Raw genomic sequence first — 113385 nt, 5'->3', positions numbered from 1 at the left:
CGCGACCTTTTGCATTCAAGGCATCGAGAAGCAGCGACATGCGAGTTCGCCATGTGCCGGTCTCCGCCAGACCGCCCGTAAGGGAAACCTCGACAACCGGCGTCTTCACCTTGACGCCGTCCACATGAGGCAGCTTCTGGACGGCAAGCATGGTTTGCTCAATCACCTGCTGGAGCATGTCAGGGCCAGTGGTGACGCTGGCCACCGCCCAGTCGAGCTCCTGGGCCCAGCGCAGCGAAAGGTTGAGAAGAGCGGTCTTGCCCGTGCCCCGCGGGCCAACTAAGAGCGTGCAGAGATTCGGGTCGTCCCTGCCGACCTCGAGCGCCTGGCGCAGGTCCGCTTGAATCGCCGCACGGCCCGCAATACGAGCCGGCACATGGCCAAAACCCGGGTTAAAGGGATTGCTCGCCACGAGATGCTCCTCTCGTTTACTGGTTGATGCCATTTTTACGGTTTGCTGTGGTTTTTACAAGTTGCTGCAGTTTTTAGTTTTTGCTGGGACGACCTAGCGGAGAGTTCGCAGCGGTTCTTCCGGTAGCGGGTTCGGCTCAATTCGCCACGCAGTGCATAGCAAAATGGAACACACTGAGTTCCGTTTTGGGAGTCGTCAAAAAACGTGACGCACTGCGTCACCAATTCAGTGGCGCTCAAGCGCCTCACGCCGCTCCACGACCGTATGGGCGCCCGTGGACATCGTCGCGCCCTGGTCCGGCTTGCCGCACCGCACGCGCCAGAGCTTCCACACCGCCAGCCCCGCCAACGTGAGCGCTACCGTCCAGATGCCCGTCGAGCGCAGTAGCGCCACCAAGATGGCGGCGTCGGCCAGCTCTGCCCAGAGCCACGGCTGGGATCCAACGAGTAGACGATGAACGCAACTGAGCTGGTGAGCACGCAGACCATCATCGCGAAGAGCGGGTGACGCACGTCAGCGGCCGTCAACACGCCCCAGATTGGCGACAGGCACAAAAAGGAGGATGGAACCGACGATAAGCCAGACCGGCGCGTAGAGCCGGATCATCGTGCGGAGCGCCAGCGAGTGGCTGATCACGCACACGAACAGCTGGAACGCCATGAGCAACCAGTAGCCCATCGTGAGCAGTGCCAGCGGCGAGCCGCGTGGATTGGAGCCGTGAGCACGAGGCCTCCCTTCTCGGCGAGGGACGCATCCGCACGAATGGTCCTCGCGGACGGCTAGCCTTCCGCGAGGACCATGGCGACGGCCAGGCCGGCCTCGTTGGTGATGGAGAGGTGCAGGGCCGTGACACCGGCGGCCGCGAGAACGGGCTCCAGCGGGCCGGTTGTCTCGATATACGGGGCACCGGTGTCCGCGCGGGGAACCTCGACTAGGCGCAGGTCAAAGGGCTGCGCGACGGCCTTGAACGTGGCTTCTTTCGCCGCAAAGGTCCCAGCGAGCCGGGAGGCGCAGGCATCGGTGACAGCATCGGGGCCGGCCCAGCCGGCCTGCTCGCGTTCGCGCTCGGTGAACGTTCGGCGCGCGAAGGCGCCCGACGGCTCCTCGAGCAGCCGCTTGATCTCCGAGATGCTCACCATGTCCGCGCCGATGCCGAGTATCACGCTCCGGGCCCTTCTCTTCAGTGTGGCTCCAGTCTAAGGGGAACCGGTACTCGGGATGTGTTTTGAGCCGCAGGGCCGGTCGTGATATGGTATGCATACTTACAGTAAGAATACTAACAGTATTGGGAGGCGCCATGGCACCGGACTCGCTCCACGAGCTGCTGATGCGCGCGCAGACCCTGATGCACCGCCGGGTGACCGCCGGCGCGTCGGAGCTGGGCCTAACCCCCGGACAGCCCAAGGTGCTCGAGTTCCTCGCCCGCCACGGGGAGGCCGACCAGGCCACCATCGCCGCAGGCTGCCTGATCGAGCGCGCCACGACGGGCGCGCTGCTCGACCGCATGGAGAAGCAGGGGCTCATCTCGCGCGGGCGGCACGAGGGCAACAAGAGGTCGGTCTTTGTGACCCTGACCCCGGCGGGCGCGCGGGCGGCCGCAGACCTCGGGCCGGTGTTTGCTCGGGCCGAGCAGCCCGTGGCGGACGCGCTCACAGCCGCTGAGCTGCAAGAACTGAAGCGCTTGCTGGCCGCCACGTGTACCGCCCTGGAAACCACAGACCCCGTTGGGAAGGAGTGAGGCTCTACGTCCTCGTTGTCCGAATCGGTAAGGTCGGGTCACCCGCTGCTGCGCTGCCTGCTCTTGGCGTGCAGCCTGCTGCTGATGGGCCTTGGGGTGAGCCTGCAAATCAAAGCGAGCCTCGGCACGTCGCCCATCAGCTCCATCCCCTACGTGACGGCGCAGATCAGCGGCCTCACGGTGGGAACCACCACCATCATCGTGAACGCGTTCTTCGTGCTGGCGCAGTTCGCAATCCTGCGGCGCGAGGTATCCTGGACCACGTTGCTGCAGCTCCTGATGGCCGCGGGCATGGGCGGCGCCATCGACCTCTGGAACGCGCTGCTCCCCTTTGACACCCCCGACAGCTACGTGGCCCAGTGGCTCCTGTGCGCTGCAGGCATCGTGACGCTGGCGCTCGGCGTGAGCCTGGAGATCCGGAGCGACCTGACCGTGGCGGCCGGCGAGGGTATCGTGCAGGCCGTGGCGCACAAGACCGGCGCGGTGTTCGGCAACGTGAAGGTGGCCTTCGATGTGAGTTGCGTCGTGGTCGCGCTCGTCTGCGCGGTCGTGTGTCTGGGCGCCCCGGCGGGCGTGCGCGAGGGCACCGTTGCCGCGGCGCTCTGCGTGGGCGTGTGCACCAAGGGCTTCTCGAAGGTCATCCGCCGGCTTGACGAGAGGCGCTGGGCAAGGCGTCCCGCACGAGCGTAGCGACCAGCATAGGGGCCAAGGCCAGGTGAGATCCCGCCGACGCCCCGTTCTCGCGAGAACCTGGCGGCATTTTTCTGCCGCTCTTGACACCGGCATAATTATGCCGATATGCTTCTCTTACTGGATTTCCTCGCAACCCTGGGGAGGATCTATGGCTACTGACGACACCTTTGTGCTCGCTCGGACGTTGGGCGCCTGCGTGCGCGAGACGCGACGTGCACAAGGCCTGACCCAGGAAGAATTGGCGGAGGGCGCGGATGTTTCCGAGCGCCTGGTGCGACAGATCGAAAAGGGAACTGCCACAGGCATTTCTCTCGACCGCCTGGTGCGCGTGCTGTCGTTTCTCGGGCTCGGTCTCCAGCTGAAGAGCGGACCCATCCCGGTGGCCCGCTCCCAGGGCGAGGAGTACACCGCCACGCTCCAGAGCGTCCTCTTGAGGTGGGATGACTATGAGTAGGCAGCTCACCGTGGCCATAGCCGGTCTCGAGGCAGGCGCGCTCACGCAGTCCGGCAACGGCTCGCTGTCTTTCTCCTACGCGCCTGATTACATGGGCGTGCCGCTCTCCCTCTCGATGCCGGTGTCCCAGAGCACCTATGGCGACAACAAGGTGCGCCCCTACCTAGAGGGTCTGCTTCCCGAAGACAGCGAGGTTCGGCGCCGCGCGGGCCTCGAGTTCGACGTCTCCGGGCGCAACCCGTTCGCGCTCCTGTCGGTCATGGGCCTCGACTGTCCCGGCGCCGTGCAGGTCTTTGCTCCAGGCCAGGACCAGTCACGCGAAGATCGCCTCGTCCCCCTGACGAACCGCGACATCGCCGAACGCCTGCGCCAAGGCCGAGAGCGCATTGCCGACGGATGGCTCCGCGCGCGAGAGCGGTGGTCGCTGGGAGGCGCACAGGCAAAGTTCGCACTGCGCCGCGAGGACGGGCGCTGGTTCCAGTGCGAGGGCGGGGCCGCCACGACGCACATCCTCAAGCCTGGCATTCCCGGGCTCAAGCTGCAGGCGCTCAACGAGTATGTGTGCCTTAAGACAGCTCGGGCAGTCGGGCTGCGAGCCGCGGAAACCCAGTATCTCCTGTTCGAGGATGAGCCCGCCATCGTGTCGACCCGCTACGACCGGGCTCGCGATGCAGCCGGACAGGTTGTCCGCATCCACCAAGAGGACCTCTGTCAGGCGTTCTCCGTCATGCCTGGCAACAAGTATCCCCAGGACGGCGGGCCTGCCGCCAACGAGATTGTCGGCCTCCTCTTGAAGACGGGCGCGCCGGCTCAGAAGAACGTGCGCGGGTTCCTCCAGATGCTCTTCTTCAACTACTTGACCGGCGCCACCGACGCGCACGCCAAGAACTATTCGGTCCTGCTCGACCGCGATGCCGCGTACCTGGCCCCTCTCTACGACGTGGCCTCTGTACTCCCCTACACGAGACCGAAGGAGACCATCAAGCTCGCAATGGGCATTGCCGGAGAGGCTCGCGCCGGGCGAGTGAGCGCCCGGCGATTGCAGAAGTTCGCCGATGACAACGGGCTTGAGGAGGCAGAGATCTCGGGGGGCGACCTGGCCGAAATGATGGCGGCCCTGGCCACCGAGATTCCTGCGGCCATGGCTCACGTTCTGAACGAGGAGAGCCAGATTCCCGGTATGGATGAGCTTGAGGAGCGCCTTCTCAAGCCGGTGACGAAGCTCTGCCAAACATCGCTCGTGGCCTTGTAACCTTTCGCTCCCCTCGTGCGTGTTGCTAATGAAGGGCCCTTCAGACCGGAAAGCAGACGAGAGCGCTTAGATGAGAGCAGACACACAGGAGCTGATCGAGGAGCACAAGGATCACCTGTTTGCGGTGGCATTCAACGTGTGCAGGAACGCGGCCGACGCCGAGGACGTGGTGCAGGACGCGTTCATCGCCTACCACACGTCGAGCAAGGACTTCGAGGACGAGGAGCACATCAAGGCTTGGCTCCTGCGCGTCACGGTGAACAAGGCCGTGAGCGTGACGCGCCAGCTCTGGCGCAGGAAGTCCGTGCCCCTGGACGACTACATGGACACGCTGGCCTTTGAGGACCCCCAGGCGGAGTCGTTGTTCGCCGAGGTGATGCGCCTGCCACAAAAGCAGCGGGTGGCGGTGCACCTGTTCTACTACGAGGACCTGTCCGTTCGCGAGGTGGCCCAGGTGCTGAAGATCAGCGAAGGCGCGGTGAAGACGCGGCTGTCACGCGGCCGCAAGCAGCTCAAACGGGCGCTCAAGGAGGAGTGGAGCGATGAGTCGTAACTCGGACAACTACAAGAAGGCGTTCGGCGCGCTCCATGCCCCCGACCACATCTCTCTGGAGGTAGACACGGTGGAGCGCAAAGCGAACAAGCACGTGGCGCTGGGGCCGGCCCTGGCATTGGTGGCGGCCCTGACACTGGGCGGCGCCGGCACAGCCTACGCGACGGACCTGGGGGGCTTTAGGACCACCGTGAACGCGTGGCTCGGAGGCGAGCAGCGCACGATGGTGGCGGAGCCCATCGATGACGGCAGCTACGAGTTCACCGTGCTCGACGGCGAGGGCAATCCCACCGGCGAGGTCGTGGGAGGCGGCGGCGTGGAGTACGACGGCAACGGAAATGAGCGAGCGCTCTCGGCGCAGGAGGTGGCCGATACCATGGGCGTGGACATCGTCACCGGTGACGACGGGCGCACGTGGCTGCACTACTACGACCGGAGCTTCGACATCACCGACCTGGTGAAGAACGGCTCGGCCAAGCTCTGCCTCACCGGCCAGGCTGGGACCACCACCTACTTCGACCTCCAGGACAACGGCAGCGACAACTTCCAGTGGTCCGAGACCGCCGAGCCCGAGGGGCCGGCCGACGCCTACGCCAAGGTCGACTAGGCCGCGAACGGCCATCCAGAGCACGTCGCGGGGAGCTGGCGCCCCCGTCAAAGCCATTTGTCCACGCTCCAGCCGATCGGAGCGTGGACAAATGGCTCTCTCCGAAGCGTCCAGGCGTGGACAAATGGCTCTCTCCGAAGCGTCCAGGCGTGGACAAATGGCTCTCTCCGAAGCGTCCAGATTCGCGGGAGGGATGGCGGACTAGGCGGACAGGTCGCCAGCCCAACCGTCGGAAGGGCCGCAGGCTCGGACGCCGCGGTAGTCCTCGCCCCGGCCGCGCTTGGACACCACGCGCACCACCTCGCCGAGCGCCACGAGCCCAATCGTGGCAAACAGCATCGGCAGCTTGGCCAGCTCGTCCGCCGTGCCGTTGAGGGGCACGATGGTGGCGACGATGGACAGCACCAGCTCGACGGCCGGAATCACCAGCACCACGGCGAGCAGGCCGCCCTCAAAGGGCGCGCGGAACACGCGCGGGCGGTCGTCATGCTTGCGCAGCTGCCAGAACGCCGGGAACATCGGCAGATAGCTGAGCAACAGGAACACGACGTTGGTGGAGAAGAGCACCCAGAAGATGTTCTCGGTCACCTCGGCCGGGAGCACCAGCTGCAGGCAGAGCACCACGGACGCCACGACGGCCGTCATGACCGCAGAGCCGTTGGGCATGCCCGTCTTCTTGGAAAGAATCCCCCACGGCGCGAGCATGTTCCCGTGCCTGGCCGCGTAGCTGGCCACCGAGTTGATGCCGAACGACCAGCTCGTCATGTTCGCGAAGAGCGTGACGAGAAACACGACGCCCACGGCAAGCGTGAGAGGGTGGCTCGCGCCGAGCATCGCGATGACGGCGTCCACGATGCCGGAGTCCAGCGACAGCTCCTCCACGGGCACGGCGGCGCCGATGCCGATGCCACACAGAATGTAGATGGCCGCGATCACGATGCCGCCCACCACGATGGCCTTGGGGATGTCACGCTGGGGGTTCTCCATGGAGCTGGTGAAGGTGGCGACGACCTCGAAGCCCATGAAGTTGAAGAGGATGACCGAGAGGTACGTGAGGGAGTCCGCGCTGGCAAGGTTCGGCAGGAACGTCTCGAAGGCGAGGTCGTTTGCGAACCCATTTGTCGCGGCGAACCAGATGCCCGCTCCGGCCACAACAGCCGTGATGAACACCTTGATCACAGCACCGCCGTTCATGATCCACTCGGCATCGGACACCGGCGAGAAGGCGAGCGCGGTGACGCCCCACACGAAGGCCAGCTCGATGAGGATCCGCACCGGCATCGACAGCTCGATGCCCCAGAGCGAGTTCATGATGCTCGGGAACAGGCAGGCCAGACTGGCCATCCACATCGGGAAGTTGACCCAGTAGTACCACGAGCAGCGAGCGGCCCAGGCATCGCCGAGCCCCTCGCGAACCCAATCGTACAAACCGCCGTCTGAGTCGTACGTGGTGCCGAGCTCGACGACCACGAGGCCATAGGGAACCAGGAACGTGACGATCAGCAGGATCCGCCAGAAGAACTGCACGTTGCCCATGGCGCTCGCGGGCGCGGCGGCCTCGATGGTGAAGACCACGCAGATGACGGACAGGACCACGTCTATAGGAGAGAACTTCTTGCGAGCCATGACGGCCCCCTCTCGAGGGGAGCAGGGCGGACGTGCCGACGGGTAGGCGTCTCACCCTGAGGTTGTGTGGGTGATATCAGCCCTTTCGGGGGTTGGGAACGCGTGCGGAATCGAAGCGCCCGGGGCGCGCGGCCCCGGGCGCCGAGAGCCTTAGGCGCGCGGCTCCTGCTGCGTGATGCAGTGGATGTTGCCGCCGCCGTACACCACCTGCTCGCTGGGGACGCCCACCACGGTGTAGGCACCGGCGCCCCACTCCTCGTCGTAGATGCGCTGCAGCGTCTCGATGGCGAGCGCGTCGTTCTCGTCGCCGTACTGCGGGGTGATGACGCCGCCGTTGGTCACGAGGAAGTTCATGTAGCTCGCGATGAGCGGCTCGTCCGGCACACGGGGCTCGGCGTTCTCGTCCACGTCGATGGACGCGCAGGAGGCCTCGTCCATGTAGACCGGCTTCACGGGCATCGGCAGCTTGTGCACCCTGAGCGTGCGACCCTGGGCGTCGACGGCGTTGGACAGCGTCTCGTAGGCCTCGTGGCACTGACGGTAGAACGGGTAGTCGGGGTCGTCGGTCCAGATGCAGGCCACGGCGCCGGGGGCAATGAACGTGGCGACGTCGTCGATGTGGCCGTTCGTCTCGCAGGGGTCGATGCCCTCCTTGACCCAGATGACCTTCTCGACGCCGAGATAGTCCTTGAGGTGCTCGGTCATGTAGGCGCGGAGCGGCTCGGACCAGGGCTGGAAGGTGTTGGCGTAGGTGGGCCAGATGTCGTCCTCGTCGGGCTCCTCGCGCACAGCGGAGGCGGTGCGGCCGGGGCTCAACAGGCACTGGTCGGTCACGATGACGGTGCCCTCGCCGTCCACCGTGATGGAGCCGCCCTCGAGGATCATGTCGTCCGGGCGGTAGCAGTCGGCGTGGGCCAGCTCGGCCATCTTGACGGCGATCTGCTCGTCGAAGTCCCAGGGCGCGTAGAGGCCGTCGATGGCGCCGCCGTAGGCGTTGAAGTGCCAGTGCACGGCGCGCTTGCCGCCCTCGCCGTTGGTGACGAACGTGGCGCCGGTGTCGCGGAACCACGCGTCGTTGGTGGACATCTCGACCACGGTCACATTGGGGTCGTCCTCGAAGACGGCCTTGCAGTTGGCGTAGTCGCACTCGTTGGCGCACATGTAGACGGGAGTGAACTGCGCGATGGCGCGCGCGACGTTGGCATACTGGGCCTGGGCCGGCTTGGCGCCGTGGGCCCAGGTGTCGGTGCGGTGGGGCCAGCCCATCCACACGCGGTCCTGCGGGGCGAACTCGGCGGGCATCGCGTAGCCGTCGGCCGCAGGCGTGGACTCGGACTCGGTGATGGTGCGCATGGCGGTTCCTTTCTAGTCCTGAAGAAGGGGACGGAGCATTCCTGCAAATAGCTCTTCTAACCACCTGCAAAAGTGCTCCGTCCCCTTTTGCAGGTGGTCTGTGCGAGTTACAGGTGATCCAGACCGTGGGTCCGCTCGTCGGCGAGGCGCATCTCGGCCTCCTCGGCGGTGAGGCCCTTGAACTCCTCGGTGCGACCCTTGGCGGACAGCACGCGTATGACCTCGCCCACCAGGAGCAGCACGATGAAGATGGCGATCATCGGGAGCTTCTCGGGCACTTCCTCGGCCGAGAACGGCACCAGGGTCGCGACGATGGCGAGCACAAGCTCGATCACCGGAATGGCCAGCGTGACCTTCATCGCGGTGCCCCTGAAGGGGTACGTGAACACGCGCGGCCGCTTGGCGTCCACCTTGCGGAGCTTGATGAACGCGGGGAACATCGGGATGTAGGTCAAGAGCAGGAACACGACGCTCGTGGCGAAGAGCATCCAGAAGAGGCCGTTGGCGATCGCGTCCACCGGGATGAGCTGAATCATGAGGACGAGCGAGGCCACGATGCCGTTGATCACATTGGCGCCGTTGGGCATCTCGGTCTTGGGCGACTCGATGCCGAAGGGCTTGGGCATGTTGCCGTGCTTGGCGGCGTAGTCGGCCACGAAGTTGACGCCGAAGGACCAGCTGGCCATGTTCGCGAACAGCGTGATCAGGAACACGATGGAGATGATCGCGAAGAGCGGCGAGTCCCCCACCATGGTCTGCACGGCCACGATCATGCCGAAGTCCGGGTCGATCTGGTCGGCCGGGATGGCCGCGCCGATGCCGAACGAGCAGAAGAGGTAGATGGCCGCGATGGCAAGGCCGCCGACGATGATGGCCTTGGGGATGTCGCGCTCGGGGTTCTCCATGTCCTTGGCAAAGGTGCAGATGACCTCGAAGCCCATGAAGTTGAAGATGATGATCGAGAGGTAGCCGAGGGCGCTCGTGGAGGTGAAGTCCGGCAGGAACGTGGCCGGGCTCATGTCGCTCGCGAAGCCGTTGTTCATCGCGTACCAGATGCCGAGCGCGCCCACGGTCACGGCGATGGCGACCTTCAGGATGGCGCCGCCGTTGAGCACCCACGCGGAGTCGGAGACCTTGGACGTGGCCATGAGCACGACGATCCAGGTGAACGCGAGCTCGATGCCCACGGTCGCCACCAGGTTGAACTCCACGCCGAACACCATGCCGATGATGTCCGGGAACAGCGTGGCCAGAGACGCGATCCAGAGCGGGAAGTTGATCCAGTAGTAGTAGGCCACGCGGGCGCCCCATTTGTCGCCGAGGGCGTCGCGGACCCAATCGTAGATGCCGCCGTCGGAGTCGTAGGTGGTGCCCAGCTCGGCGACCACCATGCCGTAGGGCAGCAGGAACGTGATGATGAGGAAGATCCACCAGAAGAACTGCTGGTTTCCGATGGCGGCCGCAGGGGCGGCGGCCTCGGCGACGAAGACCACGCAGATCACCGAGAGGATCACGCTCATGAAGGAGAACTTCTTGCCAGCCATGAGGGGCCTTTCGTAGAGGACGAGTTCGAAACGTGTCGGACGCCCCGGACCGGGGCCCGGGGCGCCCGCCGGCGGGGCGGCGTGCTACTCGACGACGTCCGTGGGGAAGGACATCGCGGCGAGGGCCTTGACCAGCTCGTCCTTGGCCTCGCCCACCTGGTCGGTCTCGACGTTCCAGGGGCAGAAGGTCGCGAGCAGGCCCCGGATGGAGTGCTTGCGGTTCTCGGCCTCGTCCCAGCAGAGCGAGCGGTGCTCGTCGTCCATGACGGCGTCCACGACCTCCTCGCCGCGCGTGGCGGGCAGGCAGTGCATGAACTTGGAGTCGGGGCCCGCGTAGTCCATCATCTCGGGCGTCACCTGGTACTTGGGATAGAAGACCTGCAGGTAGTCCTCGCCGGACTCCTGCTCGTCGTAGAGGCCGTACCAAACGTCGGTGTAGATGAAGTCCGCGCCCTTGATGCAGTCGATGTCATCGCTGATCGTGATGGTGCCGCCGGACTCCTTGCAGTTGGCCTCGCCGATGGCGAGCAGGTCCACGGAGTCGTCCTTCATCAGGGCGCCGTCGGTGATCTGGTGGCCCTTGGGCCCGAACTGCACGAAGTGCATGCCGATCTTGGAGCAGACGAACATCAGGGACACGCAGACCTGCGTCGCGTCGCCGATGAAGGCGAGCGTGCAGTCCTCGATCCTCTTGCCCTCGGGGAGGTTCTCGATCATCGTCATCAGGTCGCCGATCTCCTGAGTCGGGTGATTGAAGTCGCTCATGCCGTTGAGCACAGGGGCCTGGGAGTGCTTCGCGAGCTGCACGACGTCCGCGTGGGTGTCGACGCGGGCCATCAGGACGTCGACGAGCGACCCCATGACGCGGGCGGTGTCCTCGATGGACTCGTGGCCGCCCAGCTGGATGGTGCCCGGGCCGTAGAACTGCGCGTGGCCGCCGAGGTCCGTCATCGCCGTCTCAAAGGAGATGCGGGTGCGGGTGGAGACCTGCTGGAAGATCATGCCGAGCGTGCGGTTCTTCAGCAGGGGCGGATAGTAGCCGTTCTTGATGCAGCGCTTCATCGCGATGGACAGGTCGACGATCTGGAGGATCTGCTCCTTCGTGAGCTCGTTGGTGTCGATGAAGTCCTTCGGGAAACCCTTTGCCATGTCCGTCTCCTTTGCGCTCTGCGGCCGCCCCGCCGGCGACCGGTGGCTTGGGGGCCTTGCGGGCCCGCTTGTCGAGAACCACCGTGGCGCCGATGTTTTCTGTAGGCAAGTTGAACTGGGTTTATTGGCCGCTCATGGATTTGATCCAAGAATCAACCCGCAGCTCAACAGGGGGTTGATGGGGTTGAGAGGGGGTTTACGCCCGCCGAATAGACGGATGTGGCCCCAGCGATTGCCCGTAATGTAGGGACACCATGGAAGGGACGGCGAGAGGGGCCGGCGTGAACGGCTTTTTCTTCTTCTACACGCTCGTGATTCTGGTGGTGTGCATTGGCGCGGGGCTGCTGCAGTTTGCGGCGGCAGGCGCCACGCGGTCGCGCGCCCACGTGGCGCTCGGGTCGTTCTTCTTGTTGTATTTCTGCGAGCTGGGCGCGATCTTCCTCGAGGAGTTCCTGAGCCAGAACATCGCGTTCCCAGAGGCCGCGTACTACGAGATCATCAATCCCGTCGCCCGCACCGCTCTCTCCACGTTGCTGCTGGGGGCACTCTGGGCGGCGGCGCTGTGCTGGCTCGAGCGGTTCGACGTCAAGCGGTGGCTCCTGCCGACGGGCGCGTTCCTCGCCGCGCACGTGGCCTGCGTGGCGCTGCTCCCCTATGGGGCGGTGCGGCAGTTCCTGTATTACACGTGCCGCCAGGTCTTTTTGGCCTTCATGCTGGTGTACGCATGGCGGTCGCTCGCCAGCGAGCCGAAGGACCGGCCCTGGCTCATCGGGGCCAAGAAATGGCTGACCTGGATGGCCGTGGGCCTCGTGGCCATCACGGCCGAGGACTTGCTCGTGATCATCGTGCTCGACCCGCTGTACGTGGCGTCGCTGCCGCTGTACCTGGCCGAGCGCAACTTTGCCGAGAACGTCATGCTCCTTGCGCTCGCATGGGTCTCCTGCGCGCAGGCGCTCGACGTGCTGCAGTTCCGGCTGCGACAGCCGCCCGCACCGGCCCCGGCAAAGGACGGCGCGGACGAGACGTTCACCCACCACCGCGACGAGCGCCTCCCCCGCTTCGCCGAGCAGCACGGCCTCACCGCCCGCGAGCGCGAGGTGCTGGCGCTCGTGCTGGAGAACAAGAGCAACACCGAGATGGCGGACGAGCTCTTCCTCTCGGTGGGCACGGTGAAGACGCATGTGCACAACATCGTGAAGAAAGCCGGGGCAAAGAGTCGCGACGACCTGCGCCGCAACTTCTGGGAGACGGCCTAACGGCACCTGGACGCTTCGGAGAGAGCGAAGTGTCCACGGTTGGACGCTCCGGTCAAAGCCGTTTGTCCACGGTTGGACGCTCCGGTCAAAGCCATTTGTCCACGCTCCAGCGGGCCGGAGCGTGGACAAATGGCTCTCTCCCAAGCGTCCAGGCGCGGCATCGACGGGCGGCCCAGGGCCGGGCTAGATGGGCGCAGCCCCTTTACCAGCGCCGGGCACGCCCGTCAAAGCGAAACGTCCACGCTCCAACCGATCGAAGCGTGGACAAACGGCTCTCTCCCAAGCGTCCAGCGTGGACAAATGGCTCTCTCCGAAGCGTCCAGGTGTGGACAAACGGCTCTCTCCCAAGCGTCCGCGGCGCGGTTATCGCCGGGCCAGCCGGATGTCGCGCGCGATGGTGCTCCACGACAGCCCGTAGCACACGAGCAGATAGCCGCCGTACACCACGCCAAAGATCGCGAAGGCCAGCCACACCGTGCCGAGGATGTCGACGGCCGTCAAGACCGCCACGACATCGATGACCTGCTTCAACGCCACCGCCGAGTGGCACAGCGCGACCACGAGCGGCGCACAGAAGTAGAACAGCACCTGCGCCAGGATGGACCGGCCGATCAGTCGGCTCGGCGCGCCCAGGTCGGACAGCAGCTTGCAGCGGTGCCGCGAGTCCACCACGCCGGACAGCTGCTGGATCGCGAGGATGCTCGCGCAGCTCACCACCAGCACGAAGCCGATGTACACGGCCATGTAACCCACGAGCCCCGTCATCGTGAAGCTGCCCGCGACGGCATCCGTGTGCCCGACGATCTGCGACACGAAGCCCACGAGGTACCCGTTCTCATAGCCGGCACGCTTGTCGTCGTCCGGCCACGCATGGCTCACGGCGTCCTCCAGCGCCTGTTCCTGCCCCGGTTTGGCCATCGCCGCGAGGTAGCTGTTCGCAAGCGGCAGGCCGCGCACCAGCTCATCCGGCACGACCACACTCCCGGTGTTCCAGCCCGTCGCCGAGTTGAGGAACGCGGCGCTCTTGTCGGTGACGCAGGTGCTCTGCGCCGGGCGCAGCGTCACGCCGTTCAACTGGAACGCGAGGCCGTCGGCCAGCGCGGGGTCGTACAGGTCCTTCGTGACCTTGTCGCCGACGTTGGACGTGAGCAGGTACTCGTCGCCGGCCAGCGTCATCGGCTCCATGCCGAGCAGCTCGCGGAGCGCGTTGTACGAGGAGAGCGGCACCACCGGCAGGTAGTTCTCGTCGGCGGTCGACCCGAGCACCGCTGCGGTGGCGGCATCCTTCGCATAGGGCACGAACCTCGCAACAGAGAGCGGCTCAGAGGACGCCGGTGCGGTGGCACCGTACTGCGCCGTGGAGCCCCCGACCTGGCTGTACACATTGGCCTGCGCCACGCCCGACGCCAGCGCGTCCCAATCCACCCCCTGCGACGCCAGGAGCGCCTTGAGGTCCACCGGCTCCGTCGCGCGGGCAATCCTTGCCTCGGTGTCCGACGTGGCGTTGCTCAGGCCGTCCTCCGGGTCCTGGCCTGCGGCGGTCCAGCCCTGGGCCCAGTTCTGCTCGGAGACGTCCGCCGACACCGGCGCGTCGTAGTAATAGAAGGAGGCCGACGTGTCGAACGGCGCGCTGGTCTCGAGCCCCGCGTTGATGCCAGAGCTGATGGACATGCCCGCCGAGACCGACGTCATCGCGAGGAACAGCACCATCGCCGTGACGGCCATCGTGACGGACGCGGAGTTCACGCGGCTCGCGATCTGACGGTCCGTGAACATGTGCAGGTCGCGCAGATAGAGGGCCGGAATATGGCGCTGCACGGCGATCAGCACCGTCGGGAGGCTCCAGAAGAGACCGAACGTGCCCACCGTGACGATGGCCGTCGTGATCCAGAAGCGGGTCATCTCGCTGTCGGAGTCCAGCATCACCGGCAGGCCGTCGTGGGTGAGCCGCACGTAGGCCCACACGATCAGGCCCACCGACACCGCCAGCAGCACGATGCAGAGCGGCAGCGGGCGCAGCCGCTGGCTCTCGTTCTCGCGCCCAGAGCTCATGAGCTCCACCAGCCGCACGGACCGCACCGTGCGCAGGTTGAACAGCAGCATCACGAGGAACGTGATCGCGAAGCAGACCGTCACCGTGAGCAGCGCCTCGGGCGAGAAGATGAACTTGAACTGCTTGACCGTGTCGTTGAAGAGCGCGGCCGAGACGAACACGAGGAACTGGCTCAGCAGCAGCCCGAGCGCGATGCCCACGGCGAACGCGCCAAGCGACGCCACGAGCGTCTCCACCAGCATGATCGCGGACACCTGTCGACGCTCCATGCCGAGCACCTGGTACAGGCCGAACTCCTCGCGACGGCGCCGGATCAGGAAGTTGTTGGCATAGACCATCAGGAAGCCGAGCACCACGGCCAGCATGTAGGTGAGCGCCGTCATGATGGTCGAGACCAGCTGCAGCGTGTCGCTCGTGGATTCGGAGAGGAACTGCGACTGCTGGTCGATGGTGTTGAACGCGTAGAACACCGCCACGCCGAGCGCGATGGTGACGAAGTAGATGGCGTAGTCGCGGAGCGAGCGGCGCACGTTGCCGAGGGCGAGCTTGCCGATCATCGGCCATCACCGTCCGCGCCGCCGCCGATCACCGCGACGACGCGCATCACGTCGTCGAAGAAGTCGTGGCGCCCCTTGTCGCCCCGGCGCAGCTCGGTGAACAGCCGGCCATCGCGGATGAACAGCACGCGATGACAGAAGCTGGCCGCGAACGCGTCGTGCGTGACCATGAGGATCGTGGAGTCGAAGCGCTGGTTGAGCGACTCGAAGCACTCCAGAAGGATCTGGGAGTTCTTGGAGTCGAGCGCCCCGGTGGGCTCGTCCGCCAGCACGAGCGACGGGTTCGCCACGATGGCCCGGGCCGCCGCGACCCGCTGCGCCTGGCCGCCGGACACCTGGTAGGGGTACTTGTCGAGCAGCTCCGCCACCCCCAGCGTGGTCGCGACCGTCTCCACGCTGGTCTTGATCTCCGCCGGCCTCACACGGCTGATCGTGAGCGGCAGGGCGATGTTCTCGAAGCAGGTGAGGGTGTCGAGCAGGTTGGAGTCCTGGAAGATGAACCCCAGCTCCGTGCGGCGAAACGCCGCCAGCTGCCGCTGCCTGAGCGCCGCGACGTCCTGGCCGTTGACGATCACCTCGCCGGAGGTGGGGCGGTCGATGGTGGCGATGCAGTTGAGCAGCGTGGTCTTGCCGGAGCCCGACGGGCCCATGATGGCGACGGTCTCGCCGGTGGCCACCGAGAAGCTCACGCCCGCCAGCGCCTGCGTGGTCGAGCCGCGTCCGGACCCGTAGACCTTCTCGAGGTTCCTTACCTCCAACACGTTGGTCATGGTGCCTCCTTAGCGGGCGAACACCCAGAGCGCGGCCATCATGGCCCACCCCAGGACGGTCATCATCACGGTCCACACCACCAGCTCGCCGGTGGACATCTCGCCGGCCATGAGCCGGTCGTTCTCCTCGAAGTACGTGCTGAGCGCATGCATAGGGTTGCTCCTTCGGGTCGTTGTCTGACGACTCTCAGGATGCGGGAGCGCGCATCGCGCAACCATCACGCGGGCTTACGCCTGCGTGACACCCGCGTAAGGGAGGCCGAGCGCCGGGAACGTGACCTCCACGGCGGTCCCCGTGCGCCCGTCCGAGAAGGCCGTGCAGGAGAGGCCGGTCTTGTCGCAGAGCGTGCGCACCAGGTAGAGGCCGATGCCGGTGGACGTGCCCCCCGCCGTCGTGCGGCCGTTCTCGCCGGTGAAGCCCTTGTCCCAGATGCGCGGCAGGTCCTGCGCCGCGATGCCCACGCCGTTGTCGGCCACACGGAGCACCACGCGCTCGGCGGCGGTCCCGGTGCCCAGGCGCTCGGCGGACAGGTGGATCTCCAGCGGTCGGTCCGCCGCGTACTTCACCGCGTTGTCGATCAGCTGCCCCACGATGAACGAGGTCCACTTGGGGTCGCAGGGCACCTCTTGGTCGAGGCCCTCCGTGGAGACCCGGGCGCCTGCGGCCATCAGCGTGCTCATGCGCTCGCGCACCGGCACGCCCACCACCTGCGACAGCGGCACGCGCCGCACCACGTAGTCGCGGCCCACGGTGTAGCTGCGCGCCATGAAGAGCGCCTGGTCCACGTAGGACTGCACGCGTTGGAGCTGGGGCGCCAAGGCCTCCGCCGTCTCGCCGGGATGGTTCGCCAGCTCCAGGGACGCAGCCGCGAGGGGCGTCTTGACCTCGTGGCTCCACAGCTCGATGAAGTCGCGGTACTCGGCGGCGTCGCGCCGCGCCTCCGAGACCTGCCGCTGGGCCTCGGTGCGCACGGCGTCGATGGCGTCGTCGGCCGCGCGGGCCTCGCTCGAGGTGGGCTCCGGAAGGTCCGCAGCAACGAAGAGCGGGTTCAAGGCGTCGGCGACCTCGCGCAGCTCGCGCCAGTAGCGCGCCGAGGGCAGATAGCCGATCGCGATCCGCGCCGCCTCCGCGAGCGCGAGCACGAGCAGCACGAGGAGCCCCGTGTCCTGCGAGGTCTCGGTGAGCGCCAGCGACCAGCCCACGAGGAAGAACGCACAGAGGAACACCACTTCGGAGGCCAGGTGGTCGCGCAGGTACCGCAGCAGCCCCATGGTCACACCGAGTAGCCGCGGCCGCGATGAGTCACGAGCAGGTCGCGGGCGCCCACGCGCTCGAGCGTCTGGCGCAGGCGGTTGATGTTCACGGTGAGCGTGTTGTCGTCGATGAAGGCATCGGAGTCCCACAGCTCGCACATGAGCGCCGAGCGCGACACCACCGAGCCGGCATTGCGCATGAGAAGGGCGAGGATCTTGAGCTCGTTGCGCGTGAGCTCCACGGAGCCCTGCTCGGTGGAGACGGTCGCGGCCTCGATGTCGAGCGTCACGCCCTTGTGGCGCAGCAGGGGCACGGCGCCGGCCCCGATCCGGCGCAGCACGGCCTCGATGCGGGCAAGCAGCACGTGCGGGCGGTACGGCTTGGTGACGTAATCGTCGGCGCCGAGGCGCATGCAAAGGACCTCGTCCAGCTCGTCGTCGCGGCTCGTCACCACGATGACGGGCGCGTTGGACTGCGCGCGGAAGTCGCGACAGACGGCCGTGCCATCCACGCCGGGAAGACCGAGGTCGAGCAGGACCAGGTCCGGCTCGACCTTGAGCAGGGCCGGCACCGCGCGCATGAAGTCCGTGACCGGCACCGCCTCGTGACCCTGGCGCGCGAGCAGCTCTGCCAGCGCGTCACGGATCGCCGCGTCGTCCTCGAGAATCGCGATGCGCGCCACGATGCCTCCCTCACATTGACTCCCGACATTGTGGCACGGGTGCGGGAGGGCCCGTCTCACACCTCTGTAAGGCCCGCCACGCCCGCGCCCGGACAACGAATCGACCGTCGCCCACGTTCCACGGAACCACGAATCGCTCGGGAGCGCAACAGCTTCCGCGATTTGATTCACAACCATCCGACATCAGACGTTCATCGAGGTCCCCATGCCGCGACACCGACGACGCAGGCCGGTTTCCTGTTTGTGGGGAAACGTTTCTCCGCAAAACCGCGCGGGTCTTTGCGGAGAAACGCACCCTATTGCGACACCAAGCGCGAGAAACCCGAGATAGCGAGCGGGGGCCACGTCGTTTCCCCACAAAACCGAGCTGCCGTTTGCGGGGAACCGTTTCCCCGCAAGCCAAACGGCCCCGCAACCTGCGCGCCCCGAGCAAACCGCTCGGCCAGCCGACAAGGCAGGCGACCTAGCGGCGCGGCGGCTTCGTGGACGCGAGCAGCTTCGCGTAGTGCTCCGAGAAGCGCCTCCCCAGCGACCCTTCGCCGTCGCTCGCCGGCACCACGCCGTGCTCATCGGAGACCAAGAACACCGCGGCATCGTCGCTATCTGCCAGCGTCGGGTCGAAGCTCACCGGAACCCCCAGCGTGGAGGCCAGATCCACGACCAGCGACACCGCCCCGGCCCGGGGCGCGTCCTCGGCCAGCCCGACCACCACCGCTCCGTCCCGCTCGGCGAACAGCACCTCCGGCGCCACGCCCGTCTCGGCTTGCTCGCTGGCCGCCAGCCGAGCGCGGCCCCGCAGCGCCGCAACGTTCGCGTCCGCCAGCGGCTCGAACTCCCCCAGGCTCATGGCCGCGTGACCGTCCTTGTCGATCACGAGCATCAGCACGCCGTCGGGGTGCTCCCAGGCGCCGTCGCCGAGCGTCCACTCCACGTGCTGCCGCACCCAGCCGAGCAGCTCCGGCGTCAGCGGCGCGCCGTTCACCGTCCGCGCTCCCAACGCGCGCATATGGCGGTTCGCCAGTGGCAGCGACCGCTCCGCCAGGCGCCACCGACACACGAGCGCCGGCTCCCCCAGCGAGAAGTCCTTCACTCTCTCGAGCTCCTCGGCCTCGAGGGCCGCAAGGTCGCTGTCGGTGTAGTCGCGTTCCGGGTCAAGCATGGGCGCCCCTTTCGTCACCGGGCATCATAGTGCCACCTCGACCCCGTTCGAGGGCCAGACGCGCCAGGCGAGCCAGCGCGGCCTCAGGGCGAAAGGAAACGGCCGACGCCCGTGGGGACGCCGGCCGCCTCTGCGCCGAACGTTGCCGTTGCAGGGCACCTAGTGCCGGAAGTGCCGCACGCCCGTGAAGACCATCGCGATGCCGTGCTCGTTGCAGGCCTCGATGACCTCCTCGTCGCGCACCGAGCCGCCCGGCTGGATGATCGCGGTCACGCCGCGGGCCGCCAGCTCGTCCACGTCGTCGCGGAACGGGAAGAACGCGTCGCTCGCCGCGGCCAGGTTCTCGGCCGGCACGCCCATGCGCTCGCAGGCCGCGTGCGCGCGGTCGCAGGCGATCCTCGCGGAGTCCACGCGGTTGGGCTGCCCCGGCCCCATGCCGATGCCCGCGTCGTCCTTGGCGATGAGGATCGCGTTGGACTTCACAGTCTTCACGACCTTCCAGCCAAACAGCAGGTCGTGCAGCTCCTGCTCGGAGGGCTCGCGCTCGGTCACCACGGTGAAGGTGGACGGGTCCTCGCTGGCCAGGTCCACCTCCTGCACGAGCACGCCGCCGTCGATGGTGCGCGCCTCGAGGGCCGCCGGGCGGTCGACGCCGCCGGTCTGCAGGACGCGCAGGTTCTTGCGCTTGGCCAGGCGGTCGAGCGCCTCCTCGGTGTAGCCCGGGGCGATGAGCACCTCCACGAACTGCTTGTTCTGGTCCGCAAAGTGCTCCACCAGGTCGAGCGGCACCTCGCGGTTGCAGGCGATGATGCCGCCGAACGCGCTCACCGGGTCGCAGGCGTAGGCCTTGTCGTAGGCGGCGGTCACGTCCTTGGCGGTCGCGGAGCCACAGGGGTTCTGGTGTTTCAAGATCACGCAGGCCGGCTCGTCGAACTCGCGGACGGCCGCCCACGCGGCGTCGGTGTCGAGCAGGTTGTTGTACGAGAGGGGCTTGCCGTTGAGCTGCACCGCGTTGGCCAGCGAGCAGGGCGCCGCGTCGCCGTCGCGGTAGAACGCCGCCGCCTGGTGCGGGTTCTCGCCGTAGCGCAGGTCCTCGGCCTTGACCCAGCTGCGCGAGAGGCGCTCGGGGAACACGGTCGCAGGACCGCTCTCGCTCGCGCCCTGGTTCTTGGCCAGTTCGTCGGCCAGCCAGTTGGCGATCGCGGTGTCGTAGGCCGCCGTGCGCGCGAAGACCTTGGCCTGCAGCTCGAGCCGCAGCTCAAGGGTCGTGGCGCCGTGGTTGTGCTCCATGGTCTCGAGAACGCGGGTGTAGTCGGCCGGGTCGCACACCACGGTCACGCTGGCCGCGTTCTTGGCGGCGGAGCGCAGCATCGAGGGGCCGCCGATGTCGATGTGCTCGATCGCGTTCGCAAAGGTGACGTCCTTGTCGGCGACGGTCTTCTCGAACTCGTAGAGGTTCACCACCACAAGGTCAATCATCGGGATGCCGTGCTCGGCCGCCTCGGCCATGTGCTCGGGAACGTCGCGGTTGGCGAGCAGGCCGCCGTGCACCATCGGGTGCAGGGTCTTCACACGGCCGTCCATCATCTCGGGGAAGCCGGTGTAGTCGCTGATCTCCTCCACCGGGATGCCGGCCTCGCGCAGCACGCGCGCCGTGCCACCGGTGGAGATGATCTCCACGCCGCATTCCTTGGAAAGGACGCGGCAGAAGTCCACCACGCCCTCTTTGTCGGTGACACTGACCAGCGCTCGCTTGATGGGCGCGTCCGCCATAGGGCCTCCTTGGTTGAAAGCGCATTGAACGAGTATCTAGGGTACCGCAGAACCACCCCTCTGAGCGCCGCGCGCGCAACGTCCGCTCGTGGCCGTCGACCCCTCCGCGCACGACAAAGCGCCGCCCCGCACGATGCGGGACGGCGCTCAACGACGCGCTCGGAAGCGAAGGCTTCGGGGCCGAGAAGAGACCCTGAGCCGCGGCCCTTCTACAGGTGGATGCGGGTGCCGGACTCGCCGTTCGCCGCTGCGGCGGCCTTCTCCAGGCTGCCGATAATGGCAACGCGGCCGGGGCGGGACTCGGCGAACTTGATGGCCGCCTTGACCTTCGGCTCCATGGAGCCCTTGCCGAACTGGCCCTCCTCCACGTACTTCTTGGCCTGCTCGACGGTGATGTCGGTGAGGTCCTCCTGGTCCGGCTTGCCGAAGTTGATGGCCACGTGATCGACGGCGGTCAACAGGATGAGCTTCTCGGCATCGACGTCCTCGGCCAGAAGCTCGCCGGCGAGGTCCTTGTCGATGACGGCGCCGACGCCCACCAGGGCGTTGTCCTGCTCGTACACGGGGATGCCGCCGCCACCGCAGGCGATGACGATGTACTCGGCGTCAAGCAGGTGACGAATGGAGCCGATCTCCACGATGGCCTTGGGCTGCGGGGAGGCGACGACGCGACGATAGCCGCGGCCGGAGTCCTCGACGAACGTCCAGTCGGGGTTCTCGAGCTTCTGCATGTCCGCCTGCTCCTTGGTCAGGAACTGGCCGATGGGCTTCGTGGGGTTCTCGAACGCGGGGTCGTCCTTGTCCACCTCGACCTCGGTGACGATGGTCGCGACGTGCCAAGGCTTGCCGCGGTGACGGATCTCGTTGCCGATGCCCTTCTGCAGGTGGTAGCCGATGTAGCCCTGGGACATGGCGCCGCACTCGGGCAGGTCCATGGCGGGGACGCTGGGGTTCGCGTCGCTCGCGATGGCGAAGGCCTTCTGGATCATGCCGACCTGCGGGCCGTTGCCGTGGGTGATGACGATCTCGCTCTTCTCGTTGATGAGGTCGAGCAGCGCCGGAGCGGCGACGTTGATGCGCTCCATCTGCTCCTTGGGGTTGTCGCCGAGGGCGTTGCCGCCCAGGGCCACCACGATACGGTCGGGCTTGCCCGGCGCCTTCTTGTATTCGGACTCAGCCATGCTGGTGCTCCTCCCAGTGCCTAAAACGGGACACCCCGCCAGAACGGCGGGGCGCATCGGTGTTTTCAGATATACCCGAGACAACTGGGCAAGGGTGTGAAGGGTTTATGCACTGCGGGGAGCGGTCGCATTTCCGTTTTCAGCGGTAAATGGCCGGACATCTCGTCGTTTGTATACTCCCGTCCCCGTATTTAATGCACCAACTGACCCAACGCTCGTTCCATGCACGGAGGGCGCATAAAACAAGGACGGGGCGGGGTCCTCCGCAGGCCCCGGCCCCGTCCGTCGCTAGAACGCGCCGCCGCCTCCGCCGCCGCCGAAGCCGCCGCCTCCGCCGCCGGAGAAGCCGCCGCCACCACCGCCGCCGGAGCTGTTGTTCGACGCCGCGATGGCCGCGCTGCTCGCCTGGTAACTGGCGGCCGCCGCGCTCGCAAAGGCGGCGCTCGGCGGCTCCATGGAGCCATGACCGCTCACCCACACGTAGGTGGGCACGAAGTCCGGGTCCGTCAGCAGCTCCGGCATCGCGACCTGCAGCTGCTCGATCACCTCGTCGGCCACGCCGAGAACCACCGCCATCACGAGCAGGCGGTTCCAGAGGATCACGTCGTTGGGCACGGCCTCCTTGAGCCGCGTGAAGTCCTTGAGCCAACGGCGGAGCGCCTCCAGCTGGGCGCGCAGCTCGATGGCCTCGCGGGAGAGCGCCTTCATGTGCGCGAGGGCCACGATGGCGGCCACCAACCCCGCCACCGGCAGAAGGAGCGTGAGCCACACCCATGCGGGCGGCTCCAGCTCAATCGCCCCGGCGAGGCCGATGCACAGCGCGAGCGCGCACGCCACGATCGCCAGCACCAGCCAGCCGCGGCCTCCCCGGGAGTCGTCCGTGAAGAACCCCCGCTCGATGGCCTCCCCCTCGGCGGCGCCCTTCCAGTCGTCATAGGCGTCCATGTAGCGCTCGGGGTGCTTCTTGGCCACGCGCTTCATCTCGGAGAACAGCAGCGTCACGTGCCCGTCCCCGTGAAGGTCGCGGGAGCTCTTGGTCTTGGGCGCCACGCGCTCGAAGAGCATGCGCATCAGGTCGCGGTCGATGGGGCTCGTGAGCGCCTCCGCCTTGCTCGGCACGCGGACCAGCTGGTAGTCCTCCTTGGTGCGGCCGAACGAGCCGGGATACTCGACGTGGTTGAGCTCCACCGCGCCTTGGTCGCTCACGTGCATGAGGGTGGCCGTGAACTCCTCGGTGCCCACCGAGCCGCCGTGGTAGAGCGCGCCGAGCACCGCCGGATGGTCCGCGCTCGGCACGTCACGGAAGTACTCGTCCTGGAACAGCGCCCGGTGGTTCTCCTTGTAGCGACGCCAGGTGCGCCACACGATCGCGCAGGCCCCCGCGCCCACGGCGCAGAAGACGACGCCGAGGCCCGTCTGCTCCGCGCGCACTGCCTCGCGCCTGGCGTTGGCCTCGTCCGCCCACTGCTGCTCTTCCGCGAGGATCGCGTCCAGCCGGTTCTCGCTCGAGCGCGTCGAGGCGAGCCAGCTCACCGGGAACGTGACGCGCGCCTCGGCATAGTCGGCGGTGCCCACGCGGGGCACCGTGAACACAACGTCGTTGCCGTCAAAGGACACGTTGCCGTCGAGCGTCCCGTGACCCCAGGCGCGCACGTTGTCGCCGGCCTTGACGGTCTGGCCGCTCGGCACCGGCAGATGGATGGTGCAGGTGACGTTGTCGGTGGGCTCGTCCCAGCCGTCGCTCACGAACTTCCAGTACAGCTCGCCGGTGTCCGCCCAGGCGGTCGCCAGCTGCGGCAGTTTGTAGACCACGCGGAACGTCACGGGCTCGTCGTCCGCCTGGTTGTAGAGCTTCACCTGCGTGTAGCTGGAGTAATCCGAAAGCTCGTAGGTGTGGTCGTCGCCGCTCGAGCTGTCCGAGAACCGCTCGTACTGGCCGTCCTCCACGACGCCGCAGCTCTCGACCACGGGCGCGATCTCCCGGCCCTCGTAGGTGCCCGTCGGGATCTTCCAATAGACACCGTTCGCGTGACCGTCGAAGTTGAACGTGCGGTCCTCGGTCACAGTGAGCGTGCCGTCCGCAGCGAGCACGGCATCGATGGTCACGGGCCCCATCGTGTAGTCTACGGCCAGCGCGGTCACCGGCGCGGCCAGCAGGGCCGCGAGGAACAGGGCGACCGCAACGGCAGCCGACCGCACGCGTTTGCTGATTGAGAACGTCCTCATCACAAACCTTTCTCTGGGGTACGACCTCTCAGGAGTGTCGACGCAGCCGTCTCCAATGTAACGGACAGCTGCGGCACGGAACACCCCATCGAGAAAGGATTGATCTCTATGAAGTTGCGTCTCTCCGAGAAGATCCAGCAATTGTTGAACGAGCAGCTCAACAAGGAGCTCTACAGCGCGTACCTCTACCTGTCCTTCGCCGACTGGTACGACGACTACGGCCTGCGCGGTTTCGCCAACTGGTTCGTGGTCCAGGCCTCCGAGGAGAAGGCCCACGCCATGAGGATCCGCACGTACCTGCTCGACAACGACGTGAAGCCGGTCCTGGAGCCGATCGCCGCGCCGCAGAAGCAGGTCTCCGACCCCGCCAACGGCATCGAGCTGGCCTACGAGCACGAGTGCTTCATCACCGACTCCATCAACCAGATCTACACCGAGTCCGTGAACGAGGGCGACTACCGCACCAAGAAGTTCCTGGAGTACTACATCGCCGAGCAGCAGGAGGAAGAGATCACCTGCATCGACATGATGGACGACATGAAGCTCTTCGGCGTCACCCCCGAGGGCCTGTTCGCGCTGGACGAGAAGTACGGCAGCCGCGTGGCCGCCTCTACCAGCGCCGAGATGCCGCGCTAAGGCACAGTCGCACGAGACGAGAAAGGGCCGCGCTCCCGAGTTGGGACGCGGCCCTTCTTGTGCGACGACGAGCCGGGGCGCGGTCAGGTCTCGCGCCGTTCGGCCTGCCAGGCGAGGCCGCGGGCGGCCACCTCCTCCGGCGTCAGGCCCATGGCCGAGAGCTGCAATCTCCCGTCCTGGGCCAGGAAGATCTGCGACGTCACATTGTCGATGGACATGTCCCAGAACTTGGAGAGGTCCATGCCGTAGGCCGCGGCCATGATCGCGCGCATCATACCGCCATGGGCCACGCAGGCGATGCGGCCATCGAGCCAGCGAACGTCGTCCAGGAACGCCTGCGCCCGCGCCTCGATATGCTCGAACGACTCGCCGCCGGGCACCGGGTGAGACACACCGTCCTCGTCCACCGGCCACGGGAAAACCAGCCCCTGGGCGCGTGCTTCGCTCGAGGTCATCGACTCGATGGCGCCGAAGTCGATCTCGATGAGGCGGTCGTCGATGATGGGCTCGAGCCCGAGGCAGATGGCCGCACCGAACGCGATGGACCGGCAGCGCACGAGCGGGCTCGAGACGATGACGTCCGGCTGCCACGCCACGAGGGCGCGAATGGCCCGAGCGCACTGCTCGGCGCCGCGGTCGGAAAGCTCGACGTTGCGGCGCCCGGAGTACCAATGGGCGACGTTGCCCTCGGTCTCGGGGTGGCGCATGAACAGAATCTGGGCCATAGCTTCCTTTCTCAGGGCTGGGCCCGGCCTCAAGCTTCGGCCGACGTCTGCGAGGAGCACGCCTTCCCTTCGGGCAACGACACCACCATACAGGTCCGCCCCGCCTCCACCGAGGCCGTCACGTCGCCTCCTTGCAGCCGTGCATACTCGCGTGCGAGCGCAAGCCCCAATCCGGTTTGGCCTCCTGGGCCCGTGTGAAAGCGTTCGAACAGCTCTTCGACCCTTTCGGGCGCGATTGTATCCCCATCGTTCGAGACCCGCACACAAAGGCGCCCCTCTTCCACCCGCGCCTCCACCCTTACGCAAGAGGCGGCATGACGCCAGGCGTTGGTCACCAGGTTCGAGACGGTGGAGAACGTCAAGTCGGGATCGCACACAAAAGGAAGCGGCTCCGGAGCGTCAACGGTCACCCGCTTCTCGGACATCCCTTCGATCCCTTCGACCCCGAGGGCCTCGTACACCAGCTCGCGTACATCGCACCGGTGAGCCCGCACCGGAACCTTTCCAGCATCGGCCTTTGCCAGAGCCAGAATCTGGCTCACCAGACCCTCCATACGCTGAGCCTCGGATCGTATGGAGGAGGCTGCCTCGTTCAGGGGCACCAGGCCGTCCTCCAGAGCGTCCGCGTAGCCTCCCACGGACATGAGCGGGGCCCGCAGCTCGTGCGAAGCGTTGGCAAAGAAGTCGCGCTCCCTCTGGCGTGCTCGTTCCTGCGTCTGCACGAGCCGACGCTCGGCCAGACCCACCAACAGCGTCAGCGCGACGCCAACGAGCACTAGAACGCCGGTGGACATCTGCAGCATTCGCATGGCGGTCGAGACATCGATAAAGACCACCCAATCGCCGGCCCCCAATGCCCCCGCCGCGCCATCGGGGCCCCAGCTATCTTGAGCCACATAGCACCAGGCCCAGTAAGAGTCCTGGTGAAAGAGGTGCACCCAATACAGGGGCACTCGTTCTCCGCGATGCTGCCGCCTAACCTCGTAGTAATTGCCGATAGACCAGCGGAGCGTCGTGTCCTCGATGCGATAGGCGTCCCCCGTGCCCCGCTTTTCCTCCCCCAAGAATCGTTGGCTGCCGTAGAGGTCCTCGGGGGAAAGGCTCTGAGCTTGCACCACCAAGGAGGGCCAGGGATCGTCGCTACCGTTCTGCTGGATTCGCTCCAGCGCCTCGGTGCACTTGCGCTCCAAGAGACCCGATCCCGTCCAATAGAGGCAGCACACCAGCGCCACAGTCAACGCTGCGGCGGTCCAGGTCAGCGGTCGTTTGAGCTGCCTAACCCCTTCTTTGCCCATGTCAGCTCCTCGTCACAGAAGCGCGAGCCGAAACCCGTAGCCCCAGATGGTTTGGATGGAGACATCCGCGTTGGCGGCCGCGAGCTTTCTGCGCACGCGCCGGTTGGTCTCGTCTACGACGCGCGACTCCACGCCGTCAGGCAACCCCCACACTTCGCGGAGCACCTCTTCTCGACTGACGGCGCCCTCGAACCGCGCCATGAAAAAGAGCAACAGGCGCTCCTCGGTGGGCGTGAGCCTCATTGGAACGTCCTCTACGAGAAAGGCGTGGGAGGATTCGTCAAACCGCAGGTTGCCGCACTGAGGCACGGAAGCCAAGCGCCCGTGCCCTTGTTCGTCCCGCTGACGCCGGAGCAGAGCCGAGACCTTGGCCACCAACATGGCAGGCCGCACCGGTTTGGCCATGTAATCGTCCGCCCCCAGAGCCAGCCCCGCGCAATAGTCCGGCTCCGCGTCCCTGCCAGTGAGGAACACCACCGGCGCTTTCGACAGGACACGATAGGCCACCAAGGTTTGGAAGCCATCCATGCCCGGCATCATCACGTCCAGCACCACGAGGTCGGCAGGGCGCAGGCGCTCCTCCTTGAGAAGCGCCGCGCCGCTCTCAAGCGCCTTCACCTCATGACCCGCCTGCTCCAGGTAGGCGGTCAAGAGCACGCGCGTGGACTCGTCGTCGTCCACCACGTAAAGGCGACTCATGGATTCCCCCGATCAGACCTTCCGCACGCTGATGTCGAACTTGTTCCACTCGGGCAGTGTATTGAGGTTTCGGCTCCAGAGCGTGCGCTTGCCGTTCACCACCCGATAGACCACGTAGGGTTTGCAGGAGTAGACGGATCGCGTGTAAACCTTCCAACGACCACCACGGGGAATGTTCGCAGAAACCCCGGTCACGCCAGCCTTGCCGATAGCGGCGCTGATGCTAAAGGACCCGAACGGGGCTGCGAACGACACTCCAATGCTGTAAGAACCTCCTCCTGTCCAGGACAGGCTCACCGTTCCGCCGGTATTCATGCTATAGCCATCGGTGGGTTGGTTGGCGACAGCCTTGAAGTCACCGATGACGGTTTTGTGGCTCCGTAGACAGTCTCGTAGGTGGGGCGCGACGAATAGTGCAAAGCATCGGCCGCAATCAGAGCCTCCACTTCTTCGCGAATTGCGGCTAGCTGCTGCTGCTCCAGCTGGGTTGAGGGCAATTCGACCCCGGGCGCCGGCGTCAATACCAACTGAGGCACATCGACAGATGCCACGCTCGACTCCGCCGCTCTGGCAGTACGCGGCACGAGAAGGCCGACCATGGCCAATGTCCCCGCCTTCAAGAACAATCTGCGGTTGAGATTGGATTCCACCATGACGCTGTCCTTTCTGTTCGCGCCTTTGACTTCCCTCCACGTACACGATGTTTTCAGGTCGTCACTTCAGAAACAGCCGCGCAGCGGTCAGAACTCGGTCACAGAATTGTCAAAGACCCAGTCTGGCCGGTCATGCGTTTTCATGTCTTTCTTTGCGGTCCCGAGCGCGCGTGGACGCTTCTTCGGAGAGAGCCGTTTGTCCACGCTCCGGTCGGCTGGAGCGTGGACAAACGGCTTTGACCGAAGCGTCCAACCGTGGACAAATGGCTTTGACCGAAGCGTCCAGCCAGCTACGCTGAGGGACATGGAGACCTTGGACACCACCGCCACACCGCCCACCGTCGGGCGTTTCGCCCCGAGCCCTTCCGGCCGCATGCACCTGGGCAACGCCCTGTCCGCGCTGCTCGCGTGGCTCGGCGCCCGGAGTGCGGGCGGTTCCATCGTGATGCGCGTGGAGGACTTGGACCCTCGCTGCCAGCGGCCGGACGTGGCCCAGCAGCTGATGGAGGACCTGATCTGGCTGGGCCTCGATTGGGACGGCGACCCCGTCTACCAGCGGCAACGCACGGATGCTTACGAAGCCGCCCTCGCGACCCTGACCGAGCAGGGCCTCACCTACCCCTGCTTCTGTACCCGCGCCGAGCTCCACACCGCGTCGGCGCCCCACGCGAGCGATGGCACGTACGTATACGCGGGCACATGCCGGAACCTGACACCGGAGCAAGTGGCCGAGAAACGCGCACTACGGGCGCCGGCGCTACGGCTGCGCGTACCGGAAGCCAGCGATTCCGCAGGGTTCATTACGGTGCCCGACCTCATCCAGCCGCCCTGCGAGCAGACGCTGGCCACCGATGTGGGTGACTTCCTCGTGCGCCGGAGCGATGGGGTCTTTGCCTACCAGCTGGCCGTGGTAGTGGACGACGCTGCGCAGGGGGTCACGCAAGTGGTGCGCGGACGCGACCTGCTGGGGTCCGCGCCGCGCCAGCGCTACCTGCAGCGACTGCTCGGGCTGCCGGAGGTGGACTACGCGCACGTGCCTCTGCTGGTGGCACCGGACGGCCGGCGGCTGTCCAAGCGCGATCGGGACCTCGACCTGGGGGCGCTGCGAGCGGAAGGCGTTGCCCCGGAAGCGATTGTCGGCGCGTTGGCCAGTGCGGTCGGGCTGCTCGAGAAACCCGAGCCCCTGCGCCCGGACGAGCTGCTCGGCGGTTTTGCCTGGAGTCGCGTGCGGCACGACGATGTGGTGGCGGACGCGGACTTTATGGCAGGGTTGCTTTCACCGAGAGCGGTTATCGGCTAGAATGCTTGCGCACCCGGAGAGCTGACCGAGAGGCCGAAGGTGCTCGCCTGCTAAGCGAGTATAGGACTCAATCCTATCGAGGGTTCGAATCCCTCGCTCTCCGCCAGTGACTGACCAGGCGTCCGAGAAAGCTCGGGCGCCTTTTTCGTTTGACCTGCGCGGCTGCATAAACGGGCCGCGGCCTTGCAAAAAAGTTCCCCGGCTTTCGAAAAGCTCCTTGACTTCGCCCCGGGGCGTGGGCATACTGTTCCTTGCTTCGCGGCATTAGCTCAGCTGGATAGAGCGTTTGACTACGAATCAAAAGGTCACAGGTTCGAATCCTGTATGCCGCACCAGCGCTTCTTCGGGCCCCTCGGGGCCTTTTTCTTTGCCACGCGACAGCGCCGCAGCTACGGCATCGATTTCAGTCAATCCGTGCTTGACAGCGCGCGACGGCTCCGCAATACTCTCTCTTGCTTCGCGGCATTAGCTCAGCTGGATAGAGCGTTTGACTACGAATCAAAAGGTCACAGGTTCGAATCCTGTATGCCGCACCACGAGCATCCGAGAGCCCCGACATGGGGCTCTTTTGCTATCGCGCCACAGCAGGGGGCTGCCGTCGCGTTGCGAGAGCTGCGACATCGCGGGGTTGCGGGGAAACGCTTCTCCGCAAAGTCATTCAACCGGTTGCGGGGAAACGCGCCCTGCTCACCTGTTCGAGCCACGTCCACCTGGGGTTTTGTGTCGTCGCTCGCTTGCGGGGAAACGGTTCTCCGCAAGTCGGTGGTCGCAGTTTGCGGGGAAACGGTTCCCCGCAAACTTCCAGCCGAGCCCCGCGCGACTCCCTCGCACACAACCAGGCTTACTGAAACGCAACCCTAAGCGCATCGCCCCCGATCGCTCGTCCTGTACTATGGGCATCTATTTGTCGTGCCAGAACACTGCGATGTGCATTTAGGGACTGTCCCTAAATGCACATGGATGGGAGTCGATGACATGGCGCAGGAGACCAAGAAGCACCTCGACGGCGTGGGCCTCGCGCTCGCCGGGGGCGGTTGGCGGGCCTTTTCGCAGGTGGCCGTGCTGGCGGATATGGAGAGGAACAACATCGAGACCGGCGCCGTGGCGGGAACCTCGATGGGCTCGCTCGTGGCGACGCTTGTGGCGGCCGGGCTCGACAGCACGGCCATCGCAAACCTGCTCCTCGAGATGGACGAGCAGATCAAGAGCCAGGACGTCATCAAGAACGCGCGCCGGCACCTGCTGGCCGCCGTCACCAAGAACGGCTTCATGGACAACGGCGTGCTGGTGGACGCCGTCGAGCCGCTGCTCGAGAAGGCCGGCGTCAAGACCTTCGCGGACCTCAAGCTCCCGCTCGCCATCTGCGCGGTGGACATCATCACCGGCAAGCTCGTGGTGTTCACCGGCGAGGACGGCTTTTTCGCGCGCACGACGGGCAACTGGGACCTCATCGCGTCCAACGACCTGGACCTCGCCACCTGCATCAGCTGCTCGGGCGCGTACCCGATGATGGTGCAGCCGGTCACGTTCATGGGCCACACCCTGGTGGACGGCGGCTGTCGCATGAACCTGCCCACGCCGCTGTTCGACCGCGAGTCGGTCGACGCCGTGGTGGGCGTGCACATGCTGCACACCTATCCCCCGGTCGCGAACCTCAACGTGCTGAACCTGATGAACACGTGCATGAACTACGGGTCCCAGCAGCTGGAGGAGCTCTACGCGCAGGCGGCGGACATCGCGATCAACATCCCGGTGCCGGGGAGCGACACCTTCAACCCGGGGTGCGGACAAGAAGTGATCGACCTGGCCACCTCGTACCTGCAGACGCACCCGGTGGATTGGGGCGCCGCTCGACCGAGCCTCTGGAACGCCGCGCGGCGCGCCGGCATCGACATGCTGGCAAAGCTGTTCCGCGCGCCCGCCAAGGACGAGGGCGCGCCCGAGGGCGCCGAGCAGATCGAGGCCGTCGAGAACGCGCAGGCCGAGGAGCCCGACGCCAAGACGAACGAGTAGGACGAGGCCCCCTGCCGCCAACGTCTCCGAAACCGTGGCGACAGGGGCCTTCTCGCAGGCGTTACGGCAGCTGGTTGCCGGCGGCCGCGTAGAGCTCGTACCACTCCGCGCGGGTGAGCACGATGTCCGCGGCCTCGTCGATGGCCGCGAGCCGCTCGGGGTTCGTCGTGCCGACCAGCACCTGCATCTGCGCGGGGTGGCGGAGCAGCCACGCCGCCGCGATGCCGTTCTTGGTGGTGCCGTACTGCTCGGCCAGGCGACCGAGCACAGCGTTGAGCTGGGGGTATTCGGGGCTGTCGATGAACGACCCCTCAAAAAACCCGTACTGGAACGGGCTGTAGCACTGCACCGTGACGCCGTGGATGCGGCAGTAGTCCAGCACTCCGGCGTCACGGCCGATGCCGGCGTCGCGCGCGAGGTTGAGGTTGGCGCCGGCGTCCAACAGCAGCGTGTGGGCCAGCGAGAGCTGGAGCTGGTTCGCCTCGAGCGGCTGGCGCACGGCCGTCTTGAGCAGCTCAATCTGGCCGGGTGTGCAGTTGGAGACGCCGAAGTGCAGGACCTTTCCCTGCTCGTGGAGGGTGTCGAAGGCGCTCGCGACCTCCTCGGGCTCCATCAGAAGGTCCGGCCGGTGCAGCAGCAGGTAGTCGAGCTTCTCGACGCCGAGGCGCTCGAGGCTGCCGTTGACGGACGCGAGGATGTGCTCGCGCGAGAAGTCGTACTGCGTGAACGCGCCGGGCCGGATGCCGCACTTGGACTGGATCACGAGGCGGTCGCGCGTGGCAGCCGGCATGCGGCGCAGCGCCTCGCCGAAAACCTGCTCGCAGCGGCCGGCCCCGTAGATGTCCGCGTGGTCCCAGAAGTCCACGCCCCGGTCCAGCTGCAGCTGGATCAGGCCCGCGACCTGCTCGGGGGTCTTGTCCTCGATGTGCCAGGCGCCCTGGACGATTGCGCAGCGGTCGATGCCGCCCACCAACACGTGCTTCATGAAAGGCCTCCTCATCATTGTTCGCACTAGATGACAAAATGCTCCGTCCCCAATGTCACCGTGACAATGGGGACGGAGCATTTTGTCACGTTTCTTGGTTTACAGATCGTAGGACTCCACGCCGTCGGCGGCCATGCGCTCGCGCAGCTCGTCAATGATCCGCATGCCCGAGGAGGTGCCGATGCGCGTGGCGCCCGCGCGCACCATCTCGAGGAACGCGTCCGCGTCGCGGATGCCGCCGGCAGCCTTGACCTGCACCTCCGGCACGCAGTGCCCGCGCATCAGCTTCACGTCCTCAACGGTCGCGCCGCCGGTGAAGAAGCCGGTGGAGGTCTTCACAAAGGTCGGGCGCACCTCGTTGGCGATCTCGCAGAGCTTGACCTTCTCATCGTCGGTGAGCAGGCAGTTCTCAAAGATCACCTTGGAGGGGATGCCGGCCTCGTCGCACAGGGCCACAATCTGGCGCATCTCGTCGGCGATGTAGTCCCAGTTACCGGCCTTGACCTCGGTGAGGTTCACCACGTAGTCGATCTCGTTCGCGCCGTTGGCAATGGCGTCCTTGGTCTCGAACACCTTGACGGCCGTCGTGGTCTGGCCCAGCGGGAAGCCGATGGCGGCGCCGGTGTGCACGTCGGAGCCCTCGAGCAGCTCCGAGCACAGCTTGGACTGGCAAGAGTTGATGGCCACCATGCGGAAGCCGTAGTCCTTGGCCTCACGGCAGAGCTTGGCCATGTCCTCGCGGGTCGCGTCGGGGTGGAGGTTGGTGTGGTCAACGAGAAGGGCGAGGTCGGTGAGGGTGTAGTTCATGACGGGTCCTTTCGGTTGAGCAGCCATTGGTAAGCTTTCGTCGCCCATTATGTCTGACTTATTGAGAATGTCTAGCCTGTTTTGTCAGCTATTCGTCATTTCATTAGAATGGCTCACAACGGAGCGACCGTGACCCGAGGAACCCATGACGCTTTACGACACCATCAAAGAGGACCTGCTCGCGAAGATCCTCGACGGCACCTATCCCGAAGGCCAGACCATCCCCACGGAGCTGGAGCTCGCCGAGCAGTACGGCGTCAGCCGGCCGACGGTGCGCCAGGCCATCCAGATCCTCGCCGACGACGGCTATCTGGAGCGTCGCCGGCGCCGCGGCACCATCGTGACGCGCCCGCGCGTGAGCCAGTCCTTCGCGATGGAGGTCTCGAGCTTTGACGACGCGCTGCGATCGGGCGGCCATGTGCCGTCCACCACGGTGCTGGACTTTCGCGCCGAGTCGGCCAAGGACGCCGTGGCCGAGGCGCTGGAGCTGGCGCCCGGCGCGCCGGTGTGGCGCCTGCTGCGCCTGCGCTACGCCGACGGCCAGCCCAACGTGCTGGTGGAGAGCTACGTGCCGCAGGAGGGATATGAGGCGCTGGGCGGCGAGGACTTCTCGACCACGAGCCTGTACGAGGCCATGGGCCGGAGCGGGGACTCGGTGGCCACGGCACACCGGCGGCTCGAGGTGGCCAAGGCCGACGGCACCAGCTGCACGCTGCTCGGGCTCGAGGAGGGCGACCCGGTGATCCACTTCACCACCGTGGCGCGCGACGACGCCGGCCGCGCCGTGGAGTACTCGCTGGCCACCTATCGCGGCGAGTCCAACGCCTTCGAGTTCGACGCGGTGCGCCCATCAAGGCAACAATGAGCCACCGCCCGTCGGGCAGTGGCTCATCATCTCGTGAACCACCTGAGGTGCGTGGCACCCTGGGCGGAAACCGCCTGGGGTGCGTGGCACCTCGGGAGGAAACGCCGGTTAGCGGGCCAGCATCGCCGCTGGATCGCCGCCCGTCTCCGAGAAGCGCCGGTGGTAGTCCTCGATGAAGTCGTGGTACCAGGCGAAGCTGTCCTTCTTGGAGCGCGCGTAGGTGCCGTTGCCCTCGTCGTCCGCGTCCACGTACACGCAGCCGTAGCGCTTGCCCATCTCGCAGGAGCCGGCGCTCACGATGTCGATCACGCCCCACAGGATGAACCCGAGACAGTCCACGCCATCGGCCACGGCCTCCTCGATCTGCTCGAAATGGTCCCGCAGGTACGCGATGCGATAAGCATCGTGGATCGAGCCGTCCTCCTCCACGAGGTCCCGCGCGCCGAACCCGCACTCGCACACCATCACCGGTTTGCGGCAGCGGTCCCAGGTGCGGTTGAGCGCGTCGCGCAGGCCCACCGGGTCGATCTGCCAGCCCCACTCGCTCGACTTGAGATAGGGATTCCGCGTGGTGACCACGAGGTTGCCGGCGGTCTGCTCCCCTTCCTGCGTGGTGACGACGCTCGACGTGTAGTAAGAGAAGCTCACAAAGTCGCAGGTGTTCTGCGCAAAGAGCACCCGGTCCTCGTCGAGCACGTCCACAGGGACGCCGTGCTCCGCCCAGAACCGGTCCATGTACTCCGGGTGGTAGCCGCGCGCCAGCACGTCCACCGCGTACCACTGGTTCACGTTCTCATCGAGGGTGCACTTCAGGTTGTCCTCGGGCGAGCACGTGAACGGGTAGTAGCAAAAGTACGCGACCATGCAGCCACTCTGAGCGGCAGGGGCCACCTCGCGCTGCATCTGGATCACGCGCGCACTGGCCACGAACTGGTGGTGGAGACTCGTGAACACGAGCGACTGGTCATACGGCCCGTCTTCCGGTTTGGGCAGCCCCACGCCGTTCCAGGGCGAGAAGTACCCGGCGTTGATCTCGTTGAAGGGCAGGTAGTAGTCGATCTGGTCGCCCCAACGCTCAAAGACCACGCGGGCGTAGCGCACGTACAGGTCGATCAGAGTGCGGTCGGTCCACCCGCCGTAGGCCTCCACCAGGTGCAGTGGCATCGCGTAGTGGGTGAGCGTGAGGAACGTCTTCATGCCCGCTGCCTTCACGGCCGCAAAGACGCGGTCGTAGTAGGCCAGGCCTTCCGGGTTGGGCTCCGCCTCGTCGCCGTTGGGGAACAGGCGCGCCCAGCTGATCGAGAAGCGGTAGATGTCCAGGCCCAGCTCCTTGAGCAGGGCGATGTCCTCCTCCAGGTGCTCGTAGCCACGGCTTCCGCGGCGGAAGGGGTAGTTGCCGGAGTCGGTCAGCGCGTCGGCCTTGGCCCGGGCGATGGTGCTCGGTGTGAGCAGGCGCGTCGCCGTGGTCGCCACCTCGGTGCGCGGCACATAGGGGCGGCAGTCCTGCGTGTCGAGCCCCTTGCCGCCCACGTTCCACGCGCCCTCGTACTGGCTCGACGCGGTCGCGCCGCCCCAGAGCAGCTCCCGGCGCTTCCTTTGATTCATGATTGAGAACCTCCCAAACCGGCCCCGAGGCCGGCGATATCGTTGGTCACGACCTGCCGCCCGCCGCGATGCACGCGCCCCTCAGCGGGTCGCCTGCCGGCGCCTGGAAGGTCACGCCCGGACCCAAGCGGCAGCGAAGCCGGTCCAGCACCACGTCCCCCGCCGAGAAGACCCCACCGGCCCAGGAGCACACGACGGCGCCGCGTCCGCGCGCCAACGTGTTCACGAGCAGCGCCAACTGTCCGGCCGCCTCGTCGAGAAGCGCGGCCGCCACCGGGTCGCCTTCCCGGGCTGCGTCGCACGCCGTCCTCGCCAGCGCCGCCACGCCCGAGCGCCGATCCGCCATCGCAGCGAGCGCCGCGACGGCCTCGCCCGGCTCCGTCACGCCCAGCGCGTCGAACACCGAGCGGCCAAGCGCGCTTTTCTCGGCACGGCCGTCCGCCTCGCGGCAGGCCCGCTGCAGCGCACGGCGCCCGATCCAATACCCGGAGCCCTCGTCGCCCATCACAGGCCCCCATCCGCCGCAGCGCACGGCCTCGTCGCCAAAGCGCCCGACGGCGATGGAACCGGTGCCCGCGATCAGCAGCACGCCGTCCTCGCCGTTCAACGCACCGAGACGCGCGGCCTCCGCATCGCTCACCACCGTGAGCGTCCGGGCGGCGCCGAACGCCTCTTCCAGCGCCGCCCGCATCGGCGCCTCTCGACCAGGGCCATAGCCGGCGAGCCCAAGGCCCAGAGTCACGTCCGCCAGCCCGAGGCGCTGCTCGTCCAACAGCTCCCGCACGCCGTCGGCCAGCACGAGCACCATGCCGTCAAGGCCCACTTGGTCGGGATGGCACGTGGGCCGGCGGCACCTCCCCAACTCCTCGCCCCCGTCGTCATAGAGCCCAAAGGCGGTCTTGGTGCCGCCGGCGTCCACGGCAACGATCATGGTCGGGCTCCTCTCCTGTGAGGGTCGTCCGGGCGTCGGCGCTTCTCGACACCGACGCCCGGCCAGACGGTCACACCTCGGCGGTCTCGGGGTCGGCGCCCTCGTCGGCCTCGGCCTTGAGCATCTGCTTCTCCCACGCGCGGAAGAACGGGAAGTAAACGAGCATGCCGAGCGCGATCAGCACCACGTTGAGCACCGCGGCGCGCCAGTCGCCGCCGCAGGCCAGGTACGCACCGATGGGCCCGGGGAGCACCCACGGGACGATGGCGCCGACGAAGCGGCCCACGAGCCCCACGGCCATGCAGAAGTAGCTAATCAGCGTGTTGAGCAGCGGCACCACCACCAGCGGGATGAAGAACGTCGGCGAGAGGACCAGCGGCACGCCGAACATCAACGGCTCGTTGATGTTGAAGACGGCGGGCACGATGGTCGCCTTGCCCATGGCCTTACCGTACTTGGACTTGGAGAAGAAGAGCAGCAGGATGGCCAGGGACAGCGTGCAGCCGGAGCCGCCGATCTGCACGAACCATTGGAAGAACGGCTCGACGACGATGTGCGGCACTGCGGCGCCGGCAGCGTAGGCGGCGGCGTTCTCGTCGAGCAGCACGAGCCAGAGCGGGCGCGCGATGGAGTACACGATGGACGTGCCGTGGATGCCGAAGCACCAGAAGAGCATCTCGAGGAACACGACCACGAGGGCGGCGCCCAGGGTGTCGGTGCCGGAGACGAGCGGCGCGATCAGCGTGGAGATGAAGCCGTGGATGTCGAAGCCGCCCCACAGGCACACGGCGCTGAAGAGCACGAGAACGATGGCCGTGGGGATGAGGGCAGCGAAGGAGTTGGACACGGCGGCCGGGACCTGCGGCGGCATCTTGATGGTCACGTTGTGCTGCAGGCACAGCCGGTAGACCTCCACCGCCACGAAGGCGCAGATGATCGACACGAACACCTGCCCGGTGCCCAGGTAGCCCATGTTCATCACATAGGCGCCGTCCACGGCCTGCATCGTGGCGGCCACCCCGGCCTCGGTGAGGGCGTCGTTGCCGTTGAGGGCGGCGAGGACGGCGTCGGTCATGTCCGGCATCATCACCGGCACGATGGTGAGCAGAAGCGCCATGACGCTGAGAAGGCCGCCCATGAGGCCGTCCACGTCGTAGGAGCGCGCCAACGAGTAACCGATGCCGAAGCAGGCGTAGAGCGACAGGATGTACATGGACATGCGGTAGGGCAACAGGATCTTCACGGCGTTGGCCTGCAGGAACTGCGCGAGCGCCCAATCGGACGGCATGTAGTTGTAGGCGAAGGCGATGACCATCAAAAACGAGCTGACGATGATGATGGGTAGACACGAGATGATGCCGTCGCGGATGGCGCGAAGGTGTCGCTGCTCGCTCAGGCGCGCCATGGGCTCGGCGAAGTGGTCGTCGATCCAGCTGGACGCCGTTTCAAAGGCGGACATGGGAGCTCCTCTCTGGAGGGCTGGAGGGGACTGGCGGCGTTCCGGCGGCCACCGGGGCGCCGCCCCTGTGTTGCGGGGCTACAGCCCCATCAGGTCGGCGTACTGCTGGTAGAGCTTTGCGCCGCCGAGCGGGCTGTAGGCCTGCGGCTCGATGAGCACGATGGGGATGTCGGCCTTCCCGGCCTCCTCGGACATCTCCTTGAAGCGGTGGCGCACCTGCGGGGCCACCATGATGCAGTCCGGGCCCTGCTTGGCGATGGCGTCGCGGACCTGGCCGGTGCCGCAGGCCGTGACCTCGATCTTCTGGCCGTGCTTGGCGCACTCCTTCTGCAGCGCCTGCTCCGCGATCGTGGACGACATCCCGCCGGAACACACGAACAAGACTTTCATGACACGCTCCTTCACTCTCAACGGCCCGATGGGGCCGCACCGTACCTGACGTTCGCTCTCACATCGCGGCGTAGTAGACGATGAAAAAGACCGGCAGCAGCGCCGCGGTGAGGCCCACGAGGCAGAGCCAGAACCCCTTGGTGGCCCCTTCCTTGCGCTCCCAGAACCACTGCATGAAGGCGAAGGTGAAGGCCACGAGCGCGCTCCCGACGACCGCGGCGCCCGGCTTCCACGCCGGGGTCACGGCCTGCACCAGCGACGGCACCGCGAAGAGCGCCACGACAAAGGCGAAGACGATCACCGCCGCGCTCATGAAGCCGAAGCGCGGGATGTCGTAGTCCGTCTCGCCGAGCCAGCGGGTCGCCGCGTCGACGGCGCGGGCGTGGATCTGGGCCTCGCGCGTGGCGGCCCTTTGCCGCTCGATCGCTGCCGCCTCACGAGCCTCGGCGCGGCGGGTCTTGAGGGTGCCCGGCGCCGGCTGCCTCCCGCTCATGCCGCGTCACTTCCCCGGGCGCCCTCGAGGGCCGCGATGCGCTCCTCGAGCCGGGCGATGCGCTCGTTGGCGGTGATGAGGTGCGCGATCAGGGCCTCGGCCTCGATGCCGCACATGAGGTGGTCCTGGGAGTGGACGAACAGGATGTCCATCGGGATCTCCTCGCCCTGGGCCGCCTTGACGATGAACTCGGTCTGGATGTTGTGGGCCTTGACCATGGTCTCGGCCACGTCCTCCATCTCGCGGTGGGCGCCCTCGAAGTCGCCGTTCTCGGCCAGCTCGAGCGCCTCGTAGGCGCGGCCCTTGGCGTCGCCGCCGTAGCCGATGATCTCGAAGGCCTTGTTGACGCATGTCTCCTTGTCCATGGGACCCTCCCGAATCACGACGCTTGACTGATGGCGCCGCGCACGTGGCCGGCGGCCTTGTCCAGGCGCTTCCTGGCCGTTTGTGCATCGACGCCGGTGAGCACCATCACGACGGCGGTCTTGACCTCGTGCCCTGCGGCTTCCAGCGCTTCGAGCGCCTGGTTCGCGTCGCAGCTGCAGGCCTCGCACACGATGCGCAGGGCGCGGCTGTTGAGCTTCTCGTTCGTCTGCTGGACGTCCACCATGAGGTTCTCGTAGGCCTTGCCCACGCCCACCATGGCACCGGTGGATATCATGTTCAGAACCATTTTCTGAGCGGTGCCGGCCTTGAGGCGCGTGGATCCGGTGAGCACCTCGGGGCCGGGCTCCGGCTCGATGGCGATGTCCGCCACGGCCGCGATGGGGGCGCCCGGCGAGCAATCGATGGCGACGGTGGTGCAGCCCAGCTCCTTCGCACGGCCGAGGGCCCCGAGCACGTACGGGGTGCGCCCGCTGGCGGCGAGACCCACCACGAGGTCGCGGTCCGTGACGTTGATGGCGTCCAGGTCGCGGGCCCCGAGGGCCGGGTCGTCCTCCGCGCCCTCCACGGCGTGCACGAAGGCCTTCTCGCCGCCGGCGATGAGCCCCACCACCACGCCGGGGGAAACACCAAAGGTGGGCGGGCATTCCACGGCGTCGAGCACGCCCAAGCGCCCGGAAGTTCCGGCGCCCAGGTAGACGATGCGTCCTCCGTTCAGGAGCGCCGTGCGGGCCGCCTCCACCGCTTCGGCCACGGCGGGGAGCACTTCGCCCACCGCCTCGGCCACGTGACGGTCCTCTCGGTTCATGGCCTGGACCACGTGCAGCGGGTCCATCGAGTCCAGATTCATCGTGTTGGGATTCCTCTGCTCGGTGGAGATGGAGGTCAGGTCGACCACGATCCCACCTTTCCTTCGGGGGTCGGACAGCGCGTGCGCCGGCAGGCCATCTGTCGATCGGCGCCGTCGGTTCGCTGTCTGGTGTTCCCGCCGTCGGATTTGAGAAACGCGACATCCATCTTCTGGCTCTAGAATGACTATTCCGTTTCATCGCATGACGGCCGGCGGCCGACCGGGCGCCGATGGCAGGGAGTATTCGACCGCTCGCCTGGCTCCTTGAAGCGACCCTGAGCGGGCCTTTAGTCATCGGGCGCAGGTCGGGGCACACGAGCGGTCGGTTTTGGGAGGCAAGCGGCATCATTCGCGCGGTTCGGCACCGGCGAACGGCAAGAAAGGCAGGGCGCCATGGCCACTCACGGCACCAACCTGCGACTGGAAGAGCATCGGCGCGACGCCAGCCCGGCCGAGCTGGCCATCGTCGACTGGGTGCTCGCCCACCGCGACGAGGCCGCAGGGCTCTCGATCCAGGAACTGGCCGACGCCACCTCCACCTCCGGCTCCACAGTGGTGCGCCTGTGCCGCAAGCTGGGGTTCTCGGGCTACAAGGGCTTTCGCGACGCGCTCATCTACGACGTCGCCATGGCGCGCCAAGAGGAGCGCGCGGCCATGGGCGACGTGGTCAAGGGCGACCGCGGCGCCGTCATCGTGCGCAAAGTGTGCGACAAGGCCGTGCGGACGCTGGAGGCCACCGCCCAGACGCTGGACCCGCGCACGGTGGACGCCTGCGTGGACCTGATGATCGCGAGCCGGCACATCTGCCTCTTTGGCGTCGGGGCGTCGCTGCTCGTGGCCCGCGACCTGCAGCTCAAGCTCATGCGCGCCAACGTGGACTGCTTTTGCGCCGACGACTGGCACAGCCAGCTGCTCTATGCCAAGAACATGGGGATCCGCGACCTGGCCATCGCCTTTAGCTACTCCGGCCGCACCCGCGAGGTGATTCGGTGCCAGCGCGAGGCCAAGCAGCACGGGGCACGCACCATCGCCGTGACCGGCTCGCGGGCGCAGGGCGGCGACGGCGGCCTCTTGGCCTGGAGCGACCTCGTGCTCACGGTGGCGGCGACGGAGGCGGACGTCCGCAGCGGCGCCATGGCCAGCCGCATGGCCCAGCTGCAGGTGGTGGACGTGCTGTTCCTCACGTACGCGGCCCGCGACTGGGAGGGCTCGGCGCGCATCTTCTCCGAGAACCGCTTCGTGCGCAACGGCGACTAGCAACCTCCCGAGGTGCCACGCATCCCGGGAGGTTTCCACCTGTGGTGCGTGGCACCCGAGGAGGTCGCACCCGGGGAGGTCATCCGCGCCACACGGCGTCGATGATCAGCGAGCCCGCGACGCCAGCGACGACCAGCATCCACGTGGGGTGCCACACGCCCGTGAGGAACCCGATCGCCAGGAATGACGAGAGGCCGCACCAGAAGGCCATCCCGCAGGTCTCGTCCTTGATCTTCTTGGACGACTTGCCCCCGCCCACGGCGTCACACAGGCCACAGAAGGCGCCCCAGGCCGGCAGGACGGCGAGCAGCGCGAGCCCCTGCACCCAGAACCCGCCGAGAAACCCCACGAGCAGGTACGCGACCAGCGCCAGCCCCGCCATGGGAAACCGAGACACCGGCGAGCGGTACGTGCCGCCGTAGTCCCGCTCCCACGCCTTGTGGGCCTCTCCCCAGTTCTCGTAGCGCACGCCGTCGATCCAGACCTCACCGTCATCGCCGGTCCGCACGGTGTGCTCGGCGCTCTGCGCGTCCACGTGGACCCCGCCCGGACCCACGTTCACCGTGTCGCCGCTGGCGATGTCGTGGACGAACACGCCGTCCCATCCCACATGGACCTTCGCGTCCGCTGCGTCCACGGTGATGCCGTCGGACAACGAGCAGCGCACGGAGTCGCGGGAAGAGGCGCCGGCGTCGGGCGCCCCCTCGCTGGGTTGCTCGGCGTCCTCGGGCGCGGGCTGCTCGGCAGCGGGGCACTCGGCCGCCTCCTCGGGCACGGGCTCCTCCTCGGACGCAGGGCACTCGGCGCCCTCTTCGGGCTCCGGTTGCTCGACCTCCTCCGGCTCCGGTTGCTCCGCCTCCTCGGGCTGCGCGACCTGGGCTCCGCCGTCCGCCTCCCGGCCATAGATCAACTCGTCCAGCGTCACCCCATAGAGCGCGGCCAGCGCGATCAAGTTGTCCGTGTCCGGCGAGCTCTCCGTGCGCTCCCACTTGCTCACGGCCTGCCGGGACACGCCGAGCCGCTCGGCCAGCTGCTCCTGGGTGTAGCCGTGCTCCTTGCGCAGGTTCGCAAGGCGGTCCGCGATGGCGACGTTCATGGCTTCCTCTCACATCCTTGGGTCGTCCGACGTGACCACAGTGCCGGACGGCGGCGCGGGATCCCACCTATTCTAGTTCGCGAAACCAAAACGTCCCGCAACGGACGGTTGCGGGACGTTCTTGAGCTGCGGTTTTGTCGAAACCTCCTGGGATGCGTGGCACCCTGGGCGGAAACCTCCCGAGGTGCGTGGCACCCTGGGAGGTTTGGGAGCGGGCTAGGCCTGCGCGTGGGCCTTCATGCCGTGGCCGTGCAGGAAGCGCGCGAAGCCGAACACCACGACGAACACCATCACGGCCGCGAACACCGCCTCGGCGCCGCACACCCAGTCCAGCGGCACGAGGCCCTGGATGCCCAGGTCGACCTGGAAGAAGTCGAGCGCCTTGCCGAGGGCGGCCGCGCTGATCACGAACGGGAAGGTCATGGCTGCGAAGCTGGGCTTGAAGCCGCCCTTAAGGAACCGGGGCACCTGGGTGAGCACCATCAGGAAGAGCGCCTGGCCCAGGATCAGCAGCACCGTGACGAACACCGGGTTGGGGTCCGGCACCACGGTGAGGTAGCCCACGAGCGACAGGCTGGCCGGGGCGGCATAGATGCAGAACAGCGGCTGGGCGGCCTCGGGCATCGGGTGCTTGACATAGCGCATGGTCACGAGCACCAGCAGCAGCGGGTAGGCCGCGAAGCCCAGCCAGAAGAGCACGAGACCGAGCGCCTGCATGCCGAACACCGGCGAGGTGGCCGACGCCACGATGATGCCCACGTAGGCGATGAAGAACGTCGGGAACACCTGGGAGAGGCCCACGTCCTTCATGTGGCGGACGGAGAACCAGGCCATCAGGCACAGATGGCAGGCCACGGACGCGAACCACAGCACCGCCGCCCCCATGTAGAAGTACGGCGCGAGGTAGGTGGCCAGCTGCATGAAGGACATCAGGAACGTCGCGGAGACGGCGGCCACCATCGGGTTGGCCAGGTCCTCGCGCACCTCCTTGGGGAAGAGCGCGATACGAGCGGCCACGAGCAGCGCCATGACCAGCGACACGGTGCCGCAGAGGGCATGGGCCCAGGGAGCGACGGGTTGCCACAGGTTGCCCAACGCAGCCAGGCCGAGCGCGACCCCGGCCATCGGGATGGGCACGTTGCGGATGGCATGGTGTAGGTAGGTGCCGGTCTTCTCCAACGGAGTCCTTTCGTATTCATTCACGTCTATCGATCAAGTATTGTGCCTCGCAGCACAGAGAAGCACAACTTATCTTTTCTGATAGATACATCACAGTCCGTTATAGTGAGACAGTCCTGTCTCTTTACAACGGAGCCGAGGGGAATGGAGCCGCCATGCTGGACCCGCGCGTCCGCACGTTCCTCACCGCCTGCGACACGCTGAGCTTCACCCGCGCCGCCCAGGAACTGCACATCACACAGCCGGCCGTGTCGCAGCAGATCGCCTACCTGGAGCACGAGTACGGCGCGCCGCTGTTCGAGCGCGCCGGCCGCAGCCTCAGGCTCACGCCGGCCGGCCAGCTGGTGCGCGACGCGCTGGGGGCCATGGCCCACGACGAGGGCCTGCTCCGCGAGCGGGTGCAATCGGTCGCCCGCGGCACCGCGCGGCCGCTCCGCGTGGGCATGACGATGACGGCGGGGCGCTATGTGGTGGGGTCGGCGCTCGGCGCATGGCTCGGCGAGCATCCCGAGACCCGCATGAGCGTGACCTCGGCGGACACTGCGGCCCTGCTGGGCCAGCTCCGGACCGGCGAGCTGGACTGCGCCTTTGTGGAGGGGTTCTTCGACGCGGGTGCCTTTGCCTGCGACGCGCTCTGCCGCGAGGAGCTGATCTGCGTCGCCGCGCCAGGGCTGGAGGTGCCCCGCGGTCCCGCCCGCTTTGAGGACCTGCTCGGCGTTCCGCTGCTGGTGCGCGAGCCGGGGTCGGGCACCCGCGCCGTGCTGGAGCACGCGTTGGCGGCCCGCAACCTGAGCCCCTCGTCCTTTGCGGACGTGTCCGAGATAGGCAGCCTGGAGGTGCTCAAGCTCTGGTGTCGGCAGGGGCTCGGCATGGCGTTCCTCTACCGTGCGGCCGTGGAAGGCGAGCTGGCCGACGGCACGCTGCGCCAGGTGCCTCTGGCCGAGCAGCCCATCACCCACGACATCGCGTTCGTGCGCCTGCCGGACAGCGTCTTCGAGCCGGAGTTCGCGGCGCTGTTCTCGGCCATCCGGAAGGCCAAGAGCCGGTAGCTGCGGATTCAGCACCGTAGACACTGCGACGTCAACTTCATACCGGCTGTCTACAGACGCAAAGGGCCCGGCCCGGTGTCGAAGCACCGGGCCGGGCCCTCTGTTGGATATCAAACGAATCGCGGGCAATGCCGCCCCTGCAGCACGTTACGCGGTGACGCCCTCCTCGGGCTCGATCACCGTCACGCCGTTCATGTACGGCACGAGCGCCTCGGGCACCGTCACCGTGCCGTCCTCGTTCTGGTAGTTCTCGATGACCGCGGCCATCGCGCGACCCACCGCGAGGCCGCTCCCGTTGAGCGTGTGCACGTAGCGGGTGCCCTTGAACTCGCTCGGGTCCTTGTACTTGATGTTCGCGCGGCGCGCCTGGAAGTCCGTGCAGTTGGAGCAGCTGGAGATCTCCTTGTAGTTGTTGTAGCTGGGCAGCCACACCTCGAGGTCGTAGGTCTTGGCCGCCGAGAAGCCCAGGTCGCCGCCACAGAGCGTCACCACGTGGTACGGCAGCCCGAGCCCCTGGAGGCAGAGCTCGGCCTCCTCCACCATGGACTCCAGCTGGTTGTAGGAGTCCTCGGGCTTGGCGAACTTGACCATCTCCACCTTGTCGAACTCGTGCACGCGGATGATGCCGCGCGTGTCGCGCCCGGCGCTGCCCGCCTCCTCACGGAAGCACGGGGTGAACGCGGTGTACCAGAGCGGCAGCTTGGAGCCGTCGAGCACCTCGCCGCGATGGATGTTGGTGAGCATGACCTCGGCCGTCGGGATCAGGTAGAAGTCCGGGCTCACATGGAACAGGTCCTCCTCGAACTTGGGCAGCTGACCTGTGCCGTACAGGGTGTCGGCGTTGGTGATGACGGGCGGCCACCACTCCTTGAAGCCGGCCTTGATGTGCATGTCCACGAAGTAGTTGATGAGCGCGCGCTCCAGGCGGGCGCCCATGCCGCCGAGCAGGTAGAAGCGGGAGCCGGCGATCTTCACGCCGCGCTCGAAGTCGATGATCCCCAGGTCGGGGCCGAGGTCCCAGTGGGCCTTGGGCTCGAAGTCGAACTGCCGCGGGGTGCCCCACCGGCGCACCTCGGTGTTCTCGGAGTCGTCGACGCCCTCGGGCACCGACGCGTCCGGGATGTTGGGCACCGCGCTCATCAGGCCCTTGAGCTGCCCGTCCAGCTCGTCGCGCTGCTTGTCGAGGTCGGCGATGCGCTTCTTGTTGGCCGCCACCTCGGCCTTCGCGGCCTCGGCCTCCTCGCGCTTGCCCTCGCGCATCAGCTGGCCGATGGCCTTGGACACGCGGTTGCGCTCGGCCTGCAGGGTCTCCACCTCGGCGATCGTGGCGCGGCGCTCGGCGTCCAGCTCCAAAAAGCGGTCGCGATCCCAACTCTTGTGACGCTTGGCCATGGCCGCGTCCACGGCCTCGGAGTTCTCGCGTACTGCTTTGATGTCCAGCATGGAGCGCCTTTCTTGCTCGGGGCCGCGCCCGTCGCGACCTTATGAACGGCTGAGCGCCAGCTGAGCGCCGCTCTCGACCGCCAGTTTTTTGAGTCTATACTAGCCGTCTACGTGCCGATACCTCGGCGCCTGCGCGCCTTCGACCCAAAGGAACAACCATGGACTTCGCCACATGGCTCTTCTCCACCCGCGAGGGCGTGCTGACGCTCCTCGGCGCCGGTCTCGTCATCTGCCTGGTCGTGGCCTTCGTGCTCGAGCGCAGGACGGCCAAGATGTACTTCAACCACGAGAAGCAGCCCGGCGAGGAGGACTCGTTCCTCGACGGCATCTTTGGCGACGATGATGACGAGGGCTCCGACAAAAGCTAGGCGGCGCCGCCCGTGCCCCGTCGCACCACCCGCGCAAACCCGAACGGCCCCGCGCGGCTCCCTTGAGGAGCACGCGCGGGGCCGTTCTTCTCTCAGAGGCGACCTTATTCCTCCGCCTGCTTCTTCTGCTCGGGGGTCGGGTCGACCACGCCGTCCTCCACGTCCACGTTCGTGACCTGGTGGGCGCCCTCGTCGGAGCCCTCAGAGCCGTCCTCGCGGTCCTTGTCGTCGTGCTTGCCGCGGATCTGGGACAGCCAGCCGCCGTCCTTGGCGGCCTCCTCCTCGTCGTCCTCCTGCGCAGGCGGCTCGGGCGCGATCACGCGGAGCAGCGCGATGCGACGGCCGCGCATGGACTGAACGCGGAACTTCCAGCCCTCCACGTCGAGCACCTCGCCCGGGCTCGGCACGCCGTCCGCCGTGTCCAGCACAAAGCCGGCCACGGTCTCGTACTCGTCGGAGTCCTCGATGGGCCAGCCCAGCTCGATGGCGTCGTCGATGGAGTAGCGCCCGTCCACGAGCCACTCGCGGTCGCCGAGCTTCGTGAGGTACTTGTTGTCGGGGTCGAACTCGTCCTCGATCTCGCCCACCACTTCCTCGACGATGTCCTCGATGGTGATGACGCCGGCCGTGCCGCCGTACTCGTCCACCACGATGACCATCTGGTCGTGGCTCGTCTGCATCTCGGACAGCAACGGGATGATGTCCTTGGTGTCGGGCACGAAGTCGGCCTCGCGCACGTACCCGGCGACGGACGCGTCGCCCTTGCCGTCGTCGATGATGGGGCTGATCAGGTCCTTGATATGGGCGATGCCCACGATGCGGTCCACGTCCTCGTGGTACACCGGCACACGGCTGTACCCGGTCTTGCGCATGACCTTGAGCACGTCGTTCAGGGTCTCGGTGTCCTCGACGGCGGTCATGTCCACGCGCGGCACCATGACCTCGCGGGCGACGGCGTCGCCCAGGTCGAAGATCTCGTGGATCATCGACTTCTCCTGGTCGGACAGCTCGTCGGCGTCCGAGACCATGTACTTGATCTCCTCTTCGGAGACGTTCTGGCGCTCGTCGGCGCTCGCGATGCCGAGCAGGCGCGAGATGCCGTTGGCGCTCTTGGCGGTGACCCAGATGAGCGGGCGCAGGGCCGTGGTGAAGCCGCCGAGGAACCCGGCCACCTTCTTGGAGACGCCCTCGCAGTCGGCCAGGGCCATGCGCTTGGGCACCAGCTCGCCGATCACGATGGAGACGTACGAGACGATCAGCGTGATGATGATCGGCGCGAGCACGTCGGCCAGGCCCGCGGGCATGCCGAGCGACACCATCCATCCGCCAAAGGGCCCGGACAGGTTCGTGGCCGCAACGGCGGAGCTGAAGAAGCCCACCAGCGTGATGGCCACCTGGATGGCCGCGAGCAGGTCACCGGAGTCACCGGAGATCTCGAGCGCCTTCGCGGCCTTCTTGTCGCCCTCCTCCGCCTCGTGCTCCAGGATGGGGCGCTTGACGTTCACCAGGGCCATCTCGGACATCGAGAAGAACCCGTTCACCAGTGTCAGCAGGAAGGTGGCGATGATACTTATTGCTACGTCCATGGGTTAGTGACCCACACCTCTTTCGGTCGCGGTTGGTCGGGGCTGGCCCCGGCTAATCGGCCAGCTCGAAGCCGGCGGCAGCGATGGCCTCGGCCACCTGCTCCGGAGTGAGGTCGCCCTCGAACTCCACAACGCCGGTCTCGTGGTCGGCGCGCACGTCCTTCGCGCCCCGGTCCTCGAGCTCCATCACCACGAGCATCTCGCAATGCTTGCAGTGCATGCCGTTCACGTGATGCGTCTGCATCGGTCCTCCTTGGTCTGGCGGCGAGCCGCCGGGCTCTCCCCTCGATGAAAAGGGGGCCTCTGGAGATCTTCCCCGAGAGGCCCCTCTCATACTAGGGAACCGCTGTTAGCGCTTCGTGAAGCTGAAGCGCCGCCTGCCGCGTTCGCAAAACCTGCGTTACTCCGTGGCGAGCACCATGGCCTTCACGCGGGCCTGCAGGTCGTCCAGGTACTCCTGGGTCGGGCGCCAGTTGAGGCACTCGGCGTCCATCGGCAGCTGGAAGCCGGACTTCTTCAGCTCGTCGTACACGGACTTGGGGCCCACGGGCGCCCAGCCGTACGAGCCGAACGCCAGGCCCACGCGGGTCTGGTTGCGCGGCGACAGGCCAAGGAAGTAGGTGAGGAACTTCGCGACGTTCGGCATCATCTTCATGTTGAGCGTCGGGGAGCCCACGGCCACGTACTTGCAGTCCATGATGTAGGCCAGGATGTCGGACTCGTGCGTGTCCTTGACGTCGAAGTAGCGACAGTCGACGCCGGCCTCGACGAAGCCCTCGCAGATGGCGCGCGCCATGTAGGCGGTGGAGTCCCACATGGAGTCGTACACGATGGCGCACTTGTCCACGCGGTCGTTGTTGGTCCAGAGCGTGTACTGCTCGAGGATCTCAGGGATGTGCTCGGTCCAGATGACGCCGTGGGCGGGCGCGATCATCTCGAGGTCGAGGGTCTTCACCACGTCGAGGGCCTTCTTGGCCTGCATGCCGTAGGGCTGCACGATGTTGGCGTAGTACTTGCGGGCCTGCTTCATGACCTCGCAGAAGTCCGCGTTGACGTCGAAGCGCTCGGTGCAGGCGATGTGCTGGCCAAAGGCGTCGTTGGAGAAGAGCACCTTGTCGTACTCGTCGTAGGTGACCATGTTGTCCGGCCAGTGGACCATCGGGGTCTCGACGAAGGTGAGGGTGCGCTTGCCGATGTTGAGGGTGTCGCCGGTCTTGAGGGCGTGGAACTCGATGCCCGCCTCCTGATAGTGCTTGGCGAACTCCGCGACGGCCTTCTCGCTGCAATAGAACTCGGCGTTGGGGCAGGCCTTCTTGATCTCGGGCAGCGAGCCGGAGTGGTCCATCTCCACGTGGTTGGAGATCACGACGTCGATCTTGGCCGGGTCGATCACGGACGAGATGCGCTGCATCAGCACGTCGTGGAACTTGTTCTTGACCGTGTCGATGAGGGTGACCTTCTCGTCGAGGATCAGGTAGGCGTTGTAGGTCAGGCCTCGCTCGGTGACGTAGCCGTGGAAGTGGCGCTCGTTCCAGTCCAGCGTGCCCACCCAGTAGATGTCGGGCTTGATCTGCTGTGCGACCTGCATCGCAGCTCCTTTCGGGGAGTCCCAAAGATGGTGGCGACCGACCCTTTTGGTGAAGAGGGGCGGCGTTGAATTCCGGCTACGAATGTACCCTTCGCACCCTGCAGCCCCGGTGCGCTCCCGCGCTTTTCGATGGACCTTCCACGAGAGAGGGCCATAAGACATGCCAACTAGGGAGTGCGGGGCTGACGCCGGTGCGTTTCTCGCGTTTGAGCCGGGGCAGCAGCATGTCTTCTCGCATGGCCGAGGGGCCCGCTCCCTACTTGGGTGCGGGCCCCTCTCGCTCGAAATGCTCGTCCTCGGCCGAAGCTGCTACTTCTTCCGCCGACCGCCGCGCAGCACGGCCACGGCAGCCAGAGCTGCGACACCGCCGCCGGCCCCCAGCCACGGCGCCAGGGCCGCGAGGGCGTCCCCGGTCTCGGGCAGGATGCTCCAGACCGGCTTGGGCTTGCTCGGATTGGCCGGCTTGTCAGGCCCGGTGGGCTTGTCAGGCACGACCGGCTCTGTGGGCTTCACGTACGTGTTCACGAACTCCATGACGTCCGCGTTGCCCGTGGCCTCGGAGCCGTCATGGGCCTTCAGCAGCGTCACGGTCTTCGAGCCGGAAAGCTCGCCGGTGGCCTCGTCGCGGGCGATTGTGTAGGTCACCCGATAGAGCGCCTTGGAGTAGGTCATGCCCTTCTCGTCACCGGCCGACTCGCGCACCAGGTAGCTGTACGTGCCCGGCTGGGTGAAGGTCACCGCGCCGAACGTGCCCATCGGGGCGTCCTTGGTGGCGACCACTTGGACGGGATCGGGCATGGGCGCGCCCTCGGTCTCCGCCTCGGCCACAAAGGTGAAGGCGTCGCCGTCGGTCCAGTCGCGACCCATGAGGACCTTCTTGGCGCCCACACCGAAGGCCGGGTCCACATAGGGCACCGGTGTGAAGGTGTTCTCAAAGACGGCCTTGCCACCGGAGACGCTGTGCACGGCCTCGAGCTTGCCCTTGCCGTTGTCGGTCACCCGGGTGGTCACTGTGGCCAGACGCTTGTCGTAGGTGACGCCGGTCGCGTCGCCCGCAACCTCGCGCAGCTCGTACGCGTGCTCGCCGGGCTCGGTGTAGGTCACGGCCGAGAGGGTCACGCGCCCGTCTGCCTCGTTGGTGCCCGTGGCCACAACGTTGCCGCTGTCAGGGTCGACCAGCTCGAAGCGGAACTCCCCGGCCTGCAGAGCGCGGCCGCTCAGGACCTTGGTGACGCTCACCTGGTCGGTCACCGAGCTGGTCAGTTCCTCGACCCCGTAGGTGTTGGTGAACGAGAAGGGCTCGCCCACCATGCGGGCGGAAAGGTGCCCGTCCGCGCCCTGGGTCACAAGCACCTGCACCGTCTTGGAGCCGCCCTCGTTGCTGACGCCGGGCACGGAGCCCGCCTCGGTCACCGTGTAGGTGAAGGTGCGCTCGGTCGCACCGGCGAGGTCCTCCTGGGTGTAGGAGATCGGATCGAAGGCCACGGTGCCGGAGGCGTCGTTGGTGGCGGTGCGGATCACCTGGCCGCCCTCGTCGGCCAGCGTGAACGTGAAGGCGCCGGCCATGCCGTCGGGCACCGAGAGGCCGCTAGGAGCGGCCACGACCTTGGTGCCAGCCACCTGCACCTGCACCGGGTCGGCCTCATAGGCGTTCACGAAGCCGGTCTGCCCGTTTTGCGGCCACACCACGTCGCAGGTCATGGTGCCGTCGCCGTTGTCGGTCACGTTCACGGTCACCGAGACGACCGCTTGCTGCGCCGTCACGTTCTCGGGCAGAGCGGAAACGTCCTCCACCAGCGTGTAGGTGTAGTGATAGACGGGCTTGCCGTCCACGCGACTCATCGTGGCCACACCGGCCGCCACGTCGTCCTGAGCCTGGGACGAGGTGTAGGTCCGCGCACCGAAGTCAACGGTGCCGTCGGCGCCGTTGGTGGCCCGAGCCACCTCGGCACCCTTGGCGTCACGCATCACGAACGCGAACTCGCCGGCCGCCAGGTCGCGGTTGAGCAGGGTCTTGGTGGTGGTCACGCGGCCAGAGCCCTCAGCCGCGTCAGGGTTGCTCGAGGCCTGGTAAGCGTTGTTGAAGACAAGCGCCGCATGGCCGCCGTCTACCACGGCGTCGTCAACGAGGGTCTGCGCCGTGAGCGTGCCCTTGCCGTCGTCGGTCACCTTGATCTCCACCCTGTGGGTGGCGCGGTCGTAGGTGTAGCCGGAGCCGTCCTCGGCCGGAGCGTTCTCCGCAACGGTCCAGGCGAAGGTCTTGCCGGCGTCGGCCTCCGTGAAGGTCACCTTGGAGAAGACCTCGGAGAGCAGCTGATCGTCCGCGGTTTCGGCCGCCTCCCGCTTGCCCGCGTCCGCGGCCAGCGAATAGAGGGTCTGCGTGGGCACCTTCGCGGCCGAGGCGTCATCGGCAGGCGTCACCGTGAAGGAGAACTGCTTCGCGTCCATCGGGCGCCCGGCGAGGGTCTTGAAGACGTTCACCGAGGCCACACCGTTCATCGAGCCGCTCGAGTTGTAGCGGTTGGTGAACGACGGGATGGTGACAGTGGCGCCATTCTCGACGTTGTACGTCACCGTGGCGGTCAGGCGTCCCTCGCCAGTGTCGCTCACCGTGACGGTCGCGATGAACACGGTGGGGTCGTAGGTCACACCTGGCGCATTGCCTGCGCGCTCCGTGATGCGATAACGGTAGGTGCCCGGCTGGGTGTAGGTGATGGAGCCGAAGGAGGCCTGGCCGAGGTTCGTGTCGACGGAGGTCACCTCACCGCCGGCGGCAGGCATGGGCGCCCCGTCGATGGCCTCAAGACCGAAGGAGAAGCGCTCCCCAGCAGCGAACGCACGGCCCGTGAGCACCTTGGACACCTGGAGCGTGGCCTGGGCGCTAGCGGCGCTGTAGCGGTTGGTGAAGCCGATGGCGTCAGCGGCCTCGTCGCCCTTGGTGACGGAAGGCGTGGCAGTGAGGGTGCCGTTGCCGTTGTCCTTCACCGCAACCTTGATGGTGAACTCGGAGTCGTCGTAGGCGTAGCCAGCCGGAACACCGGTCTGCGGGACGTTCTCGGTCACCTTCCACGTGAAGGTCTTGCCGGCATCGGCCTGGGTGAATTTCACGGCGCCCAAGAGGTCGGCGAGCGTCTTGCCGTCGTCGGTCACGGCAGCAGCGGCCTTGCCAGTATCGGCAGCCTGGCTCTTGAGTTCGGTGGCCGCCAGCCTGGCGCGGGAGGCCTCGTCAGCAGGCGCCACCGTGAAGGTGAACTGACCGGCCGTCATGTGGCGGCCCGTGAGGGTCTTGGTCACGTTGAGCTTCGCGGCCGCCTCCGGGTCGATGGAACCCTTGGACTCGTACTGGTTCTCGAAGGCGACAGGCGTGGCCGCACCACCGGTGACAGCAGAAGCGGTCAGCTCGGCGGCCTTCGGCGTGAAGCCGTCCTTCTTCTCCTCGGTCAGCTTGACCGAGCCACCCTGGCCAAGGCCGTAGATGCGGCCCGTCTGGTTGGCAGAAAGCTGGAACGTCGACTCGTTGGCGAGGGTCGTCACTTTGCCGTCAAGCACCAGGTAGGCGCTCTGATCCTCGCCGAGGCCGCTCACCGTGAAGGTGAACGGGCCCTTGGGCATCAGGCTCTCGTCCATGCCCTCGGCCGTGACGATCTTCGACACAGGAATGCCGCCATCGTTGACGAAGTTGAACCCGTTGGAGTCGGCGACGTTCACGGTGAGGCCGAGACCCGAGCGAGTCACCTGGTAGGTGCGCGTGGCTTCCTGCGTGTCGTAGGCCACGTCGTTCACGATGACGTGGTTGTTGGGCAGCTGGATGCGGTCGCCTTCAGGCACAATCTCTTTGAGCGAGGTGCGATAGGTGCCCGGCTGCTGGAAGACGATCTGGCCAAAAGGCAGAGAGCCGTCCGCCGCACTGGAGCCGCGATAGACCCCGTCGTCATCCGCCGTGACGTCGGTCATATGAGCCTCGCCGGCCTTGGCGAGCCTGTCGAACGTGCCATCGGCGTTCAGGCGCTCGATTCGCAGCTCAAACTGGTAGCCGCCGCCCGGGACAGTGGTGTTCAGGGTCACTTTGGAGAGGTTGGCGGTGGATTGGGTGTTGCCGTTGTACGTGTTGGAGAAGGCCAGCGGTGTCTCGGCGTTCCAATCGGTCTCGGTGCCGTTGACCACCTTCTTGATCGTCAGCGTTGGCGTGGCAGTGCCGTCAAAGTTGTCGACCACCTTGAGGTGCACCCGATACTGGGTCTCGTCGTAGGCGACGCCGTTGTCATCGGGATCCCGGTTCTCCGCGATCACGAAGTAGTAGTCACCGGGACCGTAGCTCGCCTGCGGCAGCAGCGACGGGATAGTGGCCGTGGAGGTCACGGAGCCGTCGTCGCTGGTGCTGGTGTTAGTGCTCGCGTTCACCCACGTGGGGGAAGGGGTCACGCCAGCGGTCGCAAAGTCTGCTCCGGTCTGGTAGGTGGAGAAGTCAAAAGCCTGAGCCGTGATGGGGCCGTTGAAGGTCTTGGTGCCCGTCAGCGAGACCGTGGCCGTGGGAGGCGTGTAGGTGTTGGTGAACGCGGCTGCTATTGCCCCTTGGCCGTAGTCCACGGCGGTTTCAATGATTCCGTTGCCGTTGTCCGTAGCCGTCACGGTCACGGTGCGCACGGTGGTGTCGTAGGTCATGTTAGACAGACGGTCAGCGGCAGCCGGAGTGACCTCGCGCACGCGATAGGTGTGGGTGCCGGCCTGGCTGTAGGCAATGGGGTCGAAGGAGAAATCGAGGGAGTTCTTGTCCGCCTGGCCGTCGGGGACCTCCTTTGTCAGGATGGGCTGGCCCTCCACGCCGTTCACCACTTCGGAGAGGGTGAAAGTGAAGGTGTCGCCTTCACGGAAAGTGCGACCATCGATGGTCTTGGTGCCGGAGATGGTGGCTGCGCCCTGCGCCTCGTAGCTGTTGCTGAAAGGAATCACGCCCACACCTGTCGTCGGGTCAGGGGTGCCGTGGTCGTGACCGTAAATCACCTGGGAGCGCACGGTAGAGACGCCGCCGATGGTCTCCACGTGGCAATAGACGTAGACGTCATGGTGCGTGGTGTCGTAGGTGACACCATCCTTGACGTTGCTGACGGCATCCCCGGGCACAACCTCGCTCACCTGGTACTTGTAGACCACACCGCGAGAGAGGGCGTCCGTATCCGTGGCGTCGCCGGCCAGACTGGCGTCAGCGGCAGTGAAGGCGATGCCGTCAAAGTCCACCGCGCCGCTCGCGTTGTTGGTGGCGGTGTCGCTGGCGGGCATGGGCTGGGTCGAGTCTTCGGCGTAGCCGTAATCGGCAGCCTGCTCGTTGCTGGGCACGCCGCCGGTCAGGTCCGCCACCTCGCCGGCAGTGAGGGCGTGGGCGCCCTGGGCCTCCACCTTAAAGCTGAAGGCGCCGGCCTCGAGGGGCTTGCCAGACAGGGTCTTCTTCACGCCAAAGCGGCGCACCACCTTGTCGGTGTCGTAGCTGTTGGTGAAGGCTGCCGGGCCCACCCTACCGTCATCGGCTACAGAAGGAGCGGTCGCGTTGGGGTCGGTGGCGTTGGCCACGTCAGTCTGGACGTGGGTCACCTTGAGCTGGGTCCTGTCAGTCTCATCGACGGCAACGGTCACCATGTAGGTGTACTTGGCACCATCGTAGGTGACGCCGGCCACCACGTTGCTAGCCGTCGCACGGGCCTCGGAGAGGGTGTAGGTATAGGTGCCCGGGGCGTCGAAGACGATGGGCGAGAAGGCGGCGCCAAAGGAGCCCGCGTTGGCCCGGGTGGTGGTCACGGAATGACCCTCCCCCTGGGTGGTGATCTCGAGGTTGAAGGTTCCGTCGGTATTCACCGCAGTCACCTTCACCGCCACGGCGTTGACCTCAAAGGTCACGTCGCCGTCTTTGGCCCGGGGCAGCGGTGAGCCCTCGTTGGCCTCAAGGGTAAAGGTAAAGCTGTCACCGGCCACGAAGCCGCGGGGCTGACCGCTGGCCAGGTTGCCCGTCATGGTCTTGGTAAAGGGAATGCTTCCGTCAGCGGAGGGCCACTCCACCTCGGGGGTGTAGCTGTTGGTGTAGATGGCTGTCAGGACCTCGCCGGCCGTGGCGTTGCCCTCGGCGCTCCGAGTATTCTGGTCAACGGTGACGGTGCCGGAGGAGCCTTCGGCCTTCTCGAAGCTAAAGCCCTCGGTATTAGGTGCGGTCTCGGTCACGGTCCAGTGCGCTCCGGGGCTCGTCTCCACAAAGACGGTCTCGCCGGCCTTGAGCTGGACGGTCGTCGTGCCGCTGTTCCAAGTGGGAGTGAGCGTCTTGGAGGTACCGTCGGCTTGGGTCACGACCACATCGCCCGGGGTACCGTTCGTGACGGCGAGGTTGAAGTCAAAGGCCTGGTCGGGGGCGGTAAGACCATTGGCCATGGTCAGGGCCTTCCTCACCGAGAAGCCGGTGGTGGGCACGGTCACACGACCGTTGTTGCCCAGGTAGGCCTTGATCTGATAGTCAGTGGTCCCCTCACTGGTCTGATAAGTGGGAGCGTACGCCAGAGCTGCGGTACCAGTCGGATTGGCAGAAATAGTCCCCGCCGCTTCCTTCTCCTGCGTGAAGTGATGGGTGTTGCCCAGGCGTGGGGAGTGGACCTTCGTGACGACCTGACCGCCTTTGACTTCCACGGATTTCTTAAGCTCGGCGCCGGTACGGGCCACAACGCGGTTCACCTGCTGCTCGGCGCCCAGTTCGTGGTAGTCGATGACGAGGTAGTAGGTCGCCTTATCGTCCCATCCGTCGAGCGTAGTGAGGGGCTGGTCGGGCACGCTGCCATCCTTACCCAGAACGCCTTCAGTGCCGCTGGCGTAGATAGGCCGGTTGGCCTGGAAGTAATAGAACCGGTTGTCCTTGCTCGGGGCGAAAGTGGCAGTGGCAGCGCCGGCAGTCTTGTCGTCTTGCACGTTCGCGGAGTTATAGATGTTGCTGTAGAAGGCGATGCTGCCATCCTTCTGACGATGCTTGACCTTGTAATCGGCGCTCACTTTGGAGAGGTCGACCTTGCCATCAGTGAGCACATCCGAACTAAAGCCCACCGTGTAGTTGAGCCGCAGGGGCCGCGCATCGTTGGTGTCGCGGTTGGAGGTGAAGTTTGTCTGATCGTCATTCTCGTCGAGGTCGATGGTCTCCACGCGCACCGGGAGCACGTTGGCAGGCACCGTGCAGGTAAGTGTCTGCTTGCCGTCCTTCTCCGTCACCTTGATTGCGATGTCGGAGAGGCTGAACGGAGTCTTGTACACCGGGTGCTCGAGAGAGATATTGGGCAGCGAAACGGTACCAGTAGCGCTGTCATAGGTCACGCCATCGTCTTCGTCGTAGACCTCACCAAAGAGTTCCACGGAGGTGACCCCCTTGACCTCCATGTACTCGCCGATGGGGTCTTCGTAGGTGAGGGGCGTCATGCCCTCGCCCAGGGTGTCGGTCACCGGGTTGAAAGCAGTGTTCTGGAGACGCTGGATGATGTTCGCGAACACACCGCCGAGGTCGTCAGTACCTGCGGTGTAGGCACCGTCGGCGTAGTAGAGGCTGGTGATGTCGTCGCTGGTGGGATGGTTGAGGGTTATTTCATTGGTTTCCCAACGTGAGTCGTTAACCTGAACGGTGGTTGTTCTTTTATTGATATAGTCGCTCCAAGCATTTCTAATGGAGTTCGACATGGTGTTGTTTGTGGAAAGATACTGATTTGGATCGAGAGTCACATTGGCGAGATAAAGATTGTTACCAGAAAGGCTGCCAACACGCACTGTGAACATCTGAGTGTCATACTTGGACCCAGCCACGCCATAGTGATTGCTTATCTGCTGTTTCCAGTAGGAGGCCTCCATCATTGCGAGCATGCCATTGCCGTAATAGGGATTGCTACCAGGGCCTACTTGATCGGGAGAATGGCCAGCAAGATTCCACCAGTCCCCTTCATCGATCGAAAAGGTTGGAGCGCCGTCGGTCAGGAGCACCACAGCCGGAATGCGCTGAAGCTCCGTGGTGCCAACAGCAAGCTTGGTGTCGGAAACATTTGCGAGAATCTGCATTCCCTCGTAAATGCCATACTGCGTGTTCGTGCCACCTGTCACAGAGGAACTCCCGGTGACCAGCTGGTTGTTGGCATTTCGCGCCGTGATACTCAAGCTACCATTGCGGGAATATGAGAAGGCAGCATTGTCTTTGCTAATCTCTTCTCCATTGCTTGCCTTGTAGTGTCCCAGGGGCATCAAGGTCTTGGTGTTGTTGCCATCCGAGCGAGCAAACGTGGTCACAGCCACCCGGTTGTGCTGGTTGCTCTTCATAAGCTGACCCACAGCAGTATTGAGCGCCTCGGTGGCCGCCTGAATGCGTCCGTTACCGTCCTGATCCATGGATCCCGACACGTCCACGATGAACACCACGTCCAGCGGGTTCCGGATGCTCGAGTTGATCACGCGCGAGGAGCCCAAGGCACTAAACGTGGTTTTGAAAACACCGTTCGTCTGGTCCGTCTCAACGGACTTGTCGGTCCACACGCGACCGGCGTAGCGGCCGTTCATTGGCGTGTCATCGCCGAGGATGGTGGTGTAGTCGCCCGCCGTCGACGGGTCGGCCGTCCACGTGGGGTCCCCCGTGTCTGCTTGCGCGTTACGGGATCCCAAAGCCACTACGGCAACAAGGGTCACAGCCAGCAGCACCCCAAGAAGGGCTAGCGGTGAGCGACCCCCCCATGCGGTTTTTGTGGGCTCCTGCGGTCCGGGACATGCGGCTTCTCTCCATGCCCTCTCTCCTCCAGTTAGGGTGCAATCAACAGCAGAGACAGTCATTTGGACACTGATGCGTTCTGCCAGTTTCTGACATTGGCAGGCTGAAATCAACCATAACCAGCAGGTTGAACTCAACTAGAACCGGATTTCGGCACTGCCGTTATCCCCTTCAGCGCACGAAAACCCACCCCTGGTCGTCTGAGAACCCAAGGGCACCCTCCCGCGCTTTCGGATTGCGCAGGGCATGAGGGGCGCAAACAACGCACCGGCCCAAAGCGTCGCCACCGACGCTTTAGGCCGACAGTAAAAGGCTGTGAAAGCTTCGCTGGAATGTAAACGGCTGTATAACCACTAGCGCCTTCCCGAGTTCCCGCTATCTGCCCGTCACGGGCGCCCCGCTCGCCACGAGCCTGCAGGGGCGAATTCCGCATTCGGCGCACGGGATCGGCGGCGGAAAAGACGCCCCCGGTGGCCTCAGGCCTCCGAGGGCGCCTTCCAGCGCTTCAGTTCGAAAAGGAAGCTGCGGCACGGAATGCCCGCGTCGCCCGTTACTTGCCCTGGGCGCGACGCTCCTGGTACTCCTTCGCCAGCTTCTCCTGCACGTCGTGCGGGACCTGCTCGTAGCCCTCCACCTCGATGGTGTACTCACCGGTGCCGCGGGAGAGCGAGCGCAGGCGCGTGGCGTAGTCCACCACCTCGGCGTACGGCGCGGTGGCCTGCACGCGGACCTCGCCCTTGTCCGTGGTGTCCATGCCCTCCACGCGGCCGCGGCTCGCCGAGATGTCGCCCATCACGGAGCCGGCGTAGCTCTCGGGCACCGTGATCACCAGCTTGGCCATCGGCTCCAGCAGCACGGCCTCGGCCTGGGACACCGCGTCCTGGAAGCCCAGGCGCGCGGCGGTGCGGAACGCCATCTCGTTGGAGTCCACCGGGTGGTACTGGCCGTCGTAGAGGGCCACCTTCACGTCGATCATCGGGTAGCCGGCCAGCACGCCCTCGCGCATGGTCTCCTGCGCGCCCTTGTCCACCGCGGGGATGAAGCCGCGGGGCACCGTGCCGCCCACGACCTCGTCGAGGAACTCGTAGCCGCCGCCCGGGTTGGGCTCGATGCGCATGCGCACGTCGGCGAACTGCCCGGCGCCGCCCGTCTGCTTCTTGTGACGGCCGTGGCCGGTGGCGGTGCGGCGGATGGTCTCGCGGTACGGGATGCGCAGGGGCACCGTGTGGGCGCTCACGTTGGCGCGGCTCTCCAGGCGGTCGAGCAGCACCGAGACCTGCGCCTCGCCGATGGCGGAGATCACCGTCTGGCCGGTGTCCTCGTCGCGCTCGATCTTGAGGGTGGGGTCGGCGTCGGCCATCTTCTCAAGGAAGGTGTAGAGCTTGTCCTCGGTGCCGCGCTGGTCGGCCTCGATGGCGATGCGGTACAGGCTGTTGGGGAAGCGGAACGCGGCGGCCTCCACCTTGCCGGTGGCGGAGAGCGTGTCGCCGGTCTGGGCCTCCAGCTTGGGCACCACGATGATGTCGCCGGCCTCGGCGCCCTTGACCTCGGTGAAGTCGCGGCCCATGGCGCGGTACAGGTGGTTCAGGCGCTCGGACTTGCGGGTGCGGCCGTTGGTGAGCTCGGTGCCCGAGGTGATGGTGCCGGTGAGGACCTTGATGAAGGCGATGCGACCCTGCTGCGGGTCGTTGAGGATCTTGAAGACAAAGGCCACCGGGCGGTCGTCGTCCGGGTCCACGTCCAGCTGCTCGCCGTTCACCAGAGGCACCTTGCCGTAGGTGTCCGGGCCGGGGAAGTAGGCCACGATGTCGTCGAGCAGCGAGACGATGCCCTCCTCGCGCACGGCCACGCCCGCGAAGACCGGCACAAAGATGCGCTCGGCGATGGCCTTGCCGAGCAGCCCCTCGATCTCCTCGGTGGTGAGGGTCTCGCCCTCCAGGTACTTCATCATGAGGTCGTCGTCGGCCTCCACCACGAGGTCCACGATGGCGTCACGGGCCTCCTGGGCCTGCTCGGTGTACTCCTCCGGCAGGTCGAAGACCTCGGCCTTTCCGTCGGCGCCCAGACGGCGCCCCTGCATGCGGATGACGTCGATGATGCCGTCGAACGCCGCGCCGGTGCCCATGGGCAGCGTGACGGGGGCCAGACGGCTGCCAAAGCGCTCGGTGAGCTCGGCGAGGGTGTCCTCGTAGGGGACCTCGGAGCGGTCGATGCGGTTCACGAAGACGGCGCGCGCGAGGGACAGCTCCTCGGCGGCGTACCACAGGCGAATGGTGGTGGACTGGGGGCCCGCTGCGGCGTCGGTCACGAAGATGGCCGTCTCGCAGGCGGCGAGCGCGCTATAGGCGTCGCCCACAAAGTCCGGGTAGCAGGGGGCGTCGATCACGTTGAGGCGGCAGCCGTTCCAGGTGACCGGCGCAGTGGAGAGCTTGATCGAGAAGGAGCGCTTCTCCTCCTCGGGGTCGTAGTCGAGCGTGGGCTTGGTGCCCGAGTGCCCGCCAAGGCGGTTGGTCGCGCCGGAAAGATGCAGCATGGCCTCGGCCACCATCGTCTTCCCGACGCCACCTTGGCCTACGAGCACGACGTTCTTGACCTTCTCAGCCATGGCTGCCTCCTTGATGTCGAGGCCGCTCCGCGCCGTCGAGCCCGTGAGGGGCGGCCTGCGTTCAGACGTGCTATTCAGAGTATCTTGATTCGTCACTTAATGACCCCGTGACTCCGTCAACGGCAAAGCACCAGCTAGATGGCTGGTTTTTGCGACCGTGAACGGTGGTCGCGCAGCCGGTCGAAGCGATGTCCATCGGTACGAGCGACCATGTGCCGGCAGCATGTTTCAGCGTGATTTCACCTGCGGGCCCACGTCCCGCCTAGCGCGTCTCCGCGTAACCGCCCGAGCCCAGAAAGTAGTCCGGGTGGTCCTGCTTCAGGCGGTCGATGAACCGCTCGTAGCCCCGCAGGTGCACGGCCACCATGTCGTACACGTCCGACAGCGGCACGCCGCCGGTCTCCAGGATGTCGAGGATGAAGTCGTGCTCGTCCACCATGAGGCGCTCGTAGCCCAGCACAAAGCCGATGTGGCGCACCCGGTCGAACTGCGAGGCCAGCGCGCGCGTGGCCTCCCACACCAGCTCGTTGCCGGTCTCTTGGTAGAGCAGCTGGTGGAACTCGTCGTCCACCTGCACCATCTCCCGGGGGTTGGCGCCGTCGGCGGCCACGCGCAGCTGCCGGTCGATGTTGGCCCGGAACCGTTCGTGCTGCTCCGGGGTCAAGCGCCCCTGGAGCTGGTCGATCAGCAACGGCTCGATGGCGCCGCGCGCGAACCGCCCCTGGGCGTGCACGTCCATGTCGATCAGCGACACGAACGTGGCCCGTTTTGGCGCCACGTACACCAGGTGCGCGGCGATCAGCGACTTCACCGCCTCGTGCACCGGCGTGCGAGAGACGCCGAGGCGCGCCGCGATGTCCGGCTCGCGCAGCAGCGCGCCGGGGGGCATGTACAGCATCTGGATGTTGTAGGTGAGGGTGCGCAGCACGTAGTCGGCGGCGGCCTCCTTGGGCTCCCGTTCCAACCGGTACAGGCACGCCGCCGCGTCGATGCTGGTCTGGATGCGATGGGAAATGCTCACGACCCCTCCTTTGCCGACGCTGTGCACGATACGCGACCACGGTTTCCTTCCGGTTCCAGAAAAATGTTTCTCCGTAGAGAAACGTCGCCCGCGCGTCCCCGGGATGCTCCAGCCCCATGCAAAAGGGCGTCCGACCCTTGCAGAGTCGGGCGCCCCTCGCTCAAGAGAAGCCCCTTGGTGCGCCGGCGAGGCTCCGCCGGCGCGCCCCGCCGGCATCGCGGCGCTACGCCTCTACGGCCTCCACCGCGGCGAGCACCCGCCGGCCCAGGGCGTCGTACTCCTCGGCCGCGAGCTCCGTGCGGTGCGGGTTCATCGCGAACACGTCGCCGAACTCGTAGTCGTCGTCCGCGTACTTGGGGACCAGGTGGAAGTGCAGGTGGTGCATCTTGTCGCCATAGGCGCCAAAGTTGAGCTTGTCCGGCTTGAACTCCTTGCGGAGGGCCTTGGCCACGCGACGGACGTCGGCCAGGTACGCGAGCGCCTCGTCCTCGGAAAGGTCCGAGATGTCGTCCACGTGCTGCTTCGCGGCCACGATCACGCGGCCGGGATGGCTCTGCTCGCGGAAGAGGATGAGGTTGGAGCTGGGCAGCTCCTTGAGGAAGATCCCGAAGTCGGCGACGTCCGTGCCCGGCTCGCCGATGGTGCAGTACATGCAGTCGTTCTCAGCCATGATGGCTCCTTGGTCGTGGATGGGATGGATCGGCGGGCGTTACGCCGCCTCGTCGGACTCGACGGGCTCAAGGGCCGCAGGGGCACCAGGTTGCTCGGGTACGGGACTGGTCGCGGCCTCGATGGCCTGCTTGTCACGGACCCGGTTGAGCACACAAGCGTCCACCAGGGCGGCCACGGCCATGCAGCTCATGACCACGAGCACCACCGAGTAGCTGCCGACGGCCTGGGCGAGCGCCCCGGCACCCATGGAGCCCACGAGCGCGGCCAGGATGCCGTAGCTGTTCACGACGGCGAGGTTCTCGGCGAAGTTCGCGTTGCCCCAGACCTTGCGGACCACAAAGGCCATCGTGATGATCACGGCGCCCCAGCTGATGCCGGAGAGCAGGCAGCCAAAGATCTGCAGCGGGATGGAGCCCAAGGCCAACGACGCCTGCATCACGAGCGTGGCGGCCAGGAAGAGCAGGCTGGTCCCCACCATGAACCCGGCGCGGCCGACCTTGTCGAGGATGCCGCCGCCAAAGAGGCGCCCACAGCCGCTGCCGATGTTCACGAAGCCGATCACGAAGGCGGCCGTCATGGCGTCGGCGCCCAGCGAGACGGGGAACTCCTTGCCGATGCCCGTGATGCCCATGCCCACCGAGCCGAGCAGGAACATCCACAGGTAGAACAGGTAGAACGTGGGGTCGCGGAACAGGTACGCGGTGTCGTGGTCCACGGTGCCGGAGGCGTTGCCAGCGGACGCGCCGCACTTGTGGGACTGGGGCAGCGCGGCCAGCTCCTCGGCGCTCGGCATGCGGATGATGACCGAGGAGAGCAGCGTGAGCGCGCCGAAGATCAGCGCCATGCCCCAGAACACCCACTGCCACGGGACCGTCTGGTACACAGCGGTCACCACCGGCCCCAGGATGAAGCCGCCGAAGCCGTAGCCCATGAGGCAGATGCCCTGGGCGAGGCCCACGTGGTCAGGCCACCAGGCGGTGATGGTGGGCACGATCACGTTGTAGATGAAACCGATTCCAATGGACGCGATGACGCCGTAGGTCACATAGATGAGGCCGAGGCTGCCGGCGCCGTTCGCGAACGTGGAGCCGATGAAGCCCACCAGCAAAAAGGCGACGGCCACGAGGAGCACAAAGCGCACGTCGTGTTTCTTGAGCAGCTTGCCGGCCACGAGGTTGCCGATGGTGAAGGCGATCATGGACAGCGCGAAGATCACCGTCATGCCCGAGACCGACCACTCGAACTGGGCCTTGAGCGGGGCCATGACCACGGAGTAGGCGTAGATGAGGCCAAGGAACAGGAGCAGGACCGTGCCCACGATAAGGATGGGGATCCGTTTCTTCATGAGTGTCGCCCCCTTGGGACGGAGGCGCGGGAGGGCCCGCGCGGTGGGTTAGGTGAGAGAGTTGACGGGGTAGCGGACCGGCTCGCCGGCGGCGAAGCGCACGGACTCCTCGGCCACCTTGCGCTTGAGCTCGGCCGCCGCCTCCTCCGAGTACCACGCCATGTGCGGGGTGACCAGCAGGTTCTCGTGCCGGAACAGCGGGTCGTCCGGCGAGACCGGCTCGTGGGCCATGCAGTCCAAGGCGGCGCCGGCGATCTTGCCCTCGGTGAGCGCGCGGTCGAGGGCATCCTCGTCCACGATGCCGCCGCGGGCCACGTTGATCAGGTACGCGGTGTCCTTCATGCGGTCGAAGGCCTCGTCGTCGAACATGCCCATGGCGGTCTCGGGCGGGCAGTGGGCGGAGATGACGTCCGCGGTGCGCTGAAGCGTGTCCAGGTCCACCTGCTCGATGAAGTCGAACTCCTCGGAGGGCGAGAAGTACGGGTCGTAGCCGATGACCCTCATGCCCAGGGCATGGGCGCGCTTGGCGAACTCACGGCCGATGCGGCCGAGCCCCACGACGCCCACCGTGAGCTCCGAGAGCCGATGGCTCGGAATGGCGGCGGTGTAGTCCCAGCGCTCGGTCTTGGTCTGCTGGTTCATGGGCACCACCTTGCGGAGCAGCGCCATCATGAGCGCGATGGCCTGGTCGGCCACCTCGTTCATGCCGTAGTCGGGAACGTTGCAGACCTGCACGCCGTGCGCCGTGGCCGCGTCGACGTCCACGTTGTCCACGCCCACGCCGTAGCGGACCACCATCTTGAGGTTGGGCAGCGCCTCGAGCACCCGCTCGGTGACCGGCGCGTACTGGTTGATGAAGATGTCGGCGTCGGCGCAGCGCTGGATCAGCTCGTCCTCGGTGTGGCATTGCTCGAGCCGAAAGGGGAGCTGGGCGGCGTCGAGCACGCCCTGTTCGATGTCGATGGAATCGTGGTCGCAATCGGTGATGACCACCTGCATCGTGATCCTCCTTTGTGATGAGACGGGAAGGGACGCCGGGACGCCCCGGGCGCCCCGGCCGGGAAAGAGGGCTACTTGACCCAGTAGCCACCGTCGACGGGGATGACGGCGCCGTCGACGTAATCGGAGGCGCGGGAGGCCAGGAACACCGCGGCGCCCTTCATGTCGTCGCCGTTGCCCCAGCGATGGGCCGGGATGCGGTCCGTGATCTCCTTGCAGCGCGGGTTGGACGGGTCCGTGAGCGCGGTGTTCATGTCGGTGTCCATGTAGCCGGGCGCGATGGCGTTCACGTTCACGCCGCGTCCCGCCCACTCGTTGCAGAGCGCCTTGGTGAGCTGGGCCACACCGCCCTTGGAGGCCGCGTAGGCCGGCACGGTGAAGCCGCCGAAGAACGAGAGCATCGACGCCAGGTTGATGATCTTGCCGTAGCCCTTCTTGAGGAAGACGCGACCGGCCAGCTGGCACAACTGGAAGGTGGCGTTGAGGTTCACGTTGACGACCCAGTCCCAGTCCTCGAAGGGGAACTCCTCGGAGGGATGGCGCGCCTGGACGCCGGCGCAGTTCACCAGGATGTCGAGGTCGCCCAGGGTCTCGACGGCCTGGTTGAACGCCGCCTCGCAGGCCTCGCGGTCACCGATGTCCACCTTGATGCCATGGGCCTTGAGGCCGCGGTCGCAGAACTCCTGCGCGACGTTTGCCACGGTGTCCTTGGTGCCAGAGATCACGACCTCGGCGCCCGCCTCCATCAGGCCCTCGGCGATGCCGTGGCCGAGGCCACGGCATCGCCGGTGACGATGGCCTTCTTGCCAGTGAGGTCGAACAGGTTGGTGCTCATGGGTGCTCCTTTGGGGTTGGAAGGTGCAAAGCCTGAGGAGGGGGTGGCCAGCTCCCCGCCGTTACGGTGTTATATATTTCCAATGCTCCCAAGGGATCCCCGCACAACCGGTCGTCGCCCGCGAGCGGTCGAAAAACGACGATGGGCGGTTGGTGCTCCCATTGGCAGATAAACGCGCTGGTAAATAATCTGTTTGCGTGAACTCGTGCTGAATCTGCCGCTGTCGATGCAGCTCTTCTTGGTCAACGTGGCACGCAGGAACAGCGGCGAATGGCTCCTCTCGACCGGACCCATAACCTCTGAACTCTTGAAATATATTTACTGTTCACCAGTTGTGTGAAACAGCGTTCTCCAAAGTCCGCCCCACAGAAAGAGCGCCCCGCGGCGTTTGAGCCGGGGACGCTCCTCGAACCGGTGATGGAGTGGTTCGCGCTCAGGCGACGTGAGGTGCCGGCGCCCGACGGATTCTCGCCACCTCGGCGCTCGCCTCCCGGCAAAGGCGCTCCACTGTGGCCAGGTCGTGACTGGCCAGCGCTGTCGGGGGCGCCACCCACGTGCCACCCACACAGAAGACGGTGGGTTGGGCCAGGTAGTCCGCCGCCGAGTCGAGGCGGACGCCTCCCGTGCACATGAAGTGCACGTCCGCAAAGGGGCCGGCCAGGGCTTTGATGAGCGCGGGGCCGCCCAGCACCTGTGCCGGGAAGAGCTTGAGGGCCTTGACCCCTCGTTCCCGAGCCCTCATCACCTCGGTGGGCGTGGCCACGCCCGGCACGAACGGCACCCCTTCCGAGAGGCACCAGTCCAACGCCTCGGCCGGTATGCCGGGGGACACACAGAACTGGGCGCCCGCTGCCACTGCCGCCTTGGCGCACGCGAGGTCGCACACGGTCCCGGCGCCCACCAGCAGGTCCGGGCACTGGGCGCGCAGCTCTGCGATGGAGTCCGCAGCGGCCGGGGTGCGAAAGGTGACCTCGGCGGCCGGCAGCCCTCCGGCCTGCAGCGCGCGGCCCAGGGCAGGGGCCAGGGACGGGTCATCGATGGTCACAACGGGCACCACGCCCAAGGCCGAGAACCGCTCCACCAACTCCCGTTCCGTCAACGTTGCCATCTACGCCACCTCCCGAGGGGCCGCATCCGAGCAGCGGGGACGAGAGGCCATGAAGGACGCGAGTTCTTCCCGGGTGGGGAGGCCGTCGTTGTCACCGCGCACCGTGACCTGCACCGCGCCCACGGCACAGCCGCGCTCAACGGCCTCAGGCACAGGCAGGCCCTCCAGAAGGCCAGAGATCACACCGGCCGCGAACCCGTCGCCGGCGCCCACGGTGTCCACGACCTTCTCGACCACGAACCCCGGGACGACGCCACAGCGCCCCTGCGCGTCCGCGTAGTAGGCGCCCTGGGCCCCGAGCTTGATGACCACGAGCCGGCAGCCCCGCTCCAGGTACCACGCGGCGGCCTTCTCGGGATCGTCGGTGCCCACCAGCACCCGGCACTCGTTGATACCGGGGAGGAAGACGTCCGCGAGGCACGCCAGCTCGTTGGTGACGTCGCGCATGAGCTCCTCGCTCGCCCACAGCTGCGGGCGCAGGTTGCTGTCAAAGGACACGAGGGCGCCCGCGTCGTGGGCCCGGCCGGCCAGGTCCAGCATGGCCGCGCGACAGGAGTCCGAGAGCGCCGCGGAGATGCCCGTGATGTGGACGAGGCCGCAGCGGGACAGGTCGAGGCCGACCAGGTCCTGGGAGCAGAGCGTCGAGGCGGCCGAGCCCTTCCGGTAGTAGTAGATCTGTGGGTCGCCGGTCACGACCTGCGACTTCAGCATGAAGCCCGTGGGACGCCCCTCGGTGCGGAGCACCTGGTCCGTCGCGATGCCCTCGCGCTCCATGAGCTTGAGGATGCGGTCGCCAAAGGGATCGGGCCCCAGCTTGGTGAGGAACGAGGCCCGGTGCCCCAGGCGCGTGAGCCCAACGGCCACGTTGAACTCGGCGCCGGCCACCGCGAAATCGTAGGAGCCCACCTCGTCCAGGGGGCCCGGCTCGTTGGCGATGAAGAGCCCCATGGGCTCCCCTACCAAGAGAACGTTGTCTTCCATACATCCGCTCCTTCTCGTTCTTGCAGGTTGTTCGCTGTTTGCTTCCTGCTTATATATTTCCATGGCCACGGTCATGCTACCCACGTTGGGCCAAGGGCCTACCTGCCTTTTGGGGGAACGGGTGAGATTTCTCCTCAATGGGAGGAACCTGTTCGTTCAGCAGTTTTTCAAGGGACGGGTTATGGGAAACTTTCCGGTGCGTGCATGCAACGCGCGCACGGGAGAAGGCGCCCCCGCAGAGGGCGAGGGCCTGATGAGAGGGGCACTCCATGCTTCGAGTCGGCATGCTCACGAGCGGCGGCGACTGCCAGGCGCTCAACGCGACGATGCGGGCCATCGTCAAGACGCTCGCCTACAACACGGAGGGCAAGCTGGAGGTCTACGGCTTCCTCGACGGCTACCAGGGCCTCATCCGCAACCGCTACACGAGGCTCACGCAGGAGGACTTCGCCGCGACCCTCACGCACGGGGGCACCATCCTCGGCACGAGCCGCACCCCCTTCAAGGAGCTGGACGAGCCCACCTCCGACGGCATCCAGAAGGTGCCGGCCATGGTCGCCAACTACCGCAAGCTCAAGCTGGACTGCCTGTTCATGCTCGGCGGCAACGGCTCCACCAAGACGGCCAACCGCCTGCGCGAGGAGGGCCTCAACGTCATCGCGCTGCCCAAGACCATCGACAACGACACCTGGGGCACGGACATGACCTTTGGCTTCACCTCGGCGGTCGAGGTGGCCACCCGGTGCATCGACGACATCCGCACCACCGCCACGAGCCATGGGCGCGTCTTCGTGATCGAGATCATGGGTCACAAGGTGGGCTGGATCCCCCTGTACGCCGGCATCGCGGGCGGCGCGGACGTGATCTTGATCCCCGAGATCCCCTACGACATCGACAAGGTGGTGGACGCCATCAACGAGGTGCACGGCGACGGCGAGCGCTACTCGATCATCGTCGTGGCCGAGGGCGCGCGCACCAAGGAGGAGGCCAGCCTCTCCAAGAAGGCCTACAAGGCCAAGGTGGCCGCTCGCGTGAAGCCCTCGGTGGCCTACGAGATCGCCGAGGAGATCGCCCGGCGCACGGACCGCGAGGTGCGCGTGGCGGTGCCCGGCCACACGCAGCGCGGCGGCGCCCCGGACGCCCAGGACCGCATCTTCGCGACCCAGTGCGGCGTCGAGGCGGCCATGGGCTGCCTCGAGGGCAAGTTCGGCTTCATGGTGAGCCAGAAGAAGGGCAAGATGTGCCGCGTGCCGCTGGAGGACGTGGCCGGCAAGCTCAAGTACATCGACCCCGACGGCGAGGTGGTGCGCGAGGCCCGCGCGCTCGGCATCTCGTTCGGCGACTGACCGTCGAGTCCGACAACCGACCATCGAGAAGCGCGCAACGCCCGCTCGGTTCTGGCCGAGCGGGCGTTTTTCTGTCTGCGGCGCGATCGAGCCGCAATGCCGGGCTCATTCTCTACACACCGTAAAGACATCTTGTTTTTAACGGATTCCGGCGCGTCCTAGTATTTGCATATGACGATATGTTTGATACTTAATGAAAGGACGATTTGCTGTGCAGTGCTCCTCGCGCCTCGGAATCCTCGTCGCCCGTGAGAAGGAAGGGTCGTCGCCCTTCTCCAATCCCCGGCTCACCGCAGGCCTCATGGGCGCCACCATCGGAGCGTCCATCGCACTTCTCGGCGTGACCCCGGCCATCGCTGCCCCGGCCGTTGCCGACGAGACGCAACCCCTCGCCACGGAGGAGGTCTCCTCCACCGAGACCAGCGACCCGACAGGGGGGCAGCCCGCGACGGAGGCTGCCACTCCGGCCGCCGACGAGAACGCTGTGTCCGATCAGGACACTCCCGATGCCCAGGACGCCGCGACTGGCGCGAGCACCACAGCACCCTTGACCTCCCAAACCGCCGGCGCGCAGGCCCTCACCAACGCGACGGCCGCCGGATCGGTCATCTACAACGGTGGCAAGGATGCCCTCACCACCAAGGACTCCGTGTCCCAGGGCCTTTGGATCAGCGCCACCGACACGCCCACGAGCCAGACCATGGACTCGGGCTCCAACACCACCTCGGCCATCCTCGACGCCACCAAGACGGACGGCTCCCTCGACGCCCACGTCGCCCTCGAGAACCACGAGGACCGCCCAGTGAAGGTGGAGGAGATCCTGTGCCTGCCCAACTTCCAGCTCTCGGGCGCCGACCGCGCCAACGGCCATCACATCCAGGTGGTCCTCGACGGGCAACGCGTGGAAGAGCGGCCTGTCACCCTGGGCCTTACGGACGAGACGGTCACCTTCTCCATCACTCCGGGCGAGTACCTGCCCCTCGATGCCCTCAAGGCCAAGTACCCCGATTTCTCCTGGGAGCAGGTGGTGGCCCTTATGGCCCAGGGATGGATCCCGGCCGGAACGCGCCTCGACGCCTCGGTGCCCCTCAGGGTGGCCAACCTTGAAGCCATGAACCACGACCTCGACGACATCGCCGCCGGCAAGGCCCCAGCAAACGACAGCCCCGCCAACCGGGCCTTTACCGTGAGTGCCCTCCATTGGCGCTGGGACGACGACGGCGCGTTCGCGTACGACTCGTCCCTGTCCTCGTCGGTGACCATGCACCTCGAGAAGCCCCTGACGGCCCTCATGGAGCACATCCGCCAGGTCACCCAGGGCAACGCGCGATGGGACGCCACGATCATGCGCACCGACGAGGCGGGGCTACGGGTCTACGAACCTGCCCCCGATGCGGTGCAGGCGGCGCTCCAGCCCCTCTCCTACTCCGACTTCGTCTTCAAGAACTTCGGCGTCGCCGGCGACACCCTCTACAGCGACGGCAGCTACGACATCAAGCTCGAGGGGGCCTTCGACTCTGTGAAGGACCTGGGCTACACCGTCAACATCCTGCCCGACGGCACCGGCATCTGGCCGTACTACTCCTACAACACCGCGAACGGCCCCATAACGTCGGTCCGTCCTGGCGCTGACCCGGCCAAGCCCTCCATCTACCTGCAGGTCAGCCGCGTGTTCGACACCAAGGACCTTGTCATGGACGCGCCGGGGAGCTGGTCGGCCTCAAAGAACCTGACAAGCGCCTCGGTGGAGCGCTACCGGCGCGACACCATGGCCCTCGCCAGCACCGAGAACCTCATGGAGACCGGCAACTACTCCTACGCCGTCCTTGACGAGAACGGCACCGAGGTGGCGCAGGGCACCGGCAACGGAACCATCGACCACCTTGCGCCCGGCGCCTACGTCGTGCGCTACACCTACCAAATCGACCCCAGCCACAAGGTGACCAAGACCGCCCACATCGAGGTCAAGGCCCTCACGTTCGACGCGAGCCAGCCGAGCGACACCGTCTACAACGGCCAGGAGCAGCACATGGACCTTGTGGCCACCGATGCGAGCGGTCGCACCTGCGCCCCGGTGTCGACTACACCCTGACGTACAGCCCGGCCGTGGACGCCGGGTCGGTGACCGTGACCGCCACGGGGCTGGGAGACTACACCGGCTGCACCGTGCAACGCACCTACCTCATCGCGCCGGCGCCCCTCGAGGTGGTCACCGACGGGGCCAGCAAACCCTACGACGGCACGCCCCTCACGGCCGGAGGCACCCTCTCCGGCCTCGTCGGCGGGGAGACCGCGACCCTGAGCACCACCGGCAGCCAAACGGAGGTGGGCTCGTCCCCCAACACCTACGAGCTCCTCTGGGACGGCACGGCCAAGGAAAGCAACTACCAGGTGGCCGCCCAGCGCCTGGGCACCCTCACGGTGGAGAAGGCGAAGGCGACGGAGCCCGATGGCCCCTCCGACCCCGACCGTAACGACGGGACGGGCGCCGGCACCGAGAAGGACGGGGCGACACCGCAGAGCGACAGGGCGACAGCCCCGAAGGTTGCAGGGACCCAGACATCCGCGACGTCCCGCCACGCCGGCTCGCGTCCCGGCGCGGCCACCGTGCCCCCGCTCGGCGACGAGGGCGCCCAGCCGCTCACCTTCGCGGGCGCTGCGGCCGCCCTCGCCTCGCTGGGCGCCGTTCTTCTCGCTCCCTGGAAGCGGGCCAAGACAGCCCGCTGATTCTAAATGCAGATGGGGCACCCCGCGGGGTGCCCCATCCCTTTGGAGCCGACGACATCACGTGCCGGTCAAGCTCGCGTTCGATCGTCTCGGTACGCAGGCAGTCTCTGGCGCCGACTCCTTCAACCTGCGGAAGCGCTTACCACCAAATCCACCAGGGGTCGCCGAGCGGCATCCAGCTGTCCGGCAGGCAGAACTGGAACACGGCCAGCACGATCGCGATCACCGTGATGACGATGTACCAGGTGCGGCCGTATCCGGACGGGGTGGTCGCGCAGAGCCAGATCAAGAAGATGATCCACGCGATCAGGACGACGTTGTAGACCCAGCCCCAGGTGAAGAGGATGAGAATCGGGAAGATGATGTCGAGCGCCAGGATGATCTGGTCGCGCCGCTCCGAGGGCCATTCCATGGAAGCCTCCTGTGGTCGATGCCGTTGACTCCCGGTTGGTACCCCTTGGGAGCCCAACGACCCCACCGGGGCGTCAGAGAACGCGAGGGCTCTTCAGCCGATGTGTCCAGAGTGGCTCCGCGACCGCTGCGCAGAGTATACTGATTGTATATTCTCAGCATCCAAAGATTGGGAGGTGTCCCATCCATGGCAACCATGGACGCCGCCATCACCACCCGGCTCCCGAAGGGCGACAAAGAGGCCGTCACATCGATCGTCGAGACCCTTGGCTTCGACGTCCCCTCCGTGACCCGCGCCTTCTACCTTCAGATCATCAGGACCGGCCACATCCCGCTGGACATGACCGTGGAGACGTACAACACCGAGGACCCGGCGTTCCTCGAGTCCGAGGCCTTCTTCGCGTCCGGCAGGGCAGGCTCCTATACCGACACCGCTGAGATGCTCGCCGACATCCTCGCAAAGGACTGACGTGCCAGCGCTCATCCTTCAGCCCTCCGGCGCCTTCAGGCGGGATCTTAAGAGGGCGGCGGCTAAAGGGGTCGACATCGAGGCCGTGCAGGACGTCGTCGAGCTCGTGCGTCGCAACGACCCGGACTCTCTGGCCGAATTGCGCCGGCGTCATCGCTGCCATCTCCTGGAGCCGAAGCGAGCCGGCATTTGGGAGTGCCACGTCGCAAACACGGGCGACCTCCTCTTGACCTGGAGGACGGACGGGAAGACCGCCTACCTCCTGCATCTCGGAGACCACGACCACGCGCTCGGCCGTTAGGCCCGCGGCCTTCCGCGACCCCGGGCGGCATGCCGAGCTCTCGCTAGCCCTCCACCATCTCCCGCAGCGACTGCTCGAACGGCGGGTACGCGATGCCCTTCTCCGTGACGATGCCCGCAATGTGGGGCGCCGGCGTCACGTCGAAGGCCGGGTTGTAGACCTCGATGCCCTCCGGCGCCATGCGCTGGGCGTAGTGCAGCTCCGTGACCTCGCTCGCCGCTCGCTGTTCGATAGCGATGTCCTCGCCGGAAGCGCAGGAGAGGTCGATGGTGCTCGTGGGCGCGCAGACATAGAACGGCACGTCGTGCGCCCGGGCCGCGAGCGCCAGGAGCGAGGTGCCAATCTTGTTGGCCGTGTCGCCGTTTGCCGCGATGCGGTCCGCACCGACAAACACCAGGTCGACGGCACCGGTGCCCATCAACGAGTTGCTCATGTTGTCGCACAAAAGCGTGGTGGGCACGCCCGCCTGCGACAGCTCGAGCGCGGTGAGACGGGCGCCCTGCAACAGGGGGCGCGTCTCGTCGCAGTAGGCTCGCAGCGGGACGTCCTGCTCGAAGGCCGTGTAGATGGGGGCCGTCGCGGTGCCCATCTCCACCGCGCACAGGCGTCCGGCGTTGCAATGGGTGAGGACGCCCACGGGAGCGTCCTTCTCGGCCGCGAGGGCCGCCACGAGCGGGGCGCCATGCTCGCCAATGGCCCGGCAGCGCTCGACGTCCTCGGCGATCACCGCGTTGGCCTCGTCGCGCAGAGCCGCCACGACGGCGCGAGCGGACGCGCCCTCGTCGGCCAGCCGGTGCGCCAGCTCCGCCATGCGGCGCGTGGCCCAGGACAGGTTCACGGCCGTGGGGCGGGCGGAGTCCAAGTAGGCGCGGGTCTCGTCCAGGTGGGCGAGCAAGTCGTTGACGTTGGGCTCGTAGGCGAAGGCCCAGTCCGCGTCCGCGCCGCTCATGATCGCGAGCGACTCCAGCTCCTGCATCCAGTGGTACGCGTCGATGTACATGCCGATGGCCGCGGCCACGCCGATGGCGGGCGCGCCGCGCACCTCGAGCCGGTCGATGGCGCGGTAGAGCTGCTCGCGCGTGTCCAAGTGCTCGAGCACCACGCGGTTGGGCAGCAGAGTCTGGTCGATGATCACGCAGGCGCCGGCCCTCTCGTCGAGGGCGACGGTCGGGACGCCGGCGATGGACTCGAGGTCCTCGTGCCATTCCATGGGAGCCTCCTGGGACGTCTGGTCGATGGCCTCCCAGTATGGGCGAAGCGCCCCGACGAGTCAGCAGCGGTCGGGTAACGACTCACGGTGGGTTTGATGCGTCGAAGCCCAACGGGCAGTGCCTCGTTGTGGGGTTTATATCTCGTCGACGAAGCTGACGTAGGGCAGCATCTGCACGGCGTCGATGAAGGAGTCCTTGCGGCCCATGTTGGGCAGCGTGACGCAGACCGTCGCGGCCAGGTACTTGCCGCCGGTCTCGCCCCCGATGATTTGAAAGTTGCTGTATGAGCAGTCCCACTGGTGCAGCTTCTTGAGCAGGTCCTTGATGCCCGAGCGCGTGTCGAACTCGATGTAGAGGTCGAAGTTGCGGGTGAACTGATGCGTGAGCTTGTCGCACGCGGAGAGCACCGTGAACGTGAACAGCACGAAGAGCAGCGACAACAGCGTGGTGGGCACGTCGCCGATGCCTGCGGCAAGGCCGATGCAGCCGTCCACCCAGAGGCCCGCGGCCGTGGTCAGCCCGCGCACCTCGTTCTTGCCGGTGACGATGATGGTGCCCACGCCGAGGAACCCGATGCCGCCCACGACGCCGGCCGCGATACGGGCCATGTCGATGGAGGCGCCCGGCATCGTCTCCTTGATGTACTGCGAGACGATCATCGCGAGCGCGGCGCCGATGGCCACGAGCACGTGCGTCTTGATGCCGGCGCCCTTGCCCTTGAACTCGCGGTTGGCCCCGATGATGATGCCCACGATCATCGCCAAGAGCAGGCGCAGGAAGATGCCGGTGACGGACCATCCGGCGGTGGTGGCGATGAAGTCGTCCCAAAGGGGGCCAAGCATGGAGAACTCCGAGGTTGTGAGGGTGAAACGATCCCCTACAACCTACCCGCTTTAAGGGACAGCGTCCTTTAAGGGTGCTCAGCGGGGCTTGCGGTGGGTGAGGTGCCAGCCGCCGCAGTCAGGGCATTGGTACACATAGAGGGCCGGGGCGTCCTTCTTGCGCGATCCGGCCTTGGCGGCCTTTTGGGCCTCCACTTTGGTGGCGTAGCGCTTCTTGCGAACGCAGGAGCGGTACTCCGAGAAGGACTGGCCCGGGGCGGCGTGGGCGCGAGAGCGCGACGGCTTGTCGGTGCGACGATGGCCGGGCATGGGTCCCCCTCTCGGTCCGCGCATGTGCAAAAGGGGACTGTCCCCATTTGCACACTTTTGCACACGCAGGGGCCCGACGCGTTTGGCGACGCGCCGGGCCCCACTACTGACTGTCGCGTGTCTCGCAGTTACTCCGTGACCGCCTGCGTCTTCTCGTCCTCGGCGGCGATGATCTTCGCCTTGTCGTCCACGTTCATGTTGGACAGCTCGTCGGCGTAGATCTTCTTGCCGGTGGGGTGCTCCTCCAGCCACAGCTCCTCGGCCGTGGCCTGCCAGCTCTGGGCATAGGGCGTGGTGCGGGCGCAGAGGTCGTCCACGGACTCCGGCGCGGCGTAGTCCGTGCAGGGGGCGTCGGCCTCGTGCACCATCTCCGGCAGGATCTCCGGGTTCTCGAGCATCGGGCACGGCTGCAGCAGGTTGTCGTTGAACGGGTAGTGGCTGCGGTAGCTCTGGAAGATGGGCTGCTGCAGGCACTCGAGCCAGGTCTTGTCGTGGATGTTCGCGTTGGAGTAGTGGATGAACACGCACGGCTCGACGTCGCCCGCGGCGTTCACGTGGCAGTACACGCGGCCACCGGCGATGCAGCCGCCCACGTACTCGCCGTCGTTCTGGAAGTCCATCGCGAAGATGGGCTTGCCGCCGGTGATGCCGCGAACCTCGCGGATGCGGTGGAACATGTACTCGCGCTCCTCAGGCGAGACCATGAGGTCGGTGCCCGCGCCGGCGCCCACCGGCATCAGGTGGAAGTACCAGGCGTACCGGCAGCCCTTCTCGATGAGCAGGTCGTAGAACTCGTCGGAGGTGACGTCCTTGTAGTTGTTCTTGGTGTAGGCGGTGGAGGTGCCGTAGAGCAGGCCGTTGGCCTTCATCAGGTCGAACGCGGCCATGACCTCGCCAAAGGAGCCGTCGCCGCGGCGCCCGTCGTTGGACTGCTCGAAGCCCTCGAGGGAGACCGAGAACGCGATGTTGCCCACGCGCTTGACCTCGTCGCAGAAGGCCTGGTCGATGAGGCTCGCGTTGGTGAAGATGTTGAACATCGAGGTGTTGTGCTTCTCGCACAGCTTGATGATGTCCTTCTTGCGGCAGAGCGGCTCGCCGCCGGTGAGCATGAACATGTGGGTGCCGAGCGCCTCGGCCTGGGTCACGAGCGAGTCCATGTCGTCGAAGGACAGGTTGTACTTGTTGCCGTACTCGGCGGCCCAGCAGCCGATGCAGTGCTTGTTGCAGGCGCTCGTGGGGTCGAAAAGGATGATCCAGGGCACGTTGCACTGGTACTTCTCGGCGTTCTCGGTGCAGGTGCGGAGGCCGCGGAACGCCGCCTCGTAGCCGCCGTTGAGGACCGCGGTCTTAATGATGTTGTGGTCGACCTCGTCCATCAGGCCGAACAGGAACTCCTCCCATTTGGACCCGGGATAGAGGCCGGCGCGGAGGCCGCGCGCGGCACCCGGCGCGGTGTCTTTCAGAAGCTTGGAGCCCATGTCCACGAGCCTGTCGAGGTTCTTCTCGCGGTCCTTGCCCGACGCGGCGTTGATGATCTGGTCCAGCGCGATGCTGAAGGCCTTGCGCTCTGCAGCGTGTGCGATCTTTGACTGCATGTCCTCCCCTTGCGTCTTCGCCCTGTCTCACGGGCGAGGTTGGTGGCTGACGTTCCACGGATGAACGGTACCCCAACAATTAAGGGACGGTTCCCGAGGGTACGCCAGCTTTTACCCCTTAGTTCTGAGTTCCATAGTCTAGTTCGCCAGGAAAATCAGGGCACCGGGCCGTGGCTTCTGATATGTATGGGAGAAACCGTCCACCAGTGTGGACAGGTTCGGGCGTATATTAATGGACTCTTCCCGCTAGACCCCGGCGCGCTCGATGTTGCTGCGGATGTGCGCGCAGCTGGCGTGGAACTTCTCGACCTCCTCGGCGGTCAGATCCAGCTCGATCACTTCCTCGACGCCGTTCGCGCCCACCACGCAGGGCAGGCTTGCCCAGAGGCCCTCCTCGCCGTACTGGCCGGTCATGAGGGTGCCGCACGCCGTGATGAAGTGCTCGTTGGACACCACCGCGCGAACGAGACGGGCGGCTGCATTGGCCACCGCGTACTCGGTGCAGTGCTTGCCCGCCATGGCCACGTAGCCGCCCTTGCGGGCCTTCTCCTCGAGCGCGTCCTTGTCAAACGTGAAACGCTCCGGCTGCTCCGCCTCCAGCTCCGCGAGCGGCTTGCCGCCGAAGTTCACGTTGCTCCAGGCCGTGAACTGCGAGAAGCCGTGCTCGCCGAGCATGTAGGCGCCGATGGAGTGCTGGTCGTAGCCCGTGGCCTTCGAGAGCACGTGGCGCATGCGCGAGGAGTCGAGCGCGGTGCCGGAGCCGATGATCTTGCGCGGGTCGTAGTCGGTGAGGTGCCAGATCTGGGTGGCGATGACGTCGCAGGGGTTCGCGATGGTGACCCACACGCCCGAGAAGCCCGCCGCCACGATGCGCTGCGGGAACGACTGGGTGATGGCCGTGGTCACGAAGAGCTCGCCGTCCCGGTCCTGGGCGGAGGCGGAGACGTCGCCGGCGGCGTTCACGATCACGTCGCAGTCCGCGAGCGCCTCGTACTGGTCGGCGGCGGACTCGATGGCCACGTTGTGCGGGCAGAACGCCAGGGAGTCGTTGAGGTCCTGGACCTCGGCGGCGAGCTTTGAGCCGTTGATGTCGCAGAGCACCAGCTCGTCGGCGATCCCCTGGAGGATGAGGCTGTTGGCGACGTGCGCCCCCACGTGACCCTGACCGACGATGCCCACCCGCGTGACCGTGCCCATGGCAGCTCCTCTCCGGCGCGACGCGCGCCTGGTTGCGTTTGCCGAACCCTAGTCCTCCGAGGGGAATGGGGGTTTTGCCGTTCATGGATCGTCGCGGGACGGAAACGTGAGGGTCAGAAGGCCTCGCGGCCATGAAGGACGCCGAGAACCTGGATCAAGTCGCCGGCCTCGTCGTATCGATAGACCACGTCCGCCGTTCCGTCCTCCGCCAGGGCGCGCTACGCTGGGGCGACAACGCCGTCTGGAGGAACCCATGGCCTACAAGACCCCCAAGTGCGCCATCGCCAAGAGCTGCGGCGGGTGCGAGTGGCTCTCCGTGCCCTATCCCGTGCAACTGGAGCGCAAGCGCGAGCGGGTGCTGGAGCTGTTCGCCGGGTTCTTCCGGGCACGGCGGTACCCCGTGACCGCAGAGGGCGTCGAGGTGCTCGGCATGGCCGAGCCGTTCGAGTACCGCCACAAGGCCGCCACGCCGTTCGCGCCCGGCAAGAAGGGCACGGTGCGCAGCGGCTTTTACGAGCGGGGCACCCACTGCATCGTGCCGTGCGCGCAGTGCCTGACCGAGGACCCGCGGTGCCGGCCGATCCTCAACAACGTCGCGCGGGCGGCGGAGCGACTGGGAATCAGCGCCTACAACGAGGACCGCGGGCGCGGGCTGCTGCGCCACGCGATTGTGCGCACCGGCTGGAAGACCAGCGAGGGGCTGCTCACCATCGTGTGCAACGGGACCATCGTGAACGGGCTGCAGGAACTGGCGGAGACAGTGGCCGAGGCCGCGCCGTTGGAGCTCTCTGTGGTTCAGAACATCAACCAACGGCGCACCAACGCGATGCTGGGCTCCAAGAACAGGACACTCGTGGGGCCTGGCGTGATGCACGACACGCTGCTGGACGTGACCTTCGAGATCGGCCCCTCCAGCTTCTATCAGACCAACCCCGAGCAGACCGAGACGCTCTACCGAACCGCCATCGCGCAGGCGGGGCTCGTGCCGGGCATGCGGCTGCTCGACGCGTACTGCGGGATCGGGACCATCGGGCTCTGCGCGGCCAAGCAGGTGCCGGGCCTGGACGTGGTGGGCGTGGAGAAGGTCGCCGGCGCCGTTGCGGACGCGCGACGCAACGCCCGAGCGAACGGCCTGGAGGAGCAGGCGCGCTTTGTGGCGGCGGACGCGACGCAGTACCTGCGCGACGCTGCCCACAACCGGGAGCGATTCGACATCGTGGTGCTCGACCCGCCGCGCGCCGGGTCGACGCCGGAGTTCATTCGGAGCCTCTGCGCGCTGGCGCCGGAGCGCGTGGTGTACGTGAGCTGCAACCCGGAGACCCAGGCGCGCGACATCGAGCTCATCACCGACGGCGGCTACCTGCTCGACGCGCTGACCTGCGTGGACATGTTCCCGTACACGTCGCACATCGAGACGGTGGCGACGCTCACCCGGGCGTGACTCAGTCGTCGCCGGCGGGCAGGATGTGCACGACGCCCAGCTCGTCCATGCGCACGCGGTCCTCGGCCAGCAGCTGCAGCACGTCGGGGTACAGCTCGTGCTCCACGGCGTGTATGGCGGCCTCCAGCTCGCCGAGGGACATGCCCTCCTCGATGCGCACGGGCTCCTGCGCGATGATCGGGCCCTGGTCGTACTCCGCGTTCGCGATGTGAACCGTGACCCCGGTGACCTTGACGCCCGAGAGGTACGCGTCCTCGATGGCGTGGGCGCCCGGGAAGCTCGGGAGCAGGGCCGGGTGCAGGTTGAGCACCGAGTTGGGGAAGGCCGCCAGAATGGCAGGCCCCACCTTGCGCATGTAGCCCGCCATCACCACATAGTCCACGTGGCGCTGGAGCAGCTGGTTCGCGATGACCTCGTCCGCGACCTCCGGGTTCGTGTAAAGCTCCGGAGACAGCGCGAGCGTCTGGATGCCGGCCTTGGCCGCACGCTTGAGGCCGTTGGCGGAGGGGCGGCTGGAGACCACCAGCTCGATGGTGGCGTCGAGGGAGCCGGCCTCGATGCGGTCGATGACGGCCTGGAGGTTGGAGCCCTCGCCGCTGATGAGGACGCCGAGCTTGAGAGTCATGGGATGTCCCTTCTAGCGATACCGAACCGTCCCGGTGCCGGAGACCACCTCGCCGATGAGGAACGGCTCCAGGCCCTCCGCGTCGAACGCCTCCGACACCTGGTCCACGTCGTCGGGGTCGCAGACCACGGCCATGCCCACGCCCATGTTGAGCGTCTTGTAGGCCTCCTCGGGGGTCAGGGAGGCCGCGTCGATCACGAAATCGATGATGGGCGGCACCTCCCAGGGCGGCGTCGTGCCGTCCCCGGCGTCCACGAGCGCGTCCAGGTCGCTCGGCAGCACGCGGTTGAGGTTCTCGGTGATGCCCCCGCCGGTGATGTGCGCGAGCGCGTGGATGGGCGCACCGTCCTCGAGCGCGCGGACGACCGCTCCCGCGTAGATGCGCGTGGGGCGCAGAAGCGCGTCCGCCAGGGACTCGCCGCCCAAGTCGCCGCGGGGCTCGGTGAGCTGCTCGTCGGTGAGCCGGTCGGTCACGGCGGCGCGCACGAGCGAGTAGCCGTTGGAGTGGATGCCGGAGCTGGGCAGGCCGAGGATGACGTCGCCCTCGCGCACGCGGTTCGCGCCGAGCATGGCCGGGGCGTCCACAGCGCCGACGCAGAAGCCGGCCAGGTCGTAGTCCGTGGGCGCCATGACGCCGGGGTGCTCGGCCATCTCGCCGCCGATGAGCGCGCAACCGGCCTCGCGACAACCCGCGGCGATGCCCTGCACCACCTCGGCCACGGCCTCGGGCTGCAGCTTGCCCACCGCGATGTAGTCGAGGAAGAAGAGCGGCTGGGCGCCGGTGACCACAACGTCGTCCGCGCACATGGCCACAAGGTCCTCGCCCACCGTGTCGTGGCGGCCGAGCCGCTGGGCGAGCGCCAACTTGGTGCCCACGCCGTCCGTGCCCGAGACCAGCACCGGGCGCTCGAGGCCCTTGAGGTAGCTCACGTCGAAGAGGCAGCCGAAGCCGCCGAGCCCCTCCATCACGCCCGGCCGGTCCGTCGAGGCCACCGCGTCGCGGATGAGGTCCACGGCCCTGGCGCCCTCGTCGACGTCCACGCCGGCGTCCGCGTAGCTGATGTGCTCTGCCATGCGCTGCTCCTTGTCCCCTCTCAACGACCGACAGACCGCCCGTCAGGCCGTCTCGTCGGCCACCATTTCCAGCACGTCCACCATCTGGTCCACGCGAAGCTCCGCCAGCGGGCTGTGGCGGCTCAGGTTCTTGGGGCCCTGCCCCGGCAGGAAGCTGTGCCGCTCCAGCGACGGGGGCACCTCCACGGGGTACCGGCCGTCGAAGCAGGCGCAGCAGTAGCCGTCCATCGGCGCCACGCACTCGAGCAGCCCCTCCACCGAGAGGAACGCCAGGGAGTCCGCGCCGATCCGCTCGCGCACCTCCTCCACCGTGTGCGACGCAGAGATCAGCTGCTCCTGGGTGCCCGTGTCGATGCCGTAGAAGCAGGGGAACCGCACCTCGGGGCTGTTGATGCGCACATGGACCTCGCTCGCCCCGGCGTCCCGCAGCATCCGCACGATCTGGGCCATCGTGGTCCCGCGCACGATGGAGTCGTCCACCAGCACGATGCGCTTGCCCTCCACCACGTCGCGGAGCGCGTTGAGCTTGAGCCGCACGCCCATCTCGCGCAGCTCCTGGGTGGGCTGGATGAAGGTCCGCGCCACGTAGCGGTTCTTGATGAGGCCCTCACCAAAGGGGAGGCCGGCGGCGCGCGCATAGCCCTCGGCCGGCGGCAGGCCGGAGTCCGGCACGCCGATCACGATGTCCGCGTCCACCGGAGCCTCAGCCGCGAGCCGCTCGCCCATCTTCACCCGCACGGAGTACACCGAGCGGCCGCCCACCAGCGAGTCCGGCCGCGCGAAGTACACCTGCTCGAAGACGCAGGGCCGCAGCGTCTGAGCCTGGTACTCGAACTGCGAGGTCACGCCGTCGTCCGAGATGCGGAGCACCTCGCCCGGCTCGACCTCGCGCACAAGGCGCGCGCCCACGATGTCGAGCGCGCAGGTCTCGCTCGCGACCACCCAGCCGCGGCCCTCGGGGAGCTCGCCCAGCACGAGCGGCCGGATGCCGTTGGGGTCGCGGAACGCGTACAGGGCGTTCTCACGGACGAGCACCATCGCGTAGGCACCCTCGATCATGGCCATCGTGCTCGCGATGCCCTCGCGCAGGTGGTGGGTCTTCTTGGTGAAGTAGCCGATGAGCTTCGCGGCCACCTCGGAGTCCACCTCGCTGCGGAACGGCACGCCCAGCTCCACGAGCTCGTGGCGCAGGTAGTCCGTGTTGACGAGCGTCCCGTTGTGGGCGAGCGCGATGATCACGTCCTCGATGGTGGAGAGGTGCGGCTGTGCGCCCTCCCAGCCCTCGCCGCCGGAGGTGCCGTACCGCACGTGCCCCACGGCCACGTGGCCCGGCATCGCCGCGAGGTCCGCGTCCGAGAAGACCTGGGTCACGAGGCCGACGTCCTTGCGCACGAGCACGGTGCGCCCGTTGCCCACGGCGATGCCCGCCGACTCTTGGCCGCGGTGCTGCAGCGCGTGCAGGCCGAAGTACGTCATGCGCGCGACGTCGAGGCCTGGCGCCCAGACCCCAAAGACGCCGCACTCCTCGTGAAGCACGTCGGTGTCCTCTGAGTCAGGGCGCAGGTCCATGGGGCTCCTATTCTGTGGCAGTCTCCGTCGAGCCGTCGTATGTGGCCTGGGGCACGCACACCACCACGGTGCGTCCCTTGCCGTCGATGTAGTTGCAGGTGGCGAGCGTGAGCACGCGGTCGGTACGGGCGATCACCTCAGCGGCGCCAGCACGCTGCGACGCGGCGTTCGCCAGCTTGCCGAGGAGATAGCTCCGGAAGTCCTCGACCGTCGCCCATTGGAACTGCCGCACCGTCTCGTCGTCCTCCGTCACATGGTAGGCAAAGAGCGGCGTCATCCGGTGGTTCCCCTGCTCGGTGCACCACCAGACGGTGGTCGCCGTGTCGAGGAAGTCCTGCTCGTCATAGGCCGCCACCTGCGCGAACATCGAGCCGTCCTTGAGGTGGTGACCATAGACGATGGTCTGTTCGTCCACAAGGTCCGGGCCGGTGTTCTCGCAGTCGAGGAACACCTGGCCGCCCACGGAGTAGTTCCCCTCCGCCGTGGTGCGCAGGTAGGTCTCGTTGGTGGCCCCCTGGTACACGGGGTAGTTCACGACGGTGCCCGGGATCTGCAGCCACGCGCACACGTCCGGGTTGACGGCCTTGAGGCCGTCCCAGTCCACGGCGGGCGGCTCGGAGCCGTCGCTGGGCACCGTGGCGTAGCCGGCGAGCTTCTCGTTGACCTCCTCCTGCGCCGCGTACTGCTGCTGGGCGCTCCACCAGGAGTAGCCGGCCGCAGCGAAGAGCACGATGGCGACGACGAACAGCAGCGTCGAGACCACCGTGCGCCAGCGGGGGCGCTTCTTGGGCGGCGTGGCCTTGGGGCCCAGCTTGGACGCAGGGAGCACCTCGAAGTCGTTGGTGCCTTTGGACGAGGCCAGATGGCGCGGCTGCTTCTTCGCCACCGACGTCACCGGGCCATGTCGGCCTTGAGGTCCACGATGGCTGCGCGGTACCGGGGCATCGTGGCGCCAAGGATCTGGGTCGCGAAGATGGCGGCGTTCTTGGCGCCGTTGATGGCGAGGCACGCCACGGGCACGCCGGAGGGCATCTGCACCATGGAGAGCAGGGAGTCCAGGCCGCCGAGGTCGCTCGTCTTGATCGGCACCCCGAGCACCGGGAGCGGCGTGTGGGCGGCCACCACACCGCCGAGGTGCGCGGCTTTGCCGGCGGCGGCGATGATGACGCACAGCCCGCGGTCGGCCGCAGTGCTCGACCAGTCACGGACCTTGTCCGGGTTGCGGTGGGCGCTCGCGACGACCAGCTCGTAGGGCACGCCGAGCGCCTCCAGCTCTGCCGTGCACGCCTCCATGACGGGCAGGTCGCTCTCGCTTCCCATGATGATGCCGACGAGCGGCGTCTCCTCAGCCACGCTGTCCCCTCTCATAGATTCAGCAGGTTTGTAGTTTACGGCAACGCCCCCGTGACCGAGAAGGGCGTGCGCACGAGTACCATGTCGGGCAGCGTCGGTCCATAAGTCCACGTGAGGAAGAAGGAACCATGACCTTGAACGCGAGCCCCAACAGTCTCTACCTGTACGAGCGCGAAGGCGCGTACATCCCGCGCGTCGGCGCCGTGCACGACCTCTGCGGCTACGGCAAATGCTCCCTCGGCGTCGCCATCCCGGTGCTCTCCGCCGCCGGCTGCGACGTGTGCCCGGTCCCCACGGGGCTGTTCTCGGCCCACACGGCCTTCCCGAAGTTCTACCTGTACAGCACGACCCCGATGCTGACCCCCTACCTTGACGCCTGGGTCGAGGAGGGCGTGGCGCTGGACGCCGTGTACTCCGGGTTCCTCGGCTCGCCGCAGGACATCGAGGCCATCCAGCGCCTCTACCGCGAGCACGAGAGCGCGCTCCGCGTGGTGGACCCGGTGATGGGCGACGGCGGCAAGGCCTACCCCACCTACACGCCGGAGCTCTGTGAGGCCATGAAAGAGCTGGTCACGGGCGCGGACATCCTGACGCCCAACCTCACCGAGGTCTCGATCCTCACCGGCACCGAGTACCAGGGGCAGAACGTGGACGAGGCGTTCGTGCGCGAGGCGGCCGACAGGCTCATCGACATGGGCGCCAAGACCGTCGTGATCAAGGGCGTCGAGCGCGGCGACGGCCTCATCCGCAACTACGTGGGCGGCGCCGGCCTGGAGCTCACGGAGGTCTCCGGCGAGAAGCTCCCCTTCATGCTCCACGGCACCGGCGACCTCTTCACCAGCGCGCTGCTCGCGAGCGTGATGACCGGCCACTCGCTGGAGGACGCGGTGCGCTTCGCCGGGCGCTTCGTGCACGACTGCATGAAGCTGAGCGCCGAGCAGCCCGACTACCAGCTGCGCGGCGTCAGCTTTGAGTCCAAGCTCGGCGACGTGACGGCGCTTCTGGGCTAACCATATCCGAGCAAGGCGCGCACCGGGCCTCCGAGGACCTCTCGGGGGCCCGTTTTGCCGTCGGCCGACCCTCCATTTGGGAACCCTTTCAATCTGTGACGCTTCCGCAAGGGAACCGGACCGGTCCCGGCCGCACGGGGTGCCCGAGTACAATGGTCAAGTTCTGACGCCTTCCCGGGAGCCCCATGGCCAACGAGCGCAAGCCCAAGAAAGAACAGCAACCGAGGCGCGAGCGCAAGCCCAAGACGCCCAAGCTGTTGTCGGACGCCGAGGTCGAGGCGATCTTCGCGTCCCTCGACGAGACCGGCCATGTGAACCCGCAGGTGGCGGACACAGAACACGAGAGCCGGCGCGAGCGCGGCGTGGGGCTCGAAGTGGACCCGCTCTCCGGCAAGGACCCGTCCGGCTCGGACGTCAGCAAGGTCATCGCCCGCACCGCCGTGTCCTTTGTGCTCATCACGCTTGCCGTGATCATCTTGGCGCAGGTGGGCTGCGGCGTGGCCCGGCGCGTCACCGCCGGCAACCTGGCCAAGAGCGTCAGCGTGGGAAGCGTCGCCTCCGCCCTCACCAACGGCGTGGAGTGGGGCAGCGGCTTCACGCAGTTCCCCTCCGAGTTCACCGTGCAAGAGGCGGACGAGAACACCGGGCGCATCGAGGTCTCCGTGGTGGACACCACGAGCACGAGCAAGCTCGAGGCCATGGCCGGATCCTATGTGCAGGCCACCGCGTTCGCGACGACGGCGCTGCTCAACCCCAACATCAACACCGTGGTGTACCGCGTGAGCTTCCACGTGGACGAGAGCGGCGAGATCCAGCGGAACCAGTTCTTCGGGTTCCTGCAGCCCACGGGCACCGTGCAGAGCTTCATGACGTTCATCTTCACCAAGGTGAACACCGAGGACGGCGGCTTCAACATCAACTGCACCATCACGGGCCTCGACGAGAAGACGACGCAGCTCCTGCGCGAGAAGATCGGCGCCGGGTCCCTTGACCTTCTCAGCAGCGACACGACGGGCACCGCGAGCGACAAGTAGCTGCGACGGGGCGCCCCAGTCTTCCCAAGGCCGGAGGCGGTGGCGGCGGAGCACGAGCCGGCGCTCCGCTCGCTCCCGAACCGCACGGGCCCACGACTCGATTCGTGCGACCTGACTCCCCTCCTGTGCCAGATGACCGAAGCCCCTTGCTCCCTTGATTCCTTTCTTGTTTGCTGGTGCCAGCGGAAAGGAGGGGGCCGTGCAGGTGAAGCTGCGAGTGCGCCCAGAACGTCGCGAGCAGGTGGCCCAGGAGTGCGCACGCCTGGGCATCGAGGTCGCAGACGATGCTGACCTGGTGCTCTGCGACCGCTTCGACACCCATGCGCTGCTGGCCAAAGACGGCGCCGACACCGTGGTGCTCCCGCTGGACCGCATCTGGTGTTTGGAGACGCGCGGGGACGACGTGGTGGCCTGCACGCCCCAGGGCGTCTTCAAGGTGGAGAAGCGCCTGTACCAGCTGGAGGCGCTCCTCCCGCCGGACCAGTTTGTGCGTGTGAGCAACTGCTGCATCATCGCGCGGGGATCGGTGGAGCGCATCCGGCCGGGGCTCTCGTGCCGCTTCCTCCTCACGCTCAAGGGCGGCCACCAGGTGGACGTCACGCGCACCTACAGCCAGAGGTTCAAGGACTTCTTCGAGATCTAGGAGGCTGTCATGAGCGATTACCTGCAGCTCTGGGGATACAGCAACGAACCTGCCACGGGAACCGCGCTCGTCGTGACGGTGATACTTGCCGTGGTCGCAGTGGCCGTCATCGGCGCCTATGCGGTGTTCTACCTGCGGCACCTGCGCCATGCGGTGGTGGAGGGCGAGCCTTCCGGCAAGCGGATGCCGGGCATCGGGCGCGTCGCGGCAGTGGTGGGCGGCGTGTTTGCCGTGGCCGCGGTTGCGGCGGCCCTGCTCTTTCCCAACCCGGCGGACACCGAGGGAGACGCCCTGACCGCGCTGGACATGGGCTCGGCCACGCCGTTCGCCACGCTCGCCACCTCCGGCGACATGCGCGGGTACGTCGGAGGCGCGACGGGGTCGGCGTCGTTCGCCCGGGTCTACTACCCCGACGGCACGGTGCCCGAGAGCATCCCTGGATTCACCAAGACCGTCGAGGAAGAGGACGGCGTCACGTTCACGGTCTTCCAGCTGCCGGGCCACGTGAGCCCCTTCCAACCAGAAGTGGTGGTGTTCGCCACAGTGACGGACCCTGAGACAAAGCGCATCGACCTGACCACGCGCCTGCTGGGCGACGGAACGGCCGGCGACGCCGGCCACCCAGGACTGGGCCAGGAAATAACCACCCGGGCACCCATCAACACCGGTAGCTGGGGGATGCAGATCGGCAATGGCTATCTGAGCGGCGACACGGTGGTCTTTGTGGGTCGCCTACGCGCTGGGCACAGCGCGCGCATCGACCTTGATTTGTACCGCGAGGACGGCTGGCTCTTGCCCGACACCTACGACGACATCGACCCGGACGACTTGAAGGACTACTCCGCATTCGAGAGCGCATACCGAGACAGATCCTGGGACCCGGAGACGGCCGAGCCGGACCACACGGCGAGCCTCACGATCGCACGCGGTGCCAACAACGAGCAGGACCTGACGGGTCAGGGCGCAGAGGCCGAGGCCACCGCGCGAAAGACGGTGAACCAGTCATGAGAGGCAAGCGCGGGAGCCGACCCTGCGTCACGCTCCATCTGTGGCATCCGGCATGAAAGCCTTGGTCAGACAGGCCACCAGCGCACAGAGCAGGCCTCCCACGGGCCACGGCAACCAAAAGAACGGCTGCTGATACCCAGGGACGAACAGCATCGTGAGCCCGAAAATGGTTGCGACAATCATCACAGCTCCACAAAGGGCCCCGGTCACCCGCGAACGGGGAGAGGGGTGACCGGCCGCCTCGGCGCGACCCTCAGCGACCGCGCGGTTGTACTCCTCGACGCCCATGCCGGCCTTGAGCATGCCGCCGCTCACGATGAGCCACACGCCAACGGCCACGCACACCAAGAGCCACGCGGCTGCCAGGCCCTCGGGCGCACCCCACAGATTGGTGAGCGCTTCCATGCCCACCACGCCTAGCAGCAGGATCGACGCGAGACCGCCCAACAGCTCCCAGAGAAAGCGGCGATCCGTCTCGTCGTGCTGTTCGGCCGTATAGAGGTCATCGATCACGGGATGCGCGGTGGCAAAGGCCGCGTGGTGCATGGCCGAGGAAATGATCAGCGCCAGCCCTGCCACGAGACAGCCCAACAGCCAGGCCGTGGAGAAGAACTCCGAGAGGGCCGTGTGAACGAGAGCGTCCAGAAGAGCCGCCCCTGCGGCGCCCACGATAATGCAGGCCACCCCGCTGGGCACCATCAGCGCGAAACGCACGCGCTCTTGGTCGTAGGCCTCGAAAGCATCGATGGCGGCGAAGTCTCGCATCCGATCATCGGGAGCCGCTACGACCGTATCGGGACTAGCGAACGCACCGGGCACCTCACCCAGCACCAGCTCATCCAATGTGCAGCCAAACAGCGCGCACATCGCGATGAGCTTGTCCATCTCGGGATAGCTCTTCTCGGCCTCCCACTTGGTCACGGCCTGACGCGACACGCCTAGCGCTTGGGCCAGCTGCTCTTGAGTCATGCCGCGCTCGGAGCGCAGACCCTGCAGGTTCTCTCGGAATCCCATGGCGTCCCTTCTTTCCAGATGGCGTCAAAACGCCAAGGATACTGAAGGAGCCGAATAGTCACCGCCACCAACCAGAAGCAGCTTTTTGGGCTCGCATCATGCCACCGCTGGTTGCAAACCGCAGCTAGATGGGGCACCACGGGTCTCGAGGCGTTGTGGCTCCCTACGCTCGCTCGCCCTGGAACTGCATCCGGTAGTAGTGCGCGTAGGTGCCGTTCTTCTGCAGCAGCTCGTCGTGGGTGCCCATCTCGGCCACGCGGCCGTCTTTGACGGTCACGATCACGTCCGCGTCCTTGATGGTCGAGAGGCGGTGCGCGATCACCAGCGTCGTGCGCCCGCGAGACAGCTGGGCCAGCGCCTCTTGAACCGCGTGCTCGCTCTCGTTGTCCAGGGCGCTCGTCGCCTCGTCCAGCACGAGGATCGCCGGGTTCTTGAGGAACACGCGGGCGATGGCGATGCGCTGCTTCTGACCGCCGGACAGATGGCCGCCCCGCTCGCCCACCGGGGTCTCGTAGCCCTCGGGCAGCGTCTGGATGAAGTCGTGGATGTTGGCCTTCTTGGCGGCGTCCACGATCTCGTCGAACGTCGCATCGGGCCGACCGTAGGCGATGTTCTCGGCCACCGTGCCGTTGAACAGGTACACGTCCTGCTGCACGATGCCGATGGCGCGGTGCAGCGAGTCCAGCTGCACGTCGCGCACATCCTGGCCGTCGATGGTGATCGAGCCGCTCGCCACGTCGTAGAAGCGCGGCAACAGCGCGCACGTGGTGGACTTGCCACCGCCCGACGGCCCCACCAGGGCATAGGTCTTGCCCGGCTGGATGTCGAGGTTCATGCCCTGCAGCACCGGCTTGTCGGTGACCCCCTCGCCGTAGTTGAAGTACACCTCGTGGTAGACCACGTGGCCGTCCGTCACCTTCAGGGGCTTGGCGTGCGGCGCGTCGAGGATGTCCGGCTTGGTGCCGAGAATCTCGTCGAAGCGCCGGAAGCCCGCGACCGCCTTCTGGAACATCTCGGTGAAGTCGATGATGGTCTGGAGCGGCGTCGTGAAGAGGCTCACGTACAGGGCGTAGGTGGCGAGGTCCACGACGGTCATGTCGCCGGTGGCCACCAGGTAGCCGCCGTAGACGATGATCACGGTGTAGAGGAGCCCGGTGAGCAGCGCGCCCGCGCCCTGATAGTGGCCGAGCGCGCGGTACATGCCCTCCTTGGAGGCCAGGTACGCGTTGTTGGCGCGGCCGAACTTCTCGCGCTCCAGGTTCTCGTTGGCGAAGGACTTGACCACGCGAGCACCGGCCAGGGAGTCCTCCAACTGCGTGTTGACGCCGGAGATGCGCTCGCGGTTCTCCGAGAAGACGGACTTCATCCGCGTGTTCGCGCGGAACATGTACACGGCCATCACGGCGGTGACCAGCAGCATCGCGAGCGCGAGCTGCCAGCCGATGGTGAACATGATGATGAACGAACCGATGACTTGGATGATGCAGACGATGAGCGCCTCGGGCAGGTGGTGCGCCGCCTCCGCGATGTCGAAGAGGTCGCTCACGAGGCGGCTCATGAGGTCGCCCGTGTTGTGGCGGTCGAAATAGGAGAACGAGAACCGCTCGTACTGGTCGAACAGGTCCTCGCGCATCGCGCTCTCCATACGGGCGCCCATGATGTGACCCCAACAGGAGACGAAGTACTTGCAGCCGTAGCGCACGGCGTACATGACGATGAGGCCGGCGGCGATCCACAGCAGGTTGGCCATGATGGCATCGCGCCCCTCGGCGAAGAGGCCGCCGGTGAGAGCACGGAGGATCAACGGGAAGGCCAGGTCGCAAGCGGCCTGCACGATGGCGCAGACGGTGTCGCCGATGAAGAGGCCCATCTGCGGATGGTAGTAGGAGAGGAACTGCTTGAACAACGAAGGGCGAGGCTGAGACACGGGCAATCCTTAAAGCAAGAAGAGTCGAACGCGCACAGATGCTACCGCAGAGCCGCTCATAGGAAGGCGTCTTCGCTTGCCGGTTCATGAGCCCTGCAATAGGCTTCTCTTACTTAAGGTCAGCAAAGGAGGAGCCGTGTCGACGCGATGCATGGTGGGGCGGAGCTCGCTCGGTAAAGGTCGCTACGTGCATTGCAACGGGCAGCCGGGGTGGACCGGCTGTGCATTGGTTCAAATCATCGATCGCGATGGCGTCGAGAAAGCCATGACCACCATCGTGGATGAACACCGAGGCTGGTCGATTCTCTGCCCGGTCGCCGCAGACCCGAACGGATCCGGTGCCGTGGTGGACAGCCTTTACCGCAGGGACGCACAGTGCCTGGGCGTGCCTCTCTATGGCTACGCGTTCCGCGAGCAGCGCGACGAATGGTGGCCGGTCGGAGATTCTCTCTTGGACTACTCCTATCTCGTGGACGATGACGGCACCATCCATGTCTACGCTGGAAAACAAGAGCTGGGCGCTCTCAACGCCTTCGACGATGACGCGTTCGAGGCCATGCAGGAGCTGCGATAGACCGGGAGCCGCTGAAGGGCGGCTCCCGGTTCTTCCTTATTCCTCAGGCAGATAGCCCAGTTGCCGGAGACGAAGCTCCTGCTCTTCCAAGGGAAGCCGGAGAAGCTCCACCACAGCGTCGGGGTCCTGTCGCGCCAGAGCCGCGAGGGCATCGCTCAGCTCTTGGCGACCTTCTTGGCGACCTTCCTGGCGGCCCTCTGCGAATCCCTGCTGGCGTTCCTCTTCCATGCGCTCTGCGACCAACATGTGCCTCGACCTCCAATGGGGCTCGTTGCGCCACCGCACCACTTCTTCTTGCATTTTAGATGACAGCCCATCGCTCACGGTGCCGTCATCGAAGTAGCGGAGGAGCGATGCGAGCCCCGGTCGGGTGGCTTCCGCGTGGTTGGGAGCGCACGCGAACATCGTGACCGCACCGTCCTCCAGCCTCATCCCGTCCGCTGCCTCGCAACGGTTCTCAAAGCGGTACACCGGGAGCCCGCGGTCGGACGGGTCGAAGCTACAGACGAATATGACAAACGTCGGAGGCAGGCTGTTGAAATCCTCCCCTCGACCGAGCGCGTCGAAGGCCAGACGTGCTTGATGATGCCTCGCCCGCTTCGGCAGGTTCTTCTTGTCGGTCGTTTGCATCTCGATGTTATAGACCATGCCGACCTCGTCCTTCACATACACGTCAAGCCGCAACGAGCGCACGTCCTCTGGTGTGGAGAGCACGTGCTCCGAATGGATGAGCTCGATCCGCTCAATCTGGAGGTCGAGCACCGTCTCAAGGAACGGGACGCACACGGCCGGATCGCTCAGAACCGTTTTGAACATGTCGTCCGCGGTGATAGTGATGGATCTCCAGTAGGCTTCGTCGTAGCGCTTCGTCATAGCGGCTCCAATCAGAACACGCGTTTCTTTCTCCCTGAAAGCCATTCTATGATTAACGGACACTCGTTCGTTTTTAGAACGCGTGTCCGTTAATTCTCCACGTATCCACCTGCGTCAACGCTTTGCCGGCACCTCTAGCGTCAGCACGGTGCGGCCGTCCTCCTGCGCCGCCGTCAGCGTGCCGCCCACCAGTCTCGTGTGCTCCAGTGCGAGCGCCAGCCCGATGCCCGTGTTGCCGCCCGGCCCCGTGTAAAACCGGTCGAATAGATGCGCCAGCGCGTCATCGCTCAGCGGCTGGCCGTCGTTGGCCACGGTCACCCGCAGCGCCTCGCCTTCGCGCCGCGCCGTCACGCGCACCTCGGTCGCGCCGTGTCGCACCGCGTTCGATAACAGGTTGCTCACAATGCCGTAGAGCAGTGCCTCGTCGCTTGCCAGCGGTAGCGGCATAGGCAAGTCCGCGTCCAACGCCAGCCCACGCTTGTCGGCCTCGGGCGCCACGTCCGCCAGCGCGTCGGTCACCACCTCACGCAGGTCCACGGGCTCGCGCACGGCCTTTTGTGCCCCGGCGTCCGCCTTGGATAGAGCCAGAATCTGGTTCACCAGCTTCTTGACGCGTCCCACCTCGCGCTCGATCACCGGCTGCGCGTCCTCCGGCGCGATTACGCCCGCCGCCATGCCGTCCACGTAGCCCTCGATGGCCGTGAGCGGCGTCTTGAGCTCGTGCGACGCGTTGGCAAAAAACTCGCGGGTGGCGCGGTCCGCCTCCAGGGCCTGGACAGTGATGCGTTTGGCAATCAACTGCAGGATGACCCCGAGCATCGCCGCGACGGGCGCATAGAGGCAGAAGGACCGAACCGCCATGGTCCACTCGGGGCTCATGTTGGCCACGATCATCTGGCTGGGCACACAGTTGCTCTGCTTGGGGTTGGGCGAGCCTTCCACCGCGTAGAAGAAGACCCACGTGCCGTCGAAGAAGCAGCGCACGTGGTTCGGCTGCGCCTCACCCTTCTCCACCGCAGCGTGGACCGAGAGCCAAAACGGCGGGTAATAGCCGGCGCTGCTCATTTGGCTCCAGGTGACCCACTCCAGGTAGTTCTCTTGGTTCACGGCTTGACCGAAACTCCCGCCTTCCGTTGCCCCCGGCAGCGTGCCATAGGAGAGCGAGACGCTCATGGGCTGGACCGTCTCGGGGCCGTCTGTCCACAGAGAGCCATCCAACGCCCCCTGCACCGCCTGTGTCCCCTGCGACTGTATGGCGACCCATTGGATGCCGAGCACCGCCAACGGAGTGAGGAGGAGCACCACCTGGATAATGCGCGCCAAGCGCCGGATGCCTCGCACGCTGGCGGGAGCCGTGCGTTCTCTCCGCTCTTCCGACGCAACCATGGCCCCTCCCGTCATCTCTCAGGCGCCTCCGCCGGCGCCAGCGTCCAACCGCGACCCCACACCGTCTGGTTGTAGTGGCTCGCGCCTGCGGCCAACAGCTTGCGGCGCAGACGGCGGTTGGCCTCGTCCACGGCCCGGGTGTCCACAGAGCCGGGGTCCTCAAAGCCCCACACCTCGTGCAGCAGGCGCTCGCGCGTGACCAGGCGCCCCGGCTCGCTCGTATAGGTGCCGAGCAGACCGCGTTCCAACGGCGACAGCGCCAGCCGCTCCTCCGCTGCCAGAAACTCGCCCGTCTCGACGATGTATCGCAGGTTGCCACAGGAAAGCGACCGCGCCTCCCGCGCCGGCGCCATGGTCGCCCGCCGTAGCAGCGCCCGCACCTTGGCCACCAGCAGGTTTGCCTTGAAGGGCTTGGTGACGTAGTCGTCCGCGCCCAGCGCGAGGCCGGTGCAGTAGTCATCGTCGCCGTCCTTGGCCGTGAGCATGATCGCGGGCACCGTCGAGCGCTGGCGCAGCTCGCCGAGAACAGCGATGCCGTCGCGCCCGGGCATCATCACGTCCAGCAACACCAGGTCGCAGGGCTTCTCGGCGAAGGCGGCCAGCAGCGCGTCGCCGGTGACGAACGTCCGCACGCGAAAGCCCTCGTTCTCAAAAACGCTTGCACAAAGCTGCGCGTCTCCGGCGTGTCGTCGGCGAAGTAGATCAGCGCGGTGCTCAAGAAGGACCTCCACACGGAAGGGCGGTCCCGCGACCGCCCGGGTTCGTCAGTTCACGATTTGGTACTCATAGCGCCATTTCACCCGATCCCTGCGTGCTGTTCTCTTGGCTCCTCCCTCCCTTGCGAATCCCTCATGAAGCACCCCCGGTACAGTGCCTGCGCACATCCCGGCCGATGCGAGTTCTCAAACTCCTGCAGCCTGCCTTCGCGCAGCACGAACACCGAGTCGCAAATCTCGCTCACGTTCTCTAGCAGGTGAGAGCTGTACAGGATCCCGACCCCATTGCCGGCAAGCGCCCGCATCGTCCGAGAGTGGAAGGCGATGTTCGTGGGGTCCGACGCGTTCATCGGCTCGTCCAGCAGCAGGTACCTGGCTCCGGCGGCATAGCCCAAGCACAAACTGACGGTCTGGCGCATGCCCTGGGAGAGCTTGCGAACGGGGCGACGTGCAAAGCCCGCGAGGCCGCACTTCTCGACCACTTGGCGCACGTCCAAATCCCGGTGCCAAAGATCCTTGACCATGTGCAGATGATCCACCGCATTGAGGTGGCCATACAGCCCAGAGCCGTCGCCGGCCACGTACAGCAACGGTCGATCCTTGCCAGGCAGCGCCCACAGGTCTGTTCCGTCAACCTCGACGCGCCCCGTGCCGAGCCTCTTGTTTCCCGCCACATAGCGCATCAACGTGGTCTTGCCCGTGCCATTGGGGGCGATAAGGCCTTTGATCTGGCCTGGTGCCAGCGAAAGACAGGCGTCCCGAACGAGGACCCGCTTCCCAAAGCCCACGGCCACATCTTTGGTGCGAAGCATCTGCATCTCCTAGCACGATACGGTTTTCCGAGGAGCCGAAGCGGCGATGAGGAGAAGCACCAGGGCTGCTCCTCCCGAGCCCAAAACGAGCGTGCACCCGAGGAAATCCACTCCCAAAGGGGCATAGGACACGGCATTGGCGTAGGTGAGAACCCCTGCGACCTGAAGCGGGTCCATGTACGAAAGCGGAACCCAGCGCACCCAGTCCTCAAGAGCGTGCGCAACCACATCCAGAGAAGAGGCCACGGGCACCAATGCGCCCAATCCGACGGACGCCAGAGCGGGGAGCCCGAAGGCACCCGCAGCGCTCATCAAAGCGCACAGGAAGACGTCCGCGAGGCATAGCCACGCGGTCAGCCGAAGCACCACGCCTCCGGCCGTGCTCTCCTCGATGCCGTCGCCCTGAATCCACACTGCGGGGTAGTCCGCATGGCCCCAGCCGTTGCACAAGCCCGCAACCAACAGTGCCAGAGCCAGCGACGCCGCCGACAGAAGACAAGCGATTCCCGCCATGGTGCAAAACGTGACCGCCGCCCCAGAGAGACGCGAACGGGGAGCCTGATTCCAGAGAGCCCCGCGCTTTTGCGCGTCCAAGACGAGAAACCCTACCACCAGGGCAGGCGCGAACCACAGCACGCCAGACACCAACGGGTAGGATGCGGCCACGAGAGGGGCCGCTGGGATCTCATCGGCCTGGTCGAAGAACACGGGGTCCGGGTATTCGGAGACCCGAATGAACGCGAGCGCGTTTGCCACACCGCCTAAATCGTCGACAACCCCCAGCTGGTAGAGGTCGAGGTACGCTCGCCAATAGTCCGCACCGGCTTGAATCAGCTCCGCCTCGGTGGAGGCCCTGCGAGCCCGGTTCACGGCATCCACCTGGTTCTCAAAGATGGAAACCGTTCCCGGATCGCTCTCGTACGCAAGGGCCGCCGCAAGGTTCGCTTCCGTCTGTTGGAGCAACTCACTGCTGAAGTAACCCAACACATCGGAACCGGACATGGCGAACTGCCCGGTAAGCGCTGGAAGAGCCAGGGCAGCGGCCAGCACAAAGGGCATCACATACACTAAGGGGTTCTTGAGCACGATGCGGGCTAAGTGCTTGATTCCGACGATCAACGGGCCACCTCGCTTCTGCTTTCTGATGATGACCTGATGATATGGACTGCTGTGGATTGGTTCTTCCTCGGGCGCCACAGTCTTTGCAACAAAAGAGCCACGGACGCAAACGAACGTGGGCGCGGCCGCAGAGCCGCACCCACAGATGAACCCGAACCCTTCTTCCGCCGTACCTGGTCGGGCTTAGTTCAAGAGGTGCAGAGCAATCGTCGCAACGAGCAACGAGGCCACAGCCGGTGATGGCCGTGGCCTCGGCAGGTCGACCGTTTGTGCCGGCTACTCCACCGGCCCCAAGCGCCGCGCGATGGCGTCCAGCGCCAGCGCGCCCACCACGGTCTTGGCGTCCTCGATGCGCCCGTCGAGCACCGCGTCGATCAGCTCACCGGTCGGCACGAGGTCCACGAAGAGGAACTCGTCCTCATCGGGATGGGCCGCTGCGAACGTGAGCCCCGTGGCCATGAAGATGTGGATTATCTCGTCGCAGAACCCGCAGCTGGTGACGATGGACGTGAGCTGCGCGATGTTCTCGGCCTCCATGCCGGTCTCCTCGCGGAGCTCGCGGCGGACGCACTCGAGCGGGTCCTCGCCGGGGTCGAGCTTGCCGGCCGGGATCTCCACCGTCACACGACCGAGCGCCGTGCGGTACTGGCGCACGACGCACACCTGGCCGTCGTTGGTGAGGGCGACCACGGCCGCCGCGCCCGGGTGCCGCACGATGTCGTGCACCGTTTGATGGCCGTTGGGCAGCTCCAGCTGCACCGCGCTCACGTTGAGGATGCGGCCTTGGTACTCGATGTCCTCGGCGAGGAACTTCTCCTCGAGCAGCTGGTCGCGCGGGTCGTCGCCCCCGAGCACCAGGTGCCGGCTGCGCGGCCCAACGGGACGGGTGTCGTCGTTGTCCGGGGACACGAAGTCGTCCTCCGCGGTGTAGGTGACGTCATCCTGGTCAGCCATGGTGCTCCTATCGATAGTGCAAGGCGGCGCGGCCCCGCGGGCGCGGCCGCCTGTCTCCGTGTGCCGTCACGCCATCGCGCGGGCGCCGATATCGCGGCGCAGCGTCTTGCCCTCGAAGTCGATCCTGTCGCAGGCAGCGTAGGCCTTCTCGCGCGCCTCGGCGAAGGTGGGACCCACGGCCGTCACGCAGAGGACACGGCCACCGGCCGTCAGCAGGTTGCCCTCCCCGTCCAGCGTGGTCCCCGCATGGTACACGGACACGCCGTCCATCGCCTCGGCGTCCGCGACCCCGGTGATGACCTTGCCCGTCTCGTACTTCCCGGGATAGCCCGCGCTCGCGAGCACCACGCCCACAGCCCAGCCGTCGTCCCAGCTCAGCGTCTCGGGGTCCAGCTCCCCGTTCGCGGCGTCCAGCAGCACGCGCCCCAGGTCGCCCCGGAAGCGTGGCAGCACCACCTCGGTCTCGGGATCGCCGAAGCGCGCGTTGAACTCCAGCACCTTGGGGCCGTCCTCGGTGAGCATGAAGCCGCCGTAGATGACGCCCCGGTAGTCGATGTCCATGTCGGCCAGCGTCGCCACCACGGCCTCGTTGGCCGCCTCCATGGCCGCGTGCTCCTCGGCCGTCACGAGAGGCACGGGGGAGTACACGCCCATGCCGCCGGTGTTGGGCCCTCGGTCGCCCTCGTAGGCGCGCTTGTGGTCCTGCGCGCACGCCAGGTGTGCCAGACGCGTGCCGTCCGTCACGGACAACAGGGAGCACTCCGGCCCTTCCAGGCACTCCTCGATCACCACGGTCGCGCCCGCCTCGCCGAAGGCCCCGCCGAAGCAGGCGCGCACGGCGTCCTCGGCCTCCTGCAGCGTTTGGGCCACCACCACGCCCTTGCCGGCGGCCAGGCCGTCGGCCTTCACCACGATCGGCGCCCCCACGGTGGCCAGGTACTCGAGCGCCGGCGCCTCCTCGGTGAAGGCCGCGTACTCGGCCGTGGGCACCCCGGCCCGCTCCATGACGGCCTTGGCGAAGGCCTTGGAGCCCTCCAGCTGCGCGCCGTCGGCGCTCGGGCCGAACACGGGCACACCGGCCGCACGGACCGCGTCGCCGACGCCGGCCACAAGCGGCGCCTCGGGGCCGATGACCACGAGGTCCACCTCGTTCTCAACGGCGAACGTCGCGACGGCCTCGCCGTCCTCGGCGTCCAGCGCGACGTTCGACCCCACGGCCGCCGTGCCGCCGTTGCCCGGCGCCACGAGCACCTCCGCCACCGACGGCGAGCCCGCCAAGGCGGCCGCCAGGGCGTGCTCGCGACCTCCCGAGCCCAGCACCAGCACCTTCAGTCCAGCGTTGCCCATGTCTCTGCCCTCTCGTCTCGTTGAATCGGCCGCGAGCCCCCGCTGCGGCCGTTTGTTCCGTCAGTGGCCGAGCACGCACCCCACGCCCCAGGCCGGGTCCTCCGCCAACGGCCCCGTCACGTACTTCATCGCCACATAGGCGACCGACGCGGACCCGGCACCCGCAGCGGCCGCGAGCGCCCCAGTCAGCGGGAGCGCACGCCGCTCGTTCAAGAGCCGCTCCACGTCGTCCTCTTGGCGTCCGAGCACAGCAAGGCTTCGCGGCGTGTCCACATAGGTGCCGAGGATCAAGAGGCGCCCGTCGCGCTCGCGGTCCAACCTCATCAGTCGAGACACGCGCCCGGCCGCCACCGAGGGGTCGGCAAAACGGCCGGCCGAGACCAGCGCGCCCGCCTCGTCGAAGGTCATAAGCGTTGAGAACCCGTGGCGCTTTGCCAGCGTCGCCTGGGCCGCCGCCACGAGGGACCGCTTGTGCCCGGTCCCTCCCCCGGGGGGCGCCAAAGTGAGCATTGTCAGGTGCCCGACCAGGGCAGAGGCGTAGGAGGCCGCGTCCTCGCGGTCCATGCCGGCCACGTTCCCGGACGCCAACACCTGGACCAACAGCGCTTCCCCGGCGCTCGTGCACTTGGAGTCCACGACGGTCACGCCGTCCAGGTCCTCCGCCGCCTCCAGGGCATGGCTGTGGGACCGCGACAACGCCGACGACGCCGTGACGCAGAGCACCTCGCGCCCTTCCCGGAGCAGGTGGGCGAAGAGGATCTTGTAGTCCTCCACGGCCGGGGCGCCGACGCGCACGCGCTTGCCCGAGCCAGCGCGGGTGAGGGCCACGAGCTGCACATCGTGGCTCGCGCACCAGTCCATCGGCAATCCCGAGGCGGCGTCCGTTACCAGCGCGAACATGGCGGGCGTCTCGGCTTTACAGGCTGCGGGGGCCGGCCGTCCAGTGGCGGTCGATGGTCTGCTCGCGGTCCGGGCCCACGCACACGATGGAGACGGGCACGCCGGAGAGCTGCTCGATGAGGTCCACGTAGTCCTTGGCCTCGCGCGGCAGCTCGTAGTAGTTGCGCACGTTCGAGATGTCGCACTTCCAGCCGGGCATCTCGATGTACACGGGCTCCGCCTTGTAGAAGACGGACTGGTGCTCCGGCACCGTGGTGTAGCGCACGCCGTCGCACTCGTAGGCGACGCACACCTTGATGGTGTCGAGGCACCCGAGCACGTCGAGCTTGGTGAGCGCGAGGTCCGTGAGGCCGTTCACCCGGGCGGCGTAGTTCACCACCACGGCGTCGTACCAGCCGCACCGGCGCTTGCGCCCCGTGGTCACGCCGTACTCGTGGCCCACCTCGCAGAGCAGCTCGCCCACCTCGTCGCCCTGCGGCAGCTCCGTCGGGAACGGGCCGGAGCCCACGCGCGTGAGGTAGGCCTTGGCGATGCCCACGACGCGGTCGATGTTCTTGGGCCCGACGCCCGATCCGGTGATGGCGCCGCCGGCGGTGCAGTTGGAACTCGTCACAAAGGGATAGGTGCCGAAGTCGATGTCGAGCATCGTGGCCTGCGACCCCTCGAAGAGGATGTTCTTGCCCTCGTCGATGGCCTCGTTGAGGTACTTGGAGCTCTCGATGATGTAGGGCTTCAGACGCTCGGCATAGGGCAGGTAGGTCTCGCAGATCTGGTCCACGGTGTAGGTGGGCATCCCGTAGATGAGCTCCAGGATGGGGTTCTTCTCGAGCAGCGCGGTCTCGAGCTTCTGGCGGAAGATCTTCTCGTCGAGCATGTCCTGCATACGGAGGCCGATGCGCGCGGCCTTGTCGCTGTAGCAGGGCCCGACGCCGCGCCGGGTGGTGCCGATGAGGTTCTTGCCGAGGCGACGCTCGTTGGCCCCGTCGAGGTCCTTGTGGTAGGGCATCACGATGTGCGCGTTGCCCGAGATCTTGAGGTTGGAGTAATCGATGCCCTGGGCGTCCAGCTGGGCGAACTCCTCGAGCACCACGGACGGGTCCACGATGCACCCGTTGCCGATCACCGGCACGACCTCGTCATAGACCACGCCGGACGGGATTTGGTGCAGCGCCAGCTTGTGGCCGTTCGCGATCACCGTGTGTCCGGCGTTCGCGCCGCCCTGGCAGCGGCAGACGATGTCGTACTCGCCGGAGATGAGGTCGGTGACCTTGCCCTTGCCCTCGTCGCCCCACTGCGTGCCCACAAGAATCGTCGATCCCATGACGCTCCCCTATGCATTGTCTTGAGCCAAGCGACATCTCAGTATACGGGAGCCTGCGCCCCATGGGCCCAAAGGCGCCCGAAGCCATGGCGAGGCCGCATCGGCGCGGAGCGTCGCGGCTCGTGGGCCCGTGCGCGAGGGCGCCACCTGCGCTGCCCATGGCCTCACACCAACGGCCGCAGCCCCTCGTCAAAACGCTTCTCAATAAGGCGCAGGTTGGCCTCGCGCACCGGTTCTGACATCACGCGCCAGCCGTAGGCCTCGCTGGGCAGGCTCATGAACAGCCGCTCGACCGCGCCGAAGTCGAATGCCGCGGCCACCCGAGCCATCGCCGCCCTCAGGTCCGGGTTCGCGCTCTCGGCCATGTACGCGAAGGGATGGATGTGGTGCGGCCTCCCGTCGTCCCCCATCAACACATAGGCCGACACATTGGTGCCGAAGGCGTCCTCGTCCAGAGCCTGTGGGTCGGTGCGTCGCCCAAAGGCATCATCGGCGCGCTTGGGGAACAGACAGCTTCCGTTGTCGTACACGGGAGCCAGCTCGTACGCCCCATCGCGCAGGAGCACGCCCCAGTTTCCGTTGTTGCGGTCGGGGTTCTTGATAAGGGCGTCCACCACGAACATGTCCCAGAAGCGCTCGCGAACCCCCGGCACGTGTGCCAGGACGGGAGCCGTGTCGATGGTGGCCAGCACATCGGACAGATAGACCACCTCGCCGTCCGATGGGGAGCCGTGGAAGCCCTCCTGGTCGTCGTCCATCGTGGTCTTGACCTTGGAGAACTCGAAGAGCCGGCTGCCGTCCGCCGTGAAGTCCCGGCAGGCGCACACGATCTTTCCGCCGCGATACCCGAGATGGGTCTCGTGGGCCGGAATCCCCAACAAGCTGTAGATGTGCGAGCCCACGTACTCGGAAACGGGCGACGAGGTGTAGGAGGGCAGGTTCTTGCCCGTCAGGTCCCGCGTGGTGCGCGGGTACTTGGCGATCCATGGGGCACCATCGATAAGGATGCCGTCCTTGCGGCCGGCTCGTCCGCCGTACATGAGCAGCGACGGCTCGTTGTCCCGCAGGTCCCAGACGTCCATGAGCGCCCTCCTTGTGCCTGATTGTACGCGAGGGATGGAGCGCCCGGACGTCGCCTGCGGCGCGCCCTAACCCATGTCGTCGTAGCGCGTGTCCAGCTCCATGAACTTCGTCGACTCCTTGAGGAACGCCATCTCGATGGTGCCCACCGGGCCGGAACGGTTCTTGGCCACGATGAACTCGGTGACGCCCTCGTCCGGCCGGTCGCTGCGCTCCGCCTCCTCGGGGGTGGACGAACGGTCCAGCAGGATGACGATGTCGGCGTCCTGCTCGATGGCGCCGGACTCGCGAAGGTCGGAGAGCTGGGGGCGCTTGCCGGTGCGCGCCTCAGACTGACGGGAGAGCTGGGACAGGGCCACGACCGGCACCCCCAGGTCCTTGGCCATGATCTTGATGCCACGGCTCATCTCGGAGACCTCGGTGGCGCGGGAGTCGGCGCGGCGGCTGGGCGGCGGGCTCACGAGCTGCAGGTAGTCGAGGATGATGAGCCCGTTCTCCTTGTGGTTGAGCATGCGGCGCGCCTTGGCGCGCACCTCGGTGATCGTGGTGCCCGGGGTGTCGTCGATGAGCAGGTCGAGCTTGGAGAGGTCCTCGGTGGCCCGCTCCAGCTCCGCCCACTCCTCGCGCTTGATGCGGGCCGAGCGAATCGCCTGGAGGTCCACCTGTGCCCGCGCGGACATCAGGCGCTGGGCGATCTCGGTCGCGCTCATCTCCAATGAGAAGAACACCACGGACGCCCCCTCCTCGGCGGCCTGCACGGCGAGGTTGAGCGCGAAGGACGTCTTGCCCACGCCCGGGCGTGCGCCGACGACCACCATCTGGCCCGCACGCAGGCCGAGGAGCTTCTCGTCCAGCCGCGGGAAGCCGGTCTTGACGCCGAGCATGTGCTCGCCGCTCCGCGCCTGGTCCTGGATCTCCTGGTAGAGGCCCTTCATCGCGTCTTGGATCGTGATGTAGCTGGAGCGGATGTCGCGGTTGGTCACCGAGAGGATCATGCGCTCGGCAGAGTCGATGACCTCTTTCGTGTCCTCCGGGGCGTCGAAGGCGAGGGCGGAGACCCGGGCCGAGGCCATGATCATCTGGCGCAGCGTGGAGTCGCGGCGCAGCATGTCCGCGTGGTGCCGCCAGGACGCGAGCGCGAAGGAGTCGGAGCCCAGCTCCGTGAGGTAGGCGCGCCCGCCGACCTCGTCCAGACGCTTATGGGAGGCGAGACGGTCCGCCAGCGAGATTGGGTCGATGGGCTTGCCCTCGTCGAACATGTCCCGCAGCGTCGCGTAGATGGTCTGGTTGCGGGGCAGGTAGAAGTCGCTGTCCTCGAGGTCCACCAGGCACTCTTGGAGCACCTCCGGCGAGAGGATCATGGCCGAGAGGACCGATTTCTCGGCCTCGAGGTCCTGGGGCATTTTGGGGGCGGACGCGGACGCGTCCGCTGCGGGCACCTTGGGCATCGTTCCTCCTCGACGGGCTCGTGTATCCTAGCGCAACGGCTGAGGCGTCACTTTGATCATTGATGCGTTTTCTGCTGTCGACACTGGTGTGTTTGCGGCTCATCGCCGCGTGTTCTGGGGGTTTGGGGCTTATGAACGTTTTCAACACATCTCGCAGGCGCTCGAGCGGTAGTTTTCGACAATCACGATAGGTTGGTTCGCGCTCGGAGGGGGCCGTTCCCGATATGTCGCCGTCTACCTGCATGTTTGTAAGTGCTCACGCATTATCGCAGGTAGATGGCTCATTTGGTTGCACAAATTGGCAGAAAAAACCGCCCGTCACCACTTGACGGGCGGTTCGTCTTAGTGTTTCCGCTGGTACCCGCTTCGTTGGGCTTTCAGCGGAATCATCGCTGACGTGTCGAAAGCGTCCTGGCGTGACCGCTAGGCGACCGGCTCCTCGGCAGGCGTGTCCTCGACGGTGAGCTCCGCCTCGGTGGCCGGCTGCTCGTCCGCAGGAACCTCGGCATCGCCCTCGGGCAGGTCCTCGGGGGCACCCACCTGGACACCGATGGTGGCGAAGATGTTGCGGTACAGGCTCACGACGACCTGGTGCAGACCGGCGGTCTTGATCGGCTTGTGGATCTCGATGCGCTTGCGGTCCACCTCGATGCCGTACTGCTCCTTGAGGGCATCGCCGACCATCGTGTTGGTGACGGAGCCGAACAGCTGACCCTCGTCGCCGATCTTCACGTCGATGACGACGACCTTGCCCTCGAGCTGGTCGCGCATGGCCTCGGCGTCCTTGATGCGCTGGGCCTCGCGCTCGGCGATCTTGTGCCGGCGCTCCTCGAGCTGCTTGATGTTGCCCGGGGTGGCGGGCAGCGCGATGCGGTTGGGGAACAGGTAGTTCTCCGCATAGCCCTGAGCGACGTCGATGACGTCGCCCTCGCCGCCCTTGCCCCTGAGCTCGCTCAGAAGAATGACTTTCATGGGACAGACTCCTTTAGATGTGCCGGCTCGCGCCGGCTCTCTTGCTTCATGCCTTCGTACCCTCGGGCCTCCCGCTGCGGGGAAGCTTGCGGAAGTTGGCCCAGAAATCCACCAGGCCGAGAAGGCTCACCACTAGGAACGACGCCTCCAGGTCCACGGCCAGGAACAGCACGAGGAACCGGACCAGACAGCCGAAGCGGTGCGCGCTCAGCCACCAGGTCACCACCCCGAAGCCCTGGACCATGAACACGAACCGGACGGCCATGAGGGTGCAGAGCCCCGCCGAGAGCAGGCAGGAGCCGAGCGCCCCCAGGAACCCCAGCGACCCGACACCCACGAGTGCCACGCCGACGATCAGCACGATGACCGACCACCGGGGAGCCTCGAAGGAGGCCATGCGCCACGGCTGCTTCGAGCCCGGCACCAGGTCGCTCAGCCACGCGCCGGCGTGCGCGCACAGCACGTTGAGGCCGCCGAGCACGAAGTAATAGAAGGGCCAGAGCAGAAGCAGGAGCCCTTCCAGGGACCGGAGCTGGGCAGCGACGTCGAGCGAGGTGCCGCTGACGGTGGCGCTCACCACGGCGTCGATCATCGACCGCGCCGCAGTGACCGGGCTCACCCCCGCGAGCAGTGCCGAGACGCTGGACAGGACGAGATACGCGACCGTCGCCACGGCGGCGATGAGGTACCCAGTGCCCGCGCTGGCCCGCTCGCGAATCACGAGCCTCGCCACGACCCACGAGAGCGCGACGTCCACCACGGCCTCGAGAAGGAACACGAGGCCGAGGCCGCCTAGCCACGCGCCGATCGCGGCACCGCCCACGGACGCCAACACGCACCACAGGATCTGCTGGCGCGAAAGGACCCGCCGAGGTGCGCTGACAGGCACGCCAGCGCCGTTGCGGCCACCAAGGGCCGCCCCGGCGCCGAAGGCCACCATCGCACAGCCGATGAGCGTGAAGAAGCCCAGCGCCGCACCGCCCAGGAGGCACCACACGAGCGCGACGGTGAAGGGGTCGCGCCCTGCGCGGTGCTCCTGCGTGTCGGAGCCGTACGGGACAATCGAGCGGCCGGGGTCGTCCTCGGTCGCGTCCCGGTGCCATGGGTTATGGCGGGGGTCCGTCGGGCGCTGGTCAGCCATAGCGTCGTCCTTGTGCGCGACCGCTAGTCGCGGTTGCGGCGCCCGCCGCGGTTGGACACCACGGGGACGGTGTAGGGCAGCAGCGCCATGATGCGGGCGCGCTTAATGGCGTTGGCAATGTCGTGCTGGTGCTGCGTGCACGCGCCGGTGACGCGGCGCGGCTTGATCTTGCCGCGGTCCGTCATGTACTTGCGGAGAAGCTGCGTGTCCTTGTAGTCGATGAACTCGACGTCGTCCTTGCAGAACTGGCAGTACTTGCGACGCGGCTGACGCTGATAATCAGTGGCCATGTCTATAAGAACCTTTCACGGTACGGGTCAATCCCCTAGAAGGGGATGTCGTCTACGGGAACGTCGGCCATAGGAGGAACCGAGGCGACCGGGGCTGCAGGCTCCTGCGTCGCCGTCTGCGGGGCGCCCTGCGGCGCATAGGAGGGGGCGGGCGCCGCGTAGTTCCGCTGCGGCTGCTGGCCTCCGTAGTTGGGAGCCTGCGCCGGCAGCCCCTGCGAGGCCTGAGGAGCGGGCTGTTGGGACTGCGGCTGCTGGTACGCGCCCTGCTGGCCGTCGCCCCGGCCGCTCATGAACTCGAGGTCGTCAACGACCACCTCGACCTTCGAGCGCTTCTGCTGGCTCTGCTGGTCCGTCCAGCTGCGCCAGCGCAGCTTGCCCTCGATGGCGACCTTCATTCCCTTGTGGAGGTAGCGGCTCAGGGCCTCCGCGCGCTTGCCGAACACGACGCAGTCGATGTAGTTGGGCCGGTCCTCCCACTGATTGGTCTGCTGGTTGAACCAGCGGTCGTTCACAGCCACGCCCAAGTTGAGGACCTGGCTGCCGGTGCTCGTCGCTTTGAGCTCCGGGTCGCGGGTGAGGTTTCCGGTGATCGTCACGCGGTTGATGCTCATCTGTGCTCACTGCCTTCCCGGTGGCGCTACGCCACCCTTCCATGGTTACTCGTGGTCCGGACGACGGACGATCATGTGGCGCTTGATGGCATCGTTGATGCGGCACACACGGTCGAGCTCGGCGATCTGGTCGGGGTCAGCGTGGAAGTTGATGAGGGTGTAGTCGCCCTCGGTGAGCTTGTCGATCTCGTAGGCGAGCTTGCGCTTGCCCCAGTTGTCGACGTTGTCGATGGTCCCGCCGTTCTCGGTGATCGCGGTGTCGATGCGCGCCATGGCGCCAGCACGAACCTCGTCGGTGACGGTCGGGTCGACGATGAACAGAATCTCGTAAGCCTTCATTGAGTTCACCTCCTCTGGACCTAGGGCCCCGAGACGTGAAGGGTGCGCTCGGGGCAGGAAGCAATCAGCGTTTGATAGTAGCACAGGCGCCTCCCCGCTCCGGAAACTGCACAACCTCTGCGACGCCCCGACCCGCGTGTCGTCAGGTCGCTCCACGGTACGGGGGACGTCTGGCCCACCAGTGCACCGCGTCTGACCACAGAAGGGCCAGCTTTCTCAGTGAGAAAGCTGGCCCTCGAGCGTTCAGGTGCTATTCGATTGCGTGCCTTATTTCGAGGAACCCCTCAGGAATCCCCGGTTTCTCCATGGCGGGACTAGCACTTGTCCTCGTGGAGCGGATCCGGCTCGCTGCCGGTGGCCTCGGACGGCGCCAGGTACTTGGGCACCGGCTGGCCGTCGGCGGGCTGGACCTTGGGGGCTTGCGTGGGGTCGTCCTGCTCGACGTCCTCCTGGATGAGCTCCTCCTCCGCGGCCGTCGCGGAGTCGTCGGTGCCCACCTCGTAGGCCTCGGCCACGCGCACGTCGGCGCCCTGGTAGATGTCCTCCACCGTCGGCGGCGTCACGCCGTTGTCAGAAGTGGTCGCGGGCGCCTCGGTGGGCTTGGGCTCGTAGTCCAGATGGTCCACGGCGTCGTCCTTCGGCTCGACGACGGCGCGGGTCTCGGCCACGCGGGTCGCCGCGTCGTCGTACATCTCGGCCTGGGTCGGGACGGTAACCGGAGTCTGGGCCACGTTGTCGGGCTTGTCGGCCAGGTCCTCACCGGCCACCTCCGCCGCAGCGTTCGCCTCGGAGTCGCCGAGCGCCACCTCCGGCACCATCGAGACGTCGCGCGGCACGGCCTCCTCGTAGACTTCGTGGATGGTCGGCGGCGTGACCCCGTTGTCCGGGGACGTGGCGGGCGCCTCAGTGGGGTCGGGCGTGTACTCCAGGTGGTCCACGGCATCCGGCTTGGGCTCCACGTAGTTGCGAACGGTGGCGACCTTCACGGACGCCTCGTTGTAAATCTCATCCGGCGTCGGGGCGACGACGTTCTCATCGTCAGCGGGCTTGAAATCCATTGCGGCCTCCTCGGTTGATTGCTCTGGAGGCTGATACCCACTCGGTGCCGGGGACTGTGGTGCCGGCTCCTGGGCCTCCGAAGAAACCACGGGGTCCGATGAGACGAGCGGCGTCACGATGGGCTGCGAACCGGGCGCGACCGGAACGTCCGGCGCAGGGGGCTGGGTCGTCTCGCGCGGCTGCGCCGGCGCGACAGACGCCGCGGTCTGCTCGGGGGCAGGCGCCGAGCCCGAATCCGGCAGCGGGTCCGAAGGGCTGCCCCACGCCGGCAGGTCGAACTGGCGCACCCAGAGGCCCATGGCGTTGACCGTCAGAAGGTTCGTGGCGACCGACACGACGTTCGTCAGGAAGACCATCAGCACCAACAGGGGGAGGCCCCAGGAGAGCACGTCAGACAGCAGCCACGCCAACAGGTAGTAAGGGGGCTCGCCGTACGCGAACGCCCACCGCAGCTCCATGATCGCCGGAGCCAGCGCCGACAGGGACCCGATGACGAACACCAGGGACACGGCCACCTGCACGAGGCCACCGAGCAGCGCGATGCCGAGGATGTGCATGAGGCCGCCGAAGTCGCGCTTGCACATGTCGAGGACCTGGGAGAACCCGAAGCCCGGGCCGATCTTCTCGTAGATGACGGCGCGCAGCTCGGCCACCATCACCACCATCGAGAGAAGCACCACGCCAACGGTCACAGCGAGCGTCAGGATCGCGCCGACGGCGCCCATGTAGCCGAAGAGCCAATCGAGGAAGCCGTTGGCGAGGGCGATCACAAGGAACCACACAAGGCCCACAACCGTCGCTCGCCATCCGACCGCGAAGCACCCGCCCACGTCCACGTTCTTTTGCTTGGGGGCGGAGTCGATGCCCCAGGCGGTCAGGCGCGCCCAGTCCCAGCAGTAGCCGGCCATGGCAATGGGGCCGGCAATCGGGACGAACAGGCACAGCGCCAGCACCAGCACCGGTTTGATCCAGCCGGAGTCCTGGGTCATCATGACCCACGAGCGGGAGAGGTAGCGGCCGGGCTCGAATTGGACGTCGTTCACGAGGCCTCCTTTCGCGGCGGTGCCTCGATGTGAGGGCGCCGGTCCGTGTGGCGACAGTTACGCAATCCTACCCCAGAGCCCGACCTGTCCCTTAGGGGAGTGGCTCGCGTGCCTCCGGATCACCGCGCACGCGGCGCGCGTTAGGCCGATTCCCCGTCGCTCGGCGTCGTCCAGCTCTCGTACATCGTGGCCTCGTTGTCCTCAGCGCTCTGGAAGTCCATGGCGCCCTCGGGCAGCTGCACGGCAACACCGTCGGCGATGAGGCTCGTGTAGACCTGGGCGCCCAGCTCCGAGAGGTGCGTGCCGTCGCCGTCGAAGTACTCGTCATGGCCCTCGCTGGCGGCGTGCCAGTCGATGACCCGGACGTTCTCGTAGCGGCTCGCGGCGTCTCGCATGGCTTGGTTGGAGGCAGTGGGGTCGAACTCGCTCGTCCTGAGCGTCACGAACCAGATGCCGGTGTCGGGACCCACTGCCTGCACGGCGGCATCGATGTTCTCCGCCTTCGGGGCACCGTTGGTGCCGAGGGCAAAGACCACGACGTTCCCGACCTGCCCGGAGGCCGCGAGCGACTGGTAGATCTCGACGCCCTGGGCGAGGCGCCGGTTCTTCTTGGCGTCGATGTAGCCGGAGGGGAAGGCCTTCTGGGCGTAAGGCACCGGGCGAATGGACACCGAGTCGCCGATCCACACCACGTTGTAGGCGCCCTCGGGCACCGGCTTGTTCACGAGCGCCTCGTCGAAGGCCCGCTGCGAGTCCGTGCGCGAGTCCGTGGCCAGGTACGTGTTGTCGCCCCCCTCGGCCTCGGCGGCGCTCGAGGGCGCCTCGGCTTCGGCGGTGGGAGCGGACTCGTTGGCCTCGGTCTTGGCTGCGGGCCCGGACCCGCTGGTCACGGCCTCATCGGATCCCGAGAGCAGCGCCGCCCCCTCCTTGGAGAGGACCGACGTGTCGGGCACAAAGGCGAAGCCGCACAACGCGACCAGGGCACAGGCACCGACGGCAAGGACCACCGGTTGCAGGCGCCCCAGGGTCGCGAGCGGCGCAGGCAGTGTGGGACGCTGGGAACGCCCGGAGGAGCTTCGCTCGCGGCTCGTGGCGGGCTGACGCGAGCCCTCGGGTCGCTGCGGACCGTTGGGCCGGCGGCGAGCGACCGGGCGCGGCGCCCTCCAGAAGCGGAACGTGCCCGTCCGGATGGGCTGCTCGACGAGGCGGTACGAGGCCTCCGCCACCAGACCGATCACGACGGCCAGCACCACGGGGTGCCACCAGGGCAGGTCCGAGGCCGCGTTCTGGGGGGTCATCAACAGGGCGAGCGGATAGTGCCAGAGATAGATGCCATAGGACCGCGTGCCCACCCACAGAAGCGGCTTGAGAGAGAAGACGCGGGCCACCAAGCCGCCGCCCGGCTCGACGAGGCCGACGATGGCCGCGGCCGAGAGAATGGATGCGAGCAAGAAGCCCCCGTAATAGAGGAAGGGGCCGGTGCCTTCGCAGAGCACCACGAACAGCACAAGGCCACCGATACCGAGAAGCGCGAGGCCGTCACAGACCGCCGGGGTCAGGCGCCTGTCTCGGCGGTTGGCGCTCACGACGGCCAGGGCCACGCCGATGAGCAGGGAGAACGCCCGGGTGTCGGTGCCGTAATAGACGCGAGTGGGGTCGGCCGCCGGGTCGTAGAGCACGGCCATCGCCACGATCGACGCCAGAGCGAGGACGAGGACCCCGCCGGCGAGCTGGCGCCGAGATGCCCCGAACCGCAATGCGAGGAACAGGCAGACCGGGAGCACGAGGTAGAACTGCTCCTCGATCGCGAGCGACCAGAAGTGCGTGAGCGGCGACGGGCCGCCGATGTTGTCGAAGTACGAGGCGTCGTTGGCGATCTGCCACCAGTTGTTGAAGAAGAAGAGCGAGGGCAGCACGTCGGGCCGCATCTTCGTCAACAGGGCGTGGTTGAAGAGGGTGCAGAGCGTCGCCGTGACGAGGACCACGAGCACGATGGCCGGCATCAGGCGCTTGACGCGCTTGATATAGAAGGACTTGAAATCGAGGGTGCCGGTGCGCGCGTATTCCTTGAGCAGCAGCTTGGTGATCAGGTAACCGGAGATCACGAAGAAGACGGTGACGCCGATGAGGCCGCCCTGCGTGGACGGCACCCCCAAGTGGTAGAGCACCACCGCGAGCACGGCAAACGCGCGCAGACCGTCGAGCGCGGGCATGTAGCCGGACGAGCGGGCAGCGGTGCGATGTCCGGGAGCGGTTTGGGGCACGGCACCTCCGAATTGGGGGACTGAACGCGTTCTGAACCAAGAAGTCATACCAGAAGAACGCACAGGGGTGCTGCGAGTCGAGTGCTTCACATGGAATCGTCGCTGCTCTCGGCGCTGCGCTCTGATTCGGGCGTGAAGACCGCCTCGGCCGAGCCGGTGGCCTGGCTACTCTCCTTCTCGAGGCGCTCCGCTTCGAGCTGCTCCTTCACCTCTTGCACGATCTCGTTCTTGAACGCGGCGCGATAGGCCTTGATACGGCGGTTGTCCTGAAGGGTCACGTCCCGGGGGTTGAGCACCGGACGAGGCTTCCGGGAGCCGATGATCCCCTTTTCCTGCAGATAGTGAACCAGCTTGGGCGTGAAGTCCACATCGGCGGGCGTGACTATGTTGAACTCGATGGAGGCCCAGCGGAGGCCGAGCACCACGATCACGCACGCGAGGCACGCGGCCCATTTTGCGATGCCCGCATAGACCAGGAGCCAGTAGACGCAGGAGCCGCCGAGGGCACAGAGCGCATAGAGGTTGCCGGGGCGGAAGATCTGGGGCACGTCGCCGAGGAACGTGTCGCGGAGCATGCCGCCGCCGACGCCAGTCATGAGACCCATGAAGACGGCGGGGAGGAACGCGAGGCCGTAGACGATGGCCTTGTCGGTGCCCGAGGCGGCGAAGAGGGCCACGGAGAGCATGTCGGACGCGGCCGTGATTTTGTCGAGGCGCCGGGACCTGAAGATGCCGGAAAAGAAGAACACGAAGGCGGAGGCGACGAGCGACGCCGCGATGGCCGACGGGTTCCGGAGCATGTAGACGTTGCCCACCTGCATGATGATGTCGCGGATGAGGCCGCCGCCGAGACCGCAGAGAAACCCAAGGCCGAGGGCTCCGAGCAGGTCCAGTTTGCGCTCGGCCGCCGTGAGGGCACCGAAGGAGGAGCCCACGAGCACGGCGGCGATGTCGATCCACACGGGCAGTGCCAAGGAGACGGACTCAGGGTTCATCTGCGTGAAGATTAATCCCACGGTCGCTCCTCTCCCGGTCCGGACATGATCAGCCTAGCCCATGTGGAGAGCCCGGCGCGGGTGCTTTTCTTGACGCGCGGGCGAGCTTCTGTGGTACTCTTGCCCCTGCAGTCACCAATGGAGAGTTGTCCGAGCGGCTGAAGGAGCACGATTGGAAATCGTGTAGGCGGTAACCCCGTCTCCCGGGTTCAAATCCCGGACTCTCCGCCAGTACTTCACGCGGCGCCCTCGGGCGCCGCTTCCCCATAACGGAGGGGTGGCAGAGTGGTTGATTGCGGCGGTCTCGAAAACCGTTTACGTGCTCCGCACGTACGAGGGTTCGAATCCCTCCTCCTCCGCCAGCTATGACAAAGGCCCCGGGCGTCGCGCTCGGGGCCTTTTTGTTTGGGCGGTCCACGTTCTCTAACGCCGATTGTCGGCCGATTCTCGGCGTTAGGAATCCGTAGCCCCGTCTAACGACGGCTCGCCGATGTTAGAACGGGCCCGAGGATTCTAACGACGGTTTTCGACCCTTTTTCGGCATTAGAGGTGCCCTGAGCGACCGGAGAGGAGCCACCATGCACGTGGACAAGAGCAGGCAAGGCTACACGCGCAAGAACCTGTCCGGCGTCTCTGCCTACGAGTCCTTTGTGCCGACGCCCCTTCAGGAGCTTGGGCCTCTGAAGCTCGATGACGCCACCGTGCGCCTGCTCACCACCTGCGCGCGCAAGATCGGCGAGGTGGAGGGCATGGCGCGCT

Annotated in this window: 104 protein-coding genes, 5 tRNA genes and 1 pseudogene (2 of these 110 only partly in view); 31 read left to right on the top strand and 79 right to left on the bottom strand. The window is 66.6% G+C overall.

Annotated elements, in window-relative coordinates:
* The 4 genes from QJ043_RS04560 to QJ043_RS04545 form a co-directional block, all read right to left on the bottom strand.
* Window positions 1-412, bottom strand: partial view of an ATP-binding protein gene (locus QJ043_RS04560; RefSeq protein ID WP_283713575.1) — the start only. 668 nt of this gene lie to the left of the window's left edge; the window shows 412 of its 1080 coding nt (coding positions 1-412); its start codon is at window positions 410-412; the stop codon falls past the left edge of the window.
* A gap of 225 nt (window positions 413-637) precedes the next feature.
* The gene (locus QJ043_RS04555) at window positions 638-805 is read right to left on the bottom strand and encodes a hypothetical protein (protein ID WP_283722743.1); all 168 of its coding nucleotides are present in this window, start codon (window positions 803-805) and stop codon (window positions 638-640) included.
* 120 nt (window positions 806-925) lie between these two features.
* Window positions 926-1090: a hypothetical protein gene (locus QJ043_RS04550; protein WP_283713577.1), complete on the bottom strand. Its 165-nt coding sequence runs from the start codon at window positions 1088-1090 to the stop codon at window positions 926-928.
* Window positions 1091-1191: 101 nt separating this feature from the next.
* Window positions 1192-1575, bottom strand: a complete 384-nt coding sequence (locus tag QJ043_RS04545; RefSeq protein ID WP_283713578.1) for a holo-ACP synthase — start codon at window positions 1573-1575, stop codon at window positions 1192-1194.
* Window positions 1576-1709: 134 nt separating this feature from the next.
* On the opposite strand from QJ043_RS04545, the gene QJ043_RS04540 reads away from it, so the two are divergent.
* From QJ043_RS04540 to QJ043_RS04515, 6 genes are all read left to right on the top strand, one after another.
* Window positions 1710-2150 (top strand): MarR family winged helix-turn-helix transcriptional regulator, encoded by a 441-nt coding sequence (locus QJ043_RS04540; RefSeq protein WP_283713579.1) that lies wholly within the window; start codon window positions 1710-1712, stop codon window positions 2148-2150.
* A 15-nt stretch (window positions 2151-2165) separates the two neighbouring features.
* Entirely contained in the window at window positions 2166-2840 is a 675-nt protein-coding gene (locus QJ043_RS04535) for a YczE/YyaS/YitT family protein (RefSeq protein WP_283722742.1), read from the top strand.
* Between the two features lie 151 nt (window positions 2841-2991).
* Window positions 2992-3297: a helix-turn-helix domain-containing protein gene (locus QJ043_RS04530; protein ID WP_283713580.1), complete on the top strand. Its 306-nt coding sequence runs from the start codon at window positions 2992-2994 to the stop codon at window positions 3295-3297.
* Window positions 3290-4549 carry a type II toxin-antitoxin system HipA family toxin gene (locus QJ043_RS04525; protein ID WP_283713581.1) on the top strand — a complete coding sequence of 420 codons (1260 nt, stop codon included), beginning with the start codon at window positions 3290-3292 and terminating at the stop codon, window positions 4547-4549. Before QJ043_RS04530 ends, QJ043_RS04525 begins: the two co-directional genes overlap by 8 nt.
* A 70-nt stretch (window positions 4550-4619) precedes the next feature.
* Window positions 4620-5102 carry an RNA polymerase sigma factor gene (locus tag QJ043_RS04520; RefSeq protein WP_283713582.1) on the top strand — a complete coding sequence of 161 codons (483 nt, stop codon included), beginning with the start codon at window positions 4620-4622 and terminating at the stop codon, window positions 5100-5102.
* Window positions 5092-5709 (top strand): hypothetical protein, encoded by a 618-nt coding sequence (locus tag QJ043_RS04515; RefSeq protein ID WP_283713583.1) that lies wholly within the window; start codon window positions 5092-5094, stop codon window positions 5707-5709. Before QJ043_RS04520 ends, QJ043_RS04515 begins: the two co-directional genes overlap by 11 nt.
* 201 nt (window positions 5710-5910) lie before the next feature.
* Here QJ043_RS04515 and QJ043_RS04510 read toward each other — a convergent pair whose 3' ends face one another.
* The 4 genes from QJ043_RS04510 to ptcA all read right to left on the bottom strand — a co-directional run bounded on the left by QJ043_RS04510 (window position 5911) and on the right by ptcA (window position 11381).
* Complete coding sequence (locus QJ043_RS04510; protein ID WP_283713584.1) at window positions 5911-7335, bottom strand: APC family permease; 1425 nt, start codon at window positions 7333-7335, stop codon at window positions 5911-5913.
* 150 nt (window positions 7336-7485) lie between these two features.
* The gene (locus QJ043_RS04505) at window positions 7486-8688 is read right to left on the bottom strand and encodes an agmatine deiminase family protein (protein WP_283713585.1); all 1203 of its coding nucleotides are present in this window, start codon (window positions 8686-8688) and stop codon (window positions 7486-7488) included.
* Window positions 8689-8795: 107 nt separating this feature from the next.
* The gene (locus QJ043_RS04500) at window positions 8796-10232 is read right to left on the bottom strand and encodes an APC family permease (protein ID WP_283713586.1); all 1437 of its coding nucleotides are present in this window, start codon (window positions 10230-10232) and stop codon (window positions 8796-8798) included.
* A gap of 84 nt (window positions 10233-10316) precedes the next feature.
* Entirely contained in the window at window positions 10317-11381 is a 1065-nt protein-coding gene (gene ptcA, locus QJ043_RS04495) for a putrescine carbamoyltransferase (protein WP_283713587.1), read from the bottom strand.
* Window positions 11382-11662: 281 nt separating this feature from the next.
* Here ptcA and QJ043_RS04490 point away from each other — a divergent pair, with 281 nt between their 5' ends.
* Window positions 11663-12637 carry a helix-turn-helix transcriptional regulator gene (locus QJ043_RS04490; protein ID WP_283713588.1) on the top strand — a complete coding sequence of 325 codons (975 nt, stop codon included), beginning with the start codon at window positions 11663-11665 and terminating at the stop codon, window positions 12635-12637.
* Window positions 12638-13000: 363 nt separating this feature from the next.
* On the opposite strand, the gene QJ043_RS04485 is transcribed toward QJ043_RS04490, so the two are convergent.
* From QJ043_RS04485 to QJ043_RS04445, 9 genes are all read right to left on the bottom strand, one after another.
* Window positions 13001-15247 carry an ABC transporter permease gene (locus tag QJ043_RS04485; protein WP_283713589.1) on the bottom strand — a complete coding sequence of 749 codons (2247 nt, stop codon included), beginning with the start codon at window positions 15245-15247 and terminating at the stop codon, window positions 13001-13003.
* Complete coding sequence (locus tag QJ043_RS04480) at window positions 15244-16017, bottom strand: ABC transporter ATP-binding protein (RefSeq protein WP_283713590.1); 774 nt, start codon at window positions 16015-16017, stop codon at window positions 15244-15246. Before QJ043_RS04480 ends, QJ043_RS04485 begins: the two co-directional genes overlap by 4 nt.
* Window positions 16018-16026: 9 nt before the next feature.
* Complete coding sequence (locus QJ043_RS04475; RefSeq protein WP_283713591.1) at window positions 16027-16170, bottom strand: hypothetical protein; 144 nt, start codon at window positions 16168-16170, stop codon at window positions 16027-16029.
* Window positions 16171-16245: 75 nt separating this feature from the next.
* Window positions 16246-17289 carry a sensor histidine kinase gene (locus tag QJ043_RS04470; RefSeq protein WP_283713592.1) on the bottom strand — a complete coding sequence of 348 codons (1044 nt, stop codon included), beginning with the start codon at window positions 17287-17289 and terminating at the stop codon, window positions 16246-16248.
* A 2-nt stretch (window positions 17290-17291) separates the two neighbouring features.
* Complete coding sequence (locus QJ043_RS04465; RefSeq protein ID WP_283713593.1) at window positions 17292-17954, bottom strand: response regulator transcription factor; 663 nt, start codon at window positions 17952-17954, stop codon at window positions 17292-17294.
* 463 nt (window positions 17955-18417) lie between these two features.
* Window positions 18418-19113, bottom strand: coding sequence for a hypothetical protein (locus QJ043_RS04460; RefSeq protein ID WP_283713594.1), 696 nt, complete (start codon window positions 19111-19113; stop codon window positions 18418-18420).
* 159 nt (window positions 19114-19272) lie between these two features.
* Window positions 19273-20886 (bottom strand): bifunctional phosphoribosylaminoimidazolecarboxamide formyltransferase/IMP cyclohydrolase, encoded by a 1614-nt coding sequence (purH, locus tag QJ043_RS04455; RefSeq protein ID WP_283713595.1) that lies wholly within the window; start codon window positions 20884-20886, stop codon window positions 19273-19275.
* 209 nt (window positions 20887-21095) lie between these two features.
* Window positions 21096-22067 (bottom strand): carbamate kinase, encoded by a 972-nt coding sequence (gene arcC, locus QJ043_RS04450; RefSeq protein ID WP_283713596.1) that lies wholly within the window; start codon window positions 22065-22067, stop codon window positions 21096-21098.
* A gap of 288 nt (window positions 22068-22355) precedes the next feature.
* Window positions 22356-24293, bottom strand: coding sequence for a DUF2207 domain-containing protein (locus tag QJ043_RS04445; protein ID WP_283713597.1), 1938 nt, complete (start codon window positions 24291-24293; stop codon window positions 22356-22358).
* Between the two features lie 108 nt (window positions 24294-24401).
* Here QJ043_RS04445 and QJ043_RS04440 point away from each other — a divergent pair, with 108 nt between their 5' ends.
* Window positions 24402-24929 carry a ferritin gene (locus tag QJ043_RS04440; protein ID WP_283713598.1) on the top strand — a complete coding sequence of 176 codons (528 nt, stop codon included), beginning with the start codon at window positions 24402-24404 and terminating at the stop codon, window positions 24927-24929.
* Window positions 24930-25012: 83 nt separating this feature from the next.
* Here QJ043_RS04440 and QJ043_RS04435 read toward each other — a convergent pair whose 3' ends face one another.
* The 5 genes from QJ043_RS04435 to QJ043_RS04415 are packed head-to-tail and all read right to left on the bottom strand — an operon-like array spanning window position 25013 to window position 28301.
* Window positions 25013-25654: a histidine phosphatase family protein gene (locus QJ043_RS04435; RefSeq protein ID WP_283713599.1), complete on the bottom strand. Its 642-nt coding sequence runs from the start codon at window positions 25652-25654 to the stop codon at window positions 25013-25015.
* A gap of 29 nt (window positions 25655-25683) precedes the next feature.
* On the bottom strand, window positions 25684-26949 hold the full coding sequence (locus tag QJ043_RS04430) for a sensor histidine kinase (RefSeq protein WP_283713600.1): 1266 nt from the start codon (window positions 26947-26949) through the stop codon (window positions 25684-25686).
* A 12-nt stretch (window positions 26950-26961) separates the two neighbouring features.
* Window positions 26962-27648, bottom strand: a complete 687-nt coding sequence (locus QJ043_RS04425; RefSeq protein WP_283713601.1) for a response regulator transcription factor — start codon at window positions 27646-27648, stop codon at window positions 26962-26964.
* A gap of 12 nt (window positions 27649-27660) precedes the next feature.
* Window positions 27661-27963, bottom strand: coding sequence for a hypothetical protein (locus QJ043_RS04420; protein ID WP_283722741.1), 303 nt, complete (start codon window positions 27961-27963; stop codon window positions 27661-27663).
* Window positions 27960-28301: a hypothetical protein gene (locus QJ043_RS04415; protein WP_283713602.1), complete on the bottom strand. Its 342-nt coding sequence runs from the start codon at window positions 28299-28301 to the stop codon at window positions 27960-27962. Before QJ043_RS04415 ends, QJ043_RS04420 begins: the two co-directional genes overlap by 4 nt.
* Before the next feature lie 304 nt (window positions 28302-28605).
* Here QJ043_RS04415 and gluQRS point away from each other — a divergent pair, with 304 nt between their 5' ends.
* The 5 genes from gluQRS (at window position 28606) to QJ043_RS04390 (ending at window position 31614) form a co-directional block, all read left to right on the top strand.
* The gene (gene gluQRS, locus QJ043_RS04410) at window positions 28606-29601 is read left to right on the top strand and encodes a tRNA glutamyl-Q(34) synthetase GluQRS (RefSeq protein ID WP_283713603.1); all 996 of its coding nucleotides are present in this window, start codon (window positions 28606-28608) and stop codon (window positions 29599-29601) included.
* A 15-nt stretch (window positions 29602-29616) separates the two neighbouring features.
* Window positions 29617-29707 (top strand) — tRNA-Ser (locus QJ043_RS04405).
* Between the two features lie 152 nt (window positions 29708-29859).
* Window positions 29860-29936 (top strand) — tRNA-Arg (locus QJ043_RS04400).
* 124 nt (window positions 29937-30060) lie between these two features.
* Window positions 30061-30137: transfer RNA gene (locus QJ043_RS04395), tRNA-Arg, on the top strand.
* Between the two features lie 439 nt (window positions 30138-30576).
* Entirely contained in the window at window positions 30577-31614 is a 1038-nt protein-coding gene (locus QJ043_RS04390) for a patatin-like phospholipase family protein (RefSeq protein ID WP_283713604.1), read from the top strand.
* A 61-nt stretch (window positions 31615-31675) separates the two neighbouring features.
* Here QJ043_RS04390 and QJ043_RS04385 read toward each other — a convergent pair whose 3' ends face one another.
* Both QJ043_RS04385 and deoC read right to left on the bottom strand, forming a co-directional pair.
* Window positions 31676-32599, bottom strand: coding sequence for an aldo/keto reductase (locus QJ043_RS04385; RefSeq protein ID WP_283713605.1), 924 nt, complete (start codon window positions 32597-32599; stop codon window positions 31676-31678).
* Window positions 32600-32698: 99 nt separating this feature from the next.
* Window positions 32699-33406 (bottom strand): deoxyribose-phosphate aldolase, encoded by a 708-nt coding sequence (gene deoC / locus QJ043_RS04380; RefSeq protein ID WP_283713606.1) that lies wholly within the window; start codon window positions 33404-33406, stop codon window positions 32699-32701.
* A 145-nt stretch (window positions 33407-33551) separates the two neighbouring features.
* On the opposite strand from deoC, the gene QJ043_RS04375 reads away from it, so the two are divergent.
* On the top strand, window positions 33552-34271 hold the full coding sequence (locus QJ043_RS04375) for a GntR family transcriptional regulator (RefSeq protein WP_283713607.1): 720 nt from the start codon (window positions 33552-33554) through the stop codon (window positions 34269-34271).
* Window positions 34272-34379: 108 nt separating this feature from the next.
* On the opposite strand, the gene QJ043_RS04370 is transcribed toward QJ043_RS04375, so the two are convergent.
* The 7 genes from QJ043_RS04370 to murQ form a co-directional block, all read right to left on the bottom strand.
* Window positions 34380-35876: a glycoside hydrolase family 1 protein gene (locus QJ043_RS04370; protein ID WP_283713608.1), complete on the bottom strand. Its 1497-nt coding sequence runs from the start codon at window positions 35874-35876 to the stop codon at window positions 34380-34382.
* A 46-nt stretch (window positions 35877-35922) separates the two neighbouring features.
* On the bottom strand, window positions 35923-36807 hold the full coding sequence (locus tag QJ043_RS04365) for an N-acetylglucosamine kinase (protein WP_283713609.1): 885 nt from the start codon (window positions 36805-36807) through the stop codon (window positions 35923-35925).
* Between the two features lie 70 nt (window positions 36808-36877).
* Window positions 36878-38266, bottom strand: a complete 1389-nt coding sequence (locus QJ043_RS04360) for a PTS sugar transporter subunit IIC (protein ID WP_283713610.1) — start codon at window positions 38264-38266, stop codon at window positions 36878-36880.
* Between the two features lie 78 nt (window positions 38267-38344).
* On the bottom strand, window positions 38345-38656 hold the full coding sequence (locus tag QJ043_RS04355; protein ID WP_283713611.1) for a PTS sugar transporter subunit IIB: 312 nt from the start codon (window positions 38654-38656) through the stop codon (window positions 38345-38347).
* A 58-nt stretch (window positions 38657-38714) separates the two neighbouring features.
* Window positions 38715-39149, bottom strand: a complete 435-nt coding sequence (locus QJ043_RS04350) for a hypothetical protein (protein WP_283713612.1) — start codon at window positions 39147-39149, stop codon at window positions 38715-38717.
* Window positions 39146-39514, bottom strand: coding sequence for a PTS sugar transporter subunit IIA (locus tag QJ043_RS04345; protein WP_283713613.1), 369 nt, complete (start codon window positions 39512-39514; stop codon window positions 39146-39148). Before QJ043_RS04345 ends, QJ043_RS04350 begins: the two co-directional genes overlap by 4 nt.
* Window positions 39515-39528: 14 nt before the next feature.
* A complete protein-coding gene (gene murQ / locus QJ043_RS04340; RefSeq protein WP_283713614.1) occupies window positions 39529-40431 on the bottom strand; it encodes an N-acetylmuramic acid 6-phosphate etherase in 903 nt (300 codons plus the stop codon).
* Between the two features lie 345 nt (window positions 40432-40776).
* Here murQ and QJ043_RS04335 point away from each other — a divergent pair, with 345 nt between their 5' ends.
* Window positions 40777-41640, top strand: a complete 864-nt coding sequence (locus tag QJ043_RS04335; RefSeq protein WP_283713615.1) for a MurR/RpiR family transcriptional regulator — start codon at window positions 40777-40779, stop codon at window positions 41638-41640.
* Between the two features lie 79 nt (window positions 41641-41719).
* Here the strand turns inward: QJ043_RS04335 and QJ043_RS04330 are convergent, their stop codons facing one another.
* Complete coding sequence (locus QJ043_RS04330) at window positions 41720-42736, bottom strand: helix-turn-helix domain-containing protein (protein ID WP_283713616.1); 1017 nt, start codon at window positions 42734-42736, stop codon at window positions 41720-41722.
* Between the two features lie 216 nt (window positions 42737-42952).
* On the bottom strand, window positions 42953-43915 hold the full coding sequence (locus tag QJ043_RS04325) for a TDT family transporter (protein WP_283713617.1): 963 nt from the start codon (window positions 43913-43915) through the stop codon (window positions 42953-42955).
* A gap of 155 nt (window positions 43916-44070) precedes the next feature.
* Here QJ043_RS04325 and QJ043_RS04320 point away from each other — a divergent pair, with 155 nt between their 5' ends.
* Window positions 44071-44964 (top strand): LysR family transcriptional regulator, encoded by an 894-nt coding sequence (locus tag QJ043_RS04320; RefSeq protein ID WP_283713618.1) that lies wholly within the window; start codon window positions 44071-44073, stop codon window positions 44962-44964.
* Window positions 44965-45111: 147 nt separating this feature from the next.
* Here QJ043_RS04320 and serS read toward each other — a convergent pair whose 3' ends face one another.
* Window positions 45112-46407 carry a serine--tRNA ligase gene (serS, locus tag QJ043_RS04315; protein ID WP_283713619.1) on the bottom strand — a complete coding sequence of 432 codons (1296 nt, stop codon included), beginning with the start codon at window positions 46405-46407 and terminating at the stop codon, window positions 45112-45114.
* A gap of 158 nt (window positions 46408-46565) precedes the next feature.
* On the opposite strand from serS, the gene QJ043_RS04310 reads away from it, so the two are divergent.
* On the top strand, window positions 46566-46775 hold the full coding sequence (locus tag QJ043_RS04310; protein ID WP_283713620.1) for a DUF6724 family protein: 210 nt from the start codon (window positions 46566-46568) through the stop codon (window positions 46773-46775).
* 104 nt (window positions 46776-46879) lie between these two features.
* On the opposite strand, the gene QJ043_RS04305 is transcribed toward QJ043_RS04310, so the two are convergent.
* The 13 genes and pseudogenes from QJ043_RS04305 to QJ043_RS04250 form a co-directional block, all read right to left on the bottom strand.
* The gene (locus QJ043_RS04305; RefSeq protein ID WP_283713621.1) at window positions 46880-48361 is read right to left on the bottom strand and encodes a hemolysin family protein; all 1482 of its coding nucleotides are present in this window, start codon (window positions 48359-48361) and stop codon (window positions 46880-46882) included.
* A 52-nt stretch (window positions 48362-48413) separates the two neighbouring features.
* Window positions 48414-48605 carry a heavy-metal-associated domain-containing protein gene (locus tag QJ043_RS04300; RefSeq protein WP_283713622.1) on the bottom strand — a complete coding sequence of 64 codons (192 nt, stop codon included), beginning with the start codon at window positions 48603-48605 and terminating at the stop codon, window positions 48414-48416.
* A gap of 156 nt (window positions 48606-48761) precedes the next feature.
* Complete coding sequence (locus tag QJ043_RS04295; RefSeq protein ID WP_283713623.1) at window positions 48762-49949, bottom strand: FprA family A-type flavoprotein; 1188 nt, start codon at window positions 49947-49949, stop codon at window positions 48762-48764.
* A 309-nt stretch (window positions 49950-50258) separates the two neighbouring features.
* Complete coding sequence (locus tag QJ043_RS04290; protein WP_283713624.1) at window positions 50259-57641, bottom strand: Spy0128 family protein; 7383 nt, start codon at window positions 57639-57641, stop codon at window positions 50259-50261.
* 471 nt (window positions 57642-58112) lie between these two features.
* Window positions 58113-58505: pseudogene (locus tag QJ043_RS09795) on the bottom strand (VWA domain-containing protein); the annotation flags it as partial.
* A 755-nt stretch (window positions 58506-59260) separates the two neighbouring features.
* Window positions 59261-61315, bottom strand: a complete 2055-nt coding sequence (fusA, locus tag QJ043_RS04285) for an elongation factor G (protein ID WP_283713625.1) — start codon at window positions 61313-61315, stop codon at window positions 59261-59263.
* Between the two features lie 262 nt (window positions 61316-61577).
* A complete protein-coding gene (locus QJ043_RS04280) occupies window positions 61578-62336 on the bottom strand; it encodes a GntR family transcriptional regulator (RefSeq protein WP_283713626.1) in 759 nt (252 codons plus the stop codon).
* Window positions 62337-62559: 223 nt separating this feature from the next.
* A complete protein-coding gene (locus QJ043_RS04275) occupies window positions 62560-63006 on the bottom strand; it encodes an HIT family protein (RefSeq protein ID WP_283713627.1) in 447 nt (148 codons plus the stop codon).
* A 39-nt stretch (window positions 63007-63045) separates the two neighbouring features.
* A complete protein-coding gene (locus QJ043_RS04270) occupies window positions 63046-64353 on the bottom strand; it encodes an MFS transporter (protein ID WP_283713628.1) in 1308 nt (435 codons plus the stop codon).
* A gap of 48 nt (window positions 64354-64401) precedes the next feature.
* Window positions 64402-65352: a C-terminal binding protein gene (locus QJ043_RS04265; protein WP_283713629.1), complete on the bottom strand. Its 951-nt coding sequence runs from the start codon at window positions 65350-65352 to the stop codon at window positions 64402-64404.
* A 71-nt stretch (window positions 65353-65423) separates the two neighbouring features.
* Window positions 65424-66098, bottom strand: a complete 675-nt coding sequence (locus QJ043_RS04260; RefSeq protein WP_283713630.1) for an SDR family oxidoreductase — start codon at window positions 66096-66098, stop codon at window positions 65424-65426.
* 522 nt (window positions 66099-66620) lie between these two features.
* A complete protein-coding gene (gene eda, locus QJ043_RS04255) occupies window positions 66621-67295 on the bottom strand; it encodes a bifunctional 4-hydroxy-2-oxoglutarate aldolase/2-dehydro-3-deoxy-phosphogluconate aldolase (protein WP_283713631.1) in 675 nt (224 codons plus the stop codon).
* Window positions 67296-68276 (bottom strand): sugar kinase, encoded by a 981-nt coding sequence (locus QJ043_RS04250; RefSeq protein ID WP_283713632.1) that lies wholly within the window; start codon window positions 68274-68276, stop codon window positions 67296-67298. It lies immediately after the preceding gene.
* Between the two features lie 269 nt (window positions 68277-68545).
* Between QJ043_RS04250 and QJ043_RS04245 the strand changes: the two genes are divergently transcribed.
* The 3 genes from QJ043_RS04245 (at window position 68546) to QJ043_RS04235 (ending at window position 72349) form a co-directional block, all read left to right on the top strand.
* Window positions 68546-69622 (top strand): 6-phosphofructokinase, encoded by a 1077-nt coding sequence (locus QJ043_RS04245; RefSeq protein ID WP_283713633.1) that lies wholly within the window; start codon window positions 68546-68548, stop codon window positions 69620-69622.
* A gap of 211 nt (window positions 69623-69833) precedes the next feature.
* Window positions 69834-71714, top strand: coding sequence for a hypothetical protein (locus QJ043_RS04240; protein ID WP_283713634.1), 1881 nt, complete (start codon window positions 69834-69836; stop codon window positions 71712-71714).
* A gap of 14 nt (window positions 71715-71728) precedes the next feature.
* Window positions 71729-72349 carry an MBG domain-containing protein gene (locus QJ043_RS04235; protein ID WP_283722740.1) on the top strand — a complete coding sequence of 207 codons (621 nt, stop codon included), beginning with the start codon at window positions 71729-71731 and terminating at the stop codon, window positions 72347-72349.
* A gap of 139 nt (window positions 72350-72488) precedes the next feature.
* Here the strand turns inward: QJ043_RS04235 and QJ043_RS04230 are convergent, their stop codons facing one another.
* Complete coding sequence (locus tag QJ043_RS04230) at window positions 72489-72761, bottom strand: hypothetical protein (protein WP_283713636.1); 273 nt, start codon at window positions 72759-72761, stop codon at window positions 72489-72491.
* A gap of 186 nt (window positions 72762-72947) precedes the next feature.
* Between QJ043_RS04230 and QJ043_RS04225 the strand changes: the two genes are divergently transcribed.
* On the top strand, window positions 72948-73229 hold the full coding sequence (locus QJ043_RS04225) for a hypothetical protein (protein ID WP_283713637.1): 282 nt from the start codon (window positions 72948-72950) through the stop codon (window positions 73227-73229).
* 1 nt (window position 73230) lies between these two features.
* A complete protein-coding gene (locus tag QJ043_RS04220) occupies window positions 73231-73530 on the top strand; it encodes a type II toxin-antitoxin system RelE/ParE family toxin (protein ID WP_283713638.1) in 300 nt (99 codons plus the stop codon).
* A gap of 43 nt (window positions 73531-73573) precedes the next feature.
* Here QJ043_RS04220 and mtnA read toward each other — a convergent pair whose 3' ends face one another.
* The 5 genes from mtnA to QJ043_RS04195 form a co-directional block, all read right to left on the bottom strand.
* On the bottom strand, window positions 73574-74740 hold the full coding sequence (mtnA, locus tag QJ043_RS04215; RefSeq protein ID WP_283713639.1) for an S-methyl-5-thioribose-1-phosphate isomerase: 1167 nt from the start codon (window positions 74738-74740) through the stop codon (window positions 73574-73576).
* 135 nt (window positions 74741-74875) lie between these two features.
* Window positions 74876-75583 carry an MgtC/SapB family protein gene (locus QJ043_RS04210; RefSeq protein ID WP_283713640.1) on the bottom strand — a complete coding sequence of 236 codons (708 nt, stop codon included), beginning with the start codon at window positions 75581-75583 and terminating at the stop codon, window positions 74876-74878.
* 78 nt (window positions 75584-75661) lie between these two features.
* Window positions 75662-75892 carry a hypothetical protein gene (locus QJ043_RS04205; RefSeq protein WP_283713641.1) on the bottom strand — a complete coding sequence of 77 codons (231 nt, stop codon included), beginning with the start codon at window positions 75890-75892 and terminating at the stop codon, window positions 75662-75664.
* Window positions 75893-76020: 128 nt separating this feature from the next.
* Window positions 76021-77487 carry a radical SAM protein gene (locus tag QJ043_RS04200; protein WP_283713642.1) on the bottom strand — a complete coding sequence of 489 codons (1467 nt, stop codon included), beginning with the start codon at window positions 77485-77487 and terminating at the stop codon, window positions 76021-76023.
* Window positions 77488-77733: 246 nt separating this feature from the next.
* On the bottom strand, window positions 77734-78684 hold the full coding sequence (locus QJ043_RS04195; RefSeq protein WP_283713643.1) for an L-lactate dehydrogenase: 951 nt from the start codon (window positions 78682-78684) through the stop codon (window positions 77734-77736).
* Window positions 78685-78937: 253 nt separating this feature from the next.
* Between QJ043_RS04195 and rlmD the strand changes: the two genes are divergently transcribed.
* The gene (gene rlmD, locus QJ043_RS04190; RefSeq protein ID WP_283722739.1) at window positions 78938-80125 is read left to right on the top strand and encodes a 23S rRNA (uracil(1939)-C(5))-methyltransferase RlmD; all 1188 of its coding nucleotides are present in this window, start codon (window positions 78938-78940) and stop codon (window positions 80123-80125) included.
* A 1-nt stretch (window position 80126) separates the two neighbouring features.
* On the opposite strand, the gene purN is transcribed toward rlmD, so the two are convergent.
* Genes purN through purE form a run of 5 tightly spaced genes read right to left on the bottom strand, consistent with a single transcriptional unit; the run spans window position 80127 to window position 84713 of the window.
* A complete protein-coding gene (purN, locus tag QJ043_RS04185; RefSeq protein WP_283713912.1) occupies window positions 80127-80750 on the bottom strand; it encodes a phosphoribosylglycinamide formyltransferase in 624 nt (207 codons plus the stop codon).
* 12 nt (window positions 80751-80762) lie between these two features.
* Window positions 80763-81824: a phosphoribosylformylglycinamidine cyclo-ligase gene (gene purM, locus QJ043_RS04180; protein WP_283713913.1), complete on the bottom strand. Its 1062-nt coding sequence runs from the start codon at window positions 81822-81824 to the stop codon at window positions 80763-80765.
* Window positions 81825-81866: 42 nt separating this feature from the next.
* Window positions 81867-83393: an amidophosphoribosyltransferase gene (purF, locus tag QJ043_RS04175; RefSeq protein ID WP_283713914.1), complete on the bottom strand. Its 1527-nt coding sequence runs from the start codon at window positions 83391-83393 to the stop codon at window positions 81867-81869.
* Between the two features lie 7 nt (window positions 83394-83400).
* Window positions 83401-84279: a class B sortase gene (locus QJ043_RS04170; RefSeq protein WP_283713915.1), complete on the bottom strand. Its 879-nt coding sequence runs from the start codon at window positions 84277-84279 to the stop codon at window positions 83401-83403.
* Window positions 84280-84284: 5 nt separating this feature from the next.
* Window positions 84285-84713: a 5-(carboxyamino)imidazole ribonucleotide mutase gene (purE, locus tag QJ043_RS04165; protein WP_430538513.1), complete on the bottom strand. Its 429-nt coding sequence runs from the start codon at window positions 84711-84713 to the stop codon at window positions 84285-84287.
* 161 nt (window positions 84714-84874) lie between these two features.
* Here purE and QJ043_RS04160 point away from each other — a divergent pair, with 161 nt between their 5' ends.
* The 4 genes from QJ043_RS04160 to QJ043_RS04145 all read left to right on the top strand — a co-directional run bounded on the left by QJ043_RS04160 (window position 84875) and on the right by QJ043_RS04145 (window position 88441).
* Window positions 84875-85756, top strand: coding sequence for a PfkB family carbohydrate kinase (locus QJ043_RS04160; protein WP_283713917.1), 882 nt, complete (start codon window positions 84875-84877; stop codon window positions 85754-85756).
* Window positions 85757-85941: 185 nt separating this feature from the next.
* A complete protein-coding gene (locus QJ043_RS04155) occupies window positions 85942-86790 on the top strand; it encodes a hypothetical protein (RefSeq protein WP_283713918.1) in 849 nt (282 codons plus the stop codon).
* 199 nt (window positions 86791-86989) lie between these two features.
* Window positions 86990-87433: a LytTR family DNA-binding domain-containing protein gene (locus QJ043_RS04150; RefSeq protein WP_283713919.1), complete on the top strand. Its 444-nt coding sequence runs from the start codon at window positions 86990-86992 to the stop codon at window positions 87431-87433.
* A gap of 9 nt (window positions 87434-87442) precedes the next feature.
* Window positions 87443-88441, top strand: a complete 999-nt coding sequence (locus tag QJ043_RS04145) for a hypothetical protein (RefSeq protein WP_283713920.1) — start codon at window positions 87443-87445, stop codon at window positions 88439-88441.
* A 27-nt stretch (window positions 88442-88468) separates the two neighbouring features.
* Here the strand turns inward: QJ043_RS04145 and QJ043_RS04140 are convergent, their stop codons facing one another.
* Entirely contained in the window at window positions 88469-89455 is a 987-nt protein-coding gene (locus QJ043_RS04140) for a helix-turn-helix transcriptional regulator (protein ID WP_283713921.1), read from the bottom strand.
* 163 nt (window positions 89456-89618) lie between these two features.
* A complete protein-coding gene (locus tag QJ043_RS04135) occupies window positions 89619-91325 on the bottom strand; it encodes an ABC transporter ATP-binding protein (protein WP_283714018.1) in 1707 nt (568 codons plus the stop codon).
* Window positions 91326-91518: 193 nt separating this feature from the next.
* Between QJ043_RS04135 and QJ043_RS04130 the strand changes: the two genes are divergently transcribed.
* Window positions 91519-91956, top strand: coding sequence for a hypothetical protein (locus QJ043_RS04130; protein ID WP_283713922.1), 438 nt, complete (start codon window positions 91519-91521; stop codon window positions 91954-91956).
* A gap of 36 nt (window positions 91957-91992) precedes the next feature.
* On the opposite strand, the gene QJ043_RS04125 is transcribed toward QJ043_RS04130, so the two are convergent.
* From QJ043_RS04125 to QJ043_RS04035, 19 genes are all read right to left on the bottom strand, one after another.
* Complete coding sequence (locus QJ043_RS04125) at window positions 91993-92829, bottom strand: Rpn family recombination-promoting nuclease/putative transposase (RefSeq protein WP_283713923.1); 837 nt, start codon at window positions 92827-92829, stop codon at window positions 91993-91995.
* Between the two features lie 114 nt (window positions 92830-92943).
* Complete coding sequence (locus QJ043_RS04120) at window positions 92944-94152, bottom strand: sensor histidine kinase (RefSeq protein WP_283713924.1); 1209 nt, start codon at window positions 94150-94152, stop codon at window positions 92944-92946.
* Between the two features lie 74 nt (window positions 94153-94226).
* Window positions 94227-94946: a response regulator transcription factor gene (locus tag QJ043_RS04115; protein WP_283713925.1), complete on the bottom strand. Its 720-nt coding sequence runs from the start codon at window positions 94944-94946 to the stop codon at window positions 94227-94229.
* Window positions 94947-95011: 65 nt separating this feature from the next.
* The gene (locus QJ043_RS04110; RefSeq protein WP_283713926.1) at window positions 95012-95743 is read right to left on the bottom strand and encodes an ATP-binding cassette domain-containing protein; all 732 of its coding nucleotides are present in this window, start codon (window positions 95741-95743) and stop codon (window positions 95012-95014) included.
* A 9-nt stretch (window positions 95744-95752) separates the two neighbouring features.
* Window positions 95753-96862, bottom strand: coding sequence for a hypothetical protein (locus tag QJ043_RS04105; protein WP_283713927.1), 1110 nt, complete (start codon window positions 96860-96862; stop codon window positions 95753-95755).
* Between the two features lie 276 nt (window positions 96863-97138).
* Entirely contained in the window at window positions 97139-97816 is a 678-nt protein-coding gene (locus QJ043_RS04100; RefSeq protein WP_283713928.1) for an NUDIX domain-containing protein, read from the bottom strand.
* Between the two features lie 66 nt (window positions 97817-97882).
* Window positions 97883-99163 carry a phosphoribosylamine--glycine ligase gene (purD, locus tag QJ043_RS04095; RefSeq protein ID WP_283713929.1) on the bottom strand — a complete coding sequence of 427 codons (1281 nt, stop codon included), beginning with the start codon at window positions 99161-99163 and terminating at the stop codon, window positions 97883-97885.
* A 60-nt stretch (window positions 99164-99223) separates the two neighbouring features.
* Window positions 99224-100063 (bottom strand): DegV family protein, encoded by an 840-nt coding sequence (locus QJ043_RS04090; RefSeq protein WP_283713930.1) that lies wholly within the window; start codon window positions 100061-100063, stop codon window positions 99224-99226.
* 16 nt (window positions 100064-100079) lie between these two features.
* Entirely contained in the window at window positions 100080-101384 is a 1305-nt protein-coding gene (locus tag QJ043_RS04085; protein WP_283713931.1) for an adenylosuccinate synthase, read from the bottom strand.
* Window positions 101385-101548: 164 nt separating this feature from the next.
* Complete coding sequence (locus QJ043_RS04080; protein WP_283713932.1) at window positions 101549-102466, bottom strand: HipA domain-containing protein; 918 nt, start codon at window positions 102464-102466, stop codon at window positions 101549-101551.
* A 66-nt stretch (window positions 102467-102532) separates the two neighbouring features.
* Entirely contained in the window at window positions 102533-103912 is a 1380-nt protein-coding gene (gene dnaB / locus QJ043_RS04075) for a replicative DNA helicase (RefSeq protein WP_283713933.1), read from the bottom strand.
* Window positions 103913-104335: 423 nt separating this feature from the next.
* On the bottom strand, window positions 104336-104884 hold the full coding sequence (gene rplI / locus QJ043_RS04070; RefSeq protein ID WP_283713934.1) for a 50S ribosomal protein L9: 549 nt from the start codon (window positions 104882-104884) through the stop codon (window positions 104336-104338).
* Window positions 104885-104930: 46 nt separating this feature from the next.
* Entirely contained in the window at window positions 104931-106025 is a 1095-nt protein-coding gene (locus tag QJ043_RS04065; protein ID WP_283713935.1) for a YybS family protein, read from the bottom strand.
* A gap of 23 nt (window positions 106026-106048) precedes the next feature.
* Window positions 106049-106315: a 30S ribosomal protein S18 gene (gene rpsR, locus QJ043_RS04060; protein WP_283713936.1), complete on the bottom strand. Its 267-nt coding sequence runs from the start codon at window positions 106313-106315 to the stop codon at window positions 106049-106051.
* 35 nt (window positions 106316-106350) lie between these two features.
* Window positions 106351-106926: a single-stranded DNA-binding protein gene (locus QJ043_RS04055; protein ID WP_283713937.1), complete on the bottom strand. Its 576-nt coding sequence runs from the start codon at window positions 106924-106926 to the stop codon at window positions 106351-106353.
* A gap of 45 nt (window positions 106927-106971) precedes the next feature.
* The gene (gene rpsF, locus QJ043_RS04050) at window positions 106972-107265 is read right to left on the bottom strand and encodes a 30S ribosomal protein S6 (protein ID WP_283713938.1); all 294 of its coding nucleotides are present in this window, start codon (window positions 107263-107265) and stop codon (window positions 106972-106974) included.
* 314 nt (window positions 107266-107579) lie between these two features.
* Window positions 107580-109367: a DUF4013 domain-containing protein gene (locus tag QJ043_RS04045; protein ID WP_283713939.1), complete on the bottom strand. Its 1788-nt coding sequence runs from the start codon at window positions 109365-109367 to the stop codon at window positions 107580-107582.
* A gap of 140 nt (window positions 109368-109507) precedes the next feature.
* A complete protein-coding gene (locus QJ043_RS04040; RefSeq protein ID WP_283713940.1) occupies window positions 109508-111631 on the bottom strand; it encodes an acyltransferase family protein in 2124 nt (707 codons plus the stop codon).
* An 86-nt stretch (window positions 111632-111717) separates the two neighbouring features.
* Window positions 111718-112647 (bottom strand): trimeric intracellular cation channel family protein, encoded by a 930-nt coding sequence (locus QJ043_RS04035; protein ID WP_283713941.1) that lies wholly within the window; start codon window positions 112645-112647, stop codon window positions 111718-111720.
* 119 nt (window positions 112648-112766) lie between these two features.
* On the opposite strand from QJ043_RS04035, the gene QJ043_RS04030 reads away from it, so the two are divergent.
* From QJ043_RS04030 to QJ043_RS04020, 3 genes are all read left to right on the top strand, one after another.
* Window positions 112767-112857 (top strand) — tRNA-Ser (locus tag QJ043_RS04030).
* A 40-nt stretch (window positions 112858-112897) separates the two neighbouring features.
* Window positions 112898-112988 (top strand) — tRNA-Ser (locus QJ043_RS04025).
* A gap of 216 nt (window positions 112989-113204) precedes the next feature.
* Window positions 113205-113385, top strand: the 5' portion of a protein-coding gene (locus QJ043_RS04020; RefSeq protein ID WP_283713942.1) for a Fic family protein. Its footprint extends 692 nt past the window's final position; the window shows 181 of its 873 coding nt (coding positions 1-181); it begins with the start codon at window positions 113205-113207; the stop codon falls past the right edge of the window.

This window comes from Kribbibacterium absianum (assembly GCF_030067705.1).
In the GTDB taxonomy this organism is placed as follows: domain Bacteria; phylum Actinomycetota; class Coriobacteriia; order Coriobacteriales; family Atopobiaceae; genus Kribbibacterium; species Kribbibacterium absianum.
The sequence above is the reverse complement of the archived record's forward strand: the minus strand, read 5'-3'. Positions and strand labels throughout refer to the sequence as shown.

What these genes read in the sequence shown, in the direction of transcription:
- QJ043_RS04550 (WP_283713577.1), bottom strand. Translation starts at nt 1,090, where the DNA reads ATGGGCTACTGGTTGCTCATGGCGTTCCAGCTGTTCGTGTGCGTGATC.
- QJ043_RS04540 (WP_283713579.1), top strand. Translation starts at nt 1,710, where the DNA reads ATGGCACCGGACTCGCTCCACGAGCTGCTGATGCGCGCGCAGACCCTG.
- QJ043_RS04530 (WP_283713580.1), top strand. Translation starts at nt 2,992, where the DNA reads ATGGCTACTGACGACACCTTTGTGCTCGCTCGGACGTTGGGCGCCTGC.
- QJ043_RS04525 (WP_283713581.1), top strand. Translation starts at nt 3,290, where the DNA reads ATGAGTAGGCAGCTCACCGTGGCCATAGCCGGTCTCGAGGCAGGCGCG.
- QJ043_RS04520 (WP_283713582.1), top strand. Translation starts at nt 4,620, where the DNA reads ATGAGAGCAGACACACAGGAGCTGATCGAGGAGCACAAGGATCACCTG.
- QJ043_RS04515 (WP_283713583.1), top strand. Translation starts at nt 5,092, where the DNA reads ATGAGTCGTAACTCGGACAACTACAAGAAGGCGTTCGGCGCGCTCCAT.
- QJ043_RS04510 (WP_283713584.1), bottom strand. Translation starts at nt 7,335, where the DNA reads ATGGCTCGCAAGAAGTTCTCTCCTATAGACGTGGTCCTGTCCGTCATC.
- QJ043_RS04505 (WP_283713585.1), bottom strand. Translation starts at nt 8,688, where the DNA reads ATGCGCACCATCACCGAGTCCGAGTCCACGCCTGCGGCCGACGGCTAC.
- QJ043_RS04500 (WP_283713586.1), bottom strand. Translation starts at nt 10,232, where the DNA reads ATGGCTGGCAAGAAGTTCTCCTTCATGAGCGTGATCCTCTCGGTGATC.
- ptcA (WP_283713587.1), bottom strand. Translation starts at nt 11,381, where the DNA reads ATGGCAAAGGGTTTCCCGAAGGACTTCATCGACACCAACGAGCTCACG.
- QJ043_RS04485 (WP_283713589.1), bottom strand. Translation starts at nt 15,247, where the DNA reads ATGATCGGCAAGCTCGCCCTCGGCAACGTGCGCCGCTCGCTCCGCGAC.
- QJ043_RS04480 (WP_283713590.1), bottom strand. Translation starts at nt 16,017, where the DNA reads ATGACCAACGTGTTGGAGGTAAGGAACCTCGAGAAGGTCTACGGGTCC.
- QJ043_RS04475 (WP_283713591.1), bottom strand. Translation starts at nt 16,170, where the DNA reads ATGCATGCGCTCAGCACGTACTTCGAGGAGAACGACCGGCTCATGGCC.
- QJ043_RS04470 (WP_283713592.1), bottom strand. Translation starts at nt 17,289, where the DNA reads ATGGGGCTGCTGCGGTACCTGCGCGACCACCTGGCCTCCGAAGTGGTG.
- QJ043_RS04460 (WP_283713594.1), bottom strand. Translation starts at nt 19,113, where the DNA reads ATGCTTGACCCGGAACGCGACTACACCGACAGCGACCTTGCGGCCCTC.
- purH (WP_283713595.1), bottom strand. Translation starts at nt 20,886, where the DNA reads ATGGCGGACGCGCCCATCAAGCGAGCGCTGGTCAGTGTCACCGACAAA.
- arcC (WP_283713596.1), bottom strand. Translation starts at nt 22,067, where the DNA reads ATGGCTGAGTCCGAATACAAGAAGGCGCCGGGCAAGCCCGACCGTATC.
- QJ043_RS04445 (WP_283713597.1), bottom strand. Translation starts at nt 24,293, where the DNA reads ATGAGGACGTTCTCAATCAGCAAACGCGTGCGGTCGGCTGCCGTTGCG.
- QJ043_RS04440 (WP_283713598.1), top strand. Translation starts at nt 24,402, where the DNA reads ATGAAGTTGCGTCTCTCCGAGAAGATCCAGCAATTGTTGAACGAGCAG.
- QJ043_RS04435 (WP_283713599.1), bottom strand. Translation starts at nt 25,654, where the DNA reads ATGGCCCAGATTCTGTTCATGCGCCACCCCGAGACCGAGGGCAACGTC.
- QJ043_RS04430 (WP_283713600.1), bottom strand. Translation starts at nt 26,949, where the DNA reads ATGGGCAAAGAAGGGGTTAGGCAGCTCAAACGACCGCTGACCTGGACC.
- QJ043_RS04425 (WP_283713601.1), bottom strand. Translation starts at nt 27,648, where the DNA reads ATGAGTCGCCTTTACGTGGTGGACGACGACGAGTCCACGCGCGTGCTC.
- QJ043_RS04420 (WP_283722741.1), bottom strand. Translation starts at nt 27,963, where the DNA reads ATGAATACCGGCGGAACGGTGAGCCTGTCCTGGACAGGAGGAGGTTCT.
- QJ043_RS04415 (WP_283713602.1), bottom strand. Translation starts at nt 28,301, where the DNA reads ATGGTGGAATCCAATCTCAACCGCAGATTGTTCTTGAAGGCGGGGACA.
- gluQRS (WP_283713603.1), top strand. Translation starts at nt 28,606, where the DNA reads ATGGAGACCTTGGACACCACCGCCACACCGCCCACCGTCGGGCGTTTC.
- QJ043_RS04390 (WP_283713604.1), top strand. Translation starts at nt 30,577, where the DNA reads ATGGCGCAGGAGACCAAGAAGCACCTCGACGGCGTGGGCCTCGCGCTC.
- QJ043_RS04385 (WP_283713605.1), bottom strand. Translation starts at nt 32,599, where the DNA reads ATGAAGCACGTGTTGGTGGGCGGCATCGACCGCTGCGCAATCGTCCAG.
- deoC (WP_283713606.1), bottom strand. Translation starts at nt 33,406, where the DNA reads ATGAACTACACCCTCACCGACCTCGCCCTTCTCGTTGACCACACCAAC.
- QJ043_RS04375 (WP_283713607.1), top strand. Translation starts at nt 33,552, where the DNA reads ATGACGCTTTACGACACCATCAAAGAGGACCTGCTCGCGAAGATCCTC.
- QJ043_RS04370 (WP_283713608.1), bottom strand. Translation starts at nt 35,876, where the DNA reads ATGAATCAAAGGAAGCGCCGGGAGCTGCTCTGGGGCGGCGCGACCGCG.
- QJ043_RS04365 (WP_283713609.1), bottom strand. Translation starts at nt 36,807, where the DNA reads ATGATCGTTGCCGTGGACGCCGGCGGCACCAAGACCGCCTTTGGGCTC.
- QJ043_RS04360 (WP_283713610.1), bottom strand. Translation starts at nt 38,266, where the DNA reads ATGTCCGCCTTTGAAACGGCGTCCAGCTGGATCGACGACCACTTCGCC.
- QJ043_RS04355 (WP_283713611.1), bottom strand. Translation starts at nt 38,656, where the DNA reads ATGAAAGTCTTGTTCGTGTGTTCCGGCGGGATGTCGTCCACGATCGCG.
- QJ043_RS04350 (WP_283713612.1), bottom strand. Translation starts at nt 39,149, where the DNA reads ATGAGCGGGAGGCAGCCGGCGCCGGGCACCCTCAAGACCCGCCGCGCC.
- QJ043_RS04345 (WP_283713613.1), bottom strand. Translation starts at nt 39,514, where the DNA reads ATGGACAAGGAGACATGCGTCAACAAGGCCTTCGAGATCATCGGCTAC.
- QJ043_RS04335 (WP_283713615.1), top strand. Translation starts at nt 40,777, where the DNA reads ATGGCCACTCACGGCACCAACCTGCGACTGGAAGAGCATCGGCGCGAC.
- QJ043_RS04330 (WP_283713616.1), bottom strand. Translation starts at nt 42,736, where the DNA reads ATGAACGTCGCCATCGCGGACCGCCTTGCGAACCTGCGCAAGGAGCAC.
- QJ043_RS04320 (WP_283713618.1), top strand. Translation starts at nt 44,071, where the DNA reads ATGCTGGACCCGCGCGTCCGCACGTTCCTCACCGCCTGCGACACGCTG.
- serS (WP_283713619.1), bottom strand. Translation starts at nt 46,407, where the DNA reads ATGCTGGACATCAAAGCAGTACGCGAGAACTCCGAGGCCGTGGACGCG.
- QJ043_RS04310 (WP_283713620.1), top strand. Translation starts at nt 46,566, where the DNA reads ATGGACTTCGCCACATGGCTCTTCTCCACCCGCGAGGGCGTGCTGACG.
- QJ043_RS04305 (WP_283713621.1), bottom strand. Translation starts at nt 48,361, where the DNA reads ATGGACGTAGCAATAAGTATCATCGCCACCTTCCTGCTGACACTGGTG.
- QJ043_RS04300 (WP_283713622.1), bottom strand. Translation starts at nt 48,605, where the DNA reads ATGCAGACGCATCACGTGAACGGCATGCACTGCAAGCATTGCGAGATG.
- QJ043_RS04295 (WP_283713623.1), bottom strand. Translation starts at nt 49,949, where the DNA reads ATGCAGGTCGCACAGCAGATCAAGCCCGACATCTACTGGGTGGGCACG.
- QJ043_RS04290 (WP_283713624.1), bottom strand. Translation starts at nt 57,641, where the DNA reads ATGTCGAACTCCATTAGAAATGCTTGGAGCGACTATATCAATAAAAGA.
- fusA (WP_283713625.1), bottom strand. Translation starts at nt 61,315, where the DNA reads ATGGCTGAGAAGGTCAAGAACGTCGTGCTCGTAGGCCAAGGTGGCGTC.
- QJ043_RS04275 (WP_283713627.1), bottom strand. Translation starts at nt 63,006, where the DNA reads ATGGCTGAGAACGACTGCATGTACTGCACCATCGGCGAGCCGGGCACG.
- QJ043_RS04270 (WP_283713628.1), bottom strand. Translation starts at nt 64,353, where the DNA reads ATGAAGAAACGGATCCCCATCCTTATCGTGGGCACGGTCCTGCTCCTG.
- QJ043_RS04265 (WP_283713629.1), bottom strand. Translation starts at nt 65,352, where the DNA reads ATGCAGGTGGTCATCACCGATTGCGACCACGATTCCATCGACATCGAA.
- QJ043_RS04260 (WP_283713630.1), bottom strand. Translation starts at nt 66,098, where the DNA reads ATGGAGGCGGGCGCCGAGGTCGTGATCTCTGGCACCAAGGACACCGTG.
- eda (WP_283713631.1), bottom strand. Translation starts at nt 67,295, where the DNA reads ATGGCAACGTTGACGGAACGGGAGTTGGTGGAGCGGTTCTCGGCCTTG.
- QJ043_RS04250 (WP_283713632.1), bottom strand. Translation starts at nt 68,276, where the DNA reads ATGGAAGACAACGTTCTCTTGGTAGGGGAGCCCATGGGGCTCTTCATC.
- QJ043_RS04245 (WP_283713633.1), top strand. Translation starts at nt 68,546, where the DNA reads ATGCTTCGAGTCGGCATGCTCACGAGCGGCGGCGACTGCCAGGCGCTC.
- QJ043_RS04230 (WP_283713636.1), bottom strand. Translation starts at nt 72,761, where the DNA reads ATGGAATGGCCCTCGGAGCGGCGCGACCAGATCATCCTGGCGCTCGAC.
- QJ043_RS04225 (WP_283713637.1), top strand. Translation starts at nt 72,948, where the DNA reads ATGGCAACCATGGACGCCGCCATCACCACCCGGCTCCCGAAGGGCGAC.
- mtnA (WP_283713639.1), bottom strand. Translation starts at nt 74,740, where the DNA reads ATGGAATGGCACGAGGACCTCGAGTCCATCGCCGGCGTCCCGACCGTC.
- QJ043_RS04210 (WP_283713640.1), bottom strand. Translation starts at nt 75,583, where the DNA reads ATGCTTGGCCCCCTTTGGGACGACTTCATCGCCACCACCGCCGGATGG.
- QJ043_RS04205 (WP_283713641.1), bottom strand. Translation starts at nt 75,892, where the DNA reads ATGCCCGGCCATCGTCGCACCGACAAGCCGTCGCGCTCTCGCGCCCAC.
- QJ043_RS04200 (WP_283713642.1), bottom strand. Translation starts at nt 77,487, where the DNA reads ATGCAGTCAAAGATCGCACACGCTGCAGAGCGCAAGGCCTTCAGCATC.
- QJ043_RS04195 (WP_283713643.1), bottom strand. Translation starts at nt 78,684, where the DNA reads ATGGGCACGGTCACGCGGGTGGGCATCGTCGGTCAGGGTCACGTGGGG.
- rlmD (WP_283722739.1), top strand. Translation starts at nt 78,938, where the DNA reads ATGGCCTACAAGACCCCCAAGTGCGCCATCGCCAAGAGCTGCGGCGGG.
- purN (WP_283713912.1), bottom strand. Translation starts at nt 80,750, where the DNA reads ATGACTCTCAAGCTCGGCGTCCTCATCAGCGGCGAGGGCTCCAACCTC.
- purM (WP_283713913.1), bottom strand. Translation starts at nt 81,824, where the DNA reads ATGGCAGAGCACATCAGCTACGCGGACGCCGGCGTGGACGTCGACGAG.
- purF (WP_283713914.1), bottom strand. Translation starts at nt 83,393, where the DNA reads ATGGACCTGCGCCCTGACTCAGAGGACACCGACGTGCTTCACGAGGAG.
- purE (WP_430538513.1), bottom strand. Translation starts at nt 84,713, where the DNA reads ATGGGAAGCGAGAGCGACCTGCCCGTCATGGAGGCGTGCACGGCAGAG.
- QJ043_RS04160 (WP_283713917.1), top strand. Translation starts at nt 84,875, where the DNA reads ATGACCTTGAACGCGAGCCCCAACAGTCTCTACCTGTACGAGCGCGAA.
- QJ043_RS04155 (WP_283713918.1), top strand. Translation starts at nt 85,942, where the DNA reads ATGGCCAACGAGCGCAAGCCCAAGAAAGAACAGCAACCGAGGCGCGAG.
- QJ043_RS04145 (WP_283713920.1), top strand. Translation starts at nt 87,443, where the DNA reads ATGAGCGATTACCTGCAGCTCTGGGGATACAGCAACGAACCTGCCACG.
- QJ043_RS04140 (WP_283713921.1), bottom strand. Translation starts at nt 89,455, where the DNA reads ATGGGATTCCGAGAGAACCTGCAGGGTCTGCGCTCCGAGCGCGGCATG.
- QJ043_RS04135 (WP_283714018.1), bottom strand. Translation starts at nt 91,325, where the DNA reads ATGGGCCTCTTCATCGGCGACACCGTCTGCGCCATCGTGCAGGCCGCT.
- QJ043_RS04125 (WP_283713923.1), bottom strand. Translation starts at nt 92,829, where the DNA reads ATGACGAAGCGCTACGACGAAGCCTACTGGAGATCCATCACTATCACC.
- QJ043_RS04110 (WP_283713926.1), bottom strand. Translation starts at nt 95,743, where the DNA reads ATGCTTCGCACCAAAGATGTGGCCGTGGGCTTTGGGAAGCGGGTCCTC.
- QJ043_RS04100 (WP_283713928.1), bottom strand. Translation starts at nt 97,816, where the DNA reads ATGGCTGACCAGGATGACGTCACCTACACCGCGGAGGACGACTTCGTG.
- purD (WP_283713929.1), bottom strand. Translation starts at nt 99,163, where the DNA reads ATGGGCAACGCTGGACTGAAGGTGCTGGTGCTGGGCTCGGGAGGTCGC.
- QJ043_RS04090 (WP_283713930.1), bottom strand. Translation starts at nt 100,063, where the DNA reads ATGTTCGCGCTGGTAACGGACGCCGCCTCGGGATTGCCGATGGACTGG.
- QJ043_RS04085 (WP_283713931.1), bottom strand. Translation starts at nt 101,384, where the DNA reads ATGGGATCGACGATTCTTGTGGGCACGCAGTGGGGCGACGAGGGCAAG.
- QJ043_RS04080 (WP_283713932.1), bottom strand. Translation starts at nt 102,466, where the DNA reads ATGGACGTCTGGGACCTGCGGGACAACGAGCCGTCGCTGCTCATGTAC.
- dnaB (WP_283713933.1), bottom strand. Translation starts at nt 103,912, where the DNA reads ATGCCCAAGGTGCCCGCAGCGGACGCGTCCGCGTCCGCCCCCAAAATG.
- rplI (WP_283713934.1), bottom strand. Translation starts at nt 104,884, where the DNA reads ATGAAAGTCATTCTTCTGAGCGAGCTCAGGGGCAAGGGCGGCGAGGGC.
- QJ043_RS04065 (WP_283713935.1), bottom strand. Translation starts at nt 106,025, where the DNA reads ATGGCTGACCAGCGCCCGACGGACCCCCGCCATAACCCATGGCACCGG.
- rpsR (WP_283713936.1), bottom strand. Translation starts at nt 106,315, where the DNA reads ATGGCCACTGATTATCAGCGTCAGCCGCGTCGCAAGTACTGCCAGTTC.
- QJ043_RS04055 (WP_283713937.1), bottom strand. Translation starts at nt 106,926, where the DNA reads ATGAGCATCAACCGCGTGACGATCACCGGAAACCTCACCCGCGACCCG.
- rpsF (WP_283713938.1), bottom strand. Translation starts at nt 107,265, where the DNA reads ATGAAGGCTTACGAGATTCTGTTCATCGTCGACCCGACCGTCACCGAC.